The 115,343-nt window shown below is 52.6% G+C and carries 98 protein-coding genes and 2 pseudogenes (2 of these 100 only partly in view); 56 read left to right on the forward strand and 44 right to left on the reverse strand.

From position 1 onward, the window contains the following. Positions 1 to 841: the 5' portion of an L-arabinose isomerase gene (araA, locus tag O1V65_RS07075; RefSeq protein ID WP_017490632.1), read on the reverse strand. The gene continues 665 nt to the left of window position 1, outside the view; 841 of the gene's 1,506 nt are visible here — the first part of the coding sequence; its start codon is at positions 839 to 841; the stop codon falls past the left edge of the window. 56 nt (positions 842 to 897) lie between these two features. After that, the gene (locus O1V65_RS07080; RefSeq protein WP_017490631.1) at positions 898 to 2,577 is read right to left on the reverse strand and encodes a ribulokinase; all 1,680 of its coding nucleotides are present in this window, start codon (positions 2,575 to 2,577) and stop codon (positions 898 to 900) included. A gap of 419 nt (positions 2,578 to 2,996) precedes the next feature. Here O1V65_RS07080 and O1V65_RS07085 point away from each other — a divergent pair, with 419 nt between their 5' ends. From O1V65_RS07085 to O1V65_RS07105, 5 genes are all read left to right on the forward strand, one after another. Beyond that, on the forward strand, positions 2,997 to 3,986 hold the full coding sequence (locus O1V65_RS07085) for an arabinose ABC transporter substrate-binding protein (protein ID WP_017490630.1): 990 nt from the start codon (positions 2,997 to 2,999) through the stop codon (positions 3,984 to 3,986). A 1-nt stretch (position 3,987) separates the two neighbouring features. Further along, positions 3,988 to 5,577 carry an L-arabinose ABC transporter ATP-binding protein AraG gene (gene araG, locus O1V65_RS07090; RefSeq protein ID WP_227953780.1) on the forward strand — a complete coding sequence of 530 codons (1,590 nt, stop codon included), beginning with the start codon at positions 3,988 to 3,990 and terminating at the stop codon, positions 5,575 to 5,577. A gap of 25 nt (positions 5,578 to 5,602) precedes the next feature. Next, positions 5,603 to 6,607, forward strand: a complete 1,005-nt coding sequence (gene araH / locus O1V65_RS07095) for an L-arabinose ABC transporter permease AraH (RefSeq protein ID WP_017490628.1) — start codon at positions 5,603 to 5,605, stop codon at positions 6,605 to 6,607. A 142-nt stretch (positions 6,608 to 6,749) separates the two neighbouring features. Further along, entirely contained in the window at positions 6,750 to 7,685 is a 936-nt protein-coding gene (gene araC / locus O1V65_RS07100; RefSeq protein WP_017490627.1) for an arabinose operon transcriptional regulator AraC, read from the forward strand. A 573-nt stretch (positions 7,686 to 8,258) separates the two neighbouring features. Further along, the gene (locus O1V65_RS07105; protein WP_269130352.1) at positions 8,259 to 9,260 is read left to right on the forward strand and encodes an LA_2272 family surface repeat-containing protein; all 1,002 of its coding nucleotides are present in this window, start codon (positions 8,259 to 8,261) and stop codon (positions 9,258 to 9,260) included. 76 nt (positions 9,261 to 9,336) lie between these two features. Here the strand turns inward: O1V65_RS07105 and benD are convergent, their stop codons facing one another. From benD to O1V65_RS07160, 11 genes are all read right to left on the reverse strand, one after another. Continuing rightward, positions 9,337 to 10,119: a benzoate diol dehydrogenase BenD gene (gene benD / locus O1V65_RS07110; protein WP_269130353.1), complete on the reverse strand. Its 783-nt coding sequence runs from the start codon at positions 10,117 to 10,119 to the stop codon at positions 9,337 to 9,339. A gap of 1 nt (position 10,120) precedes the next feature. Next, positions 10,121 to 11,146 carry a benzoate 1,2-dioxygenase electron transfer component BenC gene (gene benC, locus O1V65_RS07115; RefSeq protein WP_084912337.1) on the reverse strand — a complete coding sequence of 342 codons (1,026 nt, stop codon included), beginning with the start codon at positions 11,144 to 11,146 and terminating at the stop codon, positions 10,121 to 10,123. Between the two features lie 9 nt (positions 11,147 to 11,155). After that, positions 11,156 to 11,644, reverse strand: coding sequence for a benzoate 1,2-dioxygenase small subunit (benB, locus tag O1V65_RS07120; protein WP_017490623.1), 489 nt, complete (start codon positions 11,642 to 11,644; stop codon positions 11,156 to 11,158). Beyond that, on the reverse strand, positions 11,644 to 13,008 hold the full coding sequence (locus tag O1V65_RS07125; protein ID WP_269130354.1) for a Rieske 2Fe-2S domain-containing protein: 1,365 nt from the start codon (positions 13,006 to 13,008) through the stop codon (positions 11,644 to 11,646). The genes benB and O1V65_RS07125 overlap by 1 nt, the downstream gene beginning before the upstream one ends. Before the next feature lie 70 nt (positions 13,009 to 13,078). Then, positions 13,079 to 14,005: a catechol 1,2-dioxygenase gene (gene catA, locus O1V65_RS07130; protein WP_084912334.1), complete on the reverse strand. Its 927-nt coding sequence runs from the start codon at positions 14,003 to 14,005 to the stop codon at positions 13,079 to 13,081. A 35-nt stretch (positions 14,006 to 14,040) separates the two neighbouring features. Continuing rightward, the gene (catC, locus tag O1V65_RS07135; protein WP_017490620.1) at positions 14,041 to 14,331 is read right to left on the reverse strand and encodes a muconolactone Delta-isomerase; all 291 of its coding nucleotides are present in this window, start codon (positions 14,329 to 14,331) and stop codon (positions 14,041 to 14,043) included. A 71-nt stretch (positions 14,332 to 14,402) separates the two neighbouring features. Further along, a complete protein-coding gene (locus tag O1V65_RS07140; protein WP_269130355.1) occupies positions 14,403 to 15,521 on the reverse strand; it encodes a muconate cycloisomerase family protein in 1,119 nt (372 codons plus the stop codon). Further along, positions 15,505 to 16,284 (reverse strand): 3-oxoadipate enol-lactonase, encoded by a 780-nt coding sequence (gene pcaD, locus O1V65_RS07145; RefSeq protein WP_269130356.1) that lies wholly within the window; start codon positions 16,282 to 16,284, stop codon positions 15,505 to 15,507. The genes O1V65_RS07140 and pcaD overlap by 17 nt, the downstream gene beginning before the upstream one ends. A 10-nt stretch (positions 16,285 to 16,294) precedes the next feature. After that, positions 16,295 to 17,500: a 3-oxoadipyl-CoA thiolase gene (pcaF, locus tag O1V65_RS07150; protein WP_269130357.1), complete on the reverse strand. Its 1,206-nt coding sequence runs from the start codon at positions 17,498 to 17,500 to the stop codon at positions 16,295 to 16,297. After that, positions 17,493 to 18,158: a 3-oxoacid CoA-transferase subunit B gene (locus tag O1V65_RS07155; RefSeq protein WP_017490616.1), complete on the reverse strand. Its 666-nt coding sequence runs from the start codon at positions 18,156 to 18,158 to the stop codon at positions 17,493 to 17,495. The genes pcaF and O1V65_RS07155 overlap by 8 nt, the downstream gene beginning before the upstream one ends. 9 nt (positions 18,159 to 18,167) lie before the next feature. Next, positions 18,168 to 18,854 carry a 3-oxoacid CoA-transferase subunit A gene (locus O1V65_RS07160; protein WP_017490615.1) on the reverse strand — a complete coding sequence of 229 codons (687 nt, stop codon included), beginning with the start codon at positions 18,852 to 18,854 and terminating at the stop codon, positions 18,168 to 18,170. A gap of 199 nt (positions 18,855 to 19,053) precedes the next feature. Here O1V65_RS07160 and O1V65_RS07165 point away from each other — a divergent pair, with 199 nt between their 5' ends. After that, a complete protein-coding gene (locus O1V65_RS07165; protein ID WP_017490614.1) occupies positions 19,054 to 19,887 on the forward strand; it encodes an IclR family transcriptional regulator domain-containing protein in 834 nt (277 codons plus the stop codon). Between the two features lie 352 nt (positions 19,888 to 20,239). Next, positions 20,240 to 21,283: an oxidoreductase gene (locus O1V65_RS07170; protein ID WP_269130358.1), complete on the forward strand. Its 1,044-nt coding sequence runs from the start codon at positions 20,240 to 20,242 to the stop codon at positions 21,281 to 21,283. Positions 21,284 to 21,372: 89 nt separating this feature from the next. Here the strand turns inward: O1V65_RS07170 and add are convergent, their stop codons facing one another. The 3 genes from add to malX all read right to left on the reverse strand — a co-directional run bounded on the left by add (position 21,373) and on the right by malX (position 25,311). Further along, positions 21,373 to 22,371 carry an adenosine deaminase gene (gene add, locus O1V65_RS07175; protein ID WP_017490612.1) on the reverse strand — a complete coding sequence of 333 codons (999 nt, stop codon included), beginning with the start codon at positions 22,369 to 22,371 and terminating at the stop codon, positions 21,373 to 21,375. 105 nt (positions 22,372 to 22,476) lie between these two features. Next, a complete protein-coding gene (locus tag O1V65_RS07180) occupies positions 22,477 to 23,649 on the reverse strand; it encodes a MalY/PatB family protein (protein ID WP_269130359.1) in 1,173 nt (390 codons plus the stop codon). A gap of 48 nt (positions 23,650 to 23,697) precedes the next feature. Next, on the reverse strand, positions 23,698 to 25,311 hold the full coding sequence (malX, locus tag O1V65_RS07185; protein ID WP_192503733.1) for a maltose/glucose-specific PTS transporter subunit IIBC: 1,614 nt from the start codon (positions 25,309 to 25,311) through the stop codon (positions 23,698 to 23,700). Between the two features lie 202 nt (positions 25,312 to 25,513). On the opposite strand from malX, the gene malI reads away from it, so the two are divergent. After that, positions 25,514 to 26,548, forward strand: a complete 1,035-nt coding sequence (gene malI, locus O1V65_RS07190; RefSeq protein ID WP_017490609.1) for a Mal regulon transcriptional regulator MalI — start codon at positions 25,514 to 25,516, stop codon at positions 26,546 to 26,548. A 68-nt stretch (positions 26,549 to 26,616) separates the two neighbouring features. Here the strand turns inward: malI and O1V65_RS07195 are convergent, their stop codons facing one another. From O1V65_RS07195 to O1V65_RS07205, 3 genes are all read right to left on the reverse strand, one after another. Continuing rightward, positions 26,617 to 28,191 carry a YdgA family protein gene (locus tag O1V65_RS07195; protein ID WP_026110363.1) on the reverse strand — a complete coding sequence of 525 codons (1,575 nt, stop codon included), beginning with the start codon at positions 28,189 to 28,191 and terminating at the stop codon, positions 26,617 to 26,619. Positions 28,192 to 28,359: 168 nt separating this feature from the next. Then, entirely contained in the window at positions 28,360 to 29,538 is a 1,179-nt protein-coding gene (gene manA / locus O1V65_RS07200) for a mannose-6-phosphate isomerase (RefSeq protein ID WP_269130360.1), read from the reverse strand. A 257-nt stretch (positions 29,539 to 29,795) separates the two neighbouring features. Beyond that, on the reverse strand, positions 29,796 to 30,329 hold the full coding sequence (locus O1V65_RS07205; RefSeq protein WP_269130361.1) for an NAD(P)H-dependent oxidoreductase: 534 nt from the start codon (positions 30,327 to 30,329) through the stop codon (positions 29,796 to 29,798). 121 nt (positions 30,330 to 30,450) lie between these two features. On the opposite strand from O1V65_RS07205, the gene O1V65_RS07210 reads away from it, so the two are divergent. Together O1V65_RS07210 and fumC are read left to right on the forward strand one after the other, a co-directional pair. Further along, positions 30,451 to 30,825, forward strand: coding sequence for a winged helix-turn-helix transcriptional regulator (locus O1V65_RS07210; RefSeq protein WP_269130362.1), 375 nt, complete (start codon positions 30,451 to 30,453; stop codon positions 30,823 to 30,825). Between the two features lie 216 nt (positions 30,826 to 31,041). Beyond that, complete coding sequence (gene fumC, locus O1V65_RS07215; protein ID WP_269130363.1) at positions 31,042 to 32,439, forward strand: class II fumarate hydratase; 1,398 nt, start codon at positions 31,042 to 31,044, stop codon at positions 32,437 to 32,439. A 72-nt stretch (positions 32,440 to 32,511) separates the two neighbouring features. Here fumC and tus read toward each other — a convergent pair whose 3' ends face one another. Next, entirely contained in the window at positions 32,512 to 33,447 is a 936-nt protein-coding gene (gene tus / locus O1V65_RS07220) for a DNA replication terminus site-binding protein (protein ID WP_017490603.1), read from the reverse strand. Positions 33,448 to 33,684: 237 nt separating this feature from the next. After that, complete coding sequence (locus tag O1V65_RS07225) at positions 33,685 to 34,923, reverse strand: MFS transporter (RefSeq protein ID WP_227953820.1); 1,239 nt, start codon at positions 34,921 to 34,923, stop codon at positions 33,685 to 33,687. Positions 34,924 to 35,113: 190 nt separating this feature from the next. Between O1V65_RS07225 and O1V65_RS07230 the strand changes: the two genes are divergently transcribed. Both O1V65_RS07230 and mlc read left to right on the forward strand, forming a co-directional pair. Beyond that, complete coding sequence (locus tag O1V65_RS07230) at positions 35,114 to 36,016, forward strand: LysR substrate-binding domain-containing protein (protein ID WP_017490601.1); 903 nt, start codon at positions 35,114 to 35,116, stop codon at positions 36,014 to 36,016. A gap of 148 nt (positions 36,017 to 36,164) precedes the next feature. Then, on the forward strand, positions 36,165 to 37,382 hold the full coding sequence (gene mlc, locus O1V65_RS07235) for a sugar metabolism global transcriptional regulator Mlc (RefSeq protein ID WP_026110362.1): 1,218 nt from the start codon (positions 36,165 to 36,167) through the stop codon (positions 37,380 to 37,382). A gap of 7 nt (positions 37,383 to 37,389) precedes the next feature. On the opposite strand, the gene O1V65_RS07240 is transcribed toward mlc, so the two are convergent. Then, positions 37,390 to 38,007, reverse strand: a complete 618-nt coding sequence (locus O1V65_RS07240) for a LysE family translocator (protein WP_017490599.1) — start codon at positions 38,005 to 38,007, stop codon at positions 37,390 to 37,392. A 219-nt stretch (positions 38,008 to 38,226) separates the two neighbouring features. Between O1V65_RS07240 and bioD the strand changes: the two genes are divergently transcribed. Beyond that, positions 38,227 to 38,901, forward strand: a complete 675-nt coding sequence (bioD, locus tag O1V65_RS07245) for a dethiobiotin synthase (protein WP_026110361.1) — start codon at positions 38,227 to 38,229, stop codon at positions 38,899 to 38,901. Positions 38,902 to 39,005: 104 nt separating this feature from the next. Here the strand turns inward: bioD and O1V65_RS07250 are convergent, their stop codons facing one another. After that, the gene (locus tag O1V65_RS07250; protein WP_269130365.1) at positions 39,006 to 40,112 is read right to left on the reverse strand and encodes a hypothetical protein; all 1,107 of its coding nucleotides are present in this window, start codon (positions 40,110 to 40,112) and stop codon (positions 39,006 to 39,008) included. Between the two features lie 334 nt (positions 40,113 to 40,446). On the opposite strand from O1V65_RS07250, the gene O1V65_RS07255 reads away from it, so the two are divergent. After that, a complete protein-coding gene (locus tag O1V65_RS07255; protein ID WP_026110558.1) occupies positions 40,447 to 41,904 on the forward strand; it encodes an MDR family MFS transporter in 1,458 nt (485 codons plus the stop codon). Positions 41,905 to 41,969: 65 nt separating this feature from the next. Here O1V65_RS07255 and O1V65_RS07260 read toward each other — a convergent pair whose 3' ends face one another. Further along, the gene (locus tag O1V65_RS07260) at positions 41,970 to 42,269 is read right to left on the reverse strand and encodes a DUF1161 domain-containing protein (RefSeq protein WP_017492145.1); all 300 of its coding nucleotides are present in this window, start codon (positions 42,267 to 42,269) and stop codon (positions 41,970 to 41,972) included. A gap of 65 nt (positions 42,270 to 42,334) precedes the next feature. Continuing rightward, on the reverse strand, positions 42,335 to 42,703 hold the full coding sequence (locus O1V65_RS07265) for a DUF1283 domain-containing protein (RefSeq protein ID WP_017492144.1): 369 nt from the start codon (positions 42,701 to 42,703) through the stop codon (positions 42,335 to 42,337). Positions 42,704 to 42,832: 129 nt separating this feature from the next. Between O1V65_RS07265 and O1V65_RS07270 the strand changes: the two genes are divergently transcribed. Beyond that, positions 42,833 to 43,159 (forward strand): YnfA family protein, encoded by a 327-nt coding sequence (locus O1V65_RS07270; RefSeq protein WP_084912327.1) that lies wholly within the window; start codon positions 42,833 to 42,835, stop codon positions 43,157 to 43,159. A gap of 75 nt (positions 43,160 to 43,234) precedes the next feature. Here the strand turns inward: O1V65_RS07270 and ydfG are convergent, their stop codons facing one another. From ydfG to O1V65_RS07285, 3 genes are all read right to left on the reverse strand, one after another. Then, positions 43,235 to 43,984, reverse strand: a complete 750-nt coding sequence (ydfG, locus tag O1V65_RS07275; protein ID WP_017492142.1) for a bifunctional NADP-dependent 3-hydroxy acid dehydrogenase/3-hydroxypropionate dehydrogenase YdfG — start codon at positions 43,982 to 43,984, stop codon at positions 43,235 to 43,237. Positions 43,985 to 44,124: 140 nt separating this feature from the next. Next, the gene (locus O1V65_RS07280) at positions 44,125 to 45,186 is read right to left on the reverse strand and encodes an aldo/keto reductase (RefSeq protein ID WP_017492141.1); all 1,062 of its coding nucleotides are present in this window, start codon (positions 45,184 to 45,186) and stop codon (positions 44,125 to 44,127) included. A gap of 36 nt (positions 45,187 to 45,222) precedes the next feature. Then, a complete protein-coding gene (locus O1V65_RS07285) occupies positions 45,223 to 46,686 on the reverse strand; it encodes an MFS transporter (RefSeq protein ID WP_017492140.1) in 1,464 nt (487 codons plus the stop codon). A gap of 267 nt (positions 46,687 to 46,953) precedes the next feature. On the opposite strand from O1V65_RS07285, the gene O1V65_RS07290 reads away from it, so the two are divergent. Next, positions 46,954 to 48,003 carry an acyltransferase family protein gene (locus O1V65_RS07290; RefSeq protein ID WP_017492139.1) on the forward strand — a complete coding sequence of 350 codons (1,050 nt, stop codon included), beginning with the start codon at positions 46,954 to 46,956 and terminating at the stop codon, positions 48,001 to 48,003. Between the two features lie 417 nt (positions 48,004 to 48,420). Continuing rightward, positions 48,421 to 54,669, forward strand: a complete 6,249-nt coding sequence (locus O1V65_RS07295; RefSeq protein ID WP_269130366.1) for a hypothetical protein — start codon at positions 48,421 to 48,423, stop codon at positions 54,667 to 54,669. A gap of 189 nt (positions 54,670 to 54,858) precedes the next feature. Here the strand turns inward: O1V65_RS07295 and kup are convergent, their stop codons facing one another. Next, positions 54,859 to 56,727 (reverse strand): low affinity potassium transporter Kup, encoded by a 1,869-nt coding sequence (gene kup / locus O1V65_RS07300; protein ID WP_017492137.1) that lies wholly within the window; start codon positions 56,725 to 56,727, stop codon positions 54,859 to 54,861. Positions 56,728 to 57,070: 343 nt separating this feature from the next. Between kup and guaD the strand changes: the two genes are divergently transcribed. The 5 genes from guaD (at position 57,071) to xdhC (ending at position 63,902) form a co-directional block, all read left to right on the forward strand. Next, the gene (gene guaD / locus O1V65_RS07305) at positions 57,071 to 58,396 is read left to right on the forward strand and encodes a guanine deaminase (protein WP_269130367.1); all 1,326 of its coding nucleotides are present in this window, start codon (positions 57,071 to 57,073) and stop codon (positions 58,394 to 58,396) included. Positions 58,397 to 58,482: 86 nt separating this feature from the next. Then, entirely contained in the window at positions 58,483 to 59,109 is a 627-nt protein-coding gene (locus O1V65_RS07310; RefSeq protein WP_017492135.1) for a TetR family transcriptional regulator C-terminal domain-containing protein, read from the forward strand. 139 nt (positions 59,110 to 59,248) lie between these two features. After that, entirely contained in the window at positions 59,249 to 60,712 is a 1,464-nt protein-coding gene (gene xdhA, locus O1V65_RS07315; protein ID WP_084912321.1) for a xanthine dehydrogenase small subunit, read from the forward strand. Beyond that, positions 60,705 to 63,104 carry a xanthine dehydrogenase molybdopterin binding subunit gene (gene xdhB / locus O1V65_RS07320; RefSeq protein ID WP_269130368.1) on the forward strand — a complete coding sequence of 800 codons (2,400 nt, stop codon included), beginning with the start codon at positions 60,705 to 60,707 and terminating at the stop codon, positions 63,102 to 63,104. The genes xdhA and xdhB overlap by 8 nt, the downstream gene beginning before the upstream one ends. 12 nt (positions 63,105 to 63,116) lie before the next feature. Next, positions 63,117 to 63,902 carry a xanthine dehydrogenase accessory protein XdhC gene (gene xdhC, locus O1V65_RS07325; RefSeq protein ID WP_269130369.1) on the forward strand — a complete coding sequence of 262 codons (786 nt, stop codon included), beginning with the start codon at positions 63,117 to 63,119 and terminating at the stop codon, positions 63,900 to 63,902. A 19-nt stretch (positions 63,903 to 63,921) separates the two neighbouring features. Here the strand turns inward: xdhC and O1V65_RS07330 are convergent, their stop codons facing one another. Continuing rightward, on the reverse strand, positions 63,922 to 64,851 hold the full coding sequence (locus O1V65_RS07330; RefSeq protein ID WP_227955207.1) for an NADP-dependent oxidoreductase: 930 nt from the start codon (positions 64,849 to 64,851) through the stop codon (positions 63,922 to 63,924). A gap of 121 nt (positions 64,852 to 64,972) precedes the next feature. On the opposite strand from O1V65_RS07330, the gene O1V65_RS07335 reads away from it, so the two are divergent. Beyond that, complete coding sequence (locus tag O1V65_RS07335) at positions 64,973 to 65,818, forward strand: LysR family transcriptional regulator (RefSeq protein WP_165429534.1); 846 nt, start codon at positions 64,973 to 64,975, stop codon at positions 65,816 to 65,818. An 87-nt stretch (positions 65,819 to 65,905) separates the two neighbouring features. Next, positions 65,906 to 67,267, forward strand: a complete 1,362-nt coding sequence (locus O1V65_RS07340; protein ID WP_269130370.1) for an HdeD family acid-resistance protein — start codon at positions 65,906 to 65,908, stop codon at positions 67,265 to 67,267. On the opposite strand, the gene O1V65_RS07345 is transcribed toward O1V65_RS07340, so the two are convergent. After that, on the reverse strand, positions 67,264 to 68,157 hold the full coding sequence (locus tag O1V65_RS07345; RefSeq protein WP_227989595.1) for an SDR family oxidoreductase: 894 nt from the start codon (positions 68,155 to 68,157) through the stop codon (positions 67,264 to 67,266). The two genes, O1V65_RS07340 and O1V65_RS07345, sit on opposite strands and share 4 nt — an antisense overlap. 126 nt (positions 68,158 to 68,283) lie before the next feature. Here O1V65_RS07345 and O1V65_RS07350 point away from each other — a divergent pair, with 126 nt between their 5' ends. After that, the gene (locus O1V65_RS07350) at positions 68,284 to 69,123 is read left to right on the forward strand and encodes a helix-turn-helix transcriptional regulator (protein ID WP_017492127.1); all 840 of its coding nucleotides are present in this window, start codon (positions 68,284 to 68,286) and stop codon (positions 69,121 to 69,123) included. On the opposite strand, the gene O1V65_RS07355 is transcribed toward O1V65_RS07350, so the two are convergent. The 3 genes from O1V65_RS07355 to O1V65_RS07365 form a co-directional block, all read right to left on the reverse strand. Continuing rightward, positions 69,095 to 70,750: an ABC transporter permease gene (locus tag O1V65_RS07355; RefSeq protein WP_269130371.1), complete on the reverse strand. Its 1,656-nt coding sequence runs from the start codon at positions 70,748 to 70,750 to the stop codon at positions 69,095 to 69,097. The two genes, O1V65_RS07350 and O1V65_RS07355, sit on opposite strands and share 29 nt — an antisense overlap. Positions 70,751 to 70,811: 61 nt before the next feature. Beyond that, positions 70,812 to 71,792, reverse strand: coding sequence for an ABC transporter substrate-binding protein (locus O1V65_RS07360; protein ID WP_017492125.1), 981 nt, complete (start codon positions 71,790 to 71,792; stop codon positions 70,812 to 70,814). Between the two features lie 21 nt (positions 71,793 to 71,813). After that, complete coding sequence (locus O1V65_RS07365) at positions 71,814 to 72,554, reverse strand: ABC transporter ATP-binding protein (protein WP_017492124.1); 741 nt, start codon at positions 72,552 to 72,554, stop codon at positions 71,814 to 71,816. Between the two features lie 302 nt (positions 72,555 to 72,856). Here O1V65_RS07365 and O1V65_RS07370 point away from each other — a divergent pair, with 302 nt between their 5' ends. Together O1V65_RS07370 and O1V65_RS07375 are read left to right on the forward strand one after the other, a co-directional pair. Beyond that, positions 72,857 to 73,966 carry an NAD(P)/FAD-dependent oxidoreductase gene (locus tag O1V65_RS07370; RefSeq protein WP_084912316.1) on the forward strand — a complete coding sequence of 370 codons (1,110 nt, stop codon included), beginning with the start codon at positions 72,857 to 72,859 and terminating at the stop codon, positions 73,964 to 73,966. Then, on the forward strand, positions 73,963 to 74,523 hold the full coding sequence (locus tag O1V65_RS07375; RefSeq protein WP_084912315.1) for a DNA-3-methyladenine glycosylase I: 561 nt from the start codon (positions 73,963 to 73,965) through the stop codon (positions 74,521 to 74,523). The genes O1V65_RS07370 and O1V65_RS07375 overlap by 4 nt, the downstream gene beginning before the upstream one ends. On the opposite strand, the gene O1V65_RS07380 is transcribed toward O1V65_RS07375, so the two are convergent. Further along, a complete protein-coding gene (locus tag O1V65_RS07380) occupies positions 74,520 to 75,242 on the reverse strand; it encodes a sulfite exporter TauE/SafE family protein (protein ID WP_269130372.1) in 723 nt (240 codons plus the stop codon). The two genes, O1V65_RS07375 and O1V65_RS07380, sit on opposite strands and share 4 nt — an antisense overlap. A gap of 142 nt (positions 75,243 to 75,384) precedes the next feature. Between O1V65_RS07380 and O1V65_RS07385 the strand changes: the two genes are divergently transcribed. Continuing rightward, positions 75,385 to 76,248 carry a LysR substrate-binding domain-containing protein gene (locus tag O1V65_RS07385; RefSeq protein WP_017492120.1) on the forward strand — a complete coding sequence of 288 codons (864 nt, stop codon included), beginning with the start codon at positions 75,385 to 75,387 and terminating at the stop codon, positions 76,246 to 76,248. On the opposite strand, the gene O1V65_RS07390 is transcribed toward O1V65_RS07385, so the two are convergent. Continuing rightward, positions 76,245 to 77,222: a GlxA family transcriptional regulator gene (locus O1V65_RS07390; RefSeq protein ID WP_017492119.1), complete on the reverse strand. Its 978-nt coding sequence runs from the start codon at positions 77,220 to 77,222 to the stop codon at positions 76,245 to 76,247. The genes O1V65_RS07385 and O1V65_RS07390 overlap by 4 nt on opposite strands. Before the next feature lie 122 nt (positions 77,223 to 77,344). Between O1V65_RS07390 and O1V65_RS07395 the strand changes: the two genes are divergently transcribed. Continuing rightward, positions 77,345 to 77,986: an HD domain-containing protein gene (locus tag O1V65_RS07395; protein WP_227977478.1), complete on the forward strand. Its 642-nt coding sequence runs from the start codon at positions 77,345 to 77,347 to the stop codon at positions 77,984 to 77,986. Between the two features lie 12 nt (positions 77,987 to 77,998). Here the strand turns inward: O1V65_RS07395 and yqfB are convergent, their stop codons facing one another. Further along, positions 77,999 to 78,304, reverse strand: coding sequence for a N(4)-acetylcytidine aminohydrolase (gene yqfB, locus O1V65_RS07400; protein ID WP_017492117.1), 306 nt, complete (start codon positions 78,302 to 78,304; stop codon positions 77,999 to 78,001). Positions 78,305 to 78,446: 142 nt separating this feature from the next. On the opposite strand from yqfB, the gene O1V65_RS07405 reads away from it, so the two are divergent. The 7 genes and pseudogenes from O1V65_RS07405 (at position 78,447) to O1V65_RS07435 (ending at position 84,094) form a co-directional block, all read left to right on the forward strand. Then, on the forward strand, positions 78,447 to 78,998 hold the full coding sequence (locus tag O1V65_RS07405; RefSeq protein WP_017492116.1) for a cytochrome b: 552 nt from the start codon (positions 78,447 to 78,449) through the stop codon (positions 78,996 to 78,998). Positions 78,999 to 79,144: 146 nt separating this feature from the next. Then, positions 79,145 to 80,050 carry an alpha/beta fold hydrolase gene (locus tag O1V65_RS07410; RefSeq protein WP_269130518.1) on the forward strand — a complete coding sequence of 302 codons (906 nt, stop codon included), beginning with the start codon at positions 79,145 to 79,147 and terminating at the stop codon, positions 80,048 to 80,050. Between the two features lie 7 nt (positions 80,051 to 80,057). Continuing rightward, positions 80,058 to 80,879: pseudogene (locus tag O1V65_RS07415) on the forward strand (oxidoreductase); the annotation flags it as partial. A gap of 200 nt (positions 80,880 to 81,079) precedes the next feature. Beyond that, on the forward strand, positions 81,080 to 81,520 hold the full coding sequence (locus O1V65_RS07420) for a DUF2231 domain-containing protein (RefSeq protein WP_084912310.1): 441 nt from the start codon (positions 81,080 to 81,082) through the stop codon (positions 81,518 to 81,520). Then, positions 81,517 to 82,839 (forward strand): PQQ-dependent sugar dehydrogenase, encoded by a 1,323-nt coding sequence (locus O1V65_RS07425; protein ID WP_269130373.1) that lies wholly within the window; start codon positions 81,517 to 81,519, stop codon positions 82,837 to 82,839. The genes O1V65_RS07420 and O1V65_RS07425 overlap by 4 nt, the downstream gene beginning before the upstream one ends. A gap of 318 nt (positions 82,840 to 83,157) precedes the next feature. Further along, positions 83,158 to 83,499, forward strand: a complete 342-nt coding sequence (locus O1V65_RS07430) for a hypothetical protein (protein WP_017493405.1) — start codon at positions 83,158 to 83,160, stop codon at positions 83,497 to 83,499. A gap of 40 nt (positions 83,500 to 83,539) precedes the next feature. After that, the gene (locus O1V65_RS07435) at positions 83,540 to 84,094 is read left to right on the forward strand and encodes a glycine zipper family protein (protein ID WP_017493404.1); all 555 of its coding nucleotides are present in this window, start codon (positions 83,540 to 83,542) and stop codon (positions 84,092 to 84,094) included. A gap of 49 nt (positions 84,095 to 84,143) precedes the next feature. On the opposite strand, the gene O1V65_RS07440 is transcribed toward O1V65_RS07435, so the two are convergent. Continuing rightward, on the reverse strand, positions 84,144 to 86,021 hold the full coding sequence (locus O1V65_RS07440) for a potassium transporter Kup (RefSeq protein WP_026110740.1): 1,878 nt from the start codon (positions 86,019 to 86,021) through the stop codon (positions 84,144 to 84,146). A gap of 234 nt (positions 86,022 to 86,255) precedes the next feature. On the opposite strand from O1V65_RS07440, the gene O1V65_RS07445 reads away from it, so the two are divergent. Then, the gene (locus O1V65_RS07445) at positions 86,256 to 87,992 is read left to right on the forward strand and encodes an ABC transporter permease (protein WP_084912309.1); all 1,737 of its coding nucleotides are present in this window, start codon (positions 86,256 to 86,258) and stop codon (positions 87,990 to 87,992) included. Positions 87,993 to 88,003: 11 nt separating this feature from the next. Continuing rightward, complete coding sequence (locus tag O1V65_RS07450) at positions 88,004 to 89,341, forward strand: ABC transporter ATP-binding protein (protein ID WP_227955216.1); 1,338 nt, start codon at positions 88,004 to 88,006, stop codon at positions 89,339 to 89,341. Between the two features lie 25 nt (positions 89,342 to 89,366). Here the strand turns inward: O1V65_RS07450 and O1V65_RS07455 are convergent, their stop codons facing one another. Then, positions 89,367 to 91,142: a sigma-54-dependent Fis family transcriptional regulator gene (locus O1V65_RS07455; protein WP_269130374.1), complete on the reverse strand. Its 1,776-nt coding sequence runs from the start codon at positions 91,140 to 91,142 to the stop codon at positions 89,367 to 89,369. 285 nt (positions 91,143 to 91,427) lie between these two features. Between O1V65_RS07455 and exaC the strand changes: the two genes are divergently transcribed. From exaC to O1V65_RS07475, 4 genes are all read left to right on the forward strand, one after another. Continuing rightward, the gene (gene exaC, locus O1V65_RS07460; protein WP_017493399.1) at positions 91,428 to 92,948 is read left to right on the forward strand and encodes an acetaldehyde dehydrogenase ExaC; all 1,521 of its coding nucleotides are present in this window, start codon (positions 91,428 to 91,430) and stop codon (positions 92,946 to 92,948) included. A gap of 26 nt (positions 92,949 to 92,974) precedes the next feature. Further along, on the forward strand, positions 92,975 to 94,000 hold the full coding sequence (adhP, locus tag O1V65_RS07465) for an alcohol dehydrogenase AdhP (RefSeq protein ID WP_017493398.1): 1,026 nt from the start codon (positions 92,975 to 92,977) through the stop codon (positions 93,998 to 94,000). A 352-nt stretch (positions 94,001 to 94,352) separates the two neighbouring features. Further along, positions 94,353 to 95,207, forward strand: a complete 855-nt coding sequence (locus O1V65_RS07470) for a hypothetical protein (protein WP_269130375.1) — start codon at positions 94,353 to 94,355, stop codon at positions 95,205 to 95,207. A gap of 168 nt (positions 95,208 to 95,375) precedes the next feature. Next, the gene (locus tag O1V65_RS07475) at positions 95,376 to 95,783 is read left to right on the forward strand and encodes a nuclear transport factor 2 family protein (protein WP_017493396.1); all 408 of its coding nucleotides are present in this window, start codon (positions 95,376 to 95,378) and stop codon (positions 95,781 to 95,783) included. 213 nt (positions 95,784 to 95,996) lie between these two features. Here the strand turns inward: O1V65_RS07475 and O1V65_RS07480 are convergent. Further along, positions 95,997 to 96,197 (reverse strand): annotated as a pseudogene (locus O1V65_RS07480) (Tn3 family transposase); the annotation flags it as partial. A 189-nt stretch (positions 96,198 to 96,386) separates the two neighbouring features. On the opposite strand from O1V65_RS07480, the gene O1V65_RS07485 reads away from it, so the two are divergent. Next, positions 96,387 to 98,195 carry a reprolysin-like metallopeptidase gene (locus O1V65_RS07485; RefSeq protein WP_269130376.1) on the forward strand — a complete coding sequence of 603 codons (1,809 nt, stop codon included), beginning with the start codon at positions 96,387 to 96,389 and terminating at the stop codon, positions 98,193 to 98,195. A 142-nt stretch (positions 98,196 to 98,337) separates the two neighbouring features. Here the strand turns inward: O1V65_RS07485 and zinT are convergent, their stop codons facing one another. Next, positions 98,338 to 98,985, reverse strand: a complete 648-nt coding sequence (zinT, locus tag O1V65_RS07490; RefSeq protein ID WP_269130377.1) for a metal-binding protein ZinT — start codon at positions 98,983 to 98,985, stop codon at positions 98,338 to 98,340. 363 nt (positions 98,986 to 99,348) lie between these two features. Here zinT and O1V65_RS07495 point away from each other — a divergent pair, with 363 nt between their 5' ends. The 3 genes from O1V65_RS07495 to O1V65_RS07505 all read left to right on the forward strand — a co-directional run bounded on the left by O1V65_RS07495 (position 99,349) and on the right by O1V65_RS07505 (position 102,164). After that, positions 99,349 to 100,188: an undecaprenyl-diphosphate phosphatase gene (locus O1V65_RS07495; protein ID WP_017491780.1), complete on the forward strand. Its 840-nt coding sequence runs from the start codon at positions 99,349 to 99,351 to the stop codon at positions 100,186 to 100,188. A gap of 258 nt (positions 100,189 to 100,446) precedes the next feature. After that, positions 100,447 to 101,247: a MetQ/NlpA family ABC transporter substrate-binding protein gene (locus O1V65_RS07500; protein WP_017491779.1), complete on the forward strand. Its 801-nt coding sequence runs from the start codon at positions 100,447 to 100,449 to the stop codon at positions 101,245 to 101,247. A gap of 314 nt (positions 101,248 to 101,561) precedes the next feature. Continuing rightward, complete coding sequence (locus O1V65_RS07505) at positions 101,562 to 102,164, forward strand: hypothetical protein (protein WP_017491778.1); 603 nt, start codon at positions 101,562 to 101,564, stop codon at positions 102,162 to 102,164. A 161-nt stretch (positions 102,165 to 102,325) separates the two neighbouring features. On the opposite strand, the gene O1V65_RS07510 is transcribed toward O1V65_RS07505, so the two are convergent. Continuing rightward, on the reverse strand, positions 102,326 to 102,754 hold the full coding sequence (locus O1V65_RS07510) for a GNAT family N-acetyltransferase (RefSeq protein ID WP_084912530.1): 429 nt from the start codon (positions 102,752 to 102,754) through the stop codon (positions 102,326 to 102,328). Positions 102,755 to 103,070: 316 nt separating this feature from the next. Between O1V65_RS07510 and O1V65_RS07515 the strand changes: the two genes are divergently transcribed. From O1V65_RS07515 to O1V65_RS07550, 8 genes are all read left to right on the forward strand, one after another. Continuing rightward, positions 103,071 to 105,353: an FdhF/YdeP family oxidoreductase gene (locus O1V65_RS07515; RefSeq protein ID WP_227953746.1), complete on the forward strand. Its 2,283-nt coding sequence runs from the start codon at positions 103,071 to 103,073 to the stop codon at positions 105,351 to 105,353. A gap of 164 nt (positions 105,354 to 105,517) precedes the next feature. Further along, positions 105,518 to 106,249, forward strand: coding sequence for an amino acid ABC transporter ATP-binding protein (locus tag O1V65_RS07520; RefSeq protein ID WP_026110514.1), 732 nt, complete (start codon positions 105,518 to 105,520; stop codon positions 106,247 to 106,249). Positions 106,250 to 106,279: 30 nt separating this feature from the next. Next, complete coding sequence (locus O1V65_RS07525) at positions 106,280 to 106,948, forward strand: amino acid ABC transporter permease (RefSeq protein ID WP_017491775.1); 669 nt, start codon at positions 106,280 to 106,282, stop codon at positions 106,946 to 106,948. 15 nt (positions 106,949 to 106,963) lie between these two features. Then, positions 106,964 to 107,782, forward strand: a complete 819-nt coding sequence (locus tag O1V65_RS07530; protein WP_017491774.1) for an amino acid ABC transporter substrate-binding protein — start codon at positions 106,964 to 106,966, stop codon at positions 107,780 to 107,782. A 5-nt stretch (positions 107,783 to 107,787) separates the two neighbouring features. Further along, entirely contained in the window at positions 107,788 to 109,113 is a 1,326-nt protein-coding gene (locus tag O1V65_RS07535; protein WP_269130378.1) for an NtaA/DmoA family FMN-dependent monooxygenase, read from the forward strand. A 54-nt stretch (positions 109,114 to 109,167) separates the two neighbouring features. Continuing rightward, complete coding sequence (locus tag O1V65_RS07540) at positions 109,168 to 109,320, forward strand: hypothetical protein (RefSeq protein ID WP_165429521.1); 153 nt, start codon at positions 109,168 to 109,170, stop codon at positions 109,318 to 109,320. A gap of 91 nt (positions 109,321 to 109,411) precedes the next feature. Continuing rightward, positions 109,412 to 109,975, forward strand: coding sequence for an ABC transporter substrate-binding protein (locus O1V65_RS07545; protein ID WP_269130380.1), 564 nt, complete (start codon positions 109,412 to 109,414; stop codon positions 109,973 to 109,975). Between the two features lie 29 nt (positions 109,976 to 110,004). Continuing rightward, positions 110,005 to 110,358 (forward strand): substrate-binding domain-containing protein, encoded by a 354-nt coding sequence (locus O1V65_RS07550; protein WP_269130381.1) that lies wholly within the window; start codon positions 110,005 to 110,007, stop codon positions 110,356 to 110,358. Positions 110,359 to 110,634: 276 nt separating this feature from the next. Here the strand turns inward: O1V65_RS07550 and O1V65_RS07555 are convergent, their stop codons facing one another. Together O1V65_RS07555 and O1V65_RS07560 are read right to left on the reverse strand one after the other, a co-directional pair. Beyond that, positions 110,635 to 110,988, reverse strand: coding sequence for a type III secretion system chaperone family protein (locus O1V65_RS07555; protein WP_165429520.1), 354 nt, complete (start codon positions 110,986 to 110,988; stop codon positions 110,635 to 110,637). A 14-nt stretch (positions 110,989 to 111,002) separates the two neighbouring features. Beyond that, on the reverse strand, positions 111,003 to 112,652 hold the full coding sequence (locus O1V65_RS07560; RefSeq protein WP_269130382.1) for an inositol phosphate phosphatase SopB: 1,650 nt from the start codon (positions 112,650 to 112,652) through the stop codon (positions 111,003 to 111,005). A 333-nt stretch (positions 112,653 to 112,985) separates the two neighbouring features. On the opposite strand from O1V65_RS07560, the gene O1V65_RS07565 reads away from it, so the two are divergent. After that, positions 112,986 to 114,602 (forward strand): ABC transporter substrate-binding protein, encoded by a 1,617-nt coding sequence (locus O1V65_RS07565; protein ID WP_227955955.1) that lies wholly within the window; start codon positions 112,986 to 112,988, stop codon positions 114,600 to 114,602. A gap of 36 nt (positions 114,603 to 114,638) precedes the next feature. Then, positions 114,639 to 115,343 carry the 5' portion of an ABC transporter permease gene (locus O1V65_RS07570; protein ID WP_017491767.1) on the forward strand. The gene runs 303 nt beyond the window's last position, so only the first 705 of its 1,008 coding nucleotides appear in the window; its start codon is at positions 114,639 to 114,641; its stop codon lies off the right edge, out of view.

The following is a 115,343-nucleotide window of genomic DNA, read 5'->3' on the forward strand; positions in this document are numbered from 1 at the left end:
TTTCGAAATTGGTCGTAAAGGCCTTGAAGTCTCCTTGCTCGAGGAAGCGGGTCATGCCGAGCTCAATGCGGGCGGCATCAATCAGGTTCTCGCGTTTTGGACCATTGAGCTTCACGGCGTCGGTAAGTTGATAGCTTGATTCATACTCTTCAATCAAGGTATCGACGTCGCCCCGGCTAACCTCATCAATCACGCTAACCAAATCGCCTATCCCGTAGGCGCTAACGGTATAGCCAAACTTCATCTGAGCGGCGACCTTGTCACCCTCGGTTACCGCGACCTGGCGCATGTTGTCGCCAAAACGCGCCACCTTGAGGTGCTGGCTCTCATTCTTGGCCGCTGCGACGCGCATCCACTGTGCGATGCGGCGATGGCTTTCCGTATCCTCCCAATGGCCGGTCACCACAGAATGCTGTTGACGCATCCGCGCACCGATAAAACCAAACTCGCGGCCGCCGTGCGCCGTCTGGTTAAGGTTCATAAAGTCCATGTCCATCGAGTCCCACGGGATGGTGGCGTTGAACTGGGTATGAAACTGCATCAGCGGTTTGTGCAGAATACTCAGCCCGGCTATCCACATCTTGGCCGGTGAGAAGGTATGCAGCCAGGTGATAATCCCAATACAGTCGTTGCTGTAGTTAGCGTCGCGGCAGACGGCGGTAATTTCATCCGGGGTGGTGGCCAGCGGTTTCAGCACCAGCTTGACCGGAAGACCGGCGGAGGCGTTCAGGCCATTCACCACTTTTTCGGCATTTTCTTTCACCTGCCGCAGCGTTTCGGCACCGTAAAGATGCTGACTGCCTATCACAAACCACACTTCGAGCTGCTTAAATACGTCCATTCTTCATACTCCTGCACGAGGGAAATTGGCCGCTGGTCTCAAACCAGCGAGAAAAATCAAGCCGGGTTGGCGGCACTAAACAACGGTTCAGATGCCTGACACCACTGCTGATAGCGTTCGTAAAGTTGTTGAAACTGGGCGGCACGCTGCGGGTGGGGCAGCAGAGTTTTCTCGATACGGCAGGCCATAGCGGCCTGAGCCAGCGGCACGGAGTCGAACTCTCCGGCGGCGCAGGCGGCAAAGATGGCAGCACCGAGTGCGCAGCATTGGTCTGAGGCGACGATTTGCAGCGGACGGTTCATCACGTCGGCGCAAACCTGCATGATGACCGGCGATTTACGCGCGATGCCGCCGAGGGTCAGCACGTTCTCGACTGGAATATCCTGCTGCTCGAAACACTCCATGATGGCGCGAGCGCCAAAGGCGGTGGCGGCGATGAAGCCGCCAAACAGCTCTGGCGCCTGCGTGCCGAGGTTGATATCGGTGATAACCCCTTTCAGGCGCTGGTTGGCAAACGGCGTGCGGCGACCGTTGAACCAGTCGAGCACCAGCGGCAGGGTGTCCAGAGAAGGGTTAGCTGCCCAGGCGGCGGTCAGGTCCGCCAGCAGCGTCTTTTTCATCTCATTGATTTGCGGTCTGAGCGCCGGATGTCTGGCGGCCAGCTGCACCAGTGGCCAGCTCAGCAGCTGGCTAAACCAGGCATACATGTCGCCGAACGCCGATTGTCCGGCCTCCATACCGATCATTTCCGGCACGACGCTGCCGTCAACCTGCCCGCAAATGCCGGCAATGGCGCGCTCGCCGACGCGTTGTTTGTCGGCAATCAGAATGTCGCAGGTTGAGGTGCCAATGACTTTAACCAGCGTATAAGGCTGCGCACCGGCGCCGACTGCCCCCATATGGCAGTCAAAGGCGCCGCCCGAAATCACCACCTGCTGCGAGAGGCCAAGACGTTCTGCCCACTCGGCGCTGAGGGTGCCAACGGGTTTTTCGGCGGTTTGCGTCTCGCTAAACAGTGGATAAGGTAGGTTCTCAACCAGCGTCCGGTCGAGTGCCATAAAGAAATCGCGCGGCGGGAATCCTCCCCAGGAAGGGTGCCAGAGCATCTTGTGACCGGTGCTGCAGCGGCCTCGGGCAAGAGACTGCGGCGCGGTGGTGCCTGAAAGCAGGGCGGGCACCCAGTCGCAGAGTTCGACCCAGGAGGCCGCGGCTTCGCGAACGGCGCGGTCCTCGCGCGAGACGTGCAGAATCTTGGCCCAGAACCATTCGGACGAATACACTCCGCCGATGTAGCGGGTGTAGTCAGGGAAGTCACCGCTGCGGCACAGGCGATTGATCTCTTCCGCCTCATTGATGGCGGTGTGGTCTTTCCACAGGACAAACATGGCGTTCGGGTTGTCGGCAAATTCGGGCCTCAGCGCCAGAACCTGTCCCTGTGCGTCAATCGGCGCAGGCGTAGAACCGGTTGAATCGACACCGATGCCGATAATCCGTGCGCTGGTTTCACGGCCGAGGCGCGCAGTGAGATTGTTTATTGCCGTTTCCATCGCCTCGATATAGTCGAGGGGGTGATGGCGAAACTGGTTTTTTCCCGCTTGACAGTAGAGGCCTTCCTGCCAGCGTGGGTAATACACCACGTCGGTATCTATCTCTTTTCCGCTGTGACAATCCACGGCCAGTACGCGGACCGAGTCACTCCCAAAATCCAGACCAAGAGCAATTGCGCCTTGCGCCATGGTTATCTCCCCAAAGGTAAGCTACTTGACACGTTTATAGGGTGCAGGTCGTCCCAAAACGCAGGCGACGTGTACTGTTGATAACCATAGGAGGGCGGGTCGTCAGGCAGTGAGGAGACGATTGCTGGAAGTATGTACTTTTCTGCTCCTTATTAAGGTTATGTGAAGCGGGTCATAACTTCACTTGAGGGTGATTTTGCTGAATATATGTACTAAATGGCTGCAATTTTAAAGTGTGATAGCGCTCTACCTATTTAGAAAGCAATCCGGCTAAAACTGAGTTCGTCTTATCTGAATCCATTAATGAATCTACGTATCGCAAGGTTTATTGGTGGTTTTTTTGGAAGCACCCTACTGATAACGTTTTCACAGTCCCGCCGAATGACGGGGCTAACAACAATAAGAAGTCGGAGAGCATCATGCATAAATTCACTAAGGCGCTGGCGGCAGTTGGACTGGCTGCGGTTATGTCACATTCGGCTATGGCCGAGACCCTGAAGCTGGGTTTTCTGGTGAAACAACCCGAAGAACCCTGGTTCCAGACTGAATGGAAATTTGCAGACAAGGCGGGGAAAGATCTCGGCTTCCAGGTTATCAAGATTGCTGTGCCCGACGGTGAGAAAACGTTGAACGCCATTGACAGTCTCGCGGCAAACGGCGCGAAGGGCTTTGTGATTTGTACGCCGGACCCGCGCCTTGGGCCTGCAATTATGGCCAAGGCTAAAAGCTATGACCTGAAGGTTATCGCCGTCGACGACCAGTTTGTGAATGCCAAGGGCAAGCCGATGGAGGACGTACCGTTGGTGATGATGGCGGCGAGTAAAATTGGCGAGCGTCAGGGACAGGAGTTGTATAAAGAGATGCAAAAACGCGGCTGGAAGGTTGCCGATACCGGCGTCATGGCGATTACCGCCGATGAGCTGGATACCGCTCGCCGCCGTACCACAGGCGCGATGGACGCTCTGAAAGCGGCCGGTTTCCCGGCGGCGCAGATTTACAAAGTTCCGACCAAGTCCAACGATATTCCGGGCGCACTCGACGCGGGCAACTCCCTGCTGGTACAGCATCCGGGGGTGAAAAATTGGCTGATTCTGGGCATGAATGACAACACCGTGTTGGGCGGCGTGCGTGCGACCGAAGGGCAGGGCTTCAAGGCCGCAAACGTCATCGGTATCGGTATTAACGGCGTTGACGCGGTTAACGAGCTTTCCAAAAATGAACAGACCGGATTTTACGGTTCGCTGTTACCTAGCCCGGACGTACACGGTTATAAAAGTATCCAAATGCTGAATAACTGGGTAACCAAAGGCGTTGAGCCGCCGAAGTTCACCGAAGTCACCGACGTGGTGCTGATAACACGCGACAACTTCAAGGCTGAACTCGACAAGAAAGGCCTGGGAGGCAAGTAACATGACTTTGCTCTCGACCCCGTCATCAACGGTGCTCAACCCTTCGATTGAGGCATTCGACGTCCGCCAGCCCTATCTGACTTTTGAGGGGATCGGCAAAACCTTTCCTGGCGTCAAGGCGCTGGAGGGCATTAGCTTCAACTGCTACGCGGGGCAGATCCATGCCCTGATGGGCGAAAACGGCGCGGGGAAATCTACCCTGCTGAAGATTCTGAGCGGATATTACAGCCCGACTCAGGGGCAAATCTTAATAAAAGGGCAGCCGGTCACTTTTAGCAACACCACCGACGCGCTGGACGCCGGGGTGGCGATTATCTATCAGGAGCTGCATCTGGTGCCGGAGATGACCGTGGCAGAGAACATCTATCTCGGCCAGTTGCCGAGCCGACGCGGCTGGGTGAATCGCAAGCTGCTGCGCTACGAGGCAAAACTTCAGCTCGAACATCTCGGGCTGGATATCGACCCCGACACGCCGTTGAAATATCTGTCGATCGGCCAATGGCAGATGGTCGAAATCGCCAAGGCGCTGGCGCGAAACGCCAAGGTTATCGCCTTCGATGAACCGACCAGCTCGCTGTCTGCGCGCGAGATTGAGCAGCTGTTTAGAGTTATCCGCGAGCTGAAATCCGAAGGTCGGGTGATAGTTTATGTCTCGCACCGTATGGAGGAAATTTTTGCCCTGAGTGACGCCATCACCGTGTTTAAGGACGGTCGTTATGTCCGCACCTTCGACGACATGCAGCAGGTCGACAACGATATTCTGGTGCAGGCGATGGTCGGACGTAATCTTGGCGATATTTTCGATTATCAACCACGACCGCTGGGTGAGGTACGACTCCAGCTTGAGGCGGTGAAAGCGCCGGGCGTGAAGTCAGAAATTAGCCTCAGCGTACGACAGGGAGAAATCGTCGGGCTGTTTGGGCTGGTCGGCGCGGGCCGCAGCGAGCTGATGAAAGGCCTGTTTGGCGGCACCCGAATAACCCGCGGCAGGGTGTTGCTCGACGGCCAGCCGTTGAAGATAAACACCCCGATCGACGCGATTCGTCAGGGCATTATGCTGTGCCCCGAAGACCGTAAGGCCGACGGGATAATTCCCGTGCACTCGGTGCGAGACAACATCAACATCAGCGCGCGACGAAAGAGCGTGAAGGTCGGATGCTTGATCAATAATCAGTGGGAGACGGACAATGCCGGCAAGCAAATCAAGGCGTTGAACATCAAGACGCCGAGCGCCGAGCAGCTGATCATGAACCTGTCAGGAGGTAATCAGCAGAAGGCTATTCTGGGGCGCTGGTTGTCGGAAGACATGAAGGTCATCTTGCTTGACGAACCGACGCGCGGCATCGATGTGGGTGCCAAACACGAGATTTATAGCGTGATTTATGCACTGGCAAAACAGGGGGTTGCCGTGCTGTTTGCCTCCAGCGACCTGCCTGAAGTGCTTGGGCTGGCCGACCGAATTCTGGTGATGCGCGAAGGCACGCTTTCCGGCGAGCTGACACACGACCAGGCTACGGAAGAAAAAGCGCTGGGCATGGCGATGCTGCGTACCCCGACATTAAATCCAGAAACCACCCCGGATGCGGCCTAAACGCGGTCCAAGCAGGAGTTAAATGATGTCCAGTATGACAACCAATTCTACCAAACCCGAACAGCCGAACGCTGCCGCGCGCAGCGGGCAAAACCTGATGCGCATCTGGGACAGCTACGGCATGCTGGTGGTGTTCGCCGCGCTGTTTATCGCCTGCTCGATTTTCGTGCCCAACTTTAGCTCTTTTATCAATATGAAAGGGCTAGGGCTGGCCATCTCAATGTCCGGCATGGTGGCCTGCGGCATGCTGTTCTGTTTGGCCTCCGGCGATTTTGACCTGTCGGTTGCGTCAGTCATTGCCTGTGCGGGGGTCACCACCGCCGTGGTTATCAACATGACGGAAAGCCTGTGGATTGGCGTGGCGGCGGGTCTGCTGCTGGGCGTGCTTTCCGGGCTGGTAAACGGCTTCGTGATTGCCCGATTGAAAATCAACGCCTTGATAACCACCTTGGCCACCATGCAAATTGTGCGCGGCCTGGCCTATATCATTTCTGATGGTAAAGCGGTGGGCATTGAAGACGAACGCTTCTTCGAGCTGGGCTACGCCAACTGGCTTGGCCTGCCTGCCCCTATCTGGATAACCGTCGGTTGCCTGATAGCCTTTGGTCTGTTGCTCAACAAAACCACCTTTGGCCGCAATACGCTGGCGATCGGCGGTAATGAGGAAGCCGCACGTCTGGCCGGGGTACCGGTGGTGCGGACTAAAATCATCATCTTCGTATTGTCAGGGCTGGTCTCAGCGGCGGCGGGCATTATCCTGGCCTCGCGCATGACCAGCGGCCAGCCGATGACTTCGCTGGGCTATGAGCTGATCGTTATCTCGGCCTGCGTACTGGGCGGCGTGTCGCTCAAGGGAGGCATCGGTAAAATCTCCTATGTTGTCGCCGGTGTGCTGATTCTTGGCACCGTCGAAAATGCGATGAATCTTTTAAATATTTCCCCCTTCTCGCAGTACGTGGTGCGTGGCCTCATCCTGCTCGCGGCGGTGATTTTTGACCGCTACAAACAGAAAGCGAAACGCGCTGTGTAAACGATTCCAGTTTTTAAATGGGCCTTTGGTGTGATAAATGCTCAGAAAAGTGTATTTCCTTCACATTTCTTTAACGCAAACGGGCAGTAATTCTATTGCCCGATAGAATGGTTAGACCAGCGTGACGATTTAAGGAGGCCCGATGTATCACCGCATGATTCAGGACCAGCAGTCCAATCCGCTACTCCCCGGCTACAGTTTCAACGCGTATCTGGTCGCCGGCATGACGCCCATTTTGGCCGACGGGCCGCTTGATTTCTCCATCGACCGGCCCGGTGGCATGAAGGGCTACATCCTTAATCTGACCGTTAAAGGGCAGGGCAAGGTGTTCGACGGCGAAGACACGTTTTACTGTAATCCCGGCGATTTGCTGCTGTTTCCGCCCAAGGCGCGCCATCTCTATGCACGCTCGTCCAACAGCGACTGTTGGTATCACCGTTGGGTATATTTCCGACCTCGTGCCTACTGGGCCGACTGGCTGGAATGGCACACCAAGACCCGCGACGTCGGTCGTCTTTCTCTGCCCAACAATACCCTGCTGCTGGAATTTGACCGCTTGTTTGCCAATATCGAACAAACGCAAAAGTCCGGTCGTCGTTTCGGCGAAGAGCTTGGGATGAATTTGTTAGAAAGGCTGCTGCTGCGTGCGATGGAAGAAGACCCGCAGAGTCCGCAGAAAATCATGGATCCGCGCGTTATCGAGGCCTGTCAGTTTATCACCGGCAATCTGGCCGGAGAGTTGCGTATTGACGAAGTCGCCCGCCACGTTTGCCTTTCTCCTTCGCGGCTGGCGCACCTGTTCCGCGAGCAGGTTGGGATTAATATCCTGCGCTGGCGGGAGGACCAACGGGTTATCCGCGCCAAACTGCTGTTGCAAACGACCCAGGAATCGATAGCCACCATTGGCCGGGTCGTGGGTTACGACGATCAGCTCTATTTTTCTCGCGTTTTCCGTAAACGGGTCGGCGTCAGTCCCAGCGATTTCCGTCGGCGCAGCATTGAGATAAATTACCCTGCGAAGCCTTATCGGTCGCATCCGTGGCCTGAGAATGAAAACGCTGCCACCTATAATTACTGATTTTTGATTGCAACGCTTTTTGCTCAGAACAGCGTCTGACGCTGAGGTTGGGCGCTGTCCCAGCCTCGCCAACGAGGGTTCCACAAGACCCCCTCGTTGTTCCCGCCTCATTCTTGTAACTTCCAATAATTAGTCCCTTCTGCGTTTTAAAATATACGGTTAAATATAATTTAAATCCCATTAAATATATCGCTTATTGTGGAAAGAATTTCTGATTAATATATTTTTTAACATCGAGCCTACGCTGTTTAATATTTATTCTTTTGTCTGGGTGAGACTATCACTATATGTGATTAGTCCGCTTTAATTGTGTCCTGTTTATTGTCTCTGAGTGCGAAAACGGGCGAAATCAGCGGGAAACAAGCATTTTTTGATAAGATACCAAGGGTTTGCGGGGTCATGCTTATTCCCAGCTTAACGTTAACGCTTGAGCAAAAATAGGGGTACTGGAACTTGCAAAGCAACCCGGTTAATAACAAATCAAAATAAAGAGAGATAGAGGAAATGAAACGTTCAACTCTAGCTTTATTACTTTCCTGCACAATGTTTTCTGCAATGAGTAATGCGGCCCCCGTGCAAGTATCGTCTTTCGGTAATTTCCCAGCGGACAAAGACGTCAATGGTTTTCACGGCACATTCTTGTACGGTGATACCGGCACGGTAAACGGTTTCGACCTGCCAATCCTCGGTTATGACGAGATTGACCACCTGAACGGCTTCCAGCTCGGTGCGGCGGCCGGTTCTCACATTCGTAACGGCATGAACGGTGCGGCTATTGGCCTGTTCAACTGGCACGGTGGCGAAGACAATGGTCTAAACCTGAGCCTCGCTAACCAGGTGGGTGACCTCAACGGTGTCAACGTCGGTGTCTACAGCGCCGCAAAAAACATCGACGGTGTTAACCTCGGCATTGCCAACATGACGGCCGATGTGAACGGCCTGAACCTTGCCGGTGTGGGCAACTATACCCAGGGTTCGGTTGAAGGTTTGAACGTCAGCCCGTTCAACTGGACCACCGGTGAAACCACCGGTGCCAACGTCAGCGTGATTAACCATACCGGCAACGTCACCGGCCTGAACATCGGTGCAATCGGTAACTGGAGCGAAGGCAACATTACCGGCCTGAACTTCGGCGTAGTGAACAAATCAGGCAACGTCACCGGCGCCAACCTCAGCGCCTTCAACTGGTCTGAAAACGTGACCGGTGCCAACGTTTCTGCCTTCAACCGTACCTGGGACGTGACGGGTCTTAATCTGGGTGCAGCGAACGTCGCCTGGGACGTTGAGGGTGCCAACGTCGGTGCTCTGAACTTCTCTCACGACGTGACCGGTGTGAACCTCGGTGCCATCAACATTTCCCACAATGTTAAAGGCTTGAACCTGGGTGCAATCAACGTGTCAGCCGACAGCACCACCGATATTGGTGTGATTAACTATGCTGACAGCACCCACTTCCAGTTTGGTCTGTTCAACGCCACCAAAGACCTTGAAGGTCTGCAGATTGGTCTGATCAACGTGGCGACCAACGCAGCGGTACCTGTTCTGCCGTTGGTTAACTTCCACCGTTCGTTCTAAGTTTTTTCTAAAAAGGCTTCATGTGTAAAGACGGCCCGCGATACTGCATCGCGGGCCGTCTTGCTTTATGCGCTCTTTAGCCGAGGTCGCCGCCCGCCACGGGCAATACGGTGCCGGTAATGTAGCTGGCGTCGTCGCTGGCGAGAAACAGTATGGCCGCCGCCTGCTCGGTAACGGTTCCATAGCGATGCATCAGGCTGGTTTCAAGGGTTTGATTAACCACGCCATGATACCACTCTGTTTCTTGTGCGGTCGGTTTTTCCTGGTTACGTGGCGTCAGTCTGGCCGGGGCATCAGTCCCGCCCGGGGCCGTTGCATTAATCCTGATACCGGTTCCAGAATACTCGAAAGCCAGGGATTGGGTCAGCGCATTGACGCCCCCTTTCGACGCGGAATAGGGGACGCGATGCACGCCCCGCGTCGCGACAGAGGAGACGTTAACAATCGCGCCGTAGCGTTGTTCGAGCAGGTAAGGCAACTCGGCGCGACAGCCCCACAGCGTAGGAAACAGCGAGCGGCGGATTTCGGCCTCAATCTGCTGCGGCGAGTATTCAGCATAAGGCCGCGCCCAAATGGTGCCCCCGACGTTGTTTACCAGAATGTCCAGTCTGCCGAAGTGCTGATGCGCCTCCTCAAAGGCGGCGGCCGTGCTTTCCCACTGTTCGAGGTCAGCCCTGAGTGACAGCACGTCGCTGCCGGTCTCCCGTAACTGCTGCGCCAGGGTATCGACCCATTCTGCACGGTCGATAAGCACCAGTTTTGCGCCTTCCGCGGCAGCCCGTTCGGCAACGGCTTTGCCAATTCCCTGTGCCGCGCCGGTAATGACCATTACGCGGTCTTTAAAACGTTGATTCGTCATGTTAAGCGGTCTCTTTGCTCACCTGAGGCGCGAATTTCTCGTAGTAGAAGTTGCGCGGGGTAATGGATTTTGATTTTAGGAACGTGATCACGGCTTCAACCATCGGCGGTGGACCGCAGAGATAGATGTCAACCTCGCCGTCATTGATCTGACCCGGCTCGATATGGTCGGTGACATAGCCTTTAAGCTCGGCTGAAGACGCAGGGTCGGTCACGCAAACGCTGAAGCTGAACTGCGGAATTTGCGCCGCAAAGGCCTCAAGCTGGGCCAGTTTTACCGTATCGACGTCACGTGATACGCCATAAATCAGATGCACCTGATGCTTGAGCTCGGACCCCTGCAACTGGTGAAGCATCGACAGGAAGGGAGCGAGGCCAGTGCCACCGGCCAGCATCAGAATGGGGCGCGTGACTTCACGCAAATAAAAACTGCCCTGAGGCCCGGTCAGATTCAGAACATCGCCCGGTTTGGCCTGGGTGGTCAGATATTGACTCATCCGGCCATTGGGCACGTTGCGGATAAGAAAAGAGAGCGTCTTTTCACCGGGCATCGAGCTGAACGAATAGGCTCGGGTGTCCTGGCTGTTCGGTAGCTGAATGTTGACATACTGCCCGCTGAGGAACGGGACTCCAAGATGACTGGTCAGTTCGAGGTTCAGTTCGATGGCGCTGTCGGACAACGATTCGGCGCGTACCACCTGGGCGGTATAGGTTTCACTGCCGGTTTTACACATCTGCGATGAGAGCGGCACGGAGATAACGCAGTCTGAGTTCGGGATCATCTGGCAGGTCAGGACCTGACCGTCTTCGAATTCCTGTTCCGACAACGCCTCTTCGAGATACTCGTCGCCGAGGTCATACCTCCCGGATTCGCAATGGCATTTACAGGTCCCGCAGACGCCGTCGGAGCAGTCCATCGGCAGATTGACCTGCTGGCGATAGGCGGCATCCAGCACCTTTTCGTTTTCGTTGCATTCGATGAAGCGGCTAACGCCGTCTTCAAAATTGAGCGCGATGGTATAAGCCATTTTCCACCTCTATAAATGATAAATATCAATGACGTGATTGATGTAGTCGTTGTTGAGCTGGATCTTCTTTCGCTTAATCTGGAAGCTTTCACCGGCTTTTACCAAGGTGCATTGCGTATTGCCAAAGAAGTGTTCAGTGCTTTTATAGCGATGGCTGTAGGTGCACCAGTTGTAACGGACCTCGACCTGATTGCCTTCGTCGCTCAACACCTCGATATTGCTCAACAGGTGGGTGGTGCGCGGCTCAGGCGTGCTTGCCGCCGAACGTTCGGTTTTAATGCGATAGACACGGTCTTCCAGGCCGCCGCGGGTGTGGTAGTAAATCAGCGAGACCTCACGCTGCGGATCCGTGGTCAGGCAGTCGTCATCGCCCCAGGCCGGCATCCAGTACTCGGTATGCGGGTGATAGCACTCCAGCCATGCATCCCATTCCCGGTCGTCCAACAAGCGTGCCTCACGATAAAAAAATTGCTCAATTTGCTGTTGTAGTGAAGACATCAGTGGGCCTCCTTGTCGCGCTGGCTTAGAGCGTTAAGCAGGGTTTGTTGCCAGTAATGGTGGTGGGTGATGTACAGCGCTTCATCCTCGGCGCTGGTGCCGGTCATCAGCGGAGAAATGTCCATTAGCTTGGCGTTGTTGTCTGCACCGTCGACCCAGCGGGTCGCACCTCGGCTCATGTCGCTCCACGGCAGATTGTGCCCGTTATAGCCGGTCTGGCAGGCACGGAACTCTTCGAGATCGTCTGGCGTACCCATGCCGCTGACGTTGAAGAAGTCTTCGTACTGACGAATACGCAGCGCACGGTCTTCGTCACTTTCGCCTTTCGTGCCGAAGCAGAAGATGGTGACCTCGGTTTTATCGACCGCAATCGGCCTGACGATGCGCAACTGAGTGGAGAACTGGTCCATCAGATACAGGTTGGGATACAGGCACAGATTACGGGTCTCGTTAACCATCAGATTGGCCTTCGCCTCGCCAAACTGCTGTTTGAGCCGCTCATGATGTTTATAGATAGGGCGCACCTCAGGGTTCAGCACCTTGGTCCACAGCAGCATATGGCCGTTTTCGAAGCCGTAGACGCCGCCTTCACTTTTTGACCAGCCGTTGGCGTCTACGGTGTGGGTGGCGTTTTCTTCGTAGTTGCGGCGAGACATGGTAGAGGCGTAGTTCCAGTGAACGACGCTAACGTGATAACCGTCGGCTCCGTTTTCCATCTGTAGCTTCCTGTTGCCCTCATAGGTATAGCTCGAGGTGCCTGGCACCACTTCCAGACCTTCTTCGGCTGGATCGGTAATCAGGTCGATGACCTGTTTGGTGTCACCTAAATATTCCGCCAGTTCGCAGACGTTGTCATTCAGGCTGCCAAACAGGAAACCTTTATAATTGGCGAAACGCGGCAGCGCTTTAAGGTCGTGCGACCCTTCTTTTTTAAAGCAGGGAGGATAGCCTCCGGTCTTTTCATCTTTTGCTTTTAACAGTTTGCCGTTATTGCTGAAAGTCCAGCCGTGGAACGGACAGGTAAATGAGCTTTTATTGCCCGTTTTTCGGGTCGCTAACATCGCGCCACGGTGGGAACAACTATTAATAACAGCGTTTAACTCTCCGCTTTTATCGCGAGTGATCATGATGGGCTGGCGGCCTAGCGTGAGAGTATAATAATCGCCAGGGTTGGCGATTTGACTTTCATGGGCAAGGAACGCCCAGTTCCCCTCAAATATATTTTCCATTTCTAACTCGAATAATTCCGGGTCGGTAAAGATACTGCGATGACATTTATAAATACCGGCCTCTTTATCGATAATCAGGGCGTTATTTATTTTTTCTTCAAGCGTGCGCGAACGCTGCGAAATAATTTCGCTCATCTTAATTCCTCTTTGCTGTAAAATAGGGGAAGGGCGTTAACTTGTTCTCAAGGAAAGAACATTAAGTGCGCTATTCCATGGCTCTTTCTCTTTTTATTCTTACTTGCTCCTCAGTCGTGGTAACGGGGGTGAGTTTAAAATCGAATTTAACCTCCGTGTGTGATACGGGAATATCACGCTGCTGGGCTATTTTTTCGTCTGTAACTTTAACAGGGTCTGCAATTAACTCATCGCGCGTGGCAAAGGCAAAATCATCCCATAAATAGGGGTCACCGCTTAAATTGATTTGGGTGGTCAGATGCTTAAAACCTGGGCCAGAAACAAAGAAATGAATATGAGCCGGGCGATTACCGTGGCGACCCACGTGATTCAAAAGTGCCTGGGTTGGCCCATCCGGTGGACAGCCGTAGCCAGAAGGAATAATGCTCCTCACCGCATAGCGCCCGTCGGGGCCGGTTTTGATGCGGCGGCGCAGGTTATAGTCGGTTTGCGACGAGTCGAAGAACGAGTAATTACCCAGCGTATTAGCGTGCCAGATATCGACCACCGCGCCGGCAATCGGCTGGTTATCAGGGTCAGTCACCTGCCCATAGAGCCACATGGGTTCACCGTCGTCTTTGCCGTCGTCCATGCGCGCAAACTTGTCGCTCAACGGGGCATTAGCGACATACAGCGGCCCTTCTATGGTGCGCGGCGTTCCGCCGTGCAGGCTCGCGGCCTTCTCTTTGGCGTCGGCGCGCATGTCGAGGAAATGCTCCAGTCCCAGGCCGGCGGCGAGGAGCGCCACCTCTTTGCGCTCACCCAGCACGTTGAGATAATTGACCGCCTGCCAAAACTCTTCGTCGGTAATATCAAATTCGTCAATGGTGCGACAAACGTCGCCCATTAAACGATGCAAAATAGCTTTGAAACGTGGATTACCTTGTTTAGTGTCGAGACCGCAGCTTATGTTGAGTAGTTTTTCCAGCTCAGCTGGATTTATTATATTATGTGACATAGCTTAATCCTCATTGTAGGGTACAGGCCAAATTATTACTTATCGTTATCTCTTATAGACGAAGGATGACGGCAAAGCGGACGTATCGTCATGGTCATATAAGGATACAGTGGCAGTCCGGTCAGTATTTCATGAAGTTCGGTATTATCCTTGACGTCAAAAATACTGATATTTTCATATTTCCCCGCAACGCGCCAAATGTGACGCCATTTTCCCTCGTGCTGTAATTTTTGCGAGTATAGCTTTTCTCGCGCCTTAATTTCATCTGCCTGTTCCTTGGGCAGTGAATCGGGAATATTAACGACCATATCAACCTGAAATAACATTTTAAATCTCTCCTTACCACTATTGATTTAACTATCTTATTAATAAAATTTAACTTACTGGACTCATTGTGTTATTCGTTACGCGAATAGTGCTTAAGTTTATCTGTATCTATTTCCACACCTAATCCCGGACCTGATGGTATGACTACGTGACCATCTCTATATTCAAGCGATTGCACCACAATATCGTCTTTTAATAACAGCGGGCCAAACATCTCGGTGCCGGATTTCATCTCAAGCGTCGACCAGGCGTGTAAGGAACTCACCGTGCCCAGCGTACCTTCAAGCATGGTGCCGCCATACAGCGAAATGCCCGCCGCCTGGGCAACGCGTGCCAGTTTGATGACCTGCGCCGGGCCGCCAGCCTTGGCAATCTTCAGGGCAAAGGCTCCGGTGAAACCGCCACTGGCCAGTGAGAATCCGCAGTGATAGTCGGGTACGGCCTCATCGGCGAGAAGCGTTGCCTCGACGCGCTGGCTCAGGGCAATCAGGTTACGCTGGTCGTGCAAAGGAATCGGCTGCTCGATCATCGTAATCCCGCCTTTAAACAGTTGCGGAATAGCAAGCAGGGCCGTTGTCATGTCCCACGCCTGATTGACGTCAACGTGTACCGGAATGTTTTCCCCCAGCGCGGCCTTGATAGCTAACGCATGCTTAAGGTCTGTTTGCAGCGCATTGGCACCGATCTTCAGCTTAAACGCCCGGTGACGCCCCTCGGCAATCAGACGATGTCCTTCATCAATATCTTTCTCAGTGCTGCCGCTCGCCAGCGTCCACAGCACCGGCAGTTCATCGGTCAATCTTCCGCCCAGCAGTTCGCTCACCGGGACATTCAGCGTTTTGCCTTGCGCATCGAGGAACGCGGTTTCCAGCGCCGACTTGGCAAAGGTATTGCCTTTGACCACTGAATTCATTTTGCGCGAGAGCGCCTCGACCCCGGTAAACGGCTGATGACAAAGGAGAGGAGCAAGATAATGGTCGATAGCGGACTTGATGGCCTCTGGACTCTCCGGTCCATAGCTCAGACCGCCGATGGTCGTCGCCTCACCCCAGCCGACCACGCCGCCCGAGCAGGACATTTTAACGAGGGTCAAGGTCTGACAGCCCATGGTCACCATCGAAAGTTTGTGCGGACGAATGGTGGGAATATCCACCAACCAGCACTCAATGGCGTTAATCGTTAATGACATGTGTAGCTCCTGAAGTCAGATAGTTAAGCGTCTGTCGGCTGAACATCACCGGACAGGCAATATTCGATAAGTGTGAAGCGGGAACGAGACAGATTTGTGCATCGCTGGCGCGTTCTATGATCCACTCTGCCTCGGCGAGCGTGGTCACGGGGTCATGCTCCCCGGCTATCACCAGCATGGGGCGTTCCATTTTCGCCACCTCTTCACGCAGGTCGGCGTAGGCTAATACCTCGCAGCAGGCGGCATAGCCCAACGGGTCGAGTTGCTCAATGCCGTCGACCAGGGCATCGACGATACCGGGGCGTGCACGGATATAGTCTTTGGTGAACCAGCGGCTGGCCGAACCGTCGGCCACAGACTGCATGCCTTCGGTACGCACGGTTTTCGCCCGCGTCAACCAGGCATCGGTGTTGCCAATTTTGGCCGCCGTATTTGCCACCACCAAACGGTTGAAATGGGTAGGGTAATGGCGGTTGAGCCACATCCCGGTCATCCCACCGAGGGAAATTCCGCAAAAACTGGCCTTTTCGATATTGAGATGATTCATCAGGTCAATCACGTCTTTGCCCAGCGAGGCGAGAGACATTTTCCCGCCGTTCAGCGGCGAGTTACCGTGCCCGCGGGTGTTGTAACGCAGCACGCGGAAATATTTATTGAAGTCGGTAAACTGCGCGTCCCACATCGTCCAGGTGGTGCCCAGCGAATTGGACAGCACCAATACAGGCGCGTTGGCCGGGCCGTCGAGACGGTATTCGAGATCCATATCTGTCTCCTCAGACGCTTTCCAGAATCAGCGCGATGCCTTGGCCTACGCCGATACACATCGTGCACAGTGCATATTTACCTTTCACTTTTTGCAACTGATGCGCGGCGTTCATCACCAGCCTGCCGCCCGATGCGCCCAGCGGATGGCCGAGCGCGATGGCACCGCCGTTGGGGTTAATCCACTCGGCGTCGTCGGGCAGGCCGAGGGCGCGGGTCACGCTCAGCGCCTGAGCGGCAAAGGCTTCATTGAGTTCGATAACATCCATCTGTTGCAGGGTCAGCCCGGCCTTTTCGAGAACGCGGTGGACGGCACTTACCGGGCCAAAGCCCATTACGCTGGGTTCTACGCCGCTGGTGGCGCTGCCGACAATGCGGGCCATCGGCTGAAGGTCATGGCGCGTCAGTGCGGCTTGACTGGCAATCAGCAGGGCGCAGGCTCCATCATTCAGTCCTGAGGCATTCCCCGCCGTGATGGTTCCTTCGACGTCGACCACCGGTTTCAACTTGCTTAATATTTCCAGTGAGGTGGCGCGTGGGTGTTCATCCTTACTGAAGGCCATCGAGGGTTCTTTTTTACCCCCTGGAATCGTCACCGCCACAATCTGCGGGTCATAGAATCCATTTTGTTGTGCTTCGGCGGTGCGCTGCTGGCTACGCAGGGCGAATGCGTCCTGATCCCCTCGGCTGATGGCGTATTTACGCGCCAGATTTTCGGCTGTCTGCGGCATTGATTCCACGCCGTAGCGGCTTTTCATCGCCGGATTGATAAAGCGCCAACCCATGGTGGTGTCTTCGATTTTCATTTGGCGGCTGAACGCGGACTCGGCTTTACCCATCACGTAGGGCGCACGCGACATACTCTCGACGCCGCCCGCGACCATCAGGTCACATTCACCACTTTTGATAGCCCTTGCGGCGGTCGCAACAGCGTCGAGGCTGGAACCACAGAGGCGGTTGAGCGTGCAACCTGGCACGCTAGTCGGGAAACCGGCGAGCAGCGAGGCCATACGCGCCACGTTGCGATTGTCTTCACCCGCCTGATTGGCGCAGCCCAGCAGCACGTCATCGATAGCCTCGAGGTCGAGATGGGGATAGTGTTCAATCAGCGCCCGCAGAGGAATGGCGGCCAAATCGTCGGCGCGCACGTTTGCCAGGCTGCCGTTAAGTCGGCCAAACGGGGTACGGACGCTGTAGCAAACGTAGGCATCAGACATGAGACACCTCTTTATTCTTCAGCGCGAAGGTCAGTTTGACCGGTGTAACCTCCTGCAAATACTCGGCGGTGACATCTCCAAAAAGCTCTTTCACCACGATACCGGTGGGGGTGACGTCCATCACCGCCATATCGGTGTAGATTCGGTCGATGCAGCCCATGCCGGTAAGCGGGTAAGTGCAGGCCTCGACAATTTTGCACTGGCCTTTCTTGGTCAGGTGGTCGGTCATCACGTAGACCTTTTTGGCGCCAATGGCGAGATCCATCGCGCCGCCCACGGCCGGAATCGAATCTTTTGCCCCGGTGCTCCAGTTGGCCAAATCACCCTTTACCGACACCTGATAGGCGCCCAGCACGCAAATATCCAGATGGCCACCGCGCATCATGGCAAAGGAGTCGCCGTGATGGAAAAAGCATCCGCCTGCCAGCAACGTTACCGGCTGTTTGCCCGCGTTAATCAGTTCGGGATCGATATCCTTTTCGGCGGGGGTTGGACCCATCCCCAAAATGCCATTCTCGCTGTGCAGCAAAATTTCTTTATCAGAGGGCAGATAGTTAGCGATGAGGGTCGGCAGCCCGATACCGAGATTGACGCAGGCTCCCTCGGGGATGTCCTGTGCGATACGTTCTGCTAATTGATTGTGGTTTAGCGTATTCACAAAAGCTCCTTATGCCGTCAGGCTGACCGGCTGTGGATGAACCTGCACCACGCGCTTAACGAAAATGCCCGGTGTTATCACGTTCTCGGGATCTATCTCACCGAGAGCCACCAACTTATCAACCTGCGCTAGCGTGCATTTGCTCGCGGCCGCCATGATGGGGCCAAAGTTGCGACCGGTCTTGTTGAAGGTCAGATTGCCCCAGCGATCGCCGTGAAGGGCCTTAATCAGCGAAAAGTCAGCCTTGAGAGCGGTTTCAAGAACATAGTGAACGCCGTCGAACTCTCGGGTCTCTTTTCCGGCGGCCAATTCGGTGCCGTACGCCGTTGGAGTGTAGAGCGCCGCGATGCCTGAACCGCCTGCCTGAATGCGCGCGACCAGATTGCCTTGCGGCACCAGTTCCAGCTCAATCTTCTTCTCACGATACAATTGGTCAAACACCCATGAGTCAGTCTGCCGTGGGAAGGAACAGATTATCTTGCGCACGCACCCGGCCTTGAGCAGCGCCGCCAACCCATAATCACCGTTACCGGCGTTATTGCTGATCAGGGTCAGATCCCTGGGGCCAAGGCGGATTAGGGCATCAAGTAATTCAGTAGGTTGCCCCGCTGGCCCAAAGCCGCCAATCATCAGGACCGCGCCGTCGTGGATATCCGCCACGGCCTCATCTGCTGACTGGATCACTTTGTTAATCATCGTCGTTTTGTCCTCTCAAACGGTATGTGTATTTAACTTAAGTCACGCGGGGAACATCAACAAGTGCGAATATCAATACTTTGTGCGATTATCGAAACAATCGTTAAATATGTGATAAAATTGTGATGTTGCTTGGAAAAACAGCGGATGAGTTTAGTAAGTTAACTATTTAACCTGTTGATTATAAAGGGAGTGACTAATGAAAGAGCCCTACAGGATTAGCGAGGCTGAACTGCTGCGCGTGCAGGAAGTCAGTGAACTGGCGAACGTTCGCTATAAGGGAGACCCCGATTTTATGGCCTCGTTGGCCCGTGGGCTGGTGGTTTTACAGGCCTTCAGTCCCGAGTTTTTTGCTATGTCTGTTCCGCAGTTGAGCCAGATGACCGGGCTGCATCGTGCGGTCGTCAGACGCTGCCTGTATACTCTGAGCGCACTGGGGTTCGTTTACTCGCCCGATAACAGGAATTACCATCTGCTCCCCCGCGTGCTGACCATTGGTCACGCCTACCTCAACTCTTCGGAGTTGGCCCGTCAGGCGCAATATTCTCTCGATTATTTAAGTAAACAATTAGGTGAGTCCTGTTCTGTTGCTACACTCGACGGCGATAATATTCTTTATATTGCCCGCGCATCGATGAAAAGGATCATGAAAATAGATTTAGGTCGTGGCAGTCGGTTACCGGCATATGCGACGTCGATGGGCATGGTGTTATTAAGCGAGCTAAGCGAAGAGGAATTAGGCAGTTATTTCTCGCGCGTCAAACTTGAGCCACTAACGGAATTCACTATTACCGATGAGCAACGGCTGCGAAAGGAGCTGAAGAAGGTTAAAGCTCAAGGATTTGCCATTAACGATCAACAGCTTGAGTTAGGGCTGCGTTCCATGGCAGTGCCGATGTATTCACGCAAAGAGGGAGTGGTTGCCGCAATGAATGTGGGAACCCACGCTTCACAGATGAGCGTCGCGGATTTGCAGGAAAAGTTCCTGCCACGCTTGCAGCGAGCGGCAATGGAATTGGCATTATTAATTTAATCTATAATTGAATAACGAGAATTTAGGCACCGATAAGCAGATAAAAAAAACCCGCATTAAGCGGGTAAAATCTAACACACCAGGGAAATATTTTAAGAGTAGTGTAAAAGGTTAAATCGGCAACAAAATAAAATTGTTGTATTTTATGATATTTAGGAATGACGAAATTATTTCTTGTGGATAAGCGTTTTCCTCGAAAGATTAGCCGTAATATTACGTATCTCCGTAAACCCTCAAGCGCATTCATCAAGGCTTTCTTTGGCCTCAAAACGCCGTTTAACGACATGAATCACCGATTGTTTTGCGCTAAACTCGAAGCACCTCTTACTCGCAGGATCAGGGAAATAACATCATGACGACTCCTTTACGCGTTGGGCTTATTGGCTATGGATTTGCCAGTAAAACGTTTCATTCTCCGCTGATTTCCGGTACGCCAGGGTTGGAACTGGCCGTGGTATCAAGCAGTAATGCTGAAAAAGTCAATGCCGACTGGCCTTCGGTGCAGGTGGTGGCTTCCCCAGAGGACGTTTTTAACGACCCGACTATCGATTTGGTGGTTATCCCGACCCCCAATGCTACCCATTTCCCGTTGGCGCAGCAGGCGCTGGAAGCAGGCAAGCATGTGGTGGTCGATAAGCCTTTTACCGTCACGCTGGGTGAGGCGCGTTCGCTAAATATTCTCGCGCAAGATCGGGGAAAGCTGCTGTCAGTTTTTCATAACCGCCGCTGGGACGCCGACTTCCTGACCGTTAAGGCGCTTATCAAAGAAGGGGCTCTTGGGGATATCGTCTATTTCGAATCACACTACGACCGCTATCGCCCTGAGGTACAAACCCGCTGGCGCGAGTCCGCGGAGCTCGGTAGCGGTATTTGGTACGATCTGGGTTCACACCTGCTCGATCAGGCTCTCGAACTCTTTGGGCTTCCCGACACTATTCAGTCGGATCAGGCAATGCAGAGGCCCGGCGCCAAAGCGGTGGACTATTTCAATACTGTCCTCACTTACCCACGTCTTCGCGTTGTATTGCACAGCACCGTTTATGCCGCGGCGGAAACGGCGCGATATATCGTGCAGGGTGAAAAGGGGAGCTATGTGAAATACGGCCTCGATCCGCAGGAAGACCGGCTTAAATCGGGTGAACGTCTTCCTCAGCCTGACTGGGGATATGACATGCGTGACGGCGTGGTCACCTTGAGTCATGAAGGCGTGTTGGCAGAAAAGAGCCTGTTAACGATTCCGGGTAATTATCCGGCTTATTACGCCGGTGTGCGTGATGCCATTAACGGACAGGGCGAAAACCCGGTCACCGCCGAGCAGTCTATTCGCGTCATGGAGCTCATTGAGTTAGGTATTCAGTCGGCGCAGCAGCAAAAGACGCTGCCCGTTCCTAAATAAGCGCCTGTTTCAATACGCAAAATAAAAGGGCCAGACATTCTGTTCTGGCCCTTTTTTATCGCTAAAGATTATCTTTAAGAAAACCTAAATTACCCCTGAACCTTAACGTTAATTCGCTGCTTGTCTGCTTCGCTCAGGAACGCCATCGTCAGGCCATTTATCTGAGCCTGACGAATCTCGGCCTGAGTTAAGCCCGCGGCCGGGGCGGCAACGTTGTACTCATGCGCAATTTCGATCCCCTGAACGGCCGGATCATCGGTGTTGATTGAGGCCAGCACGCCGTGGCGCAAGAAGGTCGCCAGCGGGTGTTTTTCCAGTGCAGACACGGTGCTGGTCTGGATATTCGAGGTCAGGCATGACTCAATACCAATCTGGTGTTTAGCCAGGAAATCCATCAGCTCGGGGTCTTCTGCGGCCTTCACGCCGTGGCCGATTCGTTCCGCACCCAGCTCACGAATCGCCTGCCAGATGCTCTCTGGACCGGCCGCTTCGCCCGCGTGCACGGTGATACGCCATCCTGCGTCACGGCCTTTGTTGAAATGATCGAGGAACAGGCTGCCCGGAAAGCCGAGTTCATCACCGGCCAAGTCGAGCGCGGTGATACCGTCTTTGTGGGCAAGAAGCCCGTCGAGCTCTTGCAGGCAGGCGTCTTCACCGAAGGTGCGGCTGAGAATGCCAATCAGGTTGATATCAATGTCATGGTCACGGCAGCCGCGACGCACGCCGTCAATCACCGCCTCGACAACGCCTGCGACCGGCAGTTTGTGGTTCATCGCCATGTAATACGGTGAAAAACGCAGCTCGGCATAATGCAGGCCTGCTCTGGCCGCGTCGGCCACGTTTTCCTGCGCAATACGGTGACAGGCATCGAGAGAACCCAGAACGGCAACACCCCAGTCCAGTTTTTGCAGGAAGCTCACTAGATCCGGTTCGGTTTTAGTGACCTGAACGTGCGGACGCAGCGCTTCAATTTCATTGGCGGGCAGGGCGATATTAAATTGACGACCTAGGTCGAGAATGGTTTGGGCGCGAATGTTGCCATCAAGGTGGCGGTGAATATCAGTAAGCGGAAGACGAGAGTCAATCATTGGCAGCACCCATTTTATTGTCGATAAAGTGCAAACTATTATAGCGTTTTCGACGGGTGCTGGCACGGAGTTATGATTTGACTGCTGATTTTGTAAACCATACGGTCAGCGAACGGCCTGTAAACCTGCAATCAGCTTCTCAACGCCTTTTTCAAGCTTGGCGCGTGAACAGCCGACGTTTAGCCTGAGAAAGCCGCGCCCCTCTTCGCCGTAGGTTATGCCCGGCATCATCGCGACGCCCTGGCGCTCGATAAGCTCGGTCTGCAACGCCTCATCATCAATATTTAGCGGACGTAAATCAATCCAGGCCAGATAAGTCGACTGCGGTGGCTGCCAGTCTAGTTCGGCAAACGCGTCATTAAGCTGCCTGGCGACAAACGACAGATTGGCTTCGAGATACTGCCGCAGTGCATCGAGCCACGGCGCGGCCTGCGTATAGGCGGTAATGTGAGCTAATACGGAAAGTACGGCGGGCGAGGAGAGGCCATCGGTGTTTTTGAGTTGCTGAAGGTAAGCCGCGCGGTCAGCGGCGTGATTTATCAGGCCGTAAGCGCCGGTTAATGCCGGGATATTAAATGTCTTGGAGCCGGAGGTGACCAGCGCCCAGTGGCCGCTACCGATTGATGACCAAGGCAGATGCTGATTATTGCCCCATACCATGTCCATGTGAATTTCATCACTAATGACTTTTACCTGATATTTTTGGCACAGCCTGTCGATTGTCACCAGTTCCTGCCGCGTCCACACCTTGCCGGTGGGATTGTGCGGGCTGCACAGCAGTAAAATCTTGCACTCCTGTTCGGCAAGCTGAGTCTCAAGCAGCGAAAGGTCCATCTCCCATTGCTGGTTGATTTTTTGCAAGGGTGAAGAGATGACTTTTCTCTGATTTCCGCTGATGGTCTTGTAAAAGGCGTCGTAGGCGGGGGTGAAAATAAGTACGCTGTCGCCCGCCGCGCTCCATTGACGGATGAGCTGAGCCACCATATAGATGACCGAGGGTCCATAAACCAGTGCTTCAGGGTTTATGGCACAGTGAAAACGGGTCTGATACCAGTGAGCAATAGCCCCGGTGAAATCGGGGTGTTGCCAGCGGCTGTAGCCCAGTACGCCGTGAGACAGCCTTTTTTGCAGCGCCTCGAGAATGCAGGGGGCGGTGGCAAAGTCCATGTCCGAGATGGTAAATGGCAGCAGGTCAGCGCGGCCAAACCTGTCGGCAATATAGTCCCACTGGGTGCACCAGGTACCCTGTCTGTCGACCGGGGTGTCAAAATCAAACATAACATCCTCACAAATAAATCAGGGTGAGCAGGCTCACCCTGAGGAATATCATACCGTTAACGGCGTAGAGTCCGAGGCTGTGGGTTGCTGCCTCAGCAAGCTATCAAGCTCGTCTTTAACCGACTGGACCTGAGGACCGATCACCACCTGCAAATTGTGTTCGTTAAGATGAACTACGCCGATTGCACGATGGGCTTTTAGCTGCGCGTCATCTACGCGCGACATATCATGCACCGACAGACGCAAACGTGTGATGCAGTTGTCGAGGGTAATGATGTTTGCCGCTCCGCCGAGTGCGGTCAGTATTTCAGGCACGTTATAGCCCGATTTACTGCCTGAACGCGCGGGCGTGGCGACGGGGAGGGCGTCTGACTCTCTACCCGGCGTCTTGATATTGAAGCGAGTGATAGCGAAGCGGAAAATTGCGTAGTAGCCCACGAACCATATCGCCGCGACCACGGGGACCAGATACCACTTGGTCGCGGTGCCGTGGAGTATGCCGAAGACCACAAAGTCAATGATATTGCCGTCAGTATTGCCGATGGTGACGCCGAGCAGCGACATGACGGTAAAGCCTAATCCGGTGAGTACGGCGTGCAACAGGTAAAGCACCGGTGCGACGAACAGGAACAGGAACTCGATAGGTTCGGTTGTGCCGCCTACGACGCAGGCAACCACGCCGGAAATCAATAACCCTTTAATTTTATGACGATTCTCAGGCTTGGCGCAGTGATACATGGCTAACGCAGCGCCCGGCAAACCGCCCAGAAACGCCGGCATTTTGCCCTGTGACAGGAACTGTGTCGCGCTTTCGGCAAAGCCGTGCGTCGATGGGCATGAGAGCTGAGCCTGAAAGATGGTCAGCGCACCGCTGACTTCGCGGCCGCAGACGTCGAGCGTTCCACCTGCTTCGGTAAAGCGAATGATGGCCACCAGAATATGTTGCAGGCCGAAAGGCAGCAACAGGCGCTCCCCGGTGCCAAAAATCATCGGGCCAAAAATACCTGCGTCGTGGATCAAGCGCCCAAGTCCGGTAATGCCTGCCGCAAACCACGGCCAGATCAGCGGCACAACCAAACCGCAGAGACCGAGCACCACGGAGGTGACGATAGGCACAAAGCGAGTACCGCCGAAGAAAGCCAGCGCGTCGGGCAGCCGAATGGTGTTGAAACGCTCGTGCAGCAGGTAAACAATGATGCCCACAATGACTGCGCCCAAAATACCGGTATCAATCGACTGAATCCCAAGAATATTTTGTATATTATTGGCTTTGAGGACCAGTGGGTCGGCCGAAGGCAGGATCCCCTTGGTGGTCAGGTAAAAATTGGTTGCCAGATTTAATACCACGAAGCCGACAAAGCCTGAGAACGCTGCGACACCCTTGTTATCACGCGCCATGCCAAGGGGGATCGCCATGGCAAACATGACCGGCAGATAGCTGAAACCGAATGAACCAACTTTGCTCATCCAGGTGAAAATCAGCTGGAAAACGGGGTTTCCAACGGCAGGTAACAGGGTAATGACGTCCCGGCTGCTTAACGAGCTGCCAATACCCAGCATGATGCCGCAGAACGACAGCAGGGCAACCGGCAGCATAAAGGTCTTGCCTAAACTCTGGAAAAATTCCCAGAGGGTAACGCGTTGTTTTCGACTCGCTGGCATAAAAACTCCCTTAGGGAAAATTGATTTTACAAAATTTATAGGTAATCGACCGGCGATAAGATAAAACGTTTTACCTAGGTTTTAATTGACCATGTTCACATAATTAAGCAATGAAAATTTGATTTGTCCTGTTTTAAGGTTAAACGTTTAATCTATTACTGCCGGATTAGGTAAAGGAACGGGTCTTAATGAGCGGGAAGCCATGATGTCCAAAAAAGTGACCATCACCGACGTTGCCTCGACGGCGGGCGTATCAGTTGCCACCGTCTCCCTGGTGTTGAGTGGGAAAGGACGTATTTCGCAGGCGACCAGTGCGCGGGTAAATCAGGCGATTGAGCAGTTGGGTTTTGTTCGCAATCGTCAGGCAAGTTCGCTGCGCGGCGGGGAGTCCGGCGTGATTGGGCTTATCGTGCGTGATATCTGCGAGCCGTTTTATGCCGAAATGACCGCCGGGCTGAGTGAAATGTTTGAAGCGCAAGGCAAGGTTATCTTCCTGTTGCAAAGCGGAGCGACCGGAAAGGGGCTGGAGCGCTGTTTCGATACCCTCTTGACCCACGGCGTTGACGGCATCGTGATTGCGGGCGGGATTCAGCACGTCAATCACAGTCTGCGGGAAAAAGCCGCCGCTCAGGGCGTGCCGCTGATCTGCGCCTCGCGATCTGGCGGCAGTGAGGGCGTTGATCTGGTGCGTCCCGACAATATGCAGGCGGCAAAAATCGCTACCGAATACCTGATTCGCCACGGGCACAAGCAGATTGCCTATCTCGGTGGGCTGGGCAGCTCATTAACCCGGGCTGAACGTCTGGGGGGATTTTGCGCGACACTGCTCCAGTATGGCCTGCCTTTTCGCAGTGAGTGGATTATCGAGTGCGATTATCATTACGGGCATGCGGCAGACGCCGCAGAAAGCCTGCTTCGGCGTTATCCCAAAATCAGCGCTATTGTTTGCCATAAGGCTTCGGTGGCGCTGGGAGCCTATTTTGGCGTATTGCGAACCGGAAATCAGGTCGCAGGGAGTTCGATGGATAACCTTTTTCAGCGACAGGTGGCGCTGATAGGCATCGAGGATTCTCCTGAACTGGCGCTCACGGAACCGCCTTTGACCTCGGTTTCAAGTTCGGCGCGTGAAATTGGCTACGCGGCTGCCAGACGTTTGCTGCTGCGTATCGGCGGGCAGAATCTAGAAACGCAGGATATTATCGTGAACGCGTCAATCGTAGAGCGTGGGTCGGCGTAGACAAAGGTTACGTTTTCAATCGACTCAAAAAAGCCCACCGAAGTGGGCCTTAGAGGCGTCATGCATTTTTATTTCGTTGGCTGCGCTGGCACCACAGTTGGCGGTACCGGGGCGTCAGGCTGGACGGGCGCTGCCTGAGTCTCTGGTTGAGCAGGTGCCTGCTGAGCCGGGATAGCCGGGCCACCAAACACGCCAAAGAGACCGGCAAACTGCTGAAGCGTCATCTTCTGACCGTTCAGGTCCACCTGATTATCCGAGTAGTGGAAGCTGCTGGTAATCGCGTTGTCTTGCAGGGTGGTCAGTTTGAACATCTGGCCCATAGCGGCGAGCCCCTGAACCTGCTGTTTAGCCAGCTTCTCTGCGTCATCACCGGTATAGCCTTCAACTTTGGCAGTCTGCGTAGTCAGTTCGGTTGCCATATCGATAGGGATGTTCAGCTTGGCATCAACGTTGCTAACCAGCTGAGAAATCAACTGATCCTCCGTCTGCGCCTGAGAGGTTGCTACGGTCGGATCTTTCAGGTCCAGCTTGAGATTGAACGTACTCTCACCTTTGCTGTTTTTCCAGCTTAGCGGATCGATATTGATGCTTGGATTGCCCTTGAGCAGGATTGGCAGATTAGAGAGCAGCAGCGCGGTGGCCTGCTGCTGATAAATCTGCGGGTCCAGTTGCTGGGATTTCTGCAACAAGTCCATCGCCTGCTGATGGTAGGTGTCGGTAAATTGTTTCAACGCCTGCTCGTCCAGTCTGTCGAGCTTGATGGTCAGCTTACCAGAACCGAAGTCAGCTCCCTGAATTTTCAGGGAATCCAGTGAGTAGTTCAGCTCACCTTTGAGGTTTTGACCCTCTTCATCAAATTGACTGTTCAGCTTGAAGCCGGCAACCTGAGCGACATCTTTGTTGTCGATATTAATGCCAATGTTGTCGGCATTGAGATTGCCACCGCCAATGTAAAGCTGGGACTGGCTCTGATGGGTGTCGCTGGTCAGGTTCAAACCGGCCAGCGTAATTTTCTCAAGTTGGCCCCACTGGTTTGGCGAGGTAAACGCCAGGCTATCGGCCTTGGTGTCAATTTTCACCTTCTTCAGGTCTTTATCGGCGTCAAGGTTAACCGTCGCACCAGAGAACTGAAGTCGGCTGTTATTTTTCTGGAAATCGATAGGTTGAATATTAATAACCGAGGCGGTGTCACCGCTGTAGCCGACGCGAGTTTCCGCGGTAACCGGCGATTTGCCTTGGGTCATGTCAAACAGGTCTTTTACCGCAGGGGTATTTTGCAGTTCGGTGTGAACCGATGCCGCGCTCGGGATCAGATTGAATTTTTTAAGCTGAGCGGCCGGGAATGGACCATGATCGAGGGTCTCGAGGAAAGCAATCTCATCCCCCGGTTGCAGCACGTTGTCAGGCGAGTTGCCGTCTGGCTGCGCCACAAAACGCACGGTGCTGCTGAAAATACCGCGTTGATAATCTTGATAAACCAGTTTGATACCGGCGTGAGGATAGTGGGCTTGAATCTGAGAATTGGCTTCGGCAACCGTATCGCCCATATTTTGCTCGAGCATTTTTCCTGTGTACCAGGAAGTGCCTGTCCATGCTGCGCCAAGTACTACGATGACGCTTACAGCGACTAACGATTTTTTCATAGTTCTGTTCATCCTTTTAACTGCTATCAGTAACGACAGCCTCTCAATCAGGTCGTTAAGGTTATCAAACTTAATGCCTTACTGCTTTTATTGTGGTGGAAAAACCGGCCTTTAGGCAAACATTTAGGAAAATTGTCCCTTTTTGCCGGTTGTTTTTACAGAAGATATTTAGGAAAGCTGGTTAAACACGCGGGCGATTCGTCCATTTCCGCTGACGTTTACCGGCGAGTCGGAGGCCGACAGGTAGCAAGATTCACCCGGCTGAAGGACAACCTGATGCCCGTCTTTTTCCAGTACGGTCTTGCCTTCGACGCAGAAGATAATAGCGGCGCTGTCTTGCGCCAACGACTGCGGTTCTGCGCTCAGGCTATGCAGTGAGAAGGCAAAATCCTCAACCGGGATCGGGAAGCTAAGCTCGTGGCCTTTTTGAACCGGCGTGGTCAGCAACGCATCCGCAGGCTTGGATTCAAACTTCAGATTGGCGTAGAGCTCCGGGATATCAATGTATTTAGGGGTCAGACCGGCGCGCAATACGTTGTCCGAGTTGGCCATTACCTCAAGTGCCACCCCTTCGAGGTAGGCATGCGGCGTTTCGGCGTAGAGGAACATCGCTTCACCCGGTTGAAGTTCGATGACGTTGAGCAGCAACGGGGAGAACAGACCGCTGTCATCGGGATAATGTTGCGCAGTGCTGCGAATGGTGTCCCACGGTTGGCCGTGCTGAGCCTTGAGTGTGTTTTTAAGAATGTCTAACGCCAGCGATTTAGTTTCACCCTTCATGCCGAGGAGCGCGGCGAACAGCGTTTTTAAATGTTCCTTATCCGGGTGAGCGAGGAAACTGGCGATATCAGGATGAGCCCCCGAAATCGGCTGTAGCAGGGACTGAATGTCACTCAGCTCACGAAAGCCGTTCATGGCGGCAAACGGCGTCAAGGCGAAAACCAGCTCCGGCTTGTGATTGGCATCTTTATAGTTACGCTCGGCAGCGTCGAGAGGAATCCCCGCCTTGTTCTCTTTATCAAAGCCCACTACCGCATTGCTTTTACTCGGGTGAACCTGAATAGACAACGGTTGACTGGCGCACAGTACTTTGAACAGGAAAGGCAGTTCGCCGAAGCGCTGCGCCACTTTACTCCCCAGATTACCCTCGAGATCCTGACTTATCAGGTCGCGAAGTGAAACGTTATTGCCGTTGTTATCGGTGATTGAAGAGCTGCTTTTCGGGTGCGCGCCCATCCACAGTTCGGCCATCGGTTTTCCCTGAGGATTACTAATGCCATAGAGGTTGGTGAGCGCGTCAACGCTTCCCCAGGCGTAATTTTGTACATTGTTATGCATCTTTTTCATGGGTTCATCCTAATCTGGAAGAGAAATTGAGTTCCTGCGCTTATCATAAGAGATGTGCTGTGATTCTGTAAGCACTGTTCGACAACTTCCCACAACCTTGCTGAACTGACAGGCGCTTCGACGCGGCCGGATTAAAACGTATTAAAGCAATCTGTTCATGGCGTGAGCTATCGGGCACAAAGGCCATACGCGAGCCCGTTAATTATTAATGCTGCTCAACGATAAGATTAAATAACAGTTGGCTTTTTATAACGCGATTAGCTAAATGAATTGAGATAATCAATATAGCCTTTAGCGTTGTTTTCTAATTCCTGTTGTGAAATTCCAATTTCAGTGCCGTAGACAGAATAAAACGGGAGATAATGCGCGCCTACATATTTTGCAGTCATCTCGAACGGAATGAGTATTTCCTCCAGTGAATAACGATAACGTCCATCGCGCGTGAAGTCCTCTTGCTTAATACCGGCGCTTACCGCCAAGGCAAATTTACGGCCTTTAAGCTTATAGCCACTGGTCGAACCGTATGCCCAGCCGTAGGTAAGGACTTCGTCGAGCCACTTTTTCAGCAGAGGAGGGCAGTTAAACCAATAAAGCGGAAACTGTAGAATAATACTTCCATGTTGTTCAATTAATCGTTGTTCTTTCTCTACATCAATGATGCCATCAGGATAATGTTGGTAAAGAGAGTGGACGGTAAATAAGTCCGGATATTTATCCAGCTCACTCACCCATCTTTTATTCACGATAGAATCATTTATGTTTGGGTGAATAACAATGATTAGAGTTTTCAAAATTTATTCCCTGGTTATTAGATTGAAAAGGGGGCTTTATTAGGTGTTTGCATCATAGGGAGGTTTAATTTAAAGTACAATACTGTCATTTTTGATATGTACTATACAAATGGATAGTGTAATGAGCGAAGAAACGGTCGATGCTTCCTGCGAGATTACGGGAGAAACGGGGTTTGGCTATACGCTTTCACTGGTAAGCGGAAAATATAAAATGATGATTCTCTATTCTTTAGCGGGCCTCAGTCCGGTATTGAGGTTCAATGAGCTCAAACGCCGAATCGGGACCATTTCTTACCGAACTTTAAGTCTGACGCTAAAAGAGTTGGAAAGTGACGCTTTAATTATCAGAAATGAGTATCCGCAAATTCCGCCTAAGGTCGAATATAGCCTCTCGGAAAGAGGGCGTTCGCTGATCCCCGTTCTGGATATGATGTGTGATTGGGGAAACGTCCATCGTCATGACGAAGCGAACAATAAAGCGACTGAATTAAAGTAGCCTTATGATTAATAAGGTTTTAATTTGTATTTTGCAGCAAGGCCTGATTTAACCCCCGATCGTGAATAAAAAGTGCGGTGAGCGCCAAATCCCGAAATTCCTACAACAACTCGTTAACCTTATGGTTATAATTGCCTATCCGTCGGCACAGCCTTGGGAGCGTCGTCGGTACCCTGCAATTTAAAATTTTTGAAGAAACCGCGTAAGGAGACAGTAATGGCAGCTCATCGCATTGAAAAAGACTCAATGGGACCGATCGAAGTTCCGGCCGATAAACTTTGGGGAGCACAGACTCAGCGTTCACTAGAGCATTTTCGTATTTCCAGTGAAAAAATGCCCACCGCGCTCATCAACGCTCTCGCTCAGACCAAACGTGCCGCCGCCACCGTAAACATGGATCTCGGCCTGCTCCCGGCCGACCGTGGGAATGCGATTATTGCCGCCGCCGACGAAGTTCTGGCCGGCAAGCATGAGAGTGAATTCCCGCTTTCAATCTGGCAGACCGGTTCCGGTACCCAGACCAACATGAACATGAACGAAGTGCTGGCAAACCGCGGAAGCGAGATTCTTGGCGGCGAGCGTGGCGAAGGTCGTTTGATTCACCCTAACGATGACGTTAACAAGAGCCAGAGCTCCAACGACGTATTTCCAACCGCAATGCACGTTGCAGCGGTGGTTTCTGTTCGCGAACATCTGATCCCTGAACTGAAAGTATTGCACAAGACGTTGACCGACAAGGCCGAAGCCTTTAAAGATATCGTCAAGATTGGCCGTACTCACCTACAGGACGCTACACCGCTGACGCTGGGACAGGAAATCTCTGGCTGGGCCGCGATGCTGGCACACAATCTGGTGCACATCGAAGCTAGCATTCCACATATTGCTGAACTGGCACTGGGCGGCACCGCAGTAGGTACCGGTCTGAACACTCATCCTGAGTATGCGGTTCGCGTTGCCAAAGCGATTGCCGACCTGACCGGTCAGCCTTTTGTGACCTCTCCCAACAAGTTCGAAGCGCTGGCAACCTGTGATGCGCTGGTTCATGGTCACGGTGCAATGAAAGGTCTGGCTGCTTCCCTAATGAAAATTGCCAACGACGTTCGCTGGTTGTCTTCAGGCCCACGCAGCGGCATCGGCGAGATTTCGATTCCAGAAAACGAGCCAGGCAGCTCTATCATGCCAGGCAAGGTCAACCCGACTCAGTGTGAGGCGATGACCATGCTGTGCGCACAGGTTCTGGGTAATGACGTTGCGGTTAACATCGGTGGCGCATCCGGTAACTTCGAGCTGAACGTGTTCCGTCCCATGGTTATTCACAACTATCTACAGTCTGTTCGCCTGCTGGCAGATGGTATGCAGGGCTTCAACGAGCACTGCGCCGTGGGTATCGAACCAAACCGTGACCGTATCACTCAGCTGCTGAACGAATCCCTGATGCTGGTTACCGCGCTCAATACCCATATCGGTTACGATAAAGCCGCCGAAATCGCCAAGAAAGCGCATAAAGAAGGTCTGACCTTGAAGGCCTCTGCCCTCAAGCTTGGCTACCTGACCGAAGCTCAGTTTGATGAGTGGGTGCGTCCAGAAGACATGGTTGGCAGCATGAAAAAATAAGTCGTTAGTTTAACGACCGATTAAAGGCTCTGTCCGTTCGCGGACAGAGCCTTTTTTATGCTTTTTGAGAGGTTATACCGGCTGATCGGTGTAAAGATGCAGGCGTTTAATCAACAGATTAAGCGGTTGCGATTCGGGCTTATAGCGGTGTTTTACCGCGCTGGCGTCATAGTTGGGCAGCTCGCCTAACTTGGGAATCTGTAGAAGCGGGTCACGCAGGCATAGGGTGATAAACGGCGACGGGCAGGGGTGTTGCACCTGCTTTTGACTGTTGCGATACCACACGCGGGCGATTGGTTGAACCTTGACCGGGCGTTTTATTTTGAGGATGGCATGCTCGGGCAGTTTTTTTACATCGATGATTTCGCGTGTAATATTTTCCATCCACTGTTCTCGGGTGAACGGGGGCACCGCGCGACCGGCCGTCAGGCTTTTCTCCAGCTTTTGCAGCAGTTCGTCGCGGCTCAGGTTCTTGATAATGTGCTTGTTGGCCCAGCCAAAGCGCACTGAGTCAGGTTGTAAAAGGGTATTGATGGAGCGGTAGGCGTTGAGCGTGATAAGTCCACGCAGCTGACTGTGTACAAAATCAAAACGCTGCTCAGAAGGGAGGCCAGATTCAACAGTCACGATATTTTCGAGCTCGCTCTTGAGCTTGTTCACCTCCTGAACCAGCAGCTGTGCGGCCTGATGCTCAGCCTGATCGACCGCATAACACAGCGCACCCGGCAGCCTGACGGCGGCTTTGCTGCTAACATTGAGGCCGTTGTGATGGATAAACAGTTTTTGGAAATGCTGCATCGCCAGCTGGTGGGCGGCTTCACCCTGATGCGGCGTAACCTCGATAATAGAAGCGGGATTATGTTCAGCGCCTTTTTCTATTTCCGGAAGGGAAAATACTCGCGCCTCAAGCAATTCCAGCCGATCCAGGAAGCGAGTTAAATCCGTTGTCGCCAGTTCCAACTCCCGAAAACATTCATTCATGCGTAATTTCAAATCGTAGCTGACCATTACCCCTCCAATTAGTTACAACATACAATATAGCCTATAAAGATCAACAGTGCACACCTGACCATCGGAAAGGGTTTTTTCTGGCAAGATGAAGAGGCGGGTCGGGGGAGATTGGGGTCAGTTTGGATATCGAGAATTATTGTATATTTAGGTGATTTTTTGCCTTGTAGACTTTAAAGCGAGGACGGTTATTGGCTCGCTTTAAAGTCTAACACTCTGGTAAGGGGAAAGAGAGGCTCAGCTGTGTGCAATGCGAGATTCTGACAACTTCATCAGGCGATAACCGATACCAACGGCGATCAGCAGCATCACGCAGATATAGGCGGTGATGCCAACCCAGGAAAAGCGGTGCCAGAACACGCCGCCGAGCGTGCCCGCTACGCTTGAACCGGCGTAATAGGAGAAAAGATAAAGCGACGACGCCTGTCCCTTAGCGCGTTTCGCACGCCTGCCAATCCAGCCGCTCGCGACAGAGTGGGCGGCAAAGAAGCCGCCTGTCACCATTGCCATTCCGATAAAGACCAGCCATACCGGGTTGAAGGCGGTTATCAGGATACCAACCAGCATCAGAAGCAAGGAACCAATCAGCACCGGTCCACGCCCGTAAACGGCGGTCAGCGCACCGGCCTTCGGTGAGCTGTAGGTACCCATCAGATAGGCAATCGACAGAATCCCGACAATCGCCTGGCTCAGGTGGTAAGGCGCACCGAGCAGGCGGTAACCGATGTAGTTAAACATGGTCACGAAGCTGCCCATAATCAGAAAACCTTCGGCAAACAGCAGCGGCAACCCGCTATCACGCCAGTGAAGCTTGAAGTTAATCATCAATTTACGCGGGCGCAGCGAACTGGCGCGGAAATGACGCGACGCGGGCAGGATTTTCCAGAACATACTGGCCGAAAGCAGAGAGAAAACGCCGAGGAAGGCAACGGCAACGCGCCATGATGCAAAATCGGTTAATACGCCGGTGACCAGACGTCCGCTCATGCCACCTATTGAGTTACCGCTGATGTAAAGCCCGATCGAGAACGCAACCACGCTGGGGTGAATCTCTTCACTCAAATAGGTCATCGCCACGGCGGCAACGCCACTCAGCGACAGGCCAATTAACGCGCGCATCAGCAGAATGGCGTGCCAGCTGGTCATGACTGAACAGACAATGGTGCAGATAGCGGCCAGCATCATGCCAACCACCATGACATTTTTACGGCCAACGGCGTCGGAAATAGGGCCGGTGAACAGCAGCCCGATCGCCATCATGCCGGTCGCGGCCGACAAAGAAAGACTGCTTGCCGCAGGCGAAACGCCAAACTCCTGGGACAGCACCGGCATAATCGGCTGCATGCAGTAAAGCAGGGCGAAAGTGGCTAAACCGGCCGAGAAAAATGCCAACGTCACGCGAATAAACTGCGGCGTTCCTCTCTTGATAAAGTCGTCTTTTACGGGCGTTGAAACCTGCGGGGTGATAGCGTGCAGTTCATCATCATTAACCGATTGGCCTGCCGCAGAGTCTGCGGGCTGCCGACGCGTGATGTTCACGTGAAATCCTTAATAAAATTATTTTGAAACAATAGTGTGTGTCAGAAAATTTTACTCAGTATTATTTTCTTAATCTAATATATTAATTACAGGGTTTTGATACTTTAAAGATATCAATGAGGGTTGTGTGAACAATATCGAGCTAAGGCATCTGCGCTATTTCATCGCGGTAGCAGAAGAGCTGCACTTTGGCCGTGCGGCGGAAAAGCTAAACATCTCGCAGCCGCCGTTAAGCCAGCAGATTCAAGCGCTTGAAACGCAAATTGGTGCGGTGTTGCTTTATCGTACCAACCGCAGCGTGCGTCTTACCCAGGCGGGGGAGATGTTCCTGAAGGAGGCCAAGAGCATCGTAAGCAAGGTGCACGACGTCTCTGAGCAGGCGGCGCGCATTCATCGCGGCGAGGAGGGCAATCTGACGATTGGACTGACCTCATCGGCACCGTTTCTGAAAAAGATATCGCGCACTTTTCAGCGCTTCAGAATGGCGCATCCCCACGTCAATATTCGTATCGAAGAACTCAATAGCCAACAGCAGCTGCAACCGCTGGTTGAAGGGACTCTGGATCTGGGCGTCATGCGCAACGGCGTGCTGCCCGATGTTCTACAGCATCATCTGTTGCGTTCCGAGCCCCTGGTTGCCGTGGTCCCCGAGCAGCATCCACTGACTCAACTGCCGCCCGGCGAGCTGACGTTGAGCCACCTTGCCGATCAGCCGTTCGTGTTTTTCTCCAAGGACGTAGGCACCTCGCTGTATGACGATATTCTTCAGCGCCTGGCGCTCGCCGGCATTACGCCTTTTATTACTCAGGAGGTCGGAGAGGCGTTGACCATCATTGGGCTCATTTCCGCGGGTCTTGGCGTATCGATATTGCCCGCCTCGTATAAACGTATTCAGGTTGACGGCGTTAAATATCTTTCCTTTAAAGATGAGCAGGTGAATACCCAGGTCTGGCTGGTCAGTCATCGTCATCGTCCGCTTTCTGCGCCGGCTTTGGCGCTGGCTAAAATGATGATTGAAGACGGCGAATAGCCTGTTAAACCTGCAATTCCTTCAGGTATTAATTGTAATATGTGCACTAAATCACATATCGAATCAAATAGTTGACGATAAATGACAAAAGCTACAACATAGCCTTTAATATTTATTTCGAAGCGCGAAAAATAACGAGGCACGTTGAGTGATAGTGGAAGGCCAGCCGGGACACATCGATCAGATCAAACAAATTAATGCCGGTACCGTTTACCGACTGATAGATCAGTTTGGTCCAATTTCCCGCATCGAGCTTTCCAAAAAAGCGCAGCTTGCTCCGGCCAGCATCACAAAGATTGTACGCGAACTGGTTCAGGCGCATCTGGTTCAAGAAACCGAATATCAGGAGCCGGGCAGCCGTGGCCGTCCTGCAATAGGGCTTATCCTTGATACCCAGGCTTGGCACTATCTCTCTGCGCGAGTCAGTCTTGGCACGCTAACGCTGAGTTTGCGCGACCTGAGCAGTAAACTGGTTGCCGAAGATATTCTTCCCCTTGTCGCCGAAGACGCCGTGCCGTTTCTCGATCGCATTATTGCGCACATTGACCAATTTTTTATTCATCATCAGAGCAAACTTGAACGTCTGACCGCAATGGCAATTACCTTGCCCGGCATGATTGACACCGCAAAAGGTGTCATTCAGAAAATGCCGTTCTATCCGGTGGAATCCGTCCCCCTCGGTCCGGCCTTGGCCGCACGCAGCGGTTTACCGGTTTTTATCCAGCATGATATTGCGGCCTGGACCAAGGCTGAGTCCCTGTACGGCGCATCACGCGGTTTCCGTAACGTAATTCAGGTAGTTATCGATGATAACGTCGGGGCGGGAGTCATTACCGGCGGGCAGGTGCTGCACGGCAACAGCAGTAGCGTAGTCGAGATAGGCCATACTCAGGTCGACCCTTACGGCAAGCGCTGTTATTGCGGTAATCATGGCTGCCTGGAAACTCTGGCCAGCATCGATAATATTCTCGAGTTGGTCAGGCAACGTCTAGAGGTTACGCCTAATTCTTTGCTCAATGGACTGCCGATCACTGTCGAAAACCTCTGTGATGCTGCGAACCGAGGCGACGCGCTGGCGAAGGATATTATTGTGGGCGTGGGGCAGAATGTGGGGCGAATTCTGGCAATTATGGTGAACCTGTTTAACCCTGAAAAAATTCTGATCGGTTCGCCGCTTAATCAGGCGCAGTCGGTTCTGCACCCGACCATTATGTCTTGCATCCAGCAACAGTCCTTACCGGCCTACAGCGAAAATATTCAGCTTGAATCCACGCAGTTTTCAAATCATGGCACCATGCCGGGCGCAGCACTGGTTAAAGACGCGCTTTATAATGGCTCACTACTGGTGAAATTATTGCAGGGTTAGCGTCGGCTTATTTCAATATTTGTCTAATCCCCAATAAAACAATCACGCTGCCACACAGCCTGTCGATACTCTTTTTGCCCCTTTGGTAGGCGGAAGAAATACGAGGTTGGGACAACGCCAGTGCGACCGCGCCGTACCACAGTGCGGCAATAATACCGACAACGGCCAACATGGCGAAAAAAGTACCTGATGATACGTGGGCTGGGGCGGCGGTAGAGAAAATAGCGGCATAAAAAGCCATCGATTTTGGATTGCCGATATTCGTTATCACTCCCTGAACAAAGGCCTGCCGAAAACGGATGTCCTTCTGTTCTGTGGGTAAAGAAATTACGCTTGTCCCGGCTTTGAACAATAAACGTGAACCAAACCAGATAAGATAAGCGGCACCCATTATCTTAATCAGCAACGCTACCCACGGAAAAGACGTAAACACAATCCCAACGCCTGCTATTGCGCAGCTTGCCCAGAATAAATTCACCACCACAATACCTGCAACCAATGCCAACGCTGCCGAACGCGATGAGGCGACGGCTTTATGTACAACAGCAACAAAGTTTGGGCCAGGAATAACCACACCAGCCACATAAACCATAAAAACAGTCAGCACCGCATGAGCATCAATCATAGTTTTTATTCAGGTTGGAAGTATTTGAGAAGCCGAAAGATAACTTATAAGGGTTATATCACAACACCGGTCGCACCCACAAAACATTGCGCTAACGCAAGTTGCTAATCCGGTTAATCCCCTAAACTTTGTGCGTATTACGTCATGGTAATGAATGACGCATCTGCCGTTTCCCCAAGGCGTTTGGACAGTACATGGAGTTATTCGGAGTAATTGGACATGCTAACGCACTTTTTTGTGACGGGTACGGATTCCCGGGTAGGAAAAACGATTGTTTCCCGCGCATTATTACAGGCCATGGCCGCGCAGGGGAAAATTGTGCTGGGTTATAAACCTATTGCCACCGGCAGCCAGGCATTGGCCGACGGCGTGCGCAATAAAGATGCGGTGACCCTGCAGCAATCCTCTTCTATTTCATATCCGTTGGCAAAAATAACCCCTTTTGCCTTATCCGATGAAGATATATTTACCAGCGACTTACCCTTCGATATTTTTGAACGTATGACCGAAGGGTTGGAGTTTATGTGCCAGGAAGCGGACACCGTTGTTATCGAAGGTTGTGACGGTTGGCGCACGCTGATTACCCCGCAACAGACTTACTCAGAGTGGATTGTGCAAACAAAAATGCCGGTGGTGTTGGTGGTCGGTATTCAGGAAGGCTGCGTCAGTCAGGCCTTGTTGGCTGCTCAATCTATTATTGCCGACGGTGTGACGCTACTCGGCTGGGTAGCGAATAGAATCAACCCTTGTCTGGCACATTATCCAGAGACCATTGCGGTTATCGAGCAAAATATTGACGCGCCGCTGCTGGGTGAGATTCCGTATTTACCCCGTGCCGAATCGCGCGAGATGGCTCATTTTTTAGATCTTTCCCGACTGGCCGCCATGGCCTAAGAATACTGCCACCGAGAGCGTTCTCCGTGGCAGTCAGTCATTTCAACGTCAGACGAGCGACAAAAAGCTATTTCTGAGGCTTCCGCTGTCCAATGCAATATCGTCTAAAACAGGTCAGTAGAGGGGAGATAACGGCTCCATAGTTCTGGGTTTTTTTCCCACGGTGCGGGAACCGATTTTTTGTCCTTATAAAATGTGACTACGTCAGCTAATTGTGCTCTGCATCGATACAAATGGCGTAATTCTATTGCTGTCATTCCATTCATTTTTGAGTCTGACTTACATACAACATCCTCCATCTTAATATCATCCAAAAAGAAGTGGAGCTGAGCGTTATCATTTTGTTGTTTTTGTAGCGGAATATTTTCACTGACCTGTTTAATAAATCCATCAATCACACCCTTAATCATACGAGAAAGTATACGATTGGTAAATTCGACAGCACGCATTTGGTCGTTTTTATCAGGGAATTCTGCTTTGTCATTGACTGCCTCTAAAAGAGAGTATGAGGGTGCATAACAAGGATGATTGCCTAGATTTTCAAACAAATTGTCAAGTGTATTGCGCGTAAATGTATTCGACGATGTACTAAAAAGCCGTGCTATATCGGCATTAAAATCATGCAGCTCACGCTCAATACTTTCCATATGAGCCGCAAATCTGGCAAGATAGTCCAAAGCAATATTATCGTCTTTTATTCCTGAAATACTCAATAAAGCAGTCTCGTCTTCTCTCAATATGGCATTTATAGCGAATTTTGCATGTTTGCTTTCTACGCCAATCCTTTGTTTTAAATGCTCTTTATTTAATGTGTTGATGAGACTACTCATGACCTCACTGAGGGGGTGGCGACCCCCATCCACATTTGTATTTTCAGTTCTTTCAATATATTCATTGAGTGTCTTAAAAACGTTTAATTTTTCATTATTCACCATGCCAGTATAGGTGTAAAAATCGGGTTTTTCAGATATAAAGTTAAGTGCAATAAACAAACTTTCAATCAGGCGTAATGGCGTGCATGAAGAGTGACGTTCTTCCCCTCGAATAATCGATGACAAACCAAATATAAGGTCACCTCTGGAAGGGGTGAAGGCATCAGTAAATAACTTGCCGTATGACTGATTTGCTTTTAATGATGCTGCACAATCTGTTGATGACCGGTATAAGGAAGATGGTTCATTAAAAACTTTTCCTGATGTTGAGACTTTCATACTCAGCCCTCGGGTTAATTAGTTGAAGTCCAAGTCTCACTGATATAAAGCGTTAATAAAAGAAATAGATTTTTTGATAAACCTGTTTAATCGTATTCAGTAAGTTTGTACTCCTAAACCCGTCTTGAGCTTAATCAGCTCGTAGAGCCAGAAGCAGGCGGGGCCTCACCACAGAGCCTATTGTTTTATTGAGTTTTACCCACAGCAATCAAAAAAGGCCTGGATACAGTTCGCAAATTGGCACGATTAGCAAGCCTGTACAGAAAGACCGCTGATATACTGAACAAGAAAAAAATATAGGAGAACGCCCATCGCTTCCAATACCTTACCCGACATTCACGTCGATAGCCGTCATCGCCCGCTGGTGCTGACCGCCTGTATGCTTTCGATGTTTATGGCCGCCGTTGAAGTCACCATTGTCGCCACGGCGATGCCGAGCATTATTGCTGACCTGGGTGGCTTCTCGCTTTTAGGCTGGGTTTTTGCCATCTATCTGCTGACGCAGGCGATCACCGTGCCTATCTATGGGCGTTTAGCCGATCTCTACGGCTGCCGTAAGATGTTTTTCATTGGTACAGCGCTGTTTCTCGGCGGTTCGGTGCTGTGCGGATTCGCGCCATCGTTGGTGTGGATGATTGCCTTCCGTGCCCTGCAAGGATTAGGCGCAGGCGCCATCACGCCGGTTGCTACCACGCTTATCGCCAATATTTACGGCCCGCATGAACGCGCTAAGGCGCAGGGTTATCTTGCCAGCGTGTGGGGCGTATCGGCCATCGTCGGGCCGCTGCTCGGTGCGTTTATCGTCCAGCATTTTCATTGGTCGGTGGTGTTCTGGATAAACCTGCCGATTGGCATTGTCGCGATGCTGATTCTTGCCAAATATTTACCCGCTGAGGAGAGCAGAAAGACCCACGCGCTAGACCTCGCCGGTACCGGCCTGCTTTCACTGGCGGTGGCCGCTATGCTGCTGGCGTTACTCCAGGCTGAGTCCCTCGGCTATTATTCCCTGCTGCTCGTCGGACTTGCCGTGATGGCCTCGGCGCTGCTCGTGCGTCAGGAGAAAAGGGCACCAGAACCGCTGTTTCCCCTGTCACTGTGGCAGAACAAGGTGGTGGTTGCCGGCAATATCGGCGGTATTGTGATTGGTGCCAGCATGATGGGCATCAGCGCCTTTTTACCGACTTATGTTCAGGGGGTTCTCGGCGGCACGCCGCTACAGGCCGGGACCACGCTGGCGCTGATGTCGCTAGGCTGGCCGCTGGCAAGCACGCTGAGCGGAAAGCTGATGCAGGCGACCTCATATCGCTTCACGGTGCTGCTTGGCGCATTGCTGTTGGTGTTTGGCAGTCTGGCACTCCTGCTGCTCACTCCGGGCTCAGGTCTGTGGTGGGCGAGAGTTTCTGCCTTTATGATTGGCGCGGGCATGGGGTTGTGCAACACCACGTTTATTGTCTCGGTACAAAACTCGGTCGATGCCTCGGTGCGGGGTATCGCCACGGCCTCGACGCTGTTCACCCGTATGCTCGGGTCGGCGCTAGGGACGGCCATTCTCGGCGCAACGTTAAATGTTAACCTGCAAAATCGCCTGCCCGCCTTGCATGACCCGGTGCAGATGCTGATGGACAAACTACAACGGCAGCAACTCTCGGCTGAAAGGCTGAATCATATCATCGAGCAGGTTTCTGCCTCGCTGCACTGGGTTTTCGTTCTTGCCGCCGTCATGTCATTCTTTGCAATAGCCGCCGCGCTGTTGCTGCCGGTCGGTCATCGTCCGGCGAAGAGAGAGTCCTGAAACGGCGCAATAAAAAAGGCTTAAACAGGCGACTGTTTAAGCCTTGAGGTCAGAATTGCAGTGTATTACTGGGCTGACGAGTCCTGACTGGTGCCGGTTTTAGGGCTTGCCGTCGAGTCGTCTGCGCCATTTGCCGTTTTGCTGTACACAATTTTCTGCTTGTCGTTATCACAATGCCCAACAACCTGACCGCCAGCCTGATCGGCCTGGTCATTGGCGACGATATCGAGTTTAAAACCTGACTCGGGTAAGCCATTCGCCACAATTTTCTTGGTGATATCCGCTTTAACGCTGTCACAAGAGGCCATAGCTACCAGAGGTGAGAGCGTTAAAAGAGCCAAGCCAACCATCAGAGTCTTTTTCATGATTTCGTCCTTTTTTGAAAAGCTTGCATGCAAAGTTTAGCAGTTAACTGCAATCTATCGAGCGATTAAGGTGCCAGTAATTGGTTGCCGGTCACGCGGTCAAGACAACGCTGGGTATTGGGTTCCCAATAAGCGTTGATATTACGGCTTGCGTTGCAGCGGTCACGCAGCGCAGCAGCCTGCTCGTACTGGGCGTTGTCTCTTTCCTGACGTTGAATTCTCTGATCGCGTAACGTGCGGGTCGCGTTCCATTCTTCTTTGCTCTGGCGCGCTTGCTCGTTGCTCATCGCCCCATTACCGCTGCCGCCAAATACACAGGTCCCACCTGCACAATTGGTTTCAGCATGGGCCGTCACCTGCCAGGTCCCTGAAAGCACCAGCAGGGCGACAGGCAGCATCCGGCGCAGCAGTCGAGACATAATTATTGTGTTCATTAGCTCATCCTTATAGGTTTACACATCGCTGACGCGACGATTAAAATTATACCACCCTGACGGGATACGTCACCTAAAGACGGGAAATTGGTTTATAAATGATTGAACTAACGGAGTAGTCTCCTTCTCATGCTCAAAACCACCTTGCTATTTTTCGCTACCGCACTGGCCGAAATTATCGGCTGTTTCTTGCCTTATCTGTGGCTAAGAAAGGGCGGCAGCGCCGTGCTTTTAGTGCCTGCGGCCGCCAGTCTTGCGCTGTTTGTCTGGCTGCTTACGCTGCATCCTGCGGCGAGTGGGCGCGTTTATGCGGCCTACGGCGGCGTCTACGTGGTGACCGCGCTCCTTTGGCTGCGCTACGTTGATGGGGTAAAACTGGCGACCACCGACTGGCTGGGTGCCGTCGTCGCATTGGCGGGTATGCTAATTATTATTTCCGGGTGGAAGTCTTACTAATTATCCGGTGACCGGCAAGAAAAAAGGACAACGAAGCGGATCCGTTGCCCTTTTTTACTGCTGTCAAGCCAGGGATTATTCGTCGCGGCTTACGCGCAGGCCAGCCAGCGACTGGCTTACCGGCATCATCTCAATCGAGTTGATATTAACGTGCGCTGGCAGCGTTGCGGCCCAGAATACCGACTCCGCCACGTCTTCCGCCGTCAGTGGGTTGGTCTTGTCGTAGGTCTGGCCGACCTTCGCATCGTCACCTTTGAAACGTACGCTGGAGAATTCAGTCCCGCCGCACAGGCCAGGCTCTACGTTGGTCACGCGAACCTTGGTCCCGAACAGGTCGGTGCGCAGGTTGAGGCTGAACTGGCGCACGAAGGCTTTAGTTGCGCCGTAAACGTTGCCGCCAGCGTAAGGCCAGTTACCGGCGGTAGAGCCGATGTTAATCACGTGACCTACGTTGCGTTCAACCATGCCCGGCAGTACGGCACGAGTAACATACACCAGACCTTTAGTGTTTGTGTCGATCATGGTTTCCCAGTCATCCAGAGACGCCTTGTCCGCCGTTTCCATACCCAGTGCCAGACCCGCGTTGTTGACCAGTAAATCGATGTTTTGCCATTCGGCCGGCAGCGCAGCGATGGCCTGCTCGATGGATTCACGAGAGGTCACATCCAGCTGCGCGACATACAGCGCATCGCCCAGTTCGGCCTTCAAATCAGCAAGACGTTCTTTACGACGTCCTGTTGCAATCACCTGGTGTCCAGCATTAACAAATTTACGTGCAATAGCGGCGCCAAAGCCGGCTGTTGCGCCGGTTACAAAAACGATCATCTCTGATTTCCTTAGAATAAATGGCCCCGCGGACGGGGCAAAGAGTACGACATGTGCTTGCAATTAGTAATAACACAGAGTGGTTGAAAGCGGCTAGGCCCATAATGTGTCTAGTTATCGATTTAATAATCTTGCTGCAGTTATTTGTTTTGCTTTAAATAAGGGGCAATCAGCGATAAGTCGGCCGCAGACAGCCTGTCGGCTGCGGTCTGCGCCTGATGCCAGTAAGGATAAATCAGCGGCGGCTGACTCACCTGATTCAGCCTCTCGAGCTCGTCTGCGCTGAGCGTTATCTCGGCAGCCTTGAGGTTATCGACCAGCTGCTCTTCACTTCGCGCGCCGACAATCACCGAGGTCACGACCGGTTTGGACAGCAGCCATGCCAGCGAAATCTGTGCCGCCGAGACGCCGCGCGCGGCGGCAATGTCGACCAGTACGTCGACAATATCGTACAGCTTGCTCTCGTCGCGCACCGGGGGTTCACCCCATTCGGCTAGATGGCGAGTGCCTTCCGGCTGAGGCTGATTGCGGCGATATTTCCCTGAAAGCAGGCCACCCGCTAACGGGCTCCACACCAGCACCCCCAGGCCCTGATCGTGGCTCACCGGCAACAGCTCGTATTCTGCTTCGCGTGCTTGCAGAGTGTAGTGAATCTGCTGGCTCACCGGGCGTACCCAATGATGCGTATCGCTGACACCCAGCGTTTTCATCAGATGCCAGGCAGAGAAATTTGATAAACCGACGTAGCGAACCTTGCCGCTGCTGACCAGATCATCCAGCGCACGCAGCGTTTCTTCGAGCGGCGTCAGGCCGTCCCACTGGTGCAACTGGTAAAGGTCGATGTGGTCGGTGTTAAGGCGTTTGAGGCTGGCCTCACAGGCACGCAGGATGTGATGACGCGAAGAACCTCCGCCGTTGGGGCCTTCACTCATCGGGAAACGGGCCTTGGTGGCAATCAGCACGTCATTTCGCGCCTTGCCAAGAGCCTCGCCTAAAATTTCTTCCGACAGGCCGCCCGAGTAAACGTCGGCGGTATCGAAAAGGTTGATCCCAGCTTCACGACACAGGGCGATTTGCCGCCGTGCGGTCGCGACATCGGTTTGTCCCGTTTTAGCAAACTTTCCCTGACCTCCAAAGGTCATGGTTCCCAGGCTCAGTGCGGACACCTTGAGTCCTGAACGGCCAAGTTGACGATATTCCATCTCTGTCTCCTTACCTTATTGATTGTTTTGCATGAGTCAGTGTTGAGCCGAGTTTTCTGGCTCCTTCGCGGTTTCAGACGGCGGGGCCGTCGCTTTCTTTTTCTTTTGCCGAATCTCATCGCCGTCGGTAACGTTAAGGGTCATGCTGTCAATCATGCCGAAGATGGCGATACAGCCGACGATGATAAACGCAGTGTGGAAACTGCCCAACGAGGTGCCGTTGCTGGAGACCGGCTCAAAGTGTTCGGCGATACGTAATGCCAGTGCACCGATGGCAATACCTAGCCCTGACGAGAGCTGCTGTGCCGTATTAAACAGCGTGTTCGCGCCCCCCATTTGTGGGCCAGGCACCTGCGAAAAGGCGAGCGTGTTGATAGCCGTGAACTGCATTGAACGCGTCATGCCGCTGATAAACAGCAAGATAAAGGTCAGCGTCGTCGGCACCGCCGGGGTGAGAAACGCGCAGGCGAAAATGGTCAACGTATTCAGCAAGCCGTTGACCACCAATATAGTGCGAAACGGGAAACGGAACAGAATTGCCGAAGTGAAAGGCTTCATCGCCAGATTACCCGCAAATACCGATAACACCAGCAAACCCGCGTTGAAAGCGTTCATACCATAGCCGAGCTGGAACAGCAGCGGCAGCAGGAACGGCAGCGAACCAATGGCGATACGAAACAGTGAACCGCCGATAACCGTTACGCCGTAACTTTTAATCTTCATGGCCACCATCGGCAATAGCGGGTGAGGGCTTGAAAGCGAGTGTTTCACCGCCAACGCGCCCACCAGCAGGCTGCCGATCACACAAAGTGACGGCAGCCAATAGGTTGCATCGCCTTTATTAAACAGGTCCAGTCCAAACATTAAGCCCAGGCAGGCAATGCCGGTCAGCAGGAAGCCCAGTACGTCAAACGGTATGCCTTTTGCCCCTTTTTCATTGGGGATTAATCTCAGGCTTAGCAGCAGTGCGATGATCCCCAGAGGTACGTTGAGGATAAAAATCCAGTGCCAGGACGCATAGGTAGTGATGAATCCGCCCAGTGGTGGCCCCAATATCGGTGCCACCAGCGCGGGCCAGGTGATGGTCGCGATCGCCTTAATCAAATCTGCTTTGGCGGTATTGCGCAGAACCACCAGTCTGCCGACCGGCACCATCAGGGCTCCCGCAAATCCCTGGAGCATCCGCGCCGCGGTAAAGGTGGGCAAACTTACGCTCGTCGCGCACAGCACCGAGGCCAAAGTAAACAGTATGATAGCCAATGAGAAAATGGTGCGCGTCCCGAAGCGATTCGCTATCCAGCCGCTGGCAGGGATAAAGACGGTAAGGGTTAGAATGTAAGCAGAAACGCCGATATTAAGATCGATAGCCGGTACGCCAAACGCCAGTGCCATTTTGGGAAGCGCCGTAACGATAACCGTCGCATCGAGGTTCTCCATGAACATGGCGCCGGCAACCAGCAGTGGCAGGGCGGAACCGCCTGGCAGTGAAAATTTTTTCATCGACATAACGCCTGAATATAAAGGAAATCCCCTGAGCTGAACATTAACAAGTCCCTGATTAATAGCTTTAATATGTCTTTTCTTTTGCGATTCTTAGCAAAAGATCGGGCAAGGAAAGGTGATTTTTGAGCATAGCGCATCAGCGAGAATGGTTAAAATAGATTTATTGGCTAAATTGAATGAAGAGGTCGGTGGTCCATGTTTAAGTATGCGCCGCTTGAGACAAATCAGATCAAAAGGAGTTGAACTCAAAACAAGACTCAATCGATGAAATCAAAAATTGATTCATTACAGATCCTTAGGGCTTTTGCTGCGACCTTCGTTGTGATTAACCACCTATGGGGAGACTCTCAGACCGCAATTTCACTGCGTCTGGGCCTGCAATATATTGGCGATTTCGGCGTAGATGCCTTTTTCATTCTTAGCGGATTTATCATGAGTTATAAAACCCGTGAAGATTCCAGGCTGGGGCTGTCGACCGCCCTCGACTTTATTAAGAAGAGGGTGGAGAGAATCTATCCTTTATTCCTGCTCGTGTTGACCCCTTTTTTACTGATTTATCTGCTAAAAAATCATCCCGCCAGCCTGTATCAGATTTTTGGTAATATCCTGCTGCTGCCCACTTTTACCAGCGACCCCAACTATTTAATGCTGGTCGGTCCCTCATGGTCGCTGGTGTATGAGATGTTCTTTTACCTGATTTATGCGGTCATCATGATGCTGGTCCCAAATAAACGCAGCCTGGTGTTTACCACTGCGTCGCTGATTGTGCTGATGGTCCTGGTGGTTAACCTCTTCTCGCTGCGGGGACCGCGTCTGGACCTGGATAATTTCAGCTATATGATTGGCGATACGCTGATGATTAACTTTGCTATCGGCTGCGTGTATGCGCAGATATTTATGCGGTTGGGTCAGGCCCGCCTCCCCAGTCTTTATGCCTGTCCGCTGATTGTGATTTTTTTCTTACTGGGAATGTGGCTGTCGGCAAAGGGGGCTCCGAGATTCGTTTGCTTCGGGTTAACGTCGCTGGCGATTGTTTTTCTGTTTAGTTTGATGAGGGAGTCGCAAGGAAAAATATATCGATTATTAGTTTATGTAGGCAATGCGTCTTATAGCATCTATATCACGCACTATTTCTTCGAGTACTCCAAACACTTCTTCTTTACCCACTTCAATATCAATCACGATCTCTTCGGCATTGTATTTTCCATTATCGCGGTGATCTTTGGCTGCATTTTTTACTCCCAGATAGAAACACGGATTGCGCGAGGAATTCGCTCGCTTCAGTCATCGCGAGCCGCGGCGGCGAGAGATTAGGAGGATTAATCCGCCATTCGCTCATCTCGAACGGCGGATTTACTAAGATTAATGCTCTTCCAGTCGATAGCCACTTTCTGCGTCGAACAGGGGGATCCCTTCACTGCGGACGGCCAGATTTAACGGTGCGTTGATGCTATGCCTTACCCGACCCCGGTTTCCGCTAGCCTGCCGGGCGCTGTGGTGCCATTTCTCCGGCAGTGGAAAACACAGTTCCTCGCACTGTGCGCTTATGATACCCGTTGTAGTGACTACATCACTGAGACAAGGGCTGTCATGATGACCGCAGATGATGACTCGCCAGTCTAGTCATCATGTAAAAATACATAAGAAATCAGCTTAATCCAGAAAAGCCTTCTGTTGCGGCAGGATAATATCCCGATCAATTTAGCCAGACATTGACCAGGAAGTACTCCCATGCCCACCACAAAAAAGTTTCAGCATGCCAGCGTCCCGCTCTCAACAGTAAACACCACCGCTCAGGCAGACGCCGTACGCAAAGAGAGTGCGGGCACCCATGAGGACCCGGGCTGTCTTGCTATTATCTCTCAGGGATGCAGTGCAATGAAAGAAATGCCCAAGCCTCATGAAAAAACTCTCCGGTTACTGAATGATTATCAGAAAGCCTCTCCTGCTCTCAGGGAGAGCCTCTCGGAGGGGGGATTCATAGCAGCGAACGGTGAACTGGACGAACCCTATGCTCGTGAGAACTGGCAGATGCTGTGGGAAATATTTCCCGGCGAAAAATTTAAAGATATTCCTGAGGGTGCCGGGGTTACGAAAGCAGCTGAAGGCCTTCTCCACGCCACGGAATCGTTACTGCAGGATGTGGTGGCATCTGCGGCAGAAAGCGCGGCCGGAACGGATGAACTCACAGGAATGCAGCCAGCCATAGCGAAAGCGGAAGAAGAGGTTGTTGATGCTCAGACCCTCCGCTTGCTGCTGGATGAGGAAATCCGTGAAAGCGTCGTTGCCACTGCGAATGAGTTTATCATGGAGGGGGGCATAAACCGGGAGTATCTTGATGATTCGGGACCGGAACTGAAAGCGGCGGTGGAGAGCCTGGAGAACACGCTGGGTAAACTGGACGGTCTGGATGAAACACAGGAAAAAAGGCTCACTGCACTGGAGAACAAGGCGGGTGGGCTGACATCTGAAGAACAGAAGGAACTGAGCTCGCTGCAAAAGCTGAAAAAAAAGCTGGCCTGCTCGGAAGAACGCAGCGTGCTGGCGGCGGCGGTTAAGGTGGTGAAGGACAGTATGGAGGTTATTCAGGTCAGCCCTGAAACCGTAAAAGGTCTGTCAGCGGGAGAAAAACAGATTCGCCTGGACGCCTGTGAGGCATTGAAGGACCTGTCTGCGGCACTGGAAGACTCGGTTAACATCCTGAAAAGCGTCAAAGCTGCAGCCAAAGGGAGTGATGTTCTCGGATTACCAGAGAAACTGAGCAACGCCCGGCATAAAATAAAAAATGCGCTTGAGGTTGTGAAGGCGAGAAGAAATGCATCGATTGAAAGCACTTATCCGGATAAGTCCGGCAGGGTAAAAGCTGCCCTTGTGAAAGTATCCGAACCAGGCAGCAAAAAAGACCCGGTGACCGATGTCCTGGACAACCTGAAAGCGCATGAGCAAAATCTTGAAAAAGGCGTATACCGGGAGCTGATTTATATCCGGGAGGCCACACAAACGCTGTCACGGGCTGTCGACACTTTACCGAAAGGGAAGGTCCGGGATGCTGTCAGCCAGCTGCAGAGATTTTGCGAATTTCTGACGCCCGACCTTAAGATGCTGGTATCAGGGAAACCTCCAGCCATCGCGAGTACTAAGGAACTGAAAGCTGCAGCTACTGCGGCAGTTGCCATGTACAGAACGCTTATAGGTGCTGACATGACTGCTGATGAGCCGAAAACACGGCGTGACGTGTTTAATGAGGCAGTGGAGAAACTCACGCTGGCACATAAAAGTATCAGGTCGAAAGAGCTTAAACCGCCGCTCAGGGAAACCGGACTGGCGTTCAGCCTGGTACGAGAGGATACCCGCAACCTGCAGTCTGTTGGCTACGGGGCTGATACAGTGACGCAGCTGAAAGAGATGGCGGTGGTGCTTCGCGGTGCATACGCAAAAATTGCACATGTGGTGTCGGGCGTGACTGAAAAGATGGGCTCGCCCGGGCCTGAGAGAAAAAAACTGACGGACCTGCTTGAGGTAAAAAGTGAGCCGCTGCTTACGTCACTGCACTGGTTTGAGCTCAAAGGCAAAGCACTGGCGGGAAGTGCCAAAGCCGCCAATAAAGTGGCAGATATGCTGGTGCACAAAAAGGGCACTGACTCCCTGAGTAATGTGAGTGACATGCGCGCAAAAAGTGCTAAAGCAGTGTCATTAGCCCGGACTGAGCTGAAAGAAGCCTTTTCGTTCGTTGAACACCGCTGGCAGGAAACCCAAAAAACCCTGCACGCGCTGCAGACGACCAGTCAGAATGAATTCACCCTGGCGAAGGCTCAGCTGACCGCTATGGAAAAAGATGACCCCCGCAAACTCCCTGCGCAACCAGAAGACATCAGTCAGCAGCGAAAAAAAGTGGACACTCTCAGAAGATTCCTTACAGATATTCAAAAGTGTCAGGGCGGATTCAAAGAGGCCGTTAATCAAGCCCGTAAGGCGGAAGGAAGTGCAGAGGCCCTGACGTTTTCGCAGGACCGGTTAACAAAGACCGAAGTGGGACTGCCTGCCTCAGAGGTACTGCTGCAGGCAGAGGGGGCGATGCGGACCGCTGCAGCAGCACTTCAGGTGGTCACCCACCGGGAGCCTGAAGTTTACGGCCCTCAGCAGAAAGTGGCGATGTATCTTGCACTGGTGCTCGCAGAGCGGATGAATGAAAAAGAAGAGTTAAGCCCGGCGGAAAAGCAGGCTCAGGTGGCGGTGCTGGCGGAGAAGCTTGCCGGAGATATTGACTCACCCGGATTTGACAGGAAGGCATTTGCCGTTCTGATTAAAGAAAATTACCGGCAGAAATGTGATGGCACGCTGAAACTTCCCCGCGAGTACAGGGCGGTTCTGGCAGAGCCGGGGCTGAAGTGGGCAAATCTGATGACAGACAAAGGTGCAGCCAGGCTGGGGAGTTCGCTCGTCAGTCTGACACTCCGTAAACTGATTTCACAGAGTGTCAACATCCTCATGCCAGGGGGGATCGTGGGCAGCGCATGGGGGCGTATCCGTGGAGCGGTGTCAGCAGGGTTAATCTATCAGGCAGGGAAAGAACGCGTTAATTTTCTGAAGCAGTCGGTTATGCCGGGCCATGCCCTGCCTTCTGGAACGCTTTCCGGAGTCAGAAATGACACCTGGAAATTTGTTGCTGCATCGACCGCGGATGCGGCATTGCCGCAGGTCCTTAGGGCGGCCAAAAACGGGCTGGCGATGCTGAATGATATTAAAAAGAACGGCTTCGCGCATACGATGGAGCAGGCCGGTAATCACTTCGTGGGGAATAACCTCATCAGTTCCGGTACCACGTTGGCTGCCGCCGGAGGAAGGGAAGGCGCAGAGGCGGCGGCTGAATTTATAACTGATGCCATGGAGAGTGCATCAGAGCGTAATCAGGTGTTCCCTTACCAGGGAAAAGGAGACCGCGTGGAGCAGGCTGTCGGAAAGATGGCTGATATTGTCAGACGTGGACGAGCGGGTCCGGAGAGCATGGGGAAAGACGAAGTTGCGACTATTGACCGTGCCCTGGACAATGCACTGAAAGACCTTGCACAGGAAAAGGCCAGGTTAAACGGCATTCTGACAAAAACAGAGCGTGACTTCATAAAAGAACGAGGGCTGACACCAGCGGCACTGGTCGTAGCCTGTGACGCTCAGTCTGAGAAACTCCGCTCCTATCAGAAGGAAGGAAAGAACGCAAACCAGCTGGTTGTTCTCGGGAAGGTCAAGCCCGGGCAGCGTGATTTTGATGCATGCGTCAGGGACGGTGACAGCCGTATTTTTATCCGGGAGGGAGCTGCTGGTAAGGACTTGCTGCGCCACGAGGTGACCCATCTGTGGGGGAAAGGTGAGAAGGAGACCCGCAACATTATGGCGACGCTGATGGGGTTGCGGACGGGTGACCACAGCCTTGCATGGAAGGTAAACATTAACCTTAATGCGAACGATGAAAAAAATACTAATGGGCTACACTTTGGATTTGGAGGGGGTGGTCTGTTGAATTACAGAAAACCTGAAAATAAACCCTCACCCCCTATTACCAGTAATGTTAATCGGTCAACTCCCTTGGTCGAGGGTATAACTGAGACGCAGAAGGAAGAAAATATCCGGGGAGCATGGGATGAGGATTATGTTACGACAAAGGTTATTGTTCCTTATATGCAAAGCGTGATAAATGGAGCTGAGACTACTATCACTAAACTTCACGCTCCTTCGTATATCTGGAATTATGTTCAAAAGGCTATTGATGAAAATGGGCTTTCGCCATTAACTCCAGACAGCCGTATCAAAACCACACAAATAATAACGGAAGGCAGAGGCCAATCAAGCGTCACAGTGGCAAAAAAAACAACACACTTTACGCTGACAGATCTCGTTTGTGGTAAATTACATGGGATTAACCTTAAAGTGGAATGGGATAATCACATCCCACCTGCATTTCGAGATAAAATTCTCCCAGGCTCTTCCAGTGGATTATTTACTACGGGAGATACAGATTCTGCCATAACGGCGGCATTTAAAGGCGAAATGGCTAACCTTGAAAAGGATGATGGGACAACAAATAATCTATCTGCTTTCTATGAATTTTCATTTCACTCGACGGCGAGAGAACTTTCAACGTCAGAAGACATTGACGATAGATTCAAAAATCAGCTCAAGCGTTACATTAATAAGGAAGAAACACCTAAGCTGATGTCTTTAAATGGTGAGAAATTAAAGGAAGTTGTTGCACTAGCCCAAGGGAACAAGGTTTTAGCCTGGGACGCATTAGGTGATTACATTGAGTTCGACAATGATAAAAACCTTAGTCAAAAAGAGCAGAACTGGATATTAAAACATCTGTCTATTAAAACACAAGACGAGTGTAAAAATAGCAGGAAAAAATTTGATACATTTACTAAAACTTGGATTACCGGCAACAAAATCCCTATTGAGCATAAAGAGACCCGCTTGGCATTATCCAAAGCCAATAATATTGGTGCTGACACTGTTAAAACCATTATCAGTCGTATGAAACAAGATATGGACACGATGGTTAAAACTCCCAACGAACTCCTTCGAGACCAGCTGGTTAATATTGCATTCGATTTAGTAAATGGAGCATCAAGTTTTATACCTGGTAAGGGGATCATTACTTTCATGGCAAAGATTGCGCTAAGTTCCAGTATTAGCGTAGCAAAAGATTTGACCCTGGCCACGCTTGCCGACTCTAATGAAGAAAAACAGGCAATATTGTCTAACGTTTTACAGAATATCCTGGCAGGCTTGCTATTTGACGGCATTGCCATCGGGAGTAATTATGCCGGTAAGTGCATGAAAAACAAATCCTTCAAATCGATTGAAAATATGTTTGAATCAAGAGTGAAAGGTACGCTCCCGACGATTGATGACAGCCTGAAGGTGACGGGGATTGACCTGAGCGGTGTAAAAATAGAGAGGACGGGGGTTTTCCATGGCACTTACAAAAAGGGTGAACAGTATTATATTCAGCAGGACGGCAGCGCGTTCGAGGTGTTCCGGGACCGAAGTAGCAATACCTGGCGGTTGAAGAACCCCGATCAATCATCAACGTACCATATGCCGGTGAGTTACCACGCAGATACCAACAGCTGGCGGCCTAACTCTAGTGTGGGGCTACAGGGAGGCGCAAGAACATGGGGCAACTCACGCCCTCCTCAGGGAACGTACAGTAAGATGAATCCCGACTACAGCACCATCGGCCAGCCTGCAATTAATAAGGGTCCGGCGATTCAACGACCTGAACTCAAGAACAATCAGTGGGTGAATTCAAAAGGTACGCTCCCGACGCTTGATGACAGCCTGAAAGTGACGGGGATTGACCTGAGCGGTGTAAAAATAGAGAGGACGGGGATTTTCCATGGCACTTACAAAAAGGGTGAACAGTATTATATTCAGCAGGACGGTAGCGCGTTCGAGGTGTTCCGGGACCGAAGTAGCAATACCTGGCGGTTGAAGAACCCCGATCAATCATCAACGTACCATATGCCGGTGAGTTACCACGCAGATACCAACAGCTGGCGGCCTAACTCTAGTGTGGGGCTACAGGGAGGCGCAAGAACATGGGGCAACTCACGCCCTCCTCAGGGAACGTACAGTAAGATGAATCCCGACTACAGCACCATCGGCCAGCCTGCAATTAATAAGGGTCCGGCGATTCAACGACCTGAACTCAAGAACAATCAGTGGGTGAATTCAAAAGGTACGCTCCCGACGCTTGATGATAGCCTGAAAGTGACGGGGATTGACCTGAGCGGTGTAAAAATAGAGAGGACGGGGATTTTCCATGGCACTTACAAAAAAGGCGAACAGTATTATATTCAGCAGGACGGTAGCGCGTTCGAGGTGTTCCGGGACCGAAGTAGCAATACCTGGCGGTTGAACAATCCCGCTGGGGACTCTATGCCGGTGAGTTACAACGCAGAAACCGGCAGCTGGGAGATTTGACAGTCACCGGGCCCTCCGCCACATGAAATGCATCACCCTGCCGGACGTTATTTATCGCTACAGGCGGCCTATGAGGGATGTGGTTTGGAGCCGGTATCGGCATGACCGGGCGATACGGCCGCTCTAGGCGCGGCCGCGTTGCCAATTTTTGACGAGTTTAACCCGCAGTATGAAGTGTTGTTGAAGTAGTCAGATGTCCATTTGCGTGCCCAGCTCGATAACTCGGTTGGGCGGCAGCTCGAACAGGTCCGGGGATCGCAGCGCATTCCGCGCCAACGCCAGAAACAGCATGCCGCGAATTTTATGATGCCACGGGCGTTTGCCCAAAATCAGCGCCTCGTGCGACATAAAGAACGAGGTCTGCATCATCGGGCAGTTAAGTCCTTCGACGCTGCAACGATGAAAAATTCCCTCCATATTCGGCTTTTCTCGCCACCCGTAACTCGCCACCACGCGCCAGAAGCTCGGCGACAGCTGCTCTATCTCAACGCGCCGCACGTTAGGCACATACGGTACCTCTTCGGTACGGATGGTCAGCAGCACCACGCGCTCATGCAACACCTTGTTATGCTTCATATTGTGCAGAAGCGCAGTCGGAATAACGTTCACAACGCGTGAAAGGTAAACGGCGGTACCGGGCACCCGCACCGGCGGGTTCTTTTCCAGCGAGGTTATCATCGCGCTCAGCGAATTGCCGTGCTCCGACAGCTTTCGCAGCACGTTGAATCGCTCGGTGCGCCAGGTGGTCATCACCACCAGGAAGCCGATACCGATGCAGATAGGCAGCCAGCCGCCGGCCATAATTTTGATCAGGTTTGCGCCGAACAGGGGGAGGTCAATCACCAAGAGTAACGCCAGCAGCAGAGCAACCGCCCAGCGATTCCATTGCCAGTTGTGCACCGCCACCAGACAGAACAGGACCGAGGTTAGCGCCATGGTGCCCGTGACCACGATACCGTAGGCCGCTGCCAGATTGCTCGAGCTTTTAAAGCTGGCGATGACTATCAGCACGGCCAGATACAGCATCCAGTTGATGGCGGGAATATAAATTTGACCCGACTCTTTGTCTGAGGTGTAGATAATGCGCATCGGCGGCAGATAGCCCAGGCGAACTGCGTGGCGCGTCAGAGAGAACACGCCCGAAATTACCGCCTGCGAGGCGATCACCGTCGCGAATGCCGCCAGTACCAACAGCGGAATCAGCGCCCATTCCGGCGCCAGCAGGAAGAACGGGTTCTTGATAGCCTCGGGATGCTGCAACAGCAGTGCGCCCTGACCAAAATAGTTCAGGACCAGCGACGGCAGCACAATCGAAAACCAGGCAATGCGAATCGACGAACGGTTGAAGTGTCCCATGTCGGCGTAAAGCGCCTCGGCACCCGTGACGGAAAGCACTGCCGCACCGAGCGCGAAGAATGACACCAGCTTGTATTGGACGAAGAAGTTAATCGCCCAGTAGGGGTTCAGCGCATGGAGGACCTGGGGATACTCCATGATGCCGCGTATCCCCAGGACCGCCAGCGTGATAAACCACAGCATCATGACAGGCGCGAAAAGCTTGCCGATGCTGCCGGTGCCGTGTTTTTGAATCACGAATAACAGCGTCAGAATGATCACCGAGAGCGGCACAACGTAGCGGGTGAGATTCGGCGCAATGATTTCCATCCCTTCAATGGCCGACATCACCGAGATAGCCGGGGTGATCACCCCGTCACCGTAGAAGAAACTGCCGCCGATAAGCCCCATGACGATAACCAGTGGCATATAGCGTGCATCGATGTTGCGCCCGGCCAGCGACATCAGCGTCAAAATACCGCCTTCGCCCGCGTCGTCGGCACGCAGTACGAACAGTAAATACTTGATGGAAACCACGCTGGTCAATAGCCAGAAAATCAGCGAAAGAAAACCATAAACCGAGGTTTGATTGATGCCCACGCCCCATTCACCGGCCAAACACTCGCGCAGGGTATAGAGCGGGCTGGTGCCGATATCGCCATAAACGACGCCAATGGCCGTCAGCGTGACGATAGCCAGGGATTGCTTCTCATGTGTCGCCATAACTTCCTCAAACTGAAGTCTTCCGTGACGCTCTTAAAAGCAACAATGCCTGTTGCTGGTGCAAGGTTGCACCACTTTTTATCTTTTATTAAATTTTAAAAGTCAGCTTTTAAAAAATTAAATCGCAGATTGATAGATTTTAGCATCGACCTGATTAAATCGTGCTGCAACGACTCTAAATAAAAACTTTTTATTCAGTAATTTATACTGACATCCAGTTGGCTTGACCAATCGGTCAAACTACTGGCACAACGCTTGCTTTGAATTTAAGGACTATAACAACACGTATTCTATTGAATCGGTGTGACATCTCTTTCGTCATACACAATGACAGGTAAAATTTATGACCCAGACTATCACCCGCGCTCTTCGTGGAAATTTCTTTGATTTCAGTGAAGTAGTGTCTTCTTCTGCGGATGTTGAGGCCAGCGCTCGCTATCTCCAAGACGGTATTATGTTGCTAAACGGCGGAAAAATCGTCTGGCTTGGGTCTCGCGAAGAGGGCGAAAGACGCCTCGCCGAGAGCGTTACGGCGATCCCCCTCGATGACTACCGCGAAAAACTGATTGTTCCCGGCTTTATTGACACCCACATTCACTACCCGCAAACCGAAATGATCGGTGCCTACGGCGAACAGCTGCTGGAGTGGTTGAACGAATATACCTTCCCGACCGAGGCCCAGTATCATGACCTCGAGTATGCGCACAAAATGTCGCAGTTTTTCATCGATCAGTTGCTTAATAACGGCACGACAACCGCGCTGGTGTTTGGCACCGTACATCCGCAATCGGTTGACGCGCTCTTCACCGTCGCAGCCTCGCTCAATATGCGCCTCATCGCCGGAAAGGTAATGATGGACAAACATGCCCCCGAAGCGGTACTGGAAACGCCGGAGCAGAGTGACCGCGATACCCGCACGCTGATTAGCCGCTGGCATAACCATAAACGGCTCAGCTATGCGTTGACGCCGCGCTTTGTGCCCACCTCGTCACCCGAGCTGCTTGAAAAAGTGCGCGCCATCAAGGCGGACTTTCCCGATATCTATTTGCAGACCCATCTTAGTGAAAATACTGATGAAATTTCATGGGTGAAGTCGCTGTATCCCGAGCATGAACGCTATCTCGACGTTTATCACCACTACAACCTGACCGGGTCGCGCTGCGTATTTGCGCACTGTTTGCACCTTCACGAAGATGAGTGGGACTGTCTGAGCGAAACGGATTCAAGCATTGCCTTTTGCCCGACCTCCAACCTGTTTCTCGGCAGTGGTTTGTTTAATCTACAGGCATCATGGCACAAGCAGGTGCGTCTCGGCATGGGCACAGACGTAGGCGCGGGTACCACCTTCAATATGCTTCAAACGTTGGGCGAGGCTTATAAGGTTGGGCAGTTGCAAAAGTACCGACTGTCGGCATTTGAAGCTTTTTATCACGCCACGTTGGGGGGCGCACGCTCACTGCATCTCGACGACAAAATCGGCAACTTTGACGGCGGTAAAGAGGCTGATTTGGTGGTGCTGGATCCCGGCGCAACCGCGCTTCAACAGCTGCGTTCCAGCAACAGTAAAACGCTGTCCGAGAAGCTGTTCGTGCTGATGACGCTCGGCGATGACCGCAACATCTACCGCACGCTGGTAGATGGCAAAGTGGTTTACCAACGCCCGGCGTAAAAAGCACTGTATAAATATCAGGGGTGCCGTGAAACGGCACCCTATGGGCAATAAAGAGGCAAAAACAGGGAAAAAATGCACCCAATATGAACAGTGAAACCAGCAGCAGCCGGGTAAGAATGGCCCGTGAACGGATGATCGAGAGCATTCACGCCGCGGCGATCGCCGAATTTAGTGAGAAGGGTTTTCAAGGTGCAACCACGCAAGCGATTGCGCAGCGGGCAGGGATGAAAAAAACCCAGCTGCACTATTACATTGCGGGCAAGGAAGAGCTCTATGAGGAGCTCCTGCAAAAGGTGCTCAGCGTCTGGGGTGAAATCATTAAATTTGACCACAGCCTGGTGGAGCCAGAGGCGGTACTGAGCCGCTATATTCGCAATAAGCTGAACTTCTCATTCAACCAGCCCGAACTGTCGCGCATCTTCACCAGCGAAGTATTGAGCGGTGCCCACTATCTCGAAAAGTACTGGCCCGAGGCGATTGCCAAGATAGTTAACAAGGAGAACCTGATTAATCAATGGATTGAACAAGGCAAACTCCGCCCGCTTGATGCTCGCCTGTTCATTATGAACATCTGGGCGGTGACCCAATATTACGCCGACTTCGCGGTGCAGGTTAATCGCATGTACCGCGACATCACCGACAGTCATCAAAACCGTGAACATATTATTAATGAGGTAACTACACTTATTCTGCGAGGCAGCGTTCTATAATTCAGTGATAAAAATTAACCCTGTCATATTGTTGGCATCAATATTGCTTATTTTTTAATTAAAGTTTGACCAGTTGTACAAATCGATTGGTTTGTTTGATTGCGGCCCGTTGGCTGCGCAATGTGAGCAGGATATTCCCATGATCCAATTTTTATTAAATGACCGTTTACAGCAGGAAGCCACCTTGTCGCCGGACACCACGGTATTAGAGTATCTGCGTCGAGAGGCGGGGCGCTGTGGCACGAAAGAGGGCTGTGCTTCCGGAGACTGCGGGGCTTGCACCGTGGTACTGGCCGAACCGCAGGGTGAGTCGTTACGCTATACCCCAATCAACGCCTGCCTGACGTTTATGTCTGCAATACAGGGTAAACAGTTGATCACCGTTGAAGACCTCAAGCATCAGGGGCGGTTGCACAGCGTGCAGCAGGCGATGGTGGACAATCACGCTTCACAGTGTGGTTTCTGCACGCCCGGTTTCGTGATGTCACTGTTCGCATTGCAAAAGAATCACCAGCAGAAAGAACATTTTGCAGTCAAACGCGGCGTTGAGCGTGAAGAGGTGCTGCACGCGCTTTCGGGCAACCTGTGCCGCTGCACCGGTTATCGCCCGATTGTCGATGCGGCCTTTGCCGCCTGCCAGCAGCCTCCCGCCGACCAGTTTGACCGCGCAGAGAAAATGACCCTTGAGCGCCTGCGGGCGATTAGCCCGGTAGCCGGTCAAATTACCCAGCGCGAAGGCGACCTTAGCCTGTTGCCCTCGACGGTCGATGAATTGGCCGCCGCCTATACTGCGAATCCTGATGCGCGGTTGGTCGCCGGAGGCACCGATTTGGCGCTTGAGGTGACCCAGCGTCACCATCGGCTGACGCAGCTGATTTCTGTCAGCCACATTCCCGAGATGAAAATGCTGGCTGTGACCGACACGAACCTGCTTATTGGGGCAGCGGCAACGCTCAGCGACTGCATGCCGTTTTTGGCCCGCGAGTTTCCTGATTTTGGTGCCTTGCTCGAGCGTTTTGCCTCGCAGCAGATCCGCAATCAGGGCACCTTTGGCGGCAACATTGCCAACGCCTCTCCGATTGGCGACGGTGGACCGGTGCTGTTGGCCCTCGGTGCATCATTAGTGCTTCGTCGCGGTTCACAGCGTCGAACGCTGCCGCTGGAGCAGTTTTATCTTGGCTACAAACACACTGCGCTGCAATCCAGTGAGTTTATTGAACAGGTCGTTATTCCCCGTGCAGCGGGCAGCACGCTCAAGGTCTATAAGGTTTCCAAGCGCCTCGACGACGATATTTCGGCGGTGTGTGGCGCGTTCAATCTCGAGGTGACCGACGGCGTGGTGACGCGGGTCACGATAGCCTATGGCGGCATGGCGGCCATCGCCAAGCGGGCGGAAAACTGCGAACAGCAGCTGCTTGGCCAGCCGTGGCAGGCCGCCACCGTTGAGCGCGCCTGTCAGGCGCTGATGCAAGACTTTCAGCCGATCGGTGATTTCCGCGCTAGCCAGGAATACCGTATGCAGGTCGCGAAAAACCTGCTGCGCCGTTGCCTGATAGAAACTACCTCTCCCGAAACCCTGATGCGAGTGACTCAGTATGTCTAAATCTCAACCGACGCCTTCACAACAGGAAATGGCCGCGCTGTTCCGCGCTGGGTTATCCAGCGGTACCGGTAAAAGCATGAAGCACGAGAGTGCCGACAAACACGTCAGCGGTGAGGCGATTTACATTGACGACCGGCAGGAATTTCCCAATCAGCTGCATCTCGCGCCGCGCCTGAGCGACGTCGCACACGCCGAAATCCTGCGTATTGACATCGAGCCTTGCTTCGATGTGCCTGGAGTGGTGCGAGTGTTGACCGCCGACGACGTGCCAGGCTCTCTGGATATCGCGCCGCTGACCCACGGCGATCCACTGATGGCCAAAGACCGAATTGAATATTTCGGGCAGGTGATTTTGGCGGTGGCGGCGACCAGTCAGGAGGCTGCCCGCCTGGCTGCAGCGGCGGCCATCATTGAATACCGCGAGCTTGATGCGGTGCTCAGCGTGAAACAGGCGCTGGCCGAAGAGTTCTGGGTCGAAGAGCCGCACGTGCACCAGCGCGGCGACTCTGCAGCCGCATTGGCGAAGGCGCCGCATCGGTTGCAGGGGGAACTGGAGATAGGCGGGCAGGAACATTTCTACCTCGAAACGCAAATTGCCACAGTGATGCCGGGCGAAGACGGTGCGATGCTGGTCTACAGTTCCACCCAGCATCCGACCGAGGTGCAAAAACTGGTGGCCTCGGTACTGGATTTGCCGATGCGCAAGGTCGTGGTTGATATGCGGCGCATGGGCGGAGGCTTCGGTGGCAAAGAGACGCAGGCAGCGGGCACGGCCTGTCTGGCTGCGTTGGCGGCGCATCTCACCGGCAGACCGGTAAAAATGCGCCTCTCGCGTCAGGACGACATGATGATAACCGGCAAGCGTCACCCTTTTTACGTGAGCTATGACGTCGGCTATGACGACCGTGGGCTAATTCAAGGCATCGAGATAAAGCTGGCCGGCAACTGCGGCTATTCGCTGGATTTATCAGGCTCGATTATCGACCGTGCGATGTTTCACGCCGACAATGCCTACTACCTCGGCGACGCCACTATCACAGGCTATCGCTGTAAAACCCACATCGCCTCGAACACCGCCTATCGCGGATTCGGCGGCCCGCAGGGCATGGTCGCCATTGAGCACATCATCGACCATATCGCGCGTGAAAGAGGACGAGATCCGCTGGCTGTTCGCAAACTGAACTACTACGGCAAGGAGCAGCGCAATGTCACCCATTACTACCAGAAGGTCGAACAGAATCTGCTGGAGGAGATGACCGCCGAGCTTGAGCAGAGCGCAGACTATGCGGCACGACGCGAGGCGATAAAAGCCTATAACCAGCGTAGTCCGTACCTCAAAAAAGGCCTGGCGCTGACGCCGGTCAAGTTTGGTATCTCGTTTACCGCCAGTTTTCTCAATCAGGCCGGTGCGCTGGTACTGGTTTACACCGACGGCAGTATTCAGCTTAACCACGGCGGCACCGAGATGGGACAGGGGCTGAATACCAAGGTGGCGCAGGTGGTGGCCGAAGTCTTTCAGGTGCCGCTGGCGCAGATTCAGATTACCGCCACCGATACCGGGAAAGTGCCGAATACCTCACCAACGGCGGCATCGTCAGGCGCTGACCTGAACGGCAAAGCCGCGCAGAATGCCGCCGAGATTATCAAGTCCCGGCTGGTAGAGATGCTGAAGAAAAATTATCAGGCCGAAGAGGCCGATATTGCCTTTAGCAACGGGCAGGTGCGGGTCAAAGAGCAGTATTTTACCTTCCAGCAGGTGGTGCAGGAGGCGTGGCTTAATCAGGTGCCGCTGTCGAGCACCGGTTTCTATAAAACGCCAAAGATTTTCTACGATCGCAGCAAAGCGGCCGGCCATCCTTTCTACTATTTCTCCTACGGTGTGGCCTGTTCAGAGGTGCTGATTGATACCCTCACCGGAGAGTACAGGCTGCTGCGGGCCGATATTTTGCATGACGTGGGAGACTCACTGAATCCGGCGATTGATATAGGTCAGGTGGAAGGTGGATTCGTGCAGGGAATGGGCTGGTTGACCTGCGAAGAGCTGGTATGGAGCAGCAAAGGCCGTCTTGAGACCAGCGGTCCTGCCAGCTACAAGATACCCGCCATCGCCGACGTGCCTCAGGATCTACGCGTCAAGCTGGTCGAAAACCGTAAAAACCCGGAAGACACGGTGTTCCATTCCAAGGCGGTAGGCGAACCGCCGTTTATGCTCGGCATTTCTGTGTGGTGTGCCATCAAGGATGCTATCGCTAGCGTAGCGGATTACCGACTTCTGCCTGAGCTGGATGCGCCTGCCACTCCAGAGCGGGTGTTGCGCGGGGTAACGCGGTTGCAGGAACGTTTACAGTCCATGAGTGACGTTGTCACTAATGCGGCATTAACCGCCCAATAAGCAGGAGGACCTATGCGCACCGATGACTGGATTACCCAACTCACTCAGCTGCAACAGCGCAGGGAGCCTTGCGTGATGATGACGCTGGTTGAGCATCAGGGTTCTACGCCGCGCAACAGCGGCTGTAAGATGATTATTACCGCCGAGCGTCAATATTTTACCCTCGGTGGCGGTAATCTGGAGTTTCAGGCCACCGCTATCGCGCGTGAAATGATAAAGTGCGGTGCGCAGGAGAGCCGCATTGAACGCTTCAATCTGGGGGCTCGGCTGGGACAGTGCTGCGGCGGCGTGGCCACGGTGCTGTTCGAACCGCTGTGTCAGCCACAGCCGCAGGCTATTGTTTACGGCGCAGGGCACGTTGGGCGGGCGCTGGTCGCCATTCTCTCAACGCTGCCGTGCCGCATTACCTGGGTCGATTCACGCGCCAGCGAGTTTCCCGCGCACGTTGACCCGCAGATTACCTGCATCGTCGACGAAGACCCCGAAGAAACCGTGCAACAGATGCCCGCCAACGGGTATTTCATCGTGCTTACCCACGATCATCAGCTTGACTTGGCGCTGAGCGAGAAAATCCTCAAGCGTAATGATTTCGCCTACTTTGGGCTGATTGGTTCCGATACCAAACGTAAAAGGTTTGATTATCGGTTAACGGGTAAGGGGATAAGCGGAGAAAGTCTGGCAAGAATGCGTTGTCCGGTAGGGTTGCCGGACGTTAAAGGAAAACTCCCGGCAGAAATCGCCGTGGCGATTGCCGGGGAGTTTATCGCCGCCTATTCAGCGGCGGGCCAACAGCGTTAGCCGGTGATTACGCCGTAAATCAGCCTGCGACGGCCAACGTCGCGCGACCTGTTTGACCGGCACTCTGCTGCTCGATGGCCTCCGCGGCCTCTGCAAAAGGATACACCGGCCCTAAACGTAGATGCAGTGTGCCGTGGGCGACCTGCTGTGCCAGCTCGCTAAGCAGGGCATTATCGCCGTGCATTTGCAGGAAAACCGGCGGCGTCTGGCTCGTCACCAGCGCCGCAATATCTGGCCTGACGGCACTCACAACGCGGGCCGCGGGTTTAAGCGTCTGACCCAGATTTTCATAACCTGCACCGGCAAAATCCAGCAGTAAATCAATCTCTCTGACGTCAGCAAACGCCGAGGGTTGATGATAATCGATGACCTCGTCAGCCCCGAGGCGACGCAGATAATCATGGTTTTTCGGCGAAGCGGTGGCGAACACCTTGGCACCCGCCCGATGCGCAAGCTGAACGGCGAGGGAGCCGACGCCGCCAGCCGCGCCATGTATCAAGACCCGTTGACCTTCACGCAGTTGCCCTTGTTCAAACAACGCCTGCCACGCCGTCAGACCGCTGACCGGCAACGCACTGGCTACGGCGTCAGAGAGGCCGTCTGGAATCTTGACCAGTTGTGACGCATCAATGCTGATGTAATGAGCGAAGCCGCCCTGATTGCCGGTCAGCCCCATAACGCGGTCACCGCTTTTAAACGCCGTCACGTCGTCTGAAACAGAGGTGATGACGCCTGAAATCTCGCTGCCCGAGGTCACTGGAAACTGAAGCGGGAACACCGCACTCAGCATGCCGCTGCGCACTTTTTTGTCCACCGGATTCACGCCTGCACTGATAACGCGAACCACCACAAGCTGGCCCTGCGCTTCGGGCAGAGTGACATCTTCAACCTTTACAGCCTCTTTGCCGCCATACTGATGGAAACGTACTGCCTGGTTAGTGGTTGTCATTTTGAAAACTCCTGTTTGAATACCGTTTGGATACTGTCGGAACAAGACAACAATAAATGTTTTAAAAATGGTTTGGCAGATGCAATGATCGGCACAGCTTGTGCCAAATATGGGGCAGTATATGGATCTAAATGGCTTAAAGAGTTTTGTTGCCGTCGCCGCAGAGGGGGGATTTGGTGCCGCCAGCCGTAAGACCGGCATCGCGAAAACCAGCCTTTCCCGCCACGTTCGCCAGCTGGAGGAGCAACTTGACGTGCGCCTGCTTGAACGCACCCAGACCGGTTTTCGCCTGACCGACGAGGGCCGTTTTCTGCTCGAGAAGTCCCAGCCGCTGCTGGCTGAATTGAACGATTTGGCAGAGGTGCTCGGCACGCGTCGACTGTCGCCTTCGGGCAAGCTGCGCATCAGCGTACCGACCATAATGGCAAACTCCTCGTTTGGCGAGATTGCCGCACGCTATGCCCGACTTTATCCTGACGTTCAGCTCGAGGTGGTGGCGGAAGACCGGCGCGTGGACCCCGTTCGCGAGGGTTATGACGCGGTACTTCGCGCGCAGCCCTCGGTGGACGAGGAGCTGATGGGGAAACGTATTTTGAGCGATACCGTGCTGCTGGTTTGCCGTCCGGATGTGCAGGGAGCGCCGCTGCCTTTTATCGCGCTCGGCAACCTTTACCGAGAAAAGCGTCTCGAGATAAGGCATCAAGGCGTGGAGCATCAGGTGGAAACGCGGGAGGTGATGCGGCTGTCGTCTCCGACGATGATTTACGACGCGGTGCTGGCCGGGGCAGGCGCGGCACTATTACCGCTGATCGTGATTGGCGAGGATATTAAAAACGGCACGCTGGTTTCATTGGGCGAGCAGATAGACGGCGAGATTAATTTCTGGTTTCTCTACCCGAGCCGCCGCCATCTCAGCTTGCGTACCCGGGCGTTTATGACCCTGCTTGAGGAACATTTTTCACCCTAGATCAAAAATATAACGTTATAAATTTGCTTAAATTCTTGCTACCTGTTTTTCTTAATTTAAAGCTCCCTCAAGATAAGCAGGCAAAATATGGCGCGGTTGGTACTGCTGTTACTGGGCGTTGAATACTTGCGTGGCCGTTGGCGTAGCCTGATGTCGGTGGGAATTTTATGGCTGATTAGCGGCGTTGCCGTCTTTGTCGACGGGCTTGACGACGCGATTAACTTCCCCATCGCTTTTTTTGCCTGGCTGTTACTGATAGACGGCTGCTTTACCCTCGCCGTCGCCTGGGCGGGAGTCGGCGGTCAGAAGACGCTGCGCTACGTGAAAGGCACCGTGGTCGTTATCTGCGCGGTGCTGATTTTAGCCAGCGATTATCACGGCCATTTCATCCTCTCGATGCTGTTTGGTTTCTTGTTTCTGGCCGATGGGCTTTTGCAGCTGACCTCTGCCTGGGTGGTGCGCTATCGTCGCTGGCGGGCCGCGGCAATTGGCGGGATGATTGAAATCCTGCTGGCGATCTTTTTCTTCCAGCCTTATCCGACCAACTATCACGGTACGCTGCCGTATTTCCTGGGATTGTTCCTGTTCTTTGCCGGCCTCAATTTTGTGCGTATTGCGCTAAATGTACGGCGAATGATGGTGAATCCTGGGTTTGTGGCGATGGGTAATCCGATAATTGGCCCCAAATTACTCGGAAAAGAGAACGATAAGACCCCGGTGGTCCTGGACAGTCATTCAACCTCGGTGAAGGCGTTGACGGTGCATATCTGGACGCCGATGGGCAGTTCAAAGGCCCCCGCGCGGCGTCAAATGATAGTCGACCGTTATATTGCCGCCGTCGATACCAACGGGGTGATTTCGACCGGGCATTCAGCGCTGGAATCTCCTGAAGGGATTTACATCAGCCTCTATCCTAAGGAGGAAATCGATCGCTCCAGCCATTCTTTTACCCGATTGCTGCGCGCCACGCCGGAGAATAACGTGGCGGGGCGTTTCCTGCCGGATTATCAAACCGAGGCCAAAGAGTGGTGTCCGTCAAATATTCAGGTGATGATCAAAAACTATAATGCCGAGAAACTCAGTGAATTTTGGCAGCTTTACCGGCAGGACGACACCTACAACCTGACGTATCGCAACTGTTCGAGCACGGTCAGTCGCGCATTGGATGCCGCTATAGAAGGCGCAGTCGCGCGATCAATGGGATTTGGAGCGTTGGTGATGCTGCGGCTGCTGCTGACGCCGGAGCTGTGGGTCGCCTCACAGATTAGGATGCGGGCGTTAACGATGGCCTGGACGCCGGGCCTGACGCTAGACTATGCCCGCGCACTCAGCATGCTGGTCGACCCGAGGCAGGTTTCCTGGCTGAGACTGGCGAAACATGCTTGTCACCGCATTAAATCATTGAAAAAAGAGTGGCGGCGCGAAGACGCCGCCGCCAAAAATTCTTAGCCGAAGTAGCTGCCTGACTCGAGATCCTCGCGCAACGATTTATGGGTCGGTGACCAGCCCAGCGCTGACTGTGTGATGGCACTTGACGCCGGAACGTCAACCGCAAAGAAATGCCCCAGCCAGCCGAAATGTTCCGCGGCGTCAGCGGCGGTGATCGACTTGACCGGCAGGTTAAGCGCGCGGCCAATCAGTTCAGCGATATCGCGGGTTGGCACGCCTTCGTCACCCACGCCGTGATAAATAGCGCCTGCCGGGGCTTGCTCCAGCGCCAGGCGAAATAATCTGGCCGCATCGAAACGATGCACCGCGGGCCAGCGGTTGTTACCGTCGCCAATAAACCCGGAAACGCCGTGGCTTTTGGCAATGCCTATCAGTGCAGGCACGAAAGCGTGGTCGCCGTCGCCGTGAACCGAAGGCGGCAGACGCACCAGTGAACTGCGCACACCGCGCTCAGCCAGCGCCAGCGCGGCCTGTTCGGATCGGGCGCGCAGCTTGCCGGCCGCGTCAGGGCTGGCAAGGTCGGTCTCTTTACCGACTTGGCCCTGCGCTAAAAGCGCAATTCCTGAAGTGACCACCAACGGCTTATGGGTTCCTTCCAGCGCGTCGCCCAAGGCCTGAATCGCCGTTAAATCGGTATCGCACGAGGCGGCAAACTGAGTGAAGTCGTGAATAAAGGCCGTATGAATGACGCCATCGGCCGCCTGCGCACCGCGTTTAAGGCTCGGTAAATCGTCAAGGCTGCCGAAATGAGGCTCAGCGCCCGCCGCCTTTAATGCCTCGGCCGCCGACTCGCTGCGGGCCAGGCCAAGCACCTGATGACCCGCGTTCAACAGTTCCTGCACAACGGCAGAACCAATAAATCCTGTTGCTCCCGTGACAAATACGCGCATGATAATATCCTCTTAAGATGAATGTGTGCGACGTGAACTCTACAGCGACTTTACAGGCGCGTTGGCGGTCGATTAAAGACGTGACGTTATACGGGTATAACCACTAACAGGCTAAACGGAGGCACGATGTCAGAGCAAAATCTGCTGGGAAATTTTCTCAAGGACCGGCGCAGTCGGCTCGATGCTGCCAGTTTGGGGTTCTCGATGACCCGCAGGCGCACGCCGGGGCTGCGAAGGGAAGAAGTGGCTCTGCGGGCCAATGTCAGCACTACCTGGTACACCTGGCTAGAACAGGGGCGCGAGGGAGCGCCGTCAAGCGACGTGCTGGAACGACTGGCACGCGCCCTGGCGCTCTCTGACGTCGAGCGCGAGTATCTGTTCCTGCTGGCGCAGAATCGGCCACCGCAGCTGCATCATCAACCTCCGGCAACGGTGTCCGCCCAGCTCCAGCGGCTGCTCGATGCGATGGAGAATATCCCGGCTTTTGTCAAAACCGCCGATTGGACCGTGGTTGCCTGGAACCGCGCCGCGTCCGTTGTGCTGGCCGACTATGCTGAGATGACCTACGAGGAGCGTAACATTTTGCGCATGGTGTTCTGCTGTCCGAGTAAACGCGCCGTGATGCCGGAGTGGGAAAAAGTCGCGAGCTTCGTGGTGGCAACGTTTCGGGCCGAGAGCGCCAGAGCGGGCATGACCGACGCATCGCGGGCGTTGATTGAAGAGCTGAACGCCGCCAGCCCTGAATTCAAGGCGCTGTGGTTAGACCAGAACGTCAGTCACCACGGCGAGGGCACCAAACGCATCAACCATGCCAGGGTGGGGCTTATCCATCTCGACTATTCGTCATTCGCCGTTGAGGGCAATCCCAACCTGAGCCTGGTGATTTATAATCCCTCAACCGAAATCGACAAAAAAAACGTTCACGCGTTGCTGCGGCTCAGTACAGTCGTCGGTTTTGCAGTCTGACCGCCAGGAACATCACCATCAGGGTCAGCGCGATAGCCAGGCTAGCCATCGCCATGCCGTCTCCGACCGAACCCTGCTCAAACTGCCGCCAGACAAATACCGAGACAGTTTCTACCCCTGCCGGCGCCAGCAGCAACGACGTGACCAGCTCGCGTGAGGCGACGGCAAAGACCATCATCATTGAGGCCAGCAGGCTTGGCCACACCAGCGGCAACAGAATCAGCCGCAATGCCTGCGCCGCACTGGCACCGTGAACGCGCGCCGAGGCCTCGAGATTATTACCAATCTGCCGCATGGCCGCGCTGACGTAGCGTACCGGATACGGCAGCAGCAGACAGCAGTAGGCCAACAGCAGAATGCCCCAGGTGTTATAGGGGGTCACGGGCCAAAAACTGCGATTCCAGGCGAGGATCAGCCCCACACCGACGACGATACCCGGCAGGGCCGCAGGGAAAAGCGATAGCGCATCGATGCAGGCGGCAAAACGTATCCGCCTTGCGACGACCAGCCAGGCAGCGAGCAGGCCCACCACGCCAACAACCAGCGCAGTGCCTAACGCCAGACTCAGACTGGTGCCGAGCGCGCCGAGGGCATCGCCCTGAAGGTCAAATAGCGCCTTGTAATGCCCTAACGTCAGATTATTGACGCCAAGGCCGCCCGACAAAGTGCGGCTAAACGCGGTGACAAAAATCGAGGCCAGCGGCAGCCCAACCGCCGTTAATGCGACCAGCGAAAACAGCGCCAATACCAGAAAACGTGCGCGCCCCAGCGGCTTGGGTACCACGGCTATCGGTTTGCCGGAGGTGGTTTCTACGTCTTTACCGGCGACTATCGCGCGCTGTACCCAGTAGGCGCAACAGGCTATCGCCACTAATATCACCGACAGTCCGGCAGCGCCCGGCATATCAATCGGCCAGTCGGCAAGGCGTTGTTCGATGCCGGTGGTTAGCACCTCCACGCCGCTGCGTGTGCCCAAGGCGGCAGGTACGCCGTACTCCTCAATCGACAGGGTAAAGGCCAACAGCAGGCTAGAGGCTGTCGACGGCAGTGCGAGGGGCACGGAAATCCTGAAAAATGCTCGCCATGGCCCTGCGCCGTGCACCCGTGCGACATCGGCCAGACGGCTGCCGCTGGCTGCCATGCTCCGTGAAATGGCAAAATAGACCACCGGGAATACGTTCATCGTCATCACCATCACCATTCCCGGCATTGAGAACAGCAGGTTGTTGAGATTCACGCCCAGCAGCTGTTGTACATAGCCGTGCGACTGTAGGGCCAGCATCCACGACAGCGCAGCCAGATAAGGCGGGAAAAGGAACGGGATCAGGAACAAGGCGTCCCACAGCGCGGCGTACGGCAGGGCAAACAGCCCGCGCAGCGTGCCCAGCGGAATGCCGATGAGCGCCGTGGCCAGCGCAACACCTAGCCCGAGCCGCAGGGTGCCTGAGAGCAACGTGGGAAATTGCGCATCAGCAAACAGTTTGCCGAAGGCGCTAAAAGGCGCGTTAAACGTGCCCCGGTCTAGATGAGGGAAAATCGCCTGCAGCAGCACAAAGGTGACGGGGACGGCGACCAGAAACAGCAGAGCCCCGCCGGTAAATACCGGCAGCAGCGTATTTTTATTCATTGAGACTCCCGCGACCGGCGAGTTGAGTCGCCGGTCATTGGTCGGTAATTAATGCGCTGAATCAGTTGTTTGCCGCGAACAGGGTCGCGAACTTGTCGAGGAGCTGACGGCGGTCGGCGCTTCCCGTTGACGCCGTCGGCAGCACTTTAAGCGTTTTAAACAGCGGACGTTTGGCATCGACATCGTCGCGCGCTGGCATCAGCCAGGCATCGGCAACCAGCTTCTGGCCCTCGGGTGAAAGGACATAATCGATAAAGGCTTTGGCCTGTGCTGGTTCCTTGCTGCTCTTGAGGATCATCATCGGACGCGGGGCGATAACGGTGCCGCTGGCGGGGAAAATCACTTTGATGGCCTCTCCGGCCTCTACGCTGTTATAGGAAACGTAGTCCACTGCGCCAAATACGGCGGCTTTCGCGCCCTGAAGCACCGGCGTCAGTGCCTGGGCGTTAGGGCCGGCAATAATCATGCCGTTAGTTTTTAGCTGCTCAAACAGCTTCCATGCCTGCTCGCCGTGGGCATTTTGCAGGCCTTCGAGCAAGTCCAGCGATGCGCCGGAGAGCGACGGGTCCGGCGTGGTGACCTTGTCTTTAAAGGCCGGTTGCGCCAAGTCCTGCCAGTCTTTCGGCTCGGGTGTCCCACTCTGGGTATTCCAGACTATCCCCAACGCTGATATCCCCTGCGCCACATAATAGGGCGTCTTAAACTGTGCGGGAACATGGGCGGCATTCGGGCTCTCATAAGCCAACAACGCGTCGCGTTTTTCGAGGCTGCCTGCGGTGTCCCAGGAGGCAGAAATCAGCACGTCGGCGCGCGGATTTGCCTGCTCGGCGTCCAGACGGGCCATTACTTTGCCCGTGGTCGCCTGAAAGATTTCTACTTTAACGCCGGTCTGTTTTTCATAGCCTGCCGCCAGTTTTTTCGCCAGCGAACCGGGACCGGCCGTATAAACCGTCAACGCCTGGGCGCTGGCGGCGGTCAGAGCAAAAGAGAGAGTCATTGCCGTCAGTAAACCTGTTTTGATAAAAGAAGAGTGATGCGTCATTTTTTAATTTCCACCAGAGGGTTAAGCAACAAAAGGATCAATACGGGAAAGGCCTGACTGCCGATTGCCGTCCAGCAGGTCGATGCGTTCGATGGCACCCTGATTCATTCGCGCAATGCAGTGGGCCAGAGTTTCCGCCTCCTGCGGATCGTGCGTGACATACACCGCCGTCGTTCCCAACTGGCGCAATAGAACGGCCATTTCTTCACACAGGCTTTCGCGCAAATTACGGTCCAGATTGGAAAGCGGTTCATCGAACAGCAGGATTTGCGGCTCGGCCACGATGGCACGCGCTAACGCCACGCGCTGTTGCTGCCCCCCGGAAAGCTCGGCAGGGCGGCGATGATGAAAATCAGCTAATCCGACGCGGTCCAGGGCTTCTAGCATGCGTTGCTGGCGCTGTTTTGGGGCAACACCGCGCATCTGTAGGGGGAAGATGACGTTTTGTCCGACCGTCATATGCGGCCAGAGGGCGTAATCCTGAAACACCATGCCCAGGCTGCGCTTCTCCGGCGGCAGGCTAAAACGGCCATCGACCACCTTCTGTTCGCCAAAAAAGAGCCGACCGCTGTCAGGGTGAAGCAGCCCGGCGAGCAATTTTAGCAGGGTGCTTTTGCCGCATCCCGAAGGACCCAGCAGCGCCATAATGGTTCCTTTGGGAACCTTGAGACAGACGTTGTTTAACACCGTGGTGGTCCCGTAACGGTGTGAAACCTGTTCAACACGAATCGCGGCGGGGAGTGCGGTTACCGGTGTGCGCATTTGGCCTCCCGCACGGAATAGATTCCGTCGTAAAGCACACAGGCGCGCACCACCGGCCAGAAGGCAGGTAATTGCATGGGGACTATCCTCTTTGGGATTTATTGATAGCAGCCACCCTAATGTCGATTTATGACACGACAATGACAGTGCCCACAGGCCTCTGAGTCAAAAACCAAGTTGCCTTCCCAGGGATAAAACAGTTGCGCCACCGCACGCGCTTGGCTACTTTATTGATTAAGTTAACTATTCACTTACTCTTTCCTGTAGTCACGTGATGCAGACTGTAACCTTCTGGAGAACTGATGAAAATTATCGTTATTGGCGCAGGAATGGTCGGTGCATCGCTGACCTGGGAACTGACGCAGGCTGGCCATTCTGTGACGTTACTTGAGGCGGGTGAAGCCGGAAAGGGCACCAGCGCCAACTCATTTGCCTGGATAAACTCCCACGGCAAGCCGCCAGAAGCCTATCAGCGTCTTAACGCTGCCGGAATGCAGGCGCACAGCGAATTGGCCGCGCGCTTGGGTAAAGCCCCCTGGCTTAATCTGACCGGTTGTCTGGAATGGCGCGCTGCCGACCAGCAGCAGGCGATGCAGGATAACGTTGAGCAACTCCAGCAGTATCAGTATCCCGCGGAGTGGATTAGCGCCGAGCAGCTTCAGGCGCTGGAGCCTGAAATCCATCTCGACGGCACCCAGGGCGCGATCGGCTGGTTTCCGTCCGAAGGCTGGATCGATACCCAGCAATATATTCAGCTGCTGTTGCAGGCCAGCGCCGCCGAAGGTGCAAAGATTGTGACCGGGAGCCGGGTGAACGAAATTTTGCAGGAGGGGAATACCGTCACCGGTGTAAAAACCTCTGACGGAACGCTGCACCGCGCTGAGCTGACCATCAACGCCAGCGGCCGCTGGTCCGACAAGTCCCCCTACAACGACGGCCTGGCGACAAGACTGGCACCGACCACCGGCATTCTGATCCGCGTTCCTGCCGAGTACGCCCCCGTCAGCCACGTATTGGCAACGCCGCTGTTCCACTGTCGTCCGGACGGTGAAGGCGTTACGCTACTTTGCCCTAACGAAGGGGTCTATGACATTGACGAGAGTACGCCAGCGTCGCGGGTCAGTGAGCTGGCAGCCGACATTATCCGCAAAGCAACGGCGGTGTGGCCAAAGCTGTCTGAGTTGAAACCCGAGCAGTATCAGGCACGTATGGGAATTCGCGCCTTGCCTGAGGACGGCTATCCTATTGTGGGACCGACCGAAGGGCTGGCCGGTTATTACACCGTTGTGACGCACAGTGGTGTGACGCTGTCACCTTTACTGGCGCGTTTAGTCACTCGCGAGATAGCGGGTACGCCGGTCGCTGAACTCGAGGCTTATCGTCCTTCGCGCCTGAGCCAGCCTAAACCGTGACCAACCTTATACGCTGCGCCTGGGGCGATAACGATGCGCTGATGCAGCAGTATCACGATACCGAATGGGGTGTACCGGTTTTTGATAGCCGCGCCCTGTGGGAGAAGCTGATGCTCGACGGTTTTCAGGCCGGACTGTCGTGGCGTATCATTCTCAAGAAACGCGAGGCGTTCAGAAAAGCTTTCTGTGGGTTTGATCCGCAGAAGGTGGCGGCTTTTACCGAAGAGGACATTGAGCGACTGGCGGCGAATGCCGATATCATTCGTTCGCGTTCCAAGATAAAAGCGGTGGTGAAGAATGCCCACGCCTATTTACGCATGCAGGAAAAAGGAGAGGATTTTTCGCAGTGGATTTGGTCTCACGTTGGGGGCGCACCGATTCAACATACAGGCCCCATTCCCACTCGCAGTACACTTTCAGAGCAAATTTCAAAAGAGCTTAAACAGCGCGGCTTCAGCTTCGTTGGCCCGGTCATCGTCTATGCCTGGATGGAAGCGACCGGAATCATCAATAGCCACCACCCGGACTGTTTCCGACGTCACGCGCTGTCTTTTTAAATCACGCCGTCCCACAACATCGATGCGCCTGCGGCAAGCATCATTATCGACACCAGAAGGTGAAAGATTTTGGTGGGCATTCTCGACACTAGCCCTTTACTGAGATAGATGCCGGAAATCTGCGACGCGCCGACAAAAATGCCGCTCAGAACCACCGATAACGGCAGGGCGCCGAGCACGCCAAAGGTTGAGGTCTTGGTCAGGAAAACAATCAGCGATGCGGCGGATTCGGTTGCTATCAGGCCCTGTTTGACCAGCCCAAAGCCTGAGAAAATAGGCACCGTCATGGGCCCGGTCGAGAACACCATACCGGTCAGGAAGCCTACGACCAGCCCACACAGCGCCAACTGCCAGGTGTTCAGCGTCAGATTGTGCCTGCGCGACCATGCCATCAGCGGCACTAGCGCCAGAAAAAAGACCCCGATACAGACATTGGATATCTTCGGCGGCAGCGCCCAAAGCGTATTGGCGCCGAGCACGGCACCCGGAACAGCCAACGCGGAGTAAGTCAAACAGGCGCGCCAGTCTATCTCCTTACGCCAGATAATCACCCGGGAAAAGTTACTCAGAATCGAGGCCACGGCCATCATCGGCACCGCAACCTGTGGCCCAAACTTCCAGGATAAAATCGGCAGCAGGATAATCGACCCGCCGGTACCAATAATGCCGCTGACGAACCCGGCGAATCCTCCCAGAATAACGATGGCGAGATAAATCATGATAAATTCCCTTAGCTATGTGATTTTTTTACTCATCAATTGATGCGGGATCCGCTCAACACTGCGTTGCATATCAATTTACGCGGTGATTTAATGGGAGTTAATCGATATCTTTACGAACCCTAAGTGAGAAAAAGTCACAATGGCCAGACGACTTCCACCGCTGAATTCTCTCCGTGCCTTCGAAGCTGCCGCGCGGTTAGGCCTGATAAAACTCGGTGCCGAGGAACTTTCCGTGACTCACGGTGCGATTAGTCGACAGGTGCAGCAGTTAGAAGCTTGGCTCGGCGTTCCGCTGTTTGATGGGTCTAAACATGCGCCGAGACTGACGGAAACAGGCCGTCAGTTGCTGCCCGCGCTCACCGCCGCTTTTGACCAAATGGAAACGGCGATTAGCCAGATTGCCGACAGTGCAGAAGGGGCGTTAGACGTCTCTTGTCCCGGCACTTTTACCATGCGCTGGCTGATACCGCGCCTGCATCATTTTCAGGCGGCGCATCCCGGCATTAACGTACGCCTGAACTCTTCGGGAACCTCGTCTGACCCGATTGGCAATAACGTCGATGTCGCGATTCGCGTCGGTAAAGCGCCTTGGCCGATAGGGGTGCAGGTTATCGAACTGTTTAATGAGAAGTTTGGTCCGGTTCATGCCCCCTCGGTCGTCCTTGCGGGGGCGTCGCTGCTGCATACCGTTTCACGCAGGAGTGCATGGGCGGATTGGGCCCAACGGGCTGGCGTAGAAACAGGGGAGCAGGGTTCAGCCGAATTTGAGCATTTTTACTTTATGCTGGAGGCGGCAACCGCAGGGTTAGGTGTGGCTATCGCCCCGTGGCCACTGGTTGCCGATGATGTTGCATCAGGGAGATTGATTGCGCCGCAGGGGTTTATCGAAAGCGGACTCAGCTACGTTACACTCCGCAGGCAAAAGCAAAATCGCAAGGCGGATATCTTCTGTGCCTGGCTGAAATCAGCCGCCGAGGCCTATGCCGCCGGTGATCGTGCTTAAGCCCGATTTTGTCTTTTATCTTTGTAGTAGCTGCGGTACTGCGCCGGACTGACCTTCAGCTGACGGTAAAACGCACGGCGCAAAATATCGATACTTGAATACCCGCATTTGGCGGCAATTTGTTTTGGCGTGAGCTCGGCAGACTCGAGCAAATGGCGCGCATAATTGATGCGCTCCTGCTCCAGCCATTCTCCCGGCGTCAGGCCAATCTCCTGCGTAAACAGACGTGAAAGATGGCGGGTGCTAACGCCCATATGTTCGGCCATCGACTGCACGGAGTGCGGATGTTCCAGATTGCCAATCGCCCAACGTTGCAGGTCTTGTAGCGCCGAGCGGCCGCTCAGCGAGGTGCGCCCCATGCGGCTAAACTGCATCTGGCCGCCTGGGCGTTTAAAGAACATCACCAACTGCGCGGCGACGGTCTTCGCGACGTCACGGCCCAAATCCTCCTCCACCATCATCAATGCCAGATCTAATCCAGAGGTAACGCCTGCCGCCGTGCGCAGGGGGCCTTCGGCGATGTAAATAGCGTCAGCATCGACCTGAATCCCCGGATAACTTTGCGCAAACGCCTCGGCGACCGACCAGTGCGTAGTGACGCGATGCCCCTCCAAGAGGCCGGTCGCGGCAAGCAGCAGGGCGCCGGTGCACACCGACCCATAACGGCGGCTGTTTAAAGCGCGCTGGCGGAGCCTGTCGAGCAGCTCAGACGACGGAATAAATTGCGCAATATCCGGCGCACCGGCGACAAGCAGCGTGTCGGCAGTTTCATCGGCGTCATCCTGGAGCCGCTTCTGCGCCAGCAAACAAATACCCGATGAGGTCACCACGTTGAGCAAGTCGATTGCCAGCACCTCCAGCTGATAAATTTTGCGTCCCATCTGCTGATTCACCTCGGCGAAAACGTCGAGCGGGCCGGAGACGTCCAACAGCTGAACGCCGGGAATTGCCAAAATCTGCACTTTTTTGATCATTCGTTTGTTCCGATGTCTCAGGAGGTCATTATGTCTTATATAGTCATAATAGTACGATTGAGGACGAGCTGCGCGAGGTTTATTGTCATTCCATACTTTCAACCCGACAGGCAGGACACATCATGACACTCAACGTTAAAGGCATTCATATCCCAGACAGCCGTATGGCACAGCAGGCAACAGAACTCGTGCGTGATACCGAATCAGAATTATTGTTCAATCACTCCAGCCGCGTCTATTACTGGGGCGCTCTTGCAGGACAACAGCGTGGGGTCGTCGTTGACCACGAACTGCTGTATATCGGCTGTATGTTCCACGATATGGGCTTAACCCACGACCACTGTAGCTGTGACAAACGTTTTGAAGTTGATGGGGCGAACGCGGCGCGCGACTTTTTACGCCAGCATCAGATTAGCCAGGCAGATATTGATAAAGTCTGGACCGCGATTGCACTTCACACCACGCCGGGTATTCCCGAATTTATGGACCCGGTTATTGCGCTGGTGACGGCGGGCGTCGAGATGGACGTACTGGGGATTAACTATGCAGGGTACAGTGACGAAGAACGTGAGGCGGTAGTTGCGGCGTATCCCCGTACCCCGCAGTTCAAAGAAGACATTATCGAAGCTTTCTATCAGGGGGTTAAAGACAAGCCGCAGACAACCTTTGGTAACGTGAAGGCGGATGTTATTGCCGACAAACAGCCCGGTTTTGATAAAGGCAATTTCTGCTCGATTATCCGCGCTTCACGCTGGCCTTCATAGCGGTTAACTGGGTTATTGCAGCGTAAATTCAATCTTATAAAGTTCGGTGATCCCAGGATAAATCTCGGCGATCACCGCTTTCAGCTCGTCTAAGGTCATATTTTCCTGTTGGGCGTGGGTGTCATCGAGATGCTCATAAAGCACCGGCGTCACCGAGTTAACCACAATGTGACAGAAGAACTGATTGTCTTCATAACGCGCTACGCTGACTTTATCACCGGGTGAATAATCGGCGTCGCTTTTATCTCTTAGCGTAATGGTTTTACGTCCGGCAAGAATATCGGCCTCAAAGCGGCGATAGAAGGTGATGTTTTTCATGGATGTTCCTAAGCGAATATTTTGGTCATTATTGTTTACAAATTCAGTTGTCTACAGACGTATTCCCTACAGCAAATTGCTATCTGCCCTAATAATACCCATGCTAATGTTGCTATTACTCACCTCCACGGGGAACCCCTCGATGAAAGCAAACACGGGTACTTACTATACGAAGACGGCACAAAGACTACACTGGATTATGGCGACAATCTTTATTGTCGCATGGGCGATTGGATTTTATTGCGCCAATATTATGCCCAGTGGCCCGGCAAAGGAATCCACCATCGATCTGCATAAGAATATTGCTACTTTGATCCTGTTCCTCATCGTTATTCGCGTCTTTTGGCGCTATACCCACCCGGCCCCGCAGCTGCCTGACAGTATTTCTCCCCTTATGAAGAGAGCGGCGCATGCGGCACATATGACGCTGTATCTGATTTTGATTATTCTCCCGGTCAGTGGATGTCTGCTGAGTTGGGGGAGCGGCTATAACGTGCCGGTTGCCTATCTGTTCGATATTCCGCGACTGGTCGCAAAGAATCCTCAATTAGTCTCCATTGCCAAACCGGTGCACATCTACCTTTCCTGGTTTGCCGGTGCGCTGGTGGTGGTGCATATTCTCGCTGCGTTGAAGCATCATTTCGTTGATAAAGACTCGGTTTTACTGAGTATGGTCCGCAATAAAAAAGCCTGATTTTCCTTTCTTGAGTCAGGAGAGATGCCGCTCCTGACTCACTCTGTTTGTTGCTTGCTGATTATTTAGAAACACAAGAGTGGCTTTTTGGTCACTCTGCCGCTAAATTAGGAAATGATCATTCCCTAAATAACGAGGATTACCTAATGACGGCAAACTCAATCTCTTGCCTTTCTCCAATCGCTCCCGCTGTAGAGGGATTCACGCACCACTATGAGACACTCGAGGGTGTCAGGATTCATTATGTGACGGGCGGTAACGCACAAGGGGAGACGTTGGTTCTTCTGGCAGGGTTTCCAGAAAGCTGGTATTCGTGGCGCAAAGTTATGCCTGCTTTAGGAGAACACTATCGGATTATTGCCCCGGATCTTCCGGGTCAGGGCGATTCAGACAAGCCTCTTGAAGGATACGATACAAAATCCGTGGCCACTAAAGTGCGTTCGCTCCTGCAACGTTTAGAGGTGACTGAATATTATCTTGCCGCCCATGATGTCGGGGCCTGGGTCGCTTATCCGTATGCTGCCATGTTTGGTGACGAGATAAAGAAACTGGCCATTCTGGATGCCGGTATTCCGGGAGTGACATTACCCGATGCCGTGCCTCATTCCACAGAAAGAGGCTGGAGGACCTGGCATTTCGCTTTCCATGCGATCCCTGACTTGCCTGAGGCGCTTATTGCCGGAAAGGAACGCGTTTATCTTGAGTGGTTCCTGAGAAGAAAAACCGCCGCCCCTGATGCCTTTAGCGAAGAAGATATTAATGAGTATCTGCGTACCTTCACTAAAAGCGGAGGCGTTCGTGCAGGTCTGGCTTACTATCGCGCGCTGTCGGTTTCTGCGGCACAAAATGCACATTTCAAATCTTTGGGTAAACTGAAAACGCCGGTTTTGGCGATCGGCGCTGAACAAGGCTCGATTGCCGATATGGCGACACCTTTACGTCCATTCTTTGAAAACGTGAAGGGGACGGTCATTGCTAAAAGTGGACATTTCCTGCAGGAAGAACAGCCTGAAGCCGTTGAAAAGGCGCTGCGTAATTTCTTTGATTTATAAAATGAATATATCGAGCATCGGTGGCGGTGCCGTGCTGGATACCGCCAAGGCGGTGGCGCGTCGTCTGAATCTTAACGTAGTGGCTATTCCTACTATCGCCGCGACCTGTGCCGCATGGACGCCACTGTCGGTCTGGTATAGCGACCAAGGTACGGCCTTGAGTTATGAAATATTCAATGACGCTAATCATTTGGTGGTGGTCGAACCGCAGATAATCTTACAGGCGCCGAAGGAGTATTTGCTTGCCGGCATCGGCGATACTTTAGCGAAATGGTATGAAGCGGTGGTGCTTTGTCCGCAGCCTGCTGAGCTTCCGCTGACCGCACAGCTGGGTCTAAACACCGCGCTCACCCTTCGAGACGTGTTACTTAACGAAAGCGAGAGAGCGCTTGAGGCGCAGAGTAAAAATCAGCTGAGCAAATCGCTTATCAACGTTATCGACGCTATCATTGCTGGTGGCGGGCTGGTGGGCGGTCTTGGCGAACGCTTTACCCGCATCGCTGCGGCTCATTCGATTCATAACGGGCTGACCGCCTTGCCACAAACCGATGCCTTCCTGCACGGTACCAAGGTGGCCTATGGCATTCTGGTGCAGAGTGCCTTGCTGGAGCAGTATGAGGTGGTCGCTCAGCTGATTGCTCTCTACAAGCGTCTGGATTTGCCGGTCAGCCTGGCTGAACTTCGGGTTGATATTCATGACGATGAGCAGATAGCTCGTCTGATTGCACGCACGCTAAAATCTACCGAGTCCATTCACTTACTCCCTAACCACCCGAATGAAAAATCGCTACGGGCCGCGCTTGAGTACGTCGAAAAACAGGTGAGCTAAATAAAGCCGGGAGAGCGAAAGTTCTCCCAAAAATGCTGCTACAAGCGCTGATAATTATCGTGCCAATACGCAATTAATTAATTTTAATTATTACTTGCGTACATAAATTAATAATTTTTACTAATATTTACAAGCACCCTGAGTGAAGGCGCGTTTATCCGGCCTCTCGCTGTGATTTATTTTTTATAAGGAGCTTGTGAATGACGTCCCTCATAACACCGCAAAATTCTGCGCTTGCCGCAGGGTTTGTTTCGCTTCTCGATCCGCTGCCGATCGGCTTTTTCACTGCCGCTTGGATATTTGACATTATTTATATCTATAGCAGCGAAATAGCCTGGACTCAGGCGGCCAGCTGGTTGATTGTTTTCGGCTTATTGATCGCCATTATTCCGCGTTTAATTAATCTGGTACAGGTGTGGGTCGGTACTTCTTATCCGCAGAGTTCGGCGGTAAAACTGCATTTCTGGGCCAGTGCGCTAGCTATCATATTGTCGATTTTCAACGCCTTTATTCACAGCCGCGACGCCTTTGCCGTGGTGCCAGCGGGCGTCACGCTTTCGAGCCTGGTGGTACTGTTACTGCTTATCGCCAATTTGCAGCTTGCCCTGCGCCAACGCAAAGCTTATGGAGAAGCAAAATGAAAAAACGCTTTGCGTTATCCGTGCTAGCGCTGACTGTGCCGTTGCTACTCGCAGGCTGCGATGAGGCGGCCAAAATTGCCCCCGAAAAGCAGACGGGGAGCAATCCCGAGTTGCCAGCGGCCAAAAATTTCCTACTGCCGCCGATGCAAGTTCCGAGCGGCACTACATGGAAAACGGCAGAGACGCCAAAGGTGGCAGAAGGCCTAAAAATTGCGAAGGTTGCAGACGGCTTTATGCATCCTCGTCAAATAACGGTGTTGCCTAATGGCGATGTTTTGGTGGTCGAAGCCAACAGTCCGCCGGGGGTGACCAGTAAACCGAAAGAAATCATCATGGGCATGGTACAGAAGGCCTCGGGTAAAGGCGGGCCCGGCGGTAATCGCATTACTCTGCTCAGAAATGCCAATGGCGATGGCAATACCTGGGAAAAGCATATTTTCCTCGAAAATCTGCACTCGCCGTTTGGCGTTCAGCTGATTGGCAATGAACTTTACGTTGCCAACGCCGACGGCCTGGTGAAATACCCCTATCAGAGCGGGGAAACGCAAATAACCGAACCGCCGACTGAGGTTGCCGATCTGCCGGGCGGTCCGATTAACCATCACTGGACCAAGTCGCTGCTTGCCAGCCCAGACGGCAGCAAGCTTTACGTCGGCGTAGGGTCTAACAGCAACATTACGGAAAATGGCATCGGCGCTGAATATCGTCGTGCAGATATTCTCGAGGTAGACGTGGCAACCGGTGCGAGCCGTATTTATGCCAGCGGGCTGCGCAACCCGACCGGGCTACAGTGGGAGCCGCAAACCGGCAAACTGTGGGCAGTAGTCAATGAACGCGATGAAATCGGTGCCGATCTGGTCCCTGATTATATGACCTCGGTGCAGGAAAACGCTTTCTATGGCTGGCCATACAGCTATTACGGCCAGCACGTTGACCAGCGGGTCAGGCCGCAGCGCCCGGATTTGGTCGAGAAGGCCATCAGGCCGGACTACGCGCTCAGCTCGCACGTCGCCCCCTTGGGGCTTTGGTTCTATACCGGCACCAACCTTCCGGCCGAGTATCGCGGCGGGGCGTTTATCAGTGAGCACGGCAGTTGGAATCGCAAACCGCTCAATGGCTATCAGGTCGTGTATGTTGCCTTCAAGGACGGCAAGCCGGTAGGGCAACCAAAGCCTGTCGTGACGGGGTTCCTGACCGAAGATCAGAAACAGGTGCGCGGATTGCCAGTCGGACTAGCGATGGATAAGCTGGGTGGATTGCTGATTGTCGATGATGCTGGCAATACCGTATGGCGCGTAACGGGGCAGGACAGCCAATAAAATACAGGCGTGATAAACAGGGTTTTTATTAGGAAGCTCTATTTGGAATTTAATTGACGATTTTATTTACGTTTTAATTTACAAATCCAACTTCGTTTATGGTTTGTATATATTAAACAAATCGTTTATAAAACTCAGATGCCCGCCTTTTATAGCCCTCGGCGGGCACTTTTCAATAAGATGACATCATTTCAAACACTCTCTCCATTATTTACACCGCAATTTTACGAATGTTTTACTCCTTCACCTGATAACACTTTCCGAAAGCAGGCGTATATTACTATTAATCATTTTCTAATCTGCATTCGAGGGTCTGTGATGAAAAAGCTCACACTATTCGGGATTTGTGCAACCCTGCTGGTCGGGTTAGGTGCAAGCAGTGTTTCCCAGGCATATCCGTATCACCACGGCGGTTATCGTGGCGGTTGGGGCGGCCCACGCGTCGTCGTCGGCGTAGGCCCTTATTGGGGACCCGATCCTTACTATTGGGGACCGCCTCCGTATTATGGCCCACCACCGGTTGTTTACGTGACGCCTCCGGCGCCCCAGGTCTATGTACAAAAACCGGCCTCTGCCAGTTATTACTGCCACAACCCGGTAGGTTATTACCCGCAGATCCCACGCTGCCCAACCGGTTGGCAGAAACTGGCACCACGGTAATTAACCCTAATTCGATTGCGGCTATTCGAGGTCAAGTAACATGAAAATCATTGCGTTCGCACCCGTTGCCCTCGCGCTGGGAACCGTACTTTTATCCGGCTGTGTGAGCCCGCCGACCGGTCCTAATGTGACGGCGATGCCGGGAACCGGTAAGAGTTACGAGCAGTTTATGGCCGACGATTCCACCTGCCAGAACTATGCACGCAGCGGACTGAATCAGGCCTCACAGCAGGCAAACAACAGTGCCGTGAATACAGCAGCAGCGGGAACGATTATCGGTGCGGCAGGCGGTGCCTTGCTGGGCGCTGCGTCCGGCCACGCTGGCCCCGGCGCGCTGATTGGTGCGGGCAGTGGCCTGCTTGTCGGCAGCGCGATGGGCAATGACTCATCAATGGAAAGTAACGACGACATACAGCAGCGCTATAACAGCGTGTATATCCAATGTATGTATGCGAAAGGCGATAAAGTACCGATGCCAGCAGGCTACGAGGTATCGCCATCCGATGCGGGTGCGCCACCGGATTATAATCCAGGCGACAGCGGGGCTCCGCCAGATTATCCACAACAAGATGCCGGTGCGCCGCCGGACTATTAATGTATTACGCGCTGTCACTCAAAGCCCGGGAGATCCCCGGGCTTTTTTATTACAGTGCGACCTGGCGGCTAATTTCGACCACCCGGTCACTCGGCAGATGGTAGTGGTCGGTGACGTGCGCACTGTTGCGAACCATTAATGAGAACAGATGCCGCTGCCACGCAGGCATTCTTCCTTTCCCCTGACGGCGCAAAATAGTTTCATGTCCGACATAAAAGGTCATGGTCTCTTTATCCAGATTCAATTCCTGAATTTTACTGTTGCTGAACAGGCTGGAAATATCGGGTTGTTCAATAAACCCATAATGCGCCTTGATGTGCCAGAAGTTCGGGGCAACCTTACATATTTGTAACCGCTCGGCGGGAGAGACGCGGGGCACGTTATCGATATGGATATTCAGCGCCAGCACCTGAGCGTGCAAGGAACCGTTGCGCGATACGTGCCAACGCATAATGGTCGGAGTACCGCTCGAACGCGTCAGAAACACCGCAGTTCCAGGAACGCGTGGCACCTGATGCATCTCTATCTCAGCCAGGAATTCACTCACCGGCTGCGTTTTATCCTGAATAATGCGTGATGCAGTTTCGACACCGCGATGCCAGACCATCATGACGATGTAGAGCGCCACCGCCATGAGCAGCGGAATATAACCCCCTTCAAGGATTTTAATCAGGTTTGCGCCCAGGAAGCTGATATCAACAATAAAGAAAACGCCTGCCACCAACAGACTTATCACCAGATTCCAGCGCCACACCTCGCGCATCGAGACATATATCAGCCCGGTGGTCATGATCATGGTGAAAGAAACGGCAATACCATAGGCGGCGGCGAGCCGGTCGGAAGACTGGAAAAACACGGTTAAAAATACCGTCGCGACCATTAACAGCCAGTTGATGACGCCGATATATATTTGGCCGTAACTTTCTGCCGAAGTCTGTTTGATTCGCATCCTCGGTAGCCATCCGAGCTGAATAGCCTGCCGCGTCATTGAGAACGCACCGCTGATAATCGCCTGACTGGCAATAATTGTGGCAAGGGTGGCGAGAATAACCAACGGAACTAACAGTGAAGGCGGACAGAGCCGATAAAATATATTTTCAGTCACGTCTGCACCGGAAAGAATCAGCGCCGCCTGACCGGCATAATTCAACAACAGGCTAGGAAAGACCAACCCGAACCAGGCAAGCCAGATGGGACGACGGCCATAGTGTCCCATGTCGGCATAGAGCGCTTCGGCACCGGTAACGCAGAGGAAAACACCGCCTAAAACGAGGAAGCTGGCCATGCCGTGTGAGAAGAGAAATTTCACGCCGTGGGCGGGGTTAAGCGCCACGAGAACCGCAGGGTGCTGAACGATTCCCCAAATACCCAATGCGGCAATGACGATAAACCACAGCGCCATAATAGGGCCGAACAGCTTACCAATTTTTGCCGTGCCCATGGCCTGTATCGAGAATAGCGTCACCAGAATAATTACCGTCGCCGTAACAATGACCGTTTTCGACTCCGGCAGAACCATATTTATCCCTTCCAGTGCAGAGAGCACCGAAATTGCCGGGGTAATAGCGCCATCACCATAAATAAGCGCGGCTCCGAAAATTCCGGCGAAAATAACCAGCGGCCGTTTGCTGTTTTTATTCACCAGCAGCGACATTAAGGCCATAATTCCGCCTTCACCGTTGTTATCCATTCTCATGGCGAACATCGCATATTTTAGCGAGGTGACAATGACCAATGTCCAGAATATTAATGATAGCAGCCCAAGAATAACGCCAGGTGAGGGGGCTTCGCCCGATAAAAAGAGTACGGTCTTTAAGGTATAAAGTGGGCTAGTACCGATATCCCCAAACACCACGCCTAAAGCACCCAAGGCCAGCATTTTCAGGCCGGGTGAGTCTTGCTTTTCCGTTACGTTGTCACTTGACATCCCGCATGCCTCGAAAGTTTCCATTTCAATGATTTAATTGTCTTTATGGCCAGTCTTTATCCTGTGCCTGACGCAAAGGGTAGCTATACTCAGAATAGTCACATAATGCTGTCATGCTAAATTAAACTTATTTTATAAATTTACTGTGAACAGTGCTTCGTTGAGAGCATCTGTTTAATAAGTATATTGAATAATGGCGCACAAATTCGACCCCACGATACAAAGAGAGGGTTTATGAACTTCCGTTTTAATGTTAACGCCGCTAATTGGCGCCTATTGCCAAATGCCTGGGATGGCGTTGCTTTCCCCTTGATTATCGGTTTGATTGCTATGGCAGCGGTGGGGTTTCATCAAACACTCTTGCCCATCACCAGCCTAAAGACGCAGGCTATTTCTCTGGATCCGGCAAATTTGCCCGAGTATGCGCTGCGCACTACGCTGAGAATGCTGGTTGCGATGGTAGCTGCGCTGCTGTTTAGCCTGGTCTACGGAACGCTGGCCGCCAAAAGTCGTCGTGCCGAGAAAGTGCTGGTGCCAATATTGGATATCCTGCAGTCGGTGCCGGTGCTGGGCTATATTTCTTTCACCGTCACCTTTTTTATCGCGCTGTTCCCCGGCCGTGTTCTGGGGGTGGAACTTGCGGCTATCTTCGCGCTGTTTACCAGTCAAGCGTGGAACATGACCTTCAGTTTTTACCAGTCGCTGCGTACCGTGCCACGTGATTTGGTCGAGGTTTCACGCGGATTCCACCTCACGGCGTGGCAGCGTTTCTGGAAGCTGGATGTGCCGTTCGCCGTACCCGGGCTGATTTGGAACATGATGATGTCAATGTCAGGTGGCTGGTTTTTCATCGTGGCCTCCGAAGCGATCACCGTCGGTAACAACACCTTTACCTTACCGGGAATAGGCGGCTATCTTGCCGAAGCGATTTTAAACAAGAATATTCATGCCGTTGGCTGGGTGTTGTTGACAATGACCGTGGTGATTCTGGCCTACGATCAGCTGCTGTTCAGGCCGCTGGTTGCCTGGGCCGATAAATTTCGCATGGAGAATACCCGCTCCAGCGACGCACCGACCTCCTGGGTGCTCGACTTGATGCGGCAGACTCGACTCATTCACCAGCTCTTATCACCGATAGGGCTGTTGCTCTCCCTGATTGCACGTATTCCGCTGCGTTTACCGACTTTCAGAGCGCACCGTCCAGAAATCGAACAGAAACGCCTTTCCCGCTGGGGCGATATTGTCTGGAGTTTGCTGGTTATTCTGCTCACCGTTTATGTTGCCTATCGGGTCATCTCCTATGTACAAACCGGAGTCACGCTCGGCGACGTGGGGCATGTGCTGGTTCTGGGCCTGATAACCCTGCTCAGGGTAACGGTGCTTATTTTTATTTCGTCAATTATTTGGGTGCCGCTTGGCGTAATGATTGGGCTGCGTCCGGGGCTGGCAGGTAAAATCCAGCCTATTGCCCAGTTTCTGGCGGCCTTCCCGGCAAACCTCTTGTTCCCGGCGTTTGTTATCGTTATCGTCCATTTCCACCTCAACCCGGATATCTGGCTGTCACCGCTGATAGTATTGGGAACCCAGTGGTATATCCTGTTCAACGTGGTGGCAGGAACCACGGCATTTCCGAATGATTACCGTGAAGCGGCGGCTAATTTCCATATCCGCGGTTGGCAATGGTGGAAACAGGTCATGCTGCCGGGTATTTTCCCATACTACATCACGGGTGCAATCACGGCTTCAGGCGGTGCGTGGAACGCCAGTATCGTCTCTGAGCTTGTACAGTGGGGCGACACCAAAGTGACGGCGCATGGGCTGGGTGCCTACATTGCACAGACCACGGCGGCGGGCGACTTCCCGAAAATTATCCTCGGCATTGCCGTCATGGCACTGTTCGTTACCCTGTTTAACAGGCTGCTGTGGCGGCCTCTATATGCCTACGCCGAATCCAGATTCCGTGCAGATTAAGGACCGTTTTTATGCAAGACAATCAAAATACGTTGAACGCTGGCGCTCAGCATACTAAAGCGGAAGGGCGTAAAGAGATCCTCGCGGTGAAAAAAGTGAATCACGGGTATGATAAAACCCACGGCGAAGTGTTGATTCTGGATGATGTTAATCTCACGCTGCGCGAAGGTGAGATTGTCGGGCTGTTGGGGCGTTCTGGATCAGGGAAGTCGACGCTGCTGCGGATTATTTCCGGCCTGATCACCCCAAGTTCGGGTAACGTCGACTATCTTGGGCAACCGCTGAACGGGCCAGCGCAGGGCGTTGCAATGGTGTTTCAGACCTTTGCGCTTTTCCCCTGGTTGACCGTGTTACAAAACGTAGAAGCCGGGCTAGAGGCGCTGGGCGTTGCCGCCGGAGAGCGCAGAAAACGTGCGTTGGCGGCCATCGACCTTATCGGTCTCGACGGCTTTGAGAACGCCTACCCGCGTGAGCTTTCGGGCGGAATGAGGCAGCGAGTCGGCTTTGCTCGTGCGCTAGTCGTTGACCCGACCTTGCTGCTGATGGACGAACCTTTCTCTGCGCTGGACGTATTGACCGCCGAGACGCTGCGTACCGATTTGCTCGACCTGTGGAATAAGGGGCAGATGCCCATCAAGTCGATACTGATAGTGACACACAACATCGAGGAGGCGGTGTTTATGTGTGACCGTATTCTAGTGTTGTCATCGAATCCTGGTCGCGTCATTGCCGAAATCAAGGTGCCATTCCCACATCCACGCAATCGACTGGACCCACAGTTCCGCCGTCTGGTTGATGACGTGTACGCCAAAATGACCGCACGTCCCAACAGTGAAACGGTGAAAAAAGGGCTAAAACTCGGCACGCGACTGCCGCACGTTTCTACTAACCTGATTGCGGGTCTGATTGAGACGTTGGCGGGTGAGCCTTACTTTGGCCGTGCTGATATGCCAGACATAGCGCGTACTTTGCATCTTGAGGTCGACGATCTCTTCCCAATCGCCGAAGTTCTGCAATCGCTGGGCTTTGCCGATGTGCGTGAAGGGGACATTTTCCTGACGCCGCAGGCGCGTATTTTTGCTGATATCGACACCCAGCAGCGCAAAGTGATGTTTGCAGAACATCTGCTGCGTTTTGTGCCGCTGGCGGCGCTGATTAAAACCGTGCTTGACGATCGCCCCGGACATCGCGCGCCACGCGTTCGCTTCGAGCAGGAGCTTGAAGACTTCCTGTCAGACGGTGCCGCCAAGGAGACGTTGGATACGGTCGTTAACTGGGGCCGATATGCCGAGATATTTTCCTACAATGACCAGACCGAATACTTCAGCCTCGAGGACGTCGAATTCTAATTTAGGCGCCCGGACATAGAAAATATTAACGCCGCGCGGCACGCCGATAAAGCGTGCTGCGTGCAATCCCTAAAGCCTGTGCCGCCTTGCTGATGTTGCCATTAAAACGCCTCAACGTTTCGTCAATGAGCCGATCGTCATGCTCGTGTAGTGCAGGAACAGGTTTACTGACCTCAAGCTGATAGTTTTCAGGCAAGGAGTCACAGCCGAGTACTGAATTGTCATCCGCCAGCGCAAGCAACACTTTCATTAAACTCCGCAGCTGACGCACGTTTCCCGGCCAGCGGTTTTTCACCAGCATTTCGATAAGCGCGGGTGATAAAACGATGCCGCGCTTTTCGCCGCCCAGTTCTCGCCAGAGCTGGGCGATAAAGGCGGGAAGGGCCGGCCACTCGCGCAGCGGCGGAATAGTCATCGAGAATTCCTGTAAACGGTACAGCAGGTCCTCACGGAATCCGCCGTCGACAACCCGCTGAAGAAGATTGCGGTGTGTCGCACAAATTACGGCGAAACTTACCGGCCAGCTGCGTGCCGAACCCAGCGGCGCAACCTCTTTCTCCTGAAGCACTCTCAGCAAACGTGTCTGAAGCGAAAGTGGCATATCACCTATCTCATCCAAAAACAGCACGCCGCCGTCAGCCTCACGAATTTTTCCAATGTAGCCATTCTTGCTCGCGCCGGTGAAGGCACCTGGCTGATAGCCGAAGAGCTCGGACTCAATCAGCGATTCCGGAATGGCCGCACAATTAATGGCGACAAATTTCCCTGCTTTCCAGCGACTCTGCTGATGCAAAGCCCGACTGATATACTCTTTGCCGCTGCCGGTCTCACCCTGAATGCAGAGCGATACGCCCGCGTTGAGCAGGCGCACCATTTTGTCGGCGTTGCCACGAAGCGCGAGGAAGAGGTCACTCTCAGGGACAGACGCCGATGGGAAATGGCTACGCGCCGGAGCACGCAGGCGTTGGAAGTAGCGCTGTTGATGACGGGAGGTGATGGGCAGCGGCACGCTATTGGCCTGCTGTTCAGTCTGCGGGAAAAGCTGCTGGAAGGTTTGGCTACCGAAGTCGGTGATGTCCAGAGCCAGCTCATGCATCGCTGCGCGATTGGCAGCCATCAACACGTTATCTGAAAATATCAGCAGCATTTCCTCAACGTTATCAAGACCATTGATCTGCGGATGCAGACTCATCAGCCACTGGTCAGGATTCAGGCTCTGTTTCATCCACAGATATTCGATGTGCTTTGCCGCTTCTTTCACCCATGCCAGGGTATGGGGATGTGGATACTGCGCTGGCCCAGAAATATCCAGCACGCCGGCAATCTGTCCGTTTGGCGTTTGCAGCGTCGTCGCCGCACAGTAAAGTCCTTGATTGCTAGTGAGATAGTGCTGATGGCCGTAGATTTCACAGCCACCGTCAATGGCCAATGCAGTGCCGATGGCGTTGGTTCCCCGGCCGCATTCGCTCCATAAATTACCGGGGGCGAGCGCAAAACGCTGGGCTTTTTGCAATGCCTGCATATCACCAAACGAATTCAATACCATCCCAGTGGCATCAGAAAGAACAACCACCGACTGTTTTTCGGCAATTTTCTCCGCCAGTGCCTTAATGGCAGGCCGTGCAAACTGTTGCAGCGCCGCGTTATTGGCGAGCAGGTCGGCGAGCTCGCTTTGACGGATGCGTGGAAAGTCATCCGCCGTGCGGTCCAGGCCATAAAGCTCGCTGCGAAACCAGGAGTCACTCAGTACTAAATTAGGTGCTGTCGCGGAGGGGGGAGTGGCTGACGAATTTCCCTGCATTGGTAACCTCAAGCCCATTAATATGTGTTGCATTATTGTAGTAATTTGGTTTTGCAAGTGTTGCGATTTGCAACACATAACGAGAATTTAGGTGACAGCAGAGAAGTACATGCGGCTTGGGTTATTTTAAATATCTAATAAATAAAAATATTTTACTAAAAGTCGTAAAGTGAAAGATTGGCACGGCGCCTGCAATGTAACTTAGGCAACCGTATGCCGCCCATTCAGAGTTTGCTGTGGCGGTTGCCTATCTCTGATAGCCGTAACCTACATAAGGAGTTTGCGATGCGTTATGCACATCCCGGAACAACAGGCGCTTTATTCTCACTCAGAGCCGCCTACGGTAACTATATTGATGGCAAATTCGTAGAACCGCTTAGCGGTCAATATTTCATGAATACCTCCCCAGTTGATGGCAGCGACATCGGCCAATTCCCGCGTTCCGATGCGCGAGATATTGATGCAGCGTTGGATGCGGCGCATAAAGCGGCCGACGCCTGGGGCAAAACCAGCGCTCAACATCGTTCCAACCTGCTGTTACAGGTCGCTTCGCGTATTGAAGAAAACCTTGAATACCTGGCGGTGGCAGAAAGCTGGGACAACGGTAAGCCGGTTCGCGAAACCCTGAACGCCGACCTGCCGCTGGCGGCCGATCATTTCCGCTATTTCGCAGGTTGTCTGCGTGCGCAGGAAGGCAGTGCGGCAGAGATTGACGAAAAAACCGTGGCCTACCATTTCCATGAACCTCTTGGTGTTGTCGGCCAAATTATTCCCTGGAACTTCCCACTGCTGATGGCCGCCTGGAAACTTGCCCCGGCGCTGGCTGCAGGTAACTGTGTGGTCCTGAAACCCGCAGAGCAGACGCCGCTAAGCATTACGTTGCTGCTTGAGTTGATTGGCGATCTCTTCCCGGCTGGCGTGCTCAACGTGGTCCAAGGCTATGGTAAAGAGGCGGGTGAAGCCCTGGCAACCAGCAAGCGTATCGCCAAAATTGCCTTTACGGGTTCCACCCCTGTTGGCCGCCACATCATGGCCTGCGCGGCAGAGAATATTATCCCGTGCACCGTAGAGTTGGGCGGTAAATCGCCGAACATCTACTTCGCCGACATCATGAACGCCGAGCCTGAATTCATTGAAAAGGCGGTCGAAGGCTTAGTGCTGGGCTTCTTCAATCAGGGCGAAGTCTGTACCTGTCCTTCACGCGCGCTTATCCATGAATCTATTTATGCGCCATTCATGGAACGCGTCATGGCAAAAATTGCCAACATTCACCGTGGTGATCCCCTGGACACTGACACCATGATCGGTGCACAGGCTTCACGCCAGCAGTACGATAAAATCCTTTCCTATATCGATATTGCCCGCGACGAAGGAGGGCAGATTCTCGTCGGGGGAGCTCGCGCTAGCATCGCTCCGGAGTTTGATAACGGTTTCTACATCCAGCCAACGCTGATTAAAGGCACCAACCAAATGCGCAGCTTCCAGGAAGAAATTTTTGGACCTGTCATCGGCGTCACCACCTTTAAAGACGAGGCTGAAGCATTGGCGATCGCCAACGAGACTCAGTTTGGTCTCGGTGCCGGGATCTGGACACGAGACACCAACCTCGCGTATCGCATGGGACGTGCTATCAAGGCCGGTCGTGTATGGACCAACTGCTATCACATTTATCCGGCACACGCGGCATTCGGTGGCTACAAACAGTCAGGTGTGGGACGCGAGACGCACAAAATGGCACTCACCGCATATCAACAAACCAAGAATTTGCTGGTCAGCTATGACACGGCGCCTTTAGGTCTGTTTTAAGCCTGTTTCCTTGATGGAGTGACAAGATGAAAACGATGAAAGCCGCAGTAGTGAAAGCCTTTGGTGAACCTTTGGTTATTGAACAAGTCCCGATCCCCGAAGTTGGAGCGGGACAACTGTTAGTAAAAATTGTTGCCACCGGTGTTTGTCACACGGATCTACACGCTGCGGAGGGCGACTGGCCGGTTAAACCGCAGCCACCGTTTATTCCTGGTCATGAAGGGGTTGGGTATGTGGTTGCCGTAGGTGAGGGCGTAAAGCACGTAAAAGAGGGGGATCGCGTGGGAGTGCCCTGGTTATATTCCGCCTGTGGCCACTGCGAACACTGTCTGGACAACTGGGAGACCCTATGCCATTCGCAGCAAAACGCCGGTTATTCCGTTAACGGCAGCTTTGCTGAGTACTGTTTGGCCGATGCAAACTACGTGGGTATCTTGCCCGATAACGTGGGCTATAACGAAATTGCACCGATCCTCTGCGCAGGTGTCACGGTCTATAAAGGTCTTAAAATGACCGAAACCAAGCCGGGCGACTGGGTGGTCATCTCGGGAATTGGCGGGCTGGGCCACATGGCGATTCAATATGCGGTCGCGATGGGCCTGAACGTCGCGGCGGTTGATATTGATGATGACAAGTTGGCTTTTGCCAGGCGACTGGGGGCAACCGTGGTCGCCAACGCGAAAAACGTGGATCCAGCAACAGTGTTCCACGAAAGTTTCGGCGGTGCACACGGCGTTCTCGTGACCGCCGTCTCGCCTAAAGCGTTCGAGCAAGCCATTGGCACCCTGCGCCGTGGGGGGACGATGGTCTTAAACGGCCTGCCTCCGGGCACCTTTGATCTGTCAATCTTCAATATGGTACTTGACGGTATCACCGTCCGCGGCTCGATTGTAGGTACACGTAAAGATCTGCAGGAGGCGTTAGATTTTGCCGGTCGTCATAAAGTGGCGGCGAATATTGCGGTTGAACCTCTCAGCAATATTAACGATATTTTTGCCCGTATGCATGCAGGCAAAATTGAAGGGCGCATCGTGGTCGATTTAGCTCTTTAAAACAGGCTTATCAAGAGGCTCCGCTCGGGGCCTCTTCTATATAAAGTCATTTTTTCAGACTGTTAGCATATCTTCGAGTTAATCAACGACGATTTTCCATCCCTCATAAAAGCCCATTTGCTCCTGCGTTGCCATATACTTGGCCCGTGACACTGTCACTCTGTCATTCCACTACCGGTAACTTCTCACAGGAGAGATGCCTTCATGTTTCATTTCGCTGCCGTTCACCCCAATATAAATTAGCAATCGCTGCGAGTTTTGTGTAAGAAAATTAAGCTGATATTCATCTCGATCCCGAGATAGGTTATATTGGTGCACAAGTCACAAAACCACGATAGGAAGACGTCGCAACATGATTAACCGTTTCACCCTGATTGCTGTCACGACAGCTTTTGCGCTGACCGGCTGCGCAAAGATTACCGCAGCTACCTCAGCAGCCACCTCGGCCGCTGCCTCAGCCTTAACTCCGGCCAAGCCTCAGGCAACGGATTTTTCTACCGGACCGACGGTAGTGACTGTGACTCATCTTAGAGAGTTGGCTGATGACGGTGCACCAATTTACGTGACGGTTGACGGTGTAGACGCCGGTATTCTGGCCCTGGGTCAAACCGTTGAACTGCACGTCAATGCCGGCAAGCACAAAATCGGGGGTTACGCACGTTCAATGGTGGGTCGTGTGACTATCCCTGCGGTTGAGGTGACTACCACGACGAAATACGAACAGCATATCAATTACTCCGTGACGGATACGACGCCATCGTTCAAAGTGCGTCCTGCCACCAAGGTGATTTTCGATACGCCAGCCCCGACTCCAACCCCGACTCCAACCCCGGCTCCGGCTCCGGCTGCGACGCCTGCTGCTCCAGCGACTCCAGCGGCAACGGGGGTTCCTGCGGTGCCAGCCTCGATTGTGACACCGGCAGCAACTTCGACGTCAACGCCAGCAACGCCAGCAACTTCAGCGACCACGCCAGCGTCTACTTCGGCCACGACAACTCCGGCCGCTGCTTCGACCACAACAACTACGCCGGCCTCGACGGGGTCAACCTCAGTAACCGCACCTGCAGCGTCTTCAACATCTTCTTCGTCCACGGCGACGACGCCAACAGATTCGTCCACGACGTCTTCATCGACTTCAACGACAACGCCAGCAGCCGCGTCTTCATCAACGACGACCACAACGCCAACGCCAACGTCGGCAGAGTAGGGTTATAAAATCTGCCTGACAGAGCGCAAGGGGAGAATTCCCTTGCGCGCCACCGATAATCCCGATACGACAACTTCTATTATAATCCTATCTCTCTCGCCATCATTACGGGTAATTGGGGCCGCAAAGTACTCAGATTTCACGTAGCGCGATCTTTTAGGAGTAAAGATGGAACTCGATATATTAACTCAGCGGCTAATCACACTCGAAAGGAAGCTCCATCAGCCTGGAATTCGCAGCGATGCCAGTATGCTCGAGGATTTGCTGCACCCGGCGTTCACGGAGATAGGTCGCTCTGGAAAGGTATATGTCAGGCAGGAGGTGATAGAAAGTTTACTGCAGGAAACTGAGCGGCTAGAAATAGTGGCCAGCAATTTTAAATGTAGTCTTCTAGAGGATCGGGTGACGTTGCTGACTTACGAAAGTTTTACCCGCGACCACGTAGGAAACGTAACACGGCAAACATTGCGGTCGTCGATCTGGAAGCTCAATGAAAAAAGTGGACGCTGGCAGATGAGATTTCATCAGGGAACGCCGGCAGCAAATAGCAAAGGATTGATAATCCCCAAAAGCTAATAATTGAAGACAAGGTCGAGCTAAAGCCCAAAAGCTCAGAATCGACGTACCGATACCTTGGTGCGCATAATGTATATTATGTTAAATACGATATGGTAGTCACTTAGGAATTTACCTTCTGCACACCACCATCCACCTCATAGCCATATCAGGCATCCCACTGCCCTCGCTCCTGGTTTTAAGCCTATCAATGAATCACGGGCTTCAAGGGGATCAGTTTGTATATCGAAAATTATAACCGCCAGTCAGATTGATAGGCTCCCAGCCTAACGCGGACCAATGCGGCAGCAGCGGCTTGTTCAACTTCGCTCTCTTACGTTTTAATGCGTCAATCCTCCTTTCTCTTTACACCTTATTACACAGAGTGATGGCCGCGGTCAGCAGCGTCAGTCCGCTAGCTTTGATTTTCGTGTTTTATTTTTCATTCACCGGTGGCTGATTTCCACAACTCCTGCTTTACACAGCAATCTCTTAAATACTTATAGATAAATCTCGCTTTATAAAATGGTATATACATTTGAAGTTTGTTTATGTCGGGTTTATATCCGCACCCTGTTCTAATAAATTTTAAAAGTTATTTTTATCACATAAGGATGTTGCAACATGTTGGGTTTTAGAAAAGCATTAATATTTTCGATTGCTGTGTCTACATTTTCACCCTCACTCTATGCCGCTGCGCCACTCTTTAAAATGGTTGATGAAGACCCTACGTATAGTAATAATCTATTGCATGAATTTAAAGACAAAGACCAAAGCGTTCAATTGATTAAAATAAATAAAGACGTTCTCCTTAACGGCGCGACATCCTTCTTGTTCAACAACGATAATCAGCATCAGACTATAGAAATTAATAGAAGCACATTAAAAGAAGAGAGTGACGACATCAAGGTATGGCAAGGTCATTCTGTGGATGATAAAAGCACTGCGGTTTTTTCTATAAAAAATAACAAAGTAAGTGGTTTTGTTAAATTAAGTGATCATTCAGCTTATGAAATTCATCCGATATCAGAAGAGTTACATGCGCTGGTAAGAATCGAGACGGCGGGCGGTGATGAAAATGAATTTGACTATATCCAAGATGATAGCGTTGAGCCCGGTTTATGGGAGCACGATGAGCAATTCAGTAATGAGATCGCCAAAATAAGAGTGTTGTATGCTTATACCAATCAGTCGCGCTATAAATTTGGCAATAGTCCTGAATTGTATGCAAGCACATTAAATACCTCATTAAATTCAAGTCACGTAAGAAGTAATTCATTAGCTAGATTTGATGTGGCAGGCACGCTTGACACTAATGTAACTGAGACTAACCTGAATAGTCTGCTTTCTAATATGAAAAATAAAAACACGCCCTTGGGTGCTGTAATAGCTCAAAAGCAAAAAGAAACCCAGGCAGATCTGATTGTTTTAATAACCGAACTCGGCGGAGGGCTGGCTTACAGGTCCGGAATGCATAGCGTGGTCAGTGCTAATCAGGCAATATCCAATAATGCCCTAGCGCATGAAATCGGCCATAATTTTGGACTTAATCATGGTGAAAAAGAACAAGGCATAACTGCCTATGCTAATGGTTATCGTGTTGCAGGTAAATTTAGTACTATTATGTCAAAACGTACAACGGGTGGTACAGCAATCAATTTCTTCTCGAACCCACAGTTGAAATTTAATGGCGACCCTATAGGTACAGTGAGCAGTAATGATGCAGTGCGCCTGATCAATGAAAGACGCTTTATTGTCGCTAACAACTTTCCTGACTGGGAAAATAAACATCCCCTTAACACAGGAAGTTTACCCCCTCGTCAATTTTTTGAAGTTGTCCTGAAAGATATAAACAAAAATGAAAAATTAGTGCTTGATAAAGTAATCAGTAATCCGGGGGAATATAGCTGGCCTTATGAGGTCTCTATCGCAGTGAATGACTTTTTCCCAGCAGAGATCATTAGGGCTGGAGAGTTTCTCAAAGGGAGAATATCACCTGTTGTTGGTTCTGGTTATCGAAACAGCATATGGTTGAACCTTGGTAAGAAAGATGCCTATCATCTTGAAGTGAATCGCAAAACATATGCTCTATATAATGGTGTGAACTGGTCAGACACCAGTAATATTAGCGGTGGTGATGGCCTTCCCGCTCACTCAACGGCAACGGCGATAGTTAAAAGTAAGTCAACCGGCAAGGTTGTCGAGCAATTTACCTTCACAAATCAGGGTGCTGATTTAAACAGTTATGGATGGCCCAGTAAACTGGCAGAGGTAATTAACAATAAAAAATCAAGCTATTTACGTGCAGGCGAAATGAAAGAAAGTGGTGATATTGAAATTATTAATGGTAGCGGCTACCGTAATAAATTATGGTTACCATTAAATAAAAAAAATGACCTAATCGTTGAATTAGCCATCAGTACAAATCAATAACTCTTTTTGAGGGTAATACGATAATCAGAAAGAAAAGATAACCTTGCCTCACCAGGGGCGAATTAATCTCCAGCAGTCAATATCGGGTACTGCTGGAGATTAGTATTTATCCTTAGCGGATATGTTGCTTACCTTTGCTTATTTAGTGATGCAGCATTTCGTCGACAATCTGTGCTGCATCCAAATTAAGGCGGTAATAAGTCGGCCAGTTGTCCATCTCTTCCAGAAGCGCCTGCTGTGAAATATTTCCGATGAACATATGGAAATGACTGGAGCGACGCGGTGCAATAATGTGATCGCTGAACTGAACGTATTTGGGTGCCTTGCTGGTAGCGTCGTGGCATTCAAACAGATAGCGCACACCTTTCTTACCGGATGGGTAAGTTAAAATCTTGTGCCCGGCATAATCATATTTACAGGACGCAACCTGTTTACCGCGATGAAACTCTATAACGCCGTCCTCAATGCCAATGGTATCAACGTGGGTCGCATAGCCTTTGCGGTAATAGGCCTTAACTTCTGCGGGCGTTTTACCCTTATCCTGTTCGGCCTTCTTTTGGAAAACTGGGTCAAGTTCCCCGCTTAGCAGATACGGATAAACGGATTGCCACAGCCCATCCCAATCCTTAAGTACTCTGTCTTTCACATTTTTATCTTTAAAAATACCCATAGCCGCTTGCTCTTCCCCCGCTGTCATGGGCGCACCGTGTGAATGATTGTCGTGAGCAAAAGCATGACCACTTGCGATGAGCATTCCCAGAAATACTGCAACTTTTTGAAATTTAACCACGAAGACTGAATCCTTATCAACTTTGTAATGTAGTTATGTTATAACGTAACAATAAGTTTTATTCAACTCTACGTGCCCTACTTCTTCTAACACGCTACCAGAAACGCCGTTGTTAACCGCCCGTCATTTTTCTTTCATATTATTGTGTTAGGACGAAGTCAGCGTGGCTTTATAAAAAATAAACAAAGGTTAAACAAAACCCTCTCTTCGATTTAGCGCTTTATATAAACATTAAAAATACAACAACTAAGGACTATAGTTATTCTCGGCACGGGCGCAGTGATGGGTGGATTCAGTATGGCCATCTCGACCACGTGTTTAACCTGAGTGTTAACTGATGGGATTATTTAACCCGGAGAAAATATGACATTTTTGAACATACTGATTTTGGCAGTCATTCAGGGGCTAGCCGAACTGTTGCCCGTATCCAGTTCGGCTCACGTCATTATGGCAGAGAAAATTCTGGGGCTTGATCCCAGCGCGCCTGACATGACGTTGCTGTTGGTTATGCTACACACGGGTACCATGTTCGCCGTTATCGTTCATTTCTGGAAATCCTGGCGCGATACGTACTTTAGCTCTGGCGCCGCCTTTAAACGTAACGCCCTGCACATCATTCTGGCTACTATGATGACCGGTGTTGTAGGGCTGACGTTGCAGCATATCATCAAGGTGTTTTACGCCGGCAATGCTTCTACCTTTGAAATCGAATCATTGTTTAGCAACAGCAAGCTGATTGCTTCGGGGCTTGTGGCTGCGGGCATACTGATCATTGTCTCTTCAAGAATCAAAGAAAGTCATGCCACGAACCTTTCCCCTTTTCAATCGTTAACCATTGGTATCGTTCAAGGTCTTTGCCTGCCTTTCCGTGGGTTCTCACGCTCAGGCGCAACAATTTCTACCGCATTGTCCCTCGGTGTTGCGCGTAAAACGGCTGAAGAGTTCAGCTTTGCCTTGGCCGTTGTTTTGACGCCAGTTGTTATCATTAAAGAAGTCGTCCGTGTGTTCCACGATAATGCCGCAACTCATGCTTCATTGACCCTGTCTTCAATCCTCTTGCCAAGTTTGTTGGGAATGGTTTTCAGCTTTATTGCTGGTTTACTGGCACTGCGCTGGCTTGCGGGCTGGCTTGAGCACGGTAAATGGCATCTTTTTGGGGGTTACTGTATTTTTGCCGCCTGCGTTGTTCTCTGGATTGGTTAACAATCTCTGCTGCACTGCTTAAAATGCATCATCCTGGCTCCCTTTACGGGAGCCTGTCAGCCAACTCTGTTCACCCTGCCCTTATTCCCTTTTTTCATAAGCTTATCCTATGGCTTGTCTACAATAGTTTGTGTTGACTATTTCGCCATGATGAAGAGATTTCACTACATATCAATGGCTAACGCCTTGGCAACCTCTGTATAGTAATGTCGCCGTAATATTGTTTTATAAGTTTTAATTATTAAGAGAAGCGTATTTATGAAGAAATTGCTGTTGTCCGCTCTGATCGCCACCTCTGTCTTGATGCTGTCCGCTTGTAAACAAGGTGATGATAATAAAGTAAAAGTTGCCATCAATACCGGTCCCGATCAGGCAATTTGGCAGGAAGTGCAGAAAGTTGCCAAAGAGAAATATAATCTTGACGTTGAGGTCATTCCTTTCAACGACTATGTTCTGCCGAACGAATCTCTGAACAGCAAGGACGTTGATGCCAACGCCTTCCAAAGCCTGCCTTATCTCGAAGCGCAGTCTAAAGAGCGCGGCTATCACTTCGCTATCCTGACCAAAACCTTTATTTTCCCGATTGCGGCTTACTCGAAGAAAATTAAAAACGTTAAAGACCTGCCGGATGGCGCAACGGTGACTATCTCTAACGAAGCGACTACGCTGGGCCGCAGCCTGCTGCTGCTCCAGGCACAAGGTTTAATCAAGCTGAAAGCTGGCGTAGGCTACTTGCCAACGACGCTGGACATCATCGACAATCCGAAAAAACTGAATATTGTTGAGGTGGATACGCCGCAGCTGACGCGTACTCTGGACGATCCTAACGTCACTCTGTCTATCATCAACACCAACTTCTCCTCACAGGTGGGTCTGTCTCCACGCCGTAACGGCCTGTTTATGGAAGACGCGGCGTCTCCATATGTCAACGCACTGGTTTCTCGTGAAGACAACAAAGACAGCAAAAAAATGCAGGAACTGAAAGAAGCTTTCCAGACTCCAGAAGTCGCGGAAAAAGCCGAAGAAGTGTATAAAGGCGATGCCATCAAGGCCTGGTAATGACGCCTTGATGCATCATCCGGTAGTCAGGGCTTTGGCTCTGCTACCGGATTTTTTTGCCTATAAAACAGGCGTCGCTACGTGAATTCTGAAAAATCCTGGCCTCTATGAGGCACAGATTTTACTGAGCGTTGCCGCTAAACGCCCTATTACGTTTCATTTTCTGGTGAGGTTGAGCCTCGTAAGGCTTCCGCTATGAAAAATTTATTCAATACAGGATTGAAGGTTTAATTCGAGCGCAAATGAATAGATTTCTCAACGTGATCTGACATAAATTTGCCCTGGTTAATTAAATGTTTAATGAGGGAGAACATATGTTTTTAGAAGTAGTCAGGCAGCTTTCTCTTTTGGTATGCAGAAATGCCGTTCCAGATGGAAATGTGAATCAGTCAAATTTTGCCAGAAAAATGTTGAATATAGCCAATACCGTTTTGCAGCCCTGCACTGTATATGCCGCAAAGGAACATACACCCTCCCTACCTTGGCAATATGGTTTTTCCTATAGGGACTCTTCTGGTCTCAATAAGCAATATGTTTCAGGGGAGACCCGCCTCATAGAGGCAAAATATACGCCGTTTGAATCAGATATTATTAATCATTTAACCGGCAACAAGAGCCATGAAAAGGTGAAAATTAGAGTAACATCCAGCGCAGTTAAGGTTCCAATGGACGGAATGGATGGCAATACTTATCTGGTCAGAAGTGATTTCGTGCACTACAGAGGCCCGGGAGGTCAGGTAACAATACTGCCCAATGGAGACGTTGATACGTCTGATGATCAACATATGAAACGAAATATGCTGCCGGGTATGCAAAGAAAAGCCGGCGATTTTGCAGTTTATGAAATTCCTGAAGAAAAAATGTCCCAGAGAAAGCGTGGTGAATTTTCCTCTTTTTCCTTATTACGAGAATACTAAGGGTAATCATCTCTAATCGCTATCAAGCTTTTCATTATTAAGTACAGATCCTACGCTAAGTACGAATATCGTAGGTGAAGTTTCATCGCTTTATTTAAGGGCTACTGTATGTTGTAACTAATTAAAGGTTATAAAAGAGGCTCCATCAAGGAGCCTTCATCTTATGCCCTAAGTTCATAATAAATATCGAATTCATCCTCATGCGTTTTGATAAACCCATGATTGATGTAGAACCGGTTAGACCGACTTCCACGTAATGCACCCAACCGCAGAGGCAATGTGCGCTCTCTTGCCGTCTTGATGACCTGTTCGATAGCCGCTCTGCCCAGTTGATGATTCTGATAATCAGGATGAATGTACAAATGATCCAAATAGAGATGGTCCATTTTATCCGTGATGACAAAGAATCCCGCTAGACTGCCCTGACTTTCAATTTTGAAGGTGTTCATCGGCAAGAATGTATCAAGAAAACGGTTTCTGACTCGTTGTTCATCAAACCGCCCGACGGCTTCCAGGCTAGGCCTCATTGCTGCTGCCCGTATTTCAGCAAGCCGCTCTCCGTCCTCCTGCTCTGCCATTTTAAAATCCATATCAGCACCCTCACCCTATTTCGAATAACCTTCCTATAACAGTCTGATCATTATGGCAAGCGTGCCGACATTTGTCAGGCTAGCTTATTATTGGCTCCTGAGATCGTTACCCTTTTCAGCCTCGGTTTCAGTCTCAATGAAAAAATGAGTGAATGAGCATTCCCCTTGCTCTTTTAACTCCCTGAATAGAATCATTAAAAAAAACTTACAAAATTCTAACATCAATCAAACATAACTTCTCTGGCACTGATTACACTTATCTTTTACGGGGTGATTTTACGCAATCCCTCAATGCTTATCCTGCCCAGGAGTTTTCATGACTAAACAAAGACGTTCGGTTCCCGGCGTTCACCCCTATGACGGCCCGGCGGGCGGTTGGGGTGCACTGAAAGCCACGGCGATTGCGGTCCGCACTCAGATGGATAACCTGACCGCGCCAGCAACCTTGCTGCGCACCAACCAGCCGGACGGATTCGACTGCCCCGGCTGCGCATGGCCAGACAAAGAAAAAAACTCGACCTTCCAGTTCTGTGAAAACGGCGCCAAGGCGGTCACCTGGGAGGCCACCAGCAAACGCGTCACGCCAGAATTTTTGGCGGCAAACACCGTGACCTCGCTACTGCAGAAATCAGACTTCGAGCTTGAGGGCTACGGACGATTAACCCACCCGCTGGTTTATAATAAGGAAACGGATACGCTACAGCCGGTTGAATGGGAAACCGCCTTTAGCCGCATTGCAGAAATCTTGCAAAACGTTGACTCGCCCGATGAAGTTGAATTCTATACTTCCGGCCGCGCCTCAAATGAAGCCGCGTATTTGTTCCAGCTGTTTGCCCGCGAGTTTGGCACCAACAACTTCCCCGACTGTTCCAACATGTGTCATGAGGCCACCAGCGTCGGCCTGCCGCAGTCTATTGGTATCGGTAAAGGGACCGTTTCACTGGACGATTTCGATGACACCGAGCTCATTATCTCCATTGGCCACAACCCCGGCACCAACCATCCCCGTATGATGGGGACGCTGCACGAAGTTGCGCGCCGCAACGTCCCTATCATAGTCTTTAATCCGCTGCGTGAGCGCGCCCTGGAGCGTTTTGCCGATCCACAGAACGTCATCGAGATGGCAACCTACACCTCCACCAACATTGCTTCGACCTACTATCAGGTAAAAGCGGGCGGTGACGCAGCCGCGCTGAAAGGCATCATGAAAGCACTGCTCGAGCTGAACGCTTCTGAGGGTAACCTGCTAGACAACGATTTTATTGCCGAACATACCCAGGGATTCGAGGTGTTTGCCGCAGATATGGCCTCAACATCCTGGGATGATATCGAGAAAGAGTCCGGCCTGACACGCGAAAGTCTTACACAGGTTGCCACGCTCTATGCCAAATCAAAGGCCACGATCGTCACTTACGGCATGGGCGTGACTCAGCACAACAAAGGGACCGCCAACGTTCGCCTGATTGCCGATCTTCTGTTGTTACGCGGTAACTTCGGTAAACCGGGTGCGGGGATATGCCCTCTGCGCGGGCATTCAAACGTGCAGGGAAACCGTACGGTCGGCATTACTGAAAAACCGTCGGCCGCCTTCCTGGAAAATCTCGAGAAGGTGTTTGGCTTTGTGCCGCCGAAAGAGCATGGTCACGACGCAGTAAAAGCGATGGAAGCCATGGCCGAGGGTAGATCCAAAGCACTGATTTGTCTGGGCGGTAACTTTGCTGTCGCGTTGCCGGATCCTGAGAAATGTTTCCCGGCAATGAAAGCCTTAGACCTGAGCGTTCACGTGGGAACTAAGCTCAACCGCTCGCATCTTCTGGTTGCCAAGGAAACCTATGTGTTCCCTTGTTTGGGTCGTACCGAATTGGACCTACAGGCCAGTGGTCGCCAGGCGATTACCGTCGAGGACTCGATGTCAATGGTCCATGCCTCCTCGGGTAAGTTGAAACCCGCTTCAGAGTTTTTACTTTCTGAGCCGGATATCGTCGGTCGTATGGCGAAGGCAACAATCCCTCATACCAAGGTGCCTTGGATGGAGCTGGTTGCCGACTACAGCATAATTCGAGACCTGATTGAGAAAACTATTCCGGGCTTTGATAAATACAATGAGCGGATAGCTATCCCCGGTGGATTCCGTATGCCGCTGCCGCCTACCGAGCGTAAATGGCCTACCCCGACCGGCAAGGCGATATTCTCGGTGTTCGACGGCGTTACCGAAGATCTGGTCGTTGAAGGAGAAGACGTGTTGCGCATGATTACCTTACGCAGTCATGACCAATACAACACCACGATATATGCGCTCGACGACCGTTATCGCGGCGTGTTTGGCCGTCGCGATATTCTGTTTATGAGCGACACCGACCTTGAGAAGCGCGGGCTGGAGCACGGTGACCTGGTGGATATCGAAACCGCAGTACAAGGCAGTAAGCTGCGTCTGGAGAACATTACGGTGATCGCCTATAACATCTCGGAAGGTTCAGTGGGGGCCTATTATCCTGAGGCCAATGTATTGATCCCGCTTGACTATATCGATAAGGAAAGCGGCACGCCTTCCTATAAGTCCTTACCTGTCAGAGTCGTTAAACACGCGGTTACCGCTTAATTTCCTCCTCATCAAAATGCCGCTACTTGGCGGCATTTTCTCCCCCTTTTTTATTAGAATCCACATAACAATAGCCATTTTAAGCATTTGTAGTTAATGCGTGAGCAGATAATAATCCTTTGATTAGCAAACGTTAATTCATTGGAGAAATCATGGGCGATGTCATGATTAATGTCAGCGGGCTTAACAAAAGTTTTCATCAATTCGCCGCACTGTCAGACGTTAATTTCACTATTAAGCGCAGCGAAGTGGTATCTGTTATTGGGCCTTCCGGATCCGGTAAATCGACGCTTCTGCGTTCATTAAATCTGTTGGTAAAACCAGACAGCGGAATTATTCAGATTGGCGGCCAGCAAATAAATGCCGACGCACTGCATCACCGTCAAATTGCCGACTTCCGTCGTCAGACCTCGATGGTATTTCAACACTACAACCTGTTCAAAAATAAGACCGCGCTGGAGAACATCACCGAAGTGTTGATTTGTACCCAGCGTCTGCCTAAGTCTCAGGCACGCGAGCGTGGCATGGCGTTGCTCTCACAGGTGGGACTGGCCCACAAGGCCGATGCCTACCCTTCTACGCTCTCCGGCGGGCAGCAACAGCGCGTTGGCATTGCCAGAGCGTTGAGCGTCAATCCTCAGGTGATTCTGTTTGACGAGCCGACCTCTTCTCTTGACCCGGAAATGCGACGCGAAATTCTTAACCTTATTGCTGGTCTGGCAGACAAAAATCTAACCATGATGATTGTGACCCACGAGATGAGTTTTGCGCGCGACGTGTCTGACCGCATCTTCTTTATGGAGCAAGGAAAGATTATCGAACAGGGCAAGCCGAGCCAGATACTCAGCGCACCGCTCGAGAATCGTACCCGCACTTTCCTGCATGACTTCGCATGACTTTATTCTTCGCCAACGGAACGCCACACCATGAATTTTGACGTCAAATATATGCTGAGCATTATTCCCCATATCCTCAGCTATCTTCCCGTTACCCTGCTTATTTCCTTACTGTCTATTTTACTCGCCACCGCGTTGGGGATCATTTTTGCCCTGCTACTGCGCGCGGGTAAAGGTGCCGCAGGCTTTGCACATCTGTATATCTCCTTCTTTCGCGGTACTCCGGTGTTAGTGCAGTTGTTAATTATCTATTTTGGCTTACCGCAGATATTTCCCGCCCTTAACTCCATGAGCGCGATGAATGCGGTGATCCTCGGGCTTAGCCTGAATACTTCCGCTTATCTGGCCGAAATTTTCCGTGCCGCGATTGATTCCGTTGATAAAGGTCAGCTTGAAGCGTCGCTTGCCTCAGGCCTTAGCCTATTCCAAGCCTCATGGCGCATCTTGTTACCTCAGGCCTGCCGTAACGCCATTCCCGCCACCGGCAACGTCTATATTGGCTTGATCAAGAACTCCTCGCTGGCCTTCACCTTAGGCGTAAGCGAACTGCTGGCTGCAGGAAAGCTTGCCGCCACCGAATCACTTAAATACTTCGAGGCCTATTTTGCCGTCGGCCTTATCTACTGGGGATTGACCATTATTCTTAGCGAATTACAGCGTCGTCTCGAAAAACAAATTAATAAACCTTACGTCAACTAATAAAAGGGACCCACCATGAGGCTGTTAACACTAGCGCTGCTTGCCTGCTCGATCCTGACGCTGAACGGATGCGATAAGTCCTCCGGCCAGGCCGATGACCCACCCGTGCTGCGTGTAGGCACCTCGCCAGACGGATACCCGCATTACTTTATCGAGAATGGGATCGCGAAAGGCTTTAGCGTTGATATTCTCAACGCCGTCGCCGATAAGATTCACTATAAAATTCAGTGGGTCACTTCTGACTGGGTCGGCGTGCTCGGTTCACTTGAGACCGGCAAGGTCGACACCGTGGGCAACTTTGCCGATACCCCAGAGCGTCGTCAGAAATATGACTTTAGCGTGCCGTATTATTACAGCGCAGCGCAGTTGGCGGTCAGCAAAAATAACCAGAGCATCCACGGGCTTGAGGACATGAAAGGCAGAACCGTTGCCGCCGATCTCGGATCCAATTATGCCAAAGTATTGAAAGAGTTTGATCCGCAAAACCAGATAAATCTGGTGACCTTCGAGGGGCAAGACGTGATTTTCAACGCCGTTGCACAGGGTAAGGTTGACGCTTACGTGTCCGGACAGGTGATTTTACTCGGGCAAATCAAGCACAAGCATTTGCCGCTCAAGGTGGTGGGTGCGCCCTTTGGTGTGAAACAGGTGGCATTGCCTTTCAAAAAGAACGCGCGCGGTGAAGACTTGCGTAAAAAGGTCAATCTCGCACTCGAGCAGCTGCGCGCTGACGGTACGTTAAAGAAGATATCCGAGAAGTGGTTTGACACCGACTTGAGTATTAACCCTACCGCTACTCCATCAACCCAGACTGTGACGCCGGTAAAAGGATAATCCTCATGTCTTCAATGCATCTCGCGCTGTTTCTCGACCCTACCGGCTGCCACTATTCCGGCTGGCGTATTCCCGCAGCGAATCCCGTTCCGGCCGCCTCAGAATGGTCGGTACTCAAGGCCTTAACCCTCAAGGCCGAGGCCGCCAAGTTTGATATGGTATTTATGGCTGACAAACTGTCGATTGACGATATCTACAACGACAGTTTTAACGATGCGGTGCAGTACCGTATTACCGAGCGGCCAGAGCCATTTTCCGTGCTGTCTGCGCTTGGCGCGGTGACGGAGAAAATTGGCTTGGCGGGCACGGTATCCAGCTCTTTTATTCAGCCGTTTGCCGCCGCAAGAACCTTGGCCACGCTGGACCACTTAACGTGCGGCCGCGCGGCCTGGAACGTGGTGACCTCAACCAGTGACGCCGAGGCGCGCAATTTTGGGCAAACGCTGCTGAGCCACGAGCAACGCTATCTCAAGGCCGAAGCCTTCATTCACGCCGTCCGCACGCTGTGGGATACCTGGGACGATAATGCCATCCTCGCCGATCGAAAAAGTGGCGTGTATGCAGACGGGTCCCGTATTCGCTATGCCGATATTGATAACGACTGGTTCAAGGTGAAAGGTCCGCTTAACGTACCACGCTCGCCGCAGGGGCATCCGGTGACCATTCAGGCAGGCGGGTCGGGGCCGTTTACCGCCCTTGCCGCACGCGAGGCAGACGCCATCTTTGCCGCCGAGAAATCCGACCTTGCCTCTGCCCAGAAATACTATGCCGACCTTAAGTCACGAGTAGTTGAACACGGACGCGCCGCAGACAGCCTGAAGGTATTACCGGGTTTACAGCCCATCGTAGGCGATACCCAGAAGGAAGCGGATGAGATTCTGGCCGAGCTGACCCAGCTGCATCATCCCCTTGCCACGCTCACTCACTTGTCAAACACCATGAACTATGACTGGGGCCAGCATCATCTCGACGATTTGGTGCCGGACATCGCCGCCCTGCTTGGTCGCCGTGAACGCTTTGAACCGATGCTTAATCACGCCCGCAATAATGGCATGACGCTGCGAGATTTCGCCAAATGGGTCGCGCGCTCGGGTTTTATTGTTGCAGGCACCGCCAATTCTCTGGCCGAGCGTATGACGACCTGGTACCGCGAACGGGCGGTAGACGGCTTTGTCATCATGCCGCCGTTTGTGCCCGCCGCGTCGGACGCGTTCTTCAGCAAAGTGGTTCCCCTGCTTCAGGAAAGAGGCGTGTTTCGCAGAGAATACACCGCCGATACCCTGCGCGGACACTTAGGGCTTGAGCGTCCTACGCCTCGGGTAAATCGATAATAACCCGTGTGCCAAAGCTGCCGCGCTCCACGGTTTATGGCACCGGCGTCATTAATGCAAAAAGCCTTACAGGAGAATGACCTGTGGATAGCTTCTCATATCGCACAGGCGACAGAAATTCTGTATAAAAATATCCCTGACTCGGTGAGCCGCCAACATCTGCTCAGCGCGCTGAATGCCAGATCCTGGGATTATGCTCGCGGATGACGTATTGCTCAAGGAACAGCAGATTGAGGCCACCGATCTGTTTAAGGCGGATTTTTTAGAAAAAATTATCTATTTTCACTAAGGACACCCTGTGAAAGCACTGTTTAAAAAAGCCCTGTTAGCGGCGCTGCTGGCGACCTCCGTGTCCGCGCAGGCTGAAGACCTCCAGCTGCGCATCGCCTATCTACGCGGCCCTACCGATCTCGCGCTGGCTAAAGAAAACGGCAGCCTCGACCGTGCGCTCGCCAAAGAGCATGTAGAAGTTAAATGGCTTGGCCCCTTTGCAGCGGCGGCTCCCGCCTATGAGGCATTGAATGCAGGTGCACTCGACGTGACGACCGGCAGCTCTACCGCCTTTGTGACCGCCATAGCCGCCGGTTCACCTCTCATGTTCTTCGCCTACCAGGCCATGCCCGCAGACGGTGAAGGGATTGTGGTTCGCGATGACTCGCCGATTAAGACAATCCAGGACCTGAAAGGAAAAAAGGTGGCGGTCAATAAAGGCGGCACCGGGGAATATCTGCTCTCGCGCGCGCTGCAAACGGCGGGCATCCCGGAGAACGCAGTGAAGAAGGAGTATCTCAGCCCGGCGGATACCGGCACCGCCTTCGTGGGAGGACACGTCGATGCCTGGCAATCTGGGACCCGTACCTGACGCTGGCGCGCAAGGACTATCAGGGGCGATTGCTGATCAACGGACATAATTTAGGATCGGAAAACGCCGCCGGGTATTTCGTCAGCCAGGCCTTTTATCAGCAGCATCCGCAGGTCATTAAAACGGTTTATGCCGTATTGCAGCAGCAGAATGCCTGGGCAAAAGCGCATCCTCACGAGGCAGGCGCAATTTGGGCGCAGCAGATGGGGCCGATTGGAAAAGGATTGGGTGACGGACTGGGCGAGGTTAATACCGTGCCCGTCACGCCGATAGGCGACATCGAGAAGCAGCATATCCGCAATATCGCACAGTGGTATCTTAAACAGGGGCTTATCAAACAAGTCCCTGATATTGATGCACACGTGATTGATATTACGCGTTAGTCCCTTTTGCTCCCGCCTCCCTTTTACGCTGACGGGGGCGTGAAATGGCGGCAATAAAAAAGGATTCAAAATAAAGACACGAATATCCTTACTTTTGAACCCTCAATAATTGCTATCGTCATGTCATTATCTGAACGTTAATGATTTTAAGGTGACTCTCTAAGGCTACTGAGGGTGTCAGTACCGCTGCCAAAAAGAGTTAACCGCAGAAATGCGCAGAGATAAAACAATATTTTGAGCTTTGAATAGCGAGATTAGCGATATTGCCTCGCCCACCTAATAAGCTGCCGGGAGCAAGTGTTGGCGCATCTTACGAGTGACTGCCACCAGCTGATGCAAACCCGATTCAACCTCTGCGGCAGCTGACTCTTCCGGGAAACGCATCAGGGCCAACAGCAGCGTATTTTCCTCATCCGCCGCTAATGTCACCGGGCTGGCATAATTTAACTGGAGTGCACGATGCAGGATTGCCACGTCCTTAGGAAGCGCGCCCACCGGGCAACACATTTCCAGCGTTTCACCCGACTCGTTAAAATACACGGTCAGATCGTTATCAATCACCAAAGCCGGGTCGTCGCCGTCAATCTCCAGCCCAAGCGCGTCATAAAGACGGTATATAATATTTAGCATCTTCGGTATCACCCTTAAACGAGTTTTGACAGGCCTTGGGTCTCTTTCCAAACCTGGTGGTCACCGACTCGCGCATCGTAGGACAAATTGATAGCGCTGAGCGGGATGTTTTTTAACACTTTATTGCCCGAGGCGCTGGTGTTCTGCGCCTGAATCTCATGATTACCGCCACCGATCAGCACCTGCTGAAAGATCTTTTTGTTATTCGCGTCGAGAGGTTTTCCCGGTTGACTTAACGGTTGTCCCTGATGATGGCTTATCGCCTCGCGTTTTATTTCAGCGTCCAGCATACCGGTTCTGTCCTTACCGCTCTTGCAGTTCCAGCAGGGTACGGCACCAATTTCATACGCCAGCATCGCGATACGCTGCGGCGCTTTATAAGGTTCACCGCTATCACGATGGTGCGCGTTATTGGCCATGATCTGCTGAAGCTGCTGGGTCAGTTCAAGCACTTTTGCGGCATTTGCAGGATTGCTTTTAAGGTACGCGCCCACCATGCCGCCCGGCGGCGCACCGGTTTTTGCATTACCGCCTATCAACTGATCAAGCGCCTTAGCATTGTGTTTATCTGATGCAGACCAGCCCATACCAAACTTGAGGGCTAACTCGTTAACGCCGAAGTTGAACGCCGCCACCCCCAGATTGACTTTTACTTCCTGCAGCTTGCCATTTTCCCCGCGAATGGAAAGACTGACCGGTGACGTTTTACTTAACGCCTGCCAGGCATTCATTTGGTCATCCAGCATAGTGTCTTCGTGTATTATCTTCGTCGCCGTCACCAACGCGGTGGAGACAATTTGCAGAGGCACCGTTTGCCCCGCCAGTGCACTTTTCAGTAACTCAGGTTTAGCGTAAAGGGCCGCCGTTGCGACCTCTTTTGCCCGCGCGAGTGCCCCGGCCTGACGCGTAGGATCGGATTTTTTCATCCCGAAAGGGGAAAGAATGGCGTGCCGCAGCCCTTTGAACAACGTCACCGGCTTTCCCTCTTTGTCGGGGACCGAGATTTCGGAAGACCAGAGATTGACCGCGTGCTTCGCCTCGGAGGTCGATGAGCTACAGACGCCTTTTCCCGCATAACTTTGCACAAAGATATCATCGGCGCCTAATTTCATATTCGACGCGGGCACCAGCGTGCAGGCGTAATGAGATTGATTGTGTGAGACCGTATTATTAAGCGTATTCCACGCCTTGTCATTGCGCAGTTGTGTTCCAGCTTGTGCAAACTGATGCCGAATAATTTTCACCGACTCCTTAAGAGAAATTTTATTTTTACTCGCGTGCTTTACGGCAATGTGCTTAATTAAATGGCCACTGAGTTTCTTGATGCTACTTCTTTCCTGCTTTGTCGAAACTCTTTCTGCATTATCCGAAGTGTTTAACAGCACGGGCAGAGATAACAAACCGCGCTTGTCCAGTTTTAAATTATCCATAACAAACTCCGCACTATTCAGCTTGCCCTGTTCTATTTCTTTTAATGCGCCAAATGAACGGGCAGCACCTTGAGGTATCTCTCCCCCCGGTGCTTTTTCTGGTCCTTTTTGCTCATCCTTAGGCGGTGATTTTTCATATTTCACCAACATCAGCGTCGCTGACTTTGCACCCGCATCCGGCTGTAGAGCCTCAAGGCTATAAGAACGAACAGGAAAGTGGATTGAGGACAACATCAGGGTACTTCCTTGTAATAAAAAGAGCCGGTCGCATCAGTGCGACGACGGTATCAATACGGATCATCATAAAGCCTGGGGGAAATGCTTCTATCGAAATTCAGCAGAAAATTACGGATTTAGAACATCAGGTCGGCATCTAAAAACAGGGCTAAATAACGACTCAAAATACGGGGATTATGGCTAAGTCATTTCCCTTCATTATTAAGCAACTAAAGTGATTTTACATCGCACTTCCCCTCCCTTAATAATCGTTCCGCAATGCTTTCTGAGGGCGCTCAATGATTTCACTATTGCCTTCAATATTATGACTCCGATGGGAAAACGATGAAAATGTCTAAAAATATTCACGCGCTGTCTGCACTCACCTTGCTTATTATCTCCGCAGCCCAACCTCTGCATGCCGCAGAACAGCCGCAAAAAGGCGGGGACTTGACCTGGGGCGTGGAAACAGAACCCAGCACGCTTAACCCGCAGCTTAATGGTCAGGATAAAACCGAGCTGCTGCTGCGCGCGTCCTACGAGTCCTTACTGGCCCGCAAACCTGACGGCAGCTATATTCCATGGCTGGCATCCGCCTACAGCGTGTCTGACGACGGAAAAACCTATACCTTCACCCTGCGTGACGACGTAAAGTTCTCCAACGGCGAGAAATTTGACGCCAATGCCGTTGCCGAGAACTTCCGCCATCTTCAGGACCCCGCTTACACCGCTGGCTCCGGGCTGTCGGTGTTTGGCGCACGTATTGCCAACATCGCGACGCCGAATGACCATACCGTTGTCGTGACCCTGAAAGACGTTTATAGCCCTTTCCTGTCTTTCGCCACCAGCCTGAAGCTTATTTCACCTTCATCATGGAAATCCGCACAGCTGAAAGCCGGTGGCACCGAGATTATCGGCACCGGTCCGTTCATTCTGAAAAAATATGAGAAGGGTCAGCAGATCGAGTTTGTCCGCAACCCAGACTATCACTGGGCGTCCGCCAACGCAGCGCATCAGGGCCCGGCTTATCTCAACAGCGTTACCTATCGTTTCCTGCCAGAGTCATCGGTTCGTACCGGTGCACTGCTGTCGGGTCAGGTTGACGTCATCGAAGGCATTTCCGGCAATGACGCCAGTGAATTTAAAAATAACCCGGATTACACCTACCAGCATGCGCTTAACACCGGAACTCCTTACTCGCTGTTCCTGAACGTTAAATATGGATCTACACAAGAGCTCAAGGTGCGCCAGGCGTTGGTACAAGGGCTCGATATCGGCCCAATTTTACAATCGATTTATCGCGGACAGCGTACCCGGACATGGGGAATCACCTCGCCTATCGATCCCTTCTACGACAGCAGCCTGGAAGGGAAATACGGCAACAATCCGCAGCTGGCCAACAAACTGCTGGATGAAGCAGGCTGGTCCACCAAGGGCAGCGACGGTATCCGCACCAAAGACGGCCAACCGCTGACCATAGACATCGTGCAATCTCAGGCCACGGTTCGCGACCAACGTGACGTGTTGCTGCAAGCGCTTCAGGCGCAGGCACGACAGAAGCTGGGCGTTTATCTGAAGATTCGCTATGTCGACTCCGGCACCTACGCGGAAGTGCGTAACAACGGTAAGTTCGGCTCGATTGCCAACTCCAACACCCCGACCGACGGCGTCGATATTGAAAACCACTATCTGCCAATCAATGCCGGGGGAGCCATCAACTACAGCCGTACCGATGCCCCCGAAATTCTTCCGCTGCTCAAGGGCGCATGGCAGACGCAGGACACCGCCAAACGCAAGGCCTTCTATGCCCAGTTACAGAATTTCGCCATTTTGCAGCAGGCGCTGGCTATCCCGCTATATGAGCCGGAAGACCAGATTGCGGCGGCGACCTACGTTCACGGCGTGGGTTTCCGCCCGTTTAAGCAGATGCCGGAAAACACCTATGACGTCTGGCTGAGCAAGCATTAATCGGTCATCAACAGAACAAGCGCGAGGAGTTACATCATGTCAGTTGACAGCACCTTCACTTCACAGCGGGGAACCGGGCGTAAAGCCTCCGGATCGTCGTTACTACTGGGCCGAATCGTCAGGCGGATATTGAGCGGCGCACTGGTGCTGTGGGCCGCGGTGACGCTGTCTTTCATCAGCGTGTACCTGGCCCCTGGGGATATCGTCAGCCTGCTGATTGGTGAACAGGTGCGTACGCCGGCAATTGAAGCGGCAATTCGCGCAGAATGGGGGCTGGATAAGCCCCTGTATAGTCAATATCTGAGCTATCTGTGGCGTATCCTGCACGGCGATTTTGGCCGCTCCTATCTGCTCAATACCGACGTCACCGGGCTGGTGCTCAACCAGCTGTGGCCGACGCTGAAGCTGACCGGTCTTGCCTTAGTAATTAGCGTTGTCTTTGCCGTGCTCATGGCGGTAGCAACCGCTCATCGCCGCTGGGGTCGTCGTATTGCCGGTTCCGTCGAGCTGCTGCTTGCTTCAACCCCTTCATTCTGGCTGGGGATCGTGCTGCTGTTTGTCTTTAGCTTTACGCTGCGCTGGTTCCCTGTCGCGGGCGATCGCGGTTTTTCATCGCTGGTATTGCCTGCGCTTTCGCTTGGGCTGGCACAGGGCGCGGTTATCGCCCAGGTACTCCGACGCGGGCTGGAAGACGCACTGGACGAACCCTTTGCCCTCACGCTGCGCGCCTGGGGGATCGGC

It is taken from the genome of Rouxiella badensis, from assembly GCF_026967515.2.
In the GTDB taxonomy this organism is placed as follows: Bacteria; Pseudomonadota; Gammaproteobacteria; order Enterobacterales; family Enterobacteriaceae; genus Rouxiella; species Rouxiella badensis.

Excerpts from the sequence above, each read along its gene's own strand:
- O1V65_RS07475 (WP_017493396.1), top strand. The coding sequence starts at position 95,376 with ATGGAACTCGATATATTAACTCAGCGGCTAATCACACTCGAAAGGAAG.
- manA (WP_269130360.1), bottom strand. The coding sequence starts at position 29,538 with ATGAAAAAGATGCATAACAATGTACAAAATTACGCCTGGGGAAGCGTT.
- O1V65_RS07370 (WP_084912316.1), top strand. The coding sequence starts at position 72,857 with ATGAAAATTATCGTTATTGGCGCAGGAATGGTCGGTGCATCGCTGACC.
- O1V65_RS07505 (WP_017491778.1), top strand. The coding sequence starts at position 101,562 with ATGTTTTTAGAAGTAGTCAGGCAGCTTTCTCTTTTGGTATGCAGAAAT.
- malX (WP_192503733.1), bottom strand. The coding sequence starts at position 25,311 with ATGCCAGCGAGTCGAAAACAACGCGTTACCCTCTGGGAATTTTTCCAG.
- O1V65_RS07160 (WP_017490615.1), bottom strand. The coding sequence starts at position 18,854 with ATGATTAACAAAGTGATCCAGTCAGCAGATGAGGCCGTGGCGGATATC.
- O1V65_RS07285 (WP_017492140.1), bottom strand. The coding sequence starts at position 46,686 with ATGAAAAAATTTTCACTGCCAGGCGGTTCCGCCCTGCCACTGCTGGTT.
- O1V65_RS07405 (WP_017492116.1), top strand. The coding sequence starts at position 78,447 with ATGAAAGCAAACACGGGTACTTACTATACGAAGACGGCACAAAGACTA.
- O1V65_RS07295 (WP_269130366.1), top strand. The coding sequence starts at position 48,421 with ATGCCCACCACAAAAAAGTTTCAGCATGCCAGCGTCCCGCTCTCAACA.
- O1V65_RS07515 (WP_227953746.1), top strand. The coding sequence starts at position 103,071 with ATGACTAAACAAAGACGTTCGGTTCCCGGCGTTCACCCCTATGACGGC.
- O1V65_RS07385 (WP_017492120.1), top strand. The coding sequence starts at position 75,385 with ATGGCCAGACGACTTCCACCGCTGAATTCTCTCCGTGCCTTCGAAGCT.
- araC (WP_017490627.1), top strand. The coding sequence starts at position 6,750 with ATGTATCACCGCATGATTCAGGACCAGCAGTCCAATCCGCTACTCCCC.
- xdhA (WP_084912321.1), top strand. The coding sequence starts at position 59,249 with ATGATCCAATTTTTATTAAATGACCGTTTACAGCAGGAAGCCACCTTG.
- O1V65_RS07270 (WP_084912327.1), top strand. The coding sequence starts at position 42,833 with ATGCTCAAAACCACCTTGCTATTTTTCGCTACCGCACTGGCCGAAATT.
- O1V65_RS07165 (WP_017490614.1), top strand. The coding sequence starts at position 19,054 with ATGAAAGAGCCCTACAGGATTAGCGAGGCTGAACTGCTGCGCGTGCAG.
- O1V65_RS07555 (WP_165429520.1), bottom strand. The coding sequence starts at position 110,988 with ATGCTAAATATTATATACCGTCTTTATGACGCGCTTGGGCTGGAGATT.
- O1V65_RS07280 (WP_017492141.1), bottom strand. The coding sequence starts at position 45,186 with ATGGAATATCGTCAACTTGGCCGTTCAGGACTCAAGGTGTCCGCACTG.
- O1V65_RS07125 (WP_269130354.1), bottom strand. The coding sequence starts at position 13,008 with ATGAGCGAAATTATTTCGCAGCGTTCGCGCACGCTTGAAGAAAAAATA.
- benC (WP_084912337.1), bottom strand. The coding sequence starts at position 11,146 with ATGGCTTATACCATCGCGCTCAATTTTGAAGACGGCGTTAGCCGCTTC.
- O1V65_RS07290 (WP_017492139.1), top strand. The coding sequence starts at position 46,954 with ATGAAATCAAAAATTGATTCATTACAGATCCTTAGGGCTTTTGCTGCG.
- O1V65_RS07390 (WP_017492119.1), bottom strand. The coding sequence starts at position 77,222 with ATGATCAAAAAAGTGCAGATTTTGGCAATTCCCGGCGTTCAGCTGTTG.
- O1V65_RS07425 (WP_269130373.1), top strand. The coding sequence starts at position 81,517 with ATGAAAAAACGCTTTGCGTTATCCGTGCTAGCGCTGACTGTGCCGTTG.
- O1V65_RS07265 (WP_017492144.1), bottom strand. The coding sequence starts at position 42,703 with ATGAACACAATAATTATGTCTCGACTGCTGCGCCGGATGCTGCCTGTC.
- fumC (WP_269130363.1), top strand. The coding sequence starts at position 31,042 with ATGGCAGCTCATCGCATTGAAAAAGACTCAATGGGACCGATCGAAGTT.
- O1V65_RS07535 (WP_269130378.1), top strand. The coding sequence starts at position 107,788 with ATGTCTTCAATGCATCTCGCGCTGTTTCTCGACCCTACCGGCTGCCAC.
- O1V65_RS07260 (WP_017492145.1), bottom strand. The coding sequence starts at position 42,269 with ATGAAAAAGACTCTGATGGTTGGCTTGGCTCTTTTAACGCTCTCACCT.
- O1V65_RS07335 (WP_165429534.1), top strand. The coding sequence starts at position 64,973 with ATGGATCTAAATGGCTTAAAGAGTTTTGTTGCCGTCGCCGCAGAGGGG.
- O1V65_RS07500 (WP_017491779.1), top strand. The coding sequence starts at position 100,447 with ATGAAGAAATTGCTGTTGTCCGCTCTGATCGCCACCTCTGTCTTGATG.
- O1V65_RS07330 (WP_227955207.1), bottom strand. The coding sequence starts at position 64,851 with ATGACAACCACTAACCAGGCAGTACGTTTCCATCAGTATGGCGGCAAA.
- O1V65_RS07440 (WP_026110740.1), bottom strand. The coding sequence starts at position 86,021 with ATGTCAAGTGACAACGTAACGGAAAAGCAAGACTCACCCGGCCTGAAA.
- O1V65_RS07380 (WP_269130372.1), bottom strand. The coding sequence starts at position 75,242 with ATGATTTATCTCGCCATCGTTATTCTGGGAGGATTCGCCGGGTTCGTC.
- O1V65_RS07470 (WP_269130375.1), top strand. The coding sequence starts at position 94,353 with ATGATTAACCGTTTCACCCTGATTGCTGTCACGACAGCTTTTGCGCTG.
- O1V65_RS07250 (WP_269130365.1), bottom strand. The coding sequence starts at position 40,112 with ATGAAAGTCTCAACATCAGGAAAAGTTTTTAATGAACCATCTTCCTTA.
- O1V65_RS07180 (WP_269130359.1), bottom strand. The coding sequence starts at position 23,649 with ATGTTTGATTTTGACACCCCGGTCGACAGACAGGGTACCTGGTGCACC.
- O1V65_RS07140 (WP_269130355.1), bottom strand. The coding sequence starts at position 15,521 with ATGTCATTAACGATTAACGCCATTGAGTGCTGGTTGGTGGATATTCCC.
- O1V65_RS07510 (WP_084912530.1), bottom strand. The coding sequence starts at position 102,754 with ATGGATTTTAAAATGGCAGAGCAGGAGGACGGAGAGCGGCTTGCTGAA.
- O1V65_RS07420 (WP_084912310.1), top strand. The coding sequence starts at position 81,080 with ATGACGTCCCTCATAACACCGCAAAATTCTGCGCTTGCCGCAGGGTTT.
- O1V65_RS07525 (WP_017491775.1), top strand. The coding sequence starts at position 106,280 with ATGAATTTTGACGTCAAATATATGCTGAGCATTATTCCCCATATCCTC.
- malI (WP_017490609.1), top strand. The coding sequence starts at position 25,514 with ATGATGTCCAAAAAAGTGACCATCACCGACGTTGCCTCGACGGCGGGC.
- O1V65_RS07085 (WP_017490630.1), top strand. The coding sequence starts at position 2,997 with ATGCATAAATTCACTAAGGCGCTGGCGGCAGTTGGACTGGCTGCGGTT.
- yqfB (WP_017492117.1), bottom strand. The coding sequence starts at position 78,304 with ATGAAAAACATCACCTTCTATCGCCGCTTTGAGGCCGATATTCTTGCC.
- O1V65_RS07430 (WP_017493405.1), top strand. The coding sequence starts at position 83,158 with ATGAAAAAGCTCACACTATTCGGGATTTGTGCAACCCTGCTGGTCGGG.
- O1V65_RS07445 (WP_084912309.1), top strand. The coding sequence starts at position 86,256 with ATGAACTTCCGTTTTAATGTTAACGCCGCTAATTGGCGCCTATTGCCA.
- O1V65_RS07310 (WP_017492135.1), top strand. The coding sequence starts at position 58,483 with ATGAACAGTGAAACCAGCAGCAGCCGGGTAAGAATGGCCCGTGAACGG.
- benD (WP_269130353.1), bottom strand. The coding sequence starts at position 10,119 with ATGACGAATCAACGTTTTAAAGACCGCGTAATGGTCATTACCGGCGCG.
- xdhB (WP_269130368.1), top strand. The coding sequence starts at position 60,705 with ATGTCTAAATCTCAACCGACGCCTTCACAACAGGAAATGGCCGCGCTG.
- O1V65_RS07435 (WP_017493404.1), top strand. The coding sequence starts at position 83,540 with ATGAAAATCATTGCGTTCGCACCCGTTGCCCTCGCGCTGGGAACCGTA.
- O1V65_RS07365 (WP_017492124.1), bottom strand. The coding sequence starts at position 72,554 with ATGCGCACACCGGTAACCGCACTCCCCGCCGCGATTCGTGTTGAACAG.
- O1V65_RS07360 (WP_017492125.1), bottom strand. The coding sequence starts at position 71,792 with ATGACGCATCACTCTTCTTTTATCAAAACAGGTTTACTGACGGCAATG.
- O1V65_RS07240 (WP_017490599.1), bottom strand. The coding sequence starts at position 38,007 with ATGATTGATGCTCATGCGGTGCTGACTGTTTTTATGGTTTATGTGGCT.
- add (WP_017490612.1), bottom strand. The coding sequence starts at position 22,371 with ATGATTGACTCTCGTCTTCCGCTTACTGATATTCACCGCCACCTTGAT.
- O1V65_RS07540 (WP_165429521.1), top strand. The coding sequence starts at position 109,168 with ATGCAAAAAGCCTTACAGGAGAATGACCTGTGGATAGCTTCTCATATC.
- kup (WP_017492137.1), bottom strand. The coding sequence starts at position 56,727 with ATGGCGACACATGAGAAGCAATCCCTGGCTATCGTCACGCTGACGGCC.
- O1V65_RS07080 (WP_017490631.1), bottom strand. The coding sequence starts at position 2,577 with ATGGCGCAAGGCGCAATTGCTCTTGGTCTGGATTTTGGGAGTGACTCG.
- O1V65_RS07520 (WP_026110514.1), top strand. The coding sequence starts at position 105,518 with ATGATTAATGTCAGCGGGCTTAACAAAAGTTTTCATCAATTCGCCGCA.
- O1V65_RS07560 (WP_269130382.1), bottom strand. The coding sequence starts at position 112,652 with ATGTTGTCCTCAATCCACTTTCCTGTTCGTTCTTATAGCCTTGAGGCT.
- araG (WP_227953780.1), top strand. The coding sequence starts at position 3,988 with ATGACTTTGCTCTCGACCCCGTCATCAACGGTGCTCAACCCTTCGATT.
- pcaD (WP_269130356.1), bottom strand. The coding sequence starts at position 16,284 with ATGGATCTCGAATACCGTCTCGACGGCCCGGCCAACGCGCCTGTATTG.
- ydfG (WP_017492142.1), bottom strand. The coding sequence starts at position 43,984 with ATGATCGTTTTTGTAACCGGCGCAACAGCCGGCTTTGGCGCCGCTATT.
- O1V65_RS07195 (WP_026110363.1), bottom strand. The coding sequence starts at position 28,191 with ATGAAAAAATCGTTAGTCGCTGTAAGCGTCATCGTAGTACTTGGCGCA.
- araH (WP_017490628.1), top strand. The coding sequence starts at position 5,603 with ATGTCCAGTATGACAACCAATTCTACCAAACCCGAACAGCCGAACGCT.
- adhP (WP_017493398.1), top strand. The coding sequence starts at position 92,975 with ATGAAAACGATGAAAGCCGCAGTAGTGAAAGCCTTTGGTGAACCTTTG.
- O1V65_RS07210 (WP_269130362.1), top strand. The coding sequence starts at position 30,451 with ATGAGCGAAGAAACGGTCGATGCTTCCTGCGAGATTACGGGAGAAACG.
- O1V65_RS07355 (WP_269130371.1), bottom strand. The coding sequence starts at position 70,750 with ATGAATAAAAATACGCTGCTGCCGGTATTTACCGGCGGGGCTCTGCTG.
- O1V65_RS07455 (WP_269130374.1), bottom strand. The coding sequence starts at position 91,142 with ATGCAGGGAAATTCGTCAGCCACTCCCCCCTCCGCGACAGCACCTAAT.
- O1V65_RS07340 (WP_269130370.1), top strand. The coding sequence starts at position 65,906 with ATGGCGCGGTTGGTACTGCTGTTACTGGGCGTTGAATACTTGCGTGGC.
- O1V65_RS07410 (WP_269130518.1), top strand. The coding sequence starts at position 79,145 with ATGACGGCAAACTCAATCTCTTGCCTTTCTCCAATCGCTCCCGCTGTA.
- O1V65_RS07395 (WP_227977478.1), top strand. The coding sequence starts at position 77,345 with ATGACACTCAACGTTAAAGGCATTCATATCCCAGACAGCCGTATGGCA.
- pcaF (WP_269130357.1), bottom strand. The coding sequence starts at position 17,500 with ATGTCTGATGCCTACGTTTGCTACAGCGTCCGTACCCCGTTTGGCCGA.
- catC (WP_017490620.1), bottom strand. The coding sequence starts at position 14,331 with ATGTTATTTCAGGTTGATATGGTCGTTAATATTCCCGATTCACTGCCC.
- O1V65_RS07345 (WP_227989595.1), bottom strand. The coding sequence starts at position 68,157 with ATGCGCGTATTTGTCACGGGAGCAACAGGATTTATTGGTTCTGCCGTT.
- catA (WP_084912334.1), bottom strand. The coding sequence starts at position 14,005 with ATGTCACATAATATAATAAATCCAGCTGAGCTGGAAAAACTACTCAAC.
- O1V65_RS07565 (WP_227955955.1), top strand. The coding sequence starts at position 112,986 with ATGTCTAAAAATATTCACGCGCTGTCTGCACTCACCTTGCTTATTATC.
- O1V65_RS07350 (WP_017492127.1), top strand. The coding sequence starts at position 68,284 with ATGTCAGAGCAAAATCTGCTGGGAAATTTTCTCAAGGACCGGCGCAGT.
- O1V65_RS07485 (WP_269130376.1), top strand. The coding sequence starts at position 96,387 with ATGTTGGGTTTTAGAAAAGCATTAATATTTTCGATTGCTGTGTCTACA.
- tus (WP_017490603.1), bottom strand. The coding sequence starts at position 33,447 with ATGGTCAGCTACGATTTGAAATTACGCATGAATGAATGTTTTCGGGAG.
- O1V65_RS07495 (WP_017491780.1), top strand. The coding sequence starts at position 99,349 with ATGACATTTTTGAACATACTGATTTTGGCAGTCATTCAGGGGCTAGCC.
- benB (WP_017490623.1), bottom strand. The coding sequence starts at position 11,644 with ATGTCTTCACTACAACAGCAAATTGAGCAATTTTTTTATCGTGAGGCA.
- guaD (WP_269130367.1), top strand. The coding sequence starts at position 57,071 with ATGACCCAGACTATCACCCGCGCTCTTCGTGGAAATTTCTTTGATTTC.
- O1V65_RS07170 (WP_269130358.1), top strand. The coding sequence starts at position 20,240 with ATGACGACTCCTTTACGCGTTGGGCTTATTGGCTATGGATTTGCCAGT.
- exaC (WP_017493399.1), top strand. The coding sequence starts at position 91,428 with ATGCGTTATGCACATCCCGGAACAACAGGCGCTTTATTCTCACTCAGA.
- O1V65_RS07450 (WP_227955216.1), top strand. The coding sequence starts at position 88,004 with ATGCAAGACAATCAAAATACGTTGAACGCTGGCGCTCAGCATACTAAA.
- O1V65_RS07530 (WP_017491774.1), top strand. The coding sequence starts at position 106,964 with ATGAGGCTGTTAACACTAGCGCTGCTTGCCTGCTCGATCCTGACGCTG.
- bioD (WP_026110361.1), top strand. The coding sequence starts at position 38,227 with ATGCTAACGCACTTTTTTGTGACGGGTACGGATTCCCGGGTAGGAAAA.
- xdhC (WP_269130369.1), top strand. The coding sequence starts at position 63,117 with ATGCGCACCGATGACTGGATTACCCAACTCACTCAGCTGCAACAGCGC.